The following is a 112,600-nucleotide window of genomic DNA, read 5'->3' as shown; positions in this document are numbered from 1 at the left end:
GGTGCAGGCCGACCGCCGTCTTGCCGGTGCCCGGGCCGCCCTGCACGCAGACCGAGCCGGTCAGGCCGGAGCGGACGATCTCGTCCTGCTCGGCCTGGATCGTCGCGACGATGTCCCGCATCGGGCCCACGCGCGGACGCTCGATCTCCTGCTGGAGCAGCTTGCTGACGGCCGACCCCCGCGGGGCCTCGGCGGGGTCGCACAGGTGCTCGTCCTCGTACGCCGTCAGCTCGCCGCCGGTGTAGCCGAAGCGGCGGCGCAGCGCGATGTCCTGGGGATCGGTCCTGGAGGCGCGGTAGAAGGGCTGGGAGACGGGGGCTCGCCAGTCGATGACCATCGGGTCGCCGTCGGCGTCGTGGACGTGGCGGCGGCCGATGTAGAACTGCTCGCCGTCGGCGCCCTCGGCCAGGTCCGCGCCCGGGGCGTGCAGGTAGGTGAGGCGGCCGAAGAAGAGGGGCGTGTGGGTGAGGTCGGCGAGGGCCTTGATGCGGTCGTCGATCTGGGCCCGGAGGACGACCGCGTTGACCCAGTTGGCGGTGACGTCCCGGATGTCGAGGCCTTCCACGTCCTCGCGCATGGCGCGGAGGGCGGCGCGGGAGGCGGTGAGGTGGGCGCGTTCGCGGGCGAGGGGTTGGTCGGGGGCGTGCACGGGCACGGGACTGCCTCCAGCGGCTGGTGCGGAACGGGAGCCCGCCGGCTTCCGCCCCCGGCTACCGCTGGGAGGTGCCCCCGGCCGGGCGGCTCTCCCCGACGGGGCGGCGGGAGGCGGCAAGAGCGGAGATTCTAGCCACCGCCCGGGAGCGCCGCGACCGGATATGCGCGAGCCGGGACAGACCCACTAGGGGGTGGTGTGAGACGTGAGGAGGAGACGGAGGGCCCGGGGATTACCACCGGGGGCCGATGTGCGGGCCGGGCCGCGAACGCACCATGGCTGCATGAGCACCGCAACCTTCACCTCGATCCAGGGCGGCCGCCCGAGCGGCGCCACCACCCTCTCCGACCTCCACCCCCGCCCGGGCCTCGGCGGCATGCTGCGGGCGGCCAGGGTCTTCGCGGCGGCTGCCGTGAGCGTGATCGTGCTGGGCGACTACGCCGAGGAGGCGGGCGTCGTCCGCCGCTGACCCGCCGTCCGGCCACCCCGTCCCCCGCCCCACCGGCCGCGCGGACGGGGCGGGGCGCGGGGGTCAGTCGCTGGTCAGGAGGTCGTCCGCGTCCATGATGCGGTAGGCGTAGCCCTGTTCGGCCAGGAAGCGCTGGCGGTGGGCCGCGAAGTCCTGGTCGATCGTGTCGCGCGCCACGACCGAGTAGAACCGCGCCTCGTGGCCGTCCGCCTTCGGGCGCAGGACGCGGCCCAGGCGCTGCGCCTCCTCCTGGCGGGAGCCGAAGGTGCCCGACACCTGGATGGCGACCGTCGCCTCCGGCAGGTCGATCGAGAAGTTCGCGACCTTCGACACGACCAGCACGCTGATCTCGCCCTCGCGGAAGGCGTTGAAGAGCTTCTCCCGCTGGGCGTTGGAGGTCTCGCCCTTGATGACCGGCGCGTCCAGGTGCTCGCCCAGCTCGTCGAGCTGGTCGATGTACTGGCCGATGACCAGGGTCTGCTCCCCCTTGTGCTTGGCGACGAGGGCCTCGGTGACCTTCCGCTTCGTCGCCGTCGTCGCGCAGAAGCGGTACTTCTCCTCCGTCTCGGCGGTCGCGTACGCCAGCCGCTCCGACTCGGTGAGATTGACGCGGACCTCGACGCAGTCGGCGGGCGCGATGTAGCCCTGCGCCTCGATCTCCTTCCACGGGGCGTCGAACCGCTTCGGCCCGATGAGGGAGAAGACGTCCGACTCGCGCCCGTCCTCGCGCACGAGCGTCGCGGTCAGGCCGAGCCGGCGCCGCGCCTGGAGGTCGGCGGTGAACTTGAACACCGGCGCGGGCAGCAGGTGCACCTCGTCGTAGACGATCAGGCCCCAGTCCCGGGAGTCGAAGAGCTCCAGGTGGGGGTAGACGCCCTTCCGCTTCGTCGTGAGGACCTGGTACGTGGCGATCGTGACCGGTCGGATCTCCTTGCGGGTGCCGGAGTACTCGCCGATCTCCTCCTCCGTAAGCGAGGTCCGCTTGACCAGCTCGTGCTTCCACTGGCGGGCCGAGACGGTGTTGGTGACCAGGATCAGCGTGGTCGCCTTGGCCATCGCCATGGCGCCGGCGCCGACCAGCGTCTTGCCGGCGCCGCAGGGCAGTACGACGACACCGGAGCCGCCGTGCCAGAAGCCCTCGACGGCCTGCTGCTGGTACGGGCGCAGCGCCCAGCCGTCCTCCGCGAGGTCGATCTGGTGGGCCTCGCCGTCGACGTACCCCGCGAGGTCCTCGGCCGGCCAGCCCAGCTTGAGCAGCGTCTGCTTGATCTGCCCGCGCTCCGAGGGGTGCACGGCCACGGTGTCGGGGTCCAGCCGGGCCCCGACGAGGGGGATGATCCGCTTGGAGCGCAGGATCTCCTCCAGCACGGGCCGGTCGGTGCTGGTCAGGACCAGGCCGTGCACGGGGTGCTTGGAGAGGGTGAGGCGGCCGTAGCGCGCCATGGTCTCGGCGACGTCGACGAGCAGCGCGTGCGGGACGGGGTAGCGGGAGTACTCGACGAGGGCGTCGACGACCTGCTCGGCGTCGTGCCCGGCGGCCCGGGCGTTCCACAGGCCGAGGGGGGTGATCCGGTAGGTGTGGATGTGCTCGGGAGCCCGCTCCAGCTCGGCGAAGGGAGCGATGGCACGCCGCGCGGCTCCGGCGAGCTCGTGGTCGACCTCCAGGAGGAGGGTTTTGTCGCTCTGGACGATGAGGGGCCCGTTCACACACGTCCCTTTCCTGCGTGGGGTGGCCGCCCGGGCGCGGACGGCCAAACCTCCAGTCTGCCGCATCCGGCCGGTGGCGGGGTGGTGTGCGCCCGGAGTCGGGCCTCGGGACAGGCGGGCGGCGGTGCCGGCTCGCGCTCTGCCCGGTCGCCGCGGCTACGCCCCCAGGTGGGGCAGCGGCCCGCAGGGGTACGGGGTCTCGGCCGGGAGCAGGGCGCGCGCCGCGTCCCGCTCACCGGCCCGGAGCAAGCCGTGGATCTCCCGCGCCAGCGGGGTCACGTCGCGGATGGAGACCGTCCACGCGTCGGCGTACGCGCGCGAGGCCCGGCCGGACAGGCCCAGCTGGAGCGAGCGGTACGCCAGCGGGTTCAGGTTCAGGTCGCGCTCCGGGTCCCACTGGACGCGTGCCGGCGCCTCGCGCAGCTGCCGCTGCCAGGCCGCCCGATCGGGGTGCGTACCGGCCTCGAAGTGCGACAGGCAGGCGTGGCGCAGGGCGTCCTCGAAGCCCTCGCGGGTGATCTCGACCGCCAGCACCGTCTCCTGGTCCGCCTTGGTCGCCCAGCCGCAGCGGTACATCATCCACAGGAACGACGGCTTGACCCACGTCATCCGCTCCCGCTTCCAGGCGGGCGGGAAGCGGCCGTCGCGGGCGGCCGGCAGGCCGAGCCGGGGAGCGTACGCCTGGTAGACGGTGACCGTGGTGTCGGTGTGCACGGCGCGGACCGCGCGCTGCGACGGCTGGCTGTCGGACATGCCCTCAGGGTGCGGGGCGCTTCCCGCAGCGGCCACTCATTTTCGTCAGACCTGGTCCTCCGCCAGTTCCGCGACGCCCGTGATGCGGTGCAGCGCGTACGTCCGTACCTCGTCCGCCGTGTGGTCGTACCCGGTGACGAAGCCGCCCTCCACCCGCACCGGCGCGATGACCCGCTGGCTCGCCGCGCCCTCGGCGTTCACGTAGCCGATCCACACCGCCGACCCGGTCAGAGCGGCGGCCTGCACCGTCGCCAGGGTCTCCGCCGCGCTCGTGCGCGGCAGTTCGCCCGGAGCCTGGGCGGCGTCCCCCGAGCCGGGTGCGGAGGGTTCCTTGCGGACCGCCGTCGCGGCCAGGTCGCCCGCGCGGATCGCCCGTACGGCCGCCCCCAGCAGCGTCGCGTCCGGCACCGGCGGGCCGTCCGGAACCGGTACGGGCGCCGAGCGCGCCGGGGCGCGGTGCGCGTCGGCCCGCGACACCAGGACGTCGCCGGTACGGGACTCCGCGGCCGGCGCGTACCCCATCGCCCGCAACCCGTCGAGCAGGGCGCCCGGTTCGGCCTGCGCGGCGAGCACCGTGGGCGCGAGGCGGCGCAGCGCCAGCCCGGCCGAGCGCTTGTCGGCCAGGATCTCGCCCAGCACGGAGTCGTCGTCGCAGCGCACGTACGAGGAGGCCGCCCCGACCCGCAGGTGCCCGTGCCGCCGGGCCACGTCGTCGATCAGGTACGACAGAGGCTGCGGGACCGGCGTGATGCTGTGCTCAGCGAGGAAGGCGTGCAGGTCGACGGCGGTGTGCCCGGCGTCCAGGGCGCGCCGCACCGATCCGGGCGTGAAGCGGTACACCGTCGCGCCGCCCTTGGACTCCACGTCCGCGAGGACCGCCAGGACGTCGCCGAGCGGGCGGCGCAGCGGCCCCGGCGCCACGGCCGTCAGGTCGGCCTGGAGCAGGACGTGGTCCACCGGCTCCGGGAGCAGCGGCGCGAGGAGCGGCGCCGGGTCGCGGTGTGCCAGCAGGGCCCGGCCCGGACCGGACACGGCGCCCCGGCCGGTCACGCCGAGGACCTCCGCCTCGGTCAGCGTCCACTGCGCGAGGCGGGCGCGCAGATCGCTCGTACCGCGTACCGGCCGCTCCCACGCGAGCCGGGCCAGCAGGGCCTCCGGGTCGGCGGAGCCGCCCTCGGGCAGCGCCGCGAGGAGGTCCAGGACCCGCCGGCGCACCTCGGGGGCGGCGGAGCGGTCGAGTTCGGGGCCGAGCACCGACAGGGTGCGGCCCTTGGAGTCCTGCTCGCCGACCAGGCCGGCGGTCCGGGTCGCCGGCAGCCAGGCCCGCGCGAGGACCGCCCATCGCTGGGCGGGCGGCAGTTCGCACCAGCCGTCGAAGGCGGGCGTGGGCGCGTACCGCTCGTCCGCCTCCCCGTCGCCGGCCAGCAGCCCGGCGGCGTAGGCGAGTTCGATCCAGAACGCGGCCGATGCCTCGGTGGTGTCCAAGGTGGCCGCGGCCCGCTTGAGGTCCCGTACGGAGAGCCCGCCCGCCCGCAGCACCGCCGGACCGGTGTGCTCCCAGGACTTCACCAGCTCCTCGACGGTGGACAGCGCGGCCAGCGCCTGCCCGGCGGCGTTCGCGTCCACAAGCTGTGGACGGTGCTCGCGGTGCGCCGGCACCGCCGGAGCCACCGGCGCGGTGTCCCGGTGCGCCAGACCCCCGCGCAGGTGGAGCGCCACCTCGCGGGGCAGTACGACGGTCCGCGCCGACGCCGGCAGCAGCAGCCCCCGGTCGCGCAGCCAGCGCACCGGCGCCGCCGGATTCGGCGTCACCTCCCCGTACGGCGGCCCCCACACCAGCCGCCCCAGCACCTGGTGCGCTTCCGCCGGGGCCTGGTCCAGCAGGGCGGACATCCGCTCCGGGTCGGTGAACAGCCCGGTGAGCGCGGTCACCGCGGACACCGGGTCGTGGGTGGCGGGCAGCCCCGCGGCCGCCACGATCTCCTGGATCCGGGTCGGCGACATCCCGGCGGTGGCCTCGGCGACGGTCGGCCCGAGGCCGGTCGGCGAGGGCCGCCGGGCGGACGGAGCGAGCAGCTCCCGGGCGGTGCGGACCAGCCGCAGCCGGTCGTCGCCGCCCCACACCAGGGCCTGGTCGCGCAGGGTGCCCAGGGCCCGGGGCAGGGCGGCGCGCGCGGCGTCGCCCTGGGTGCCCGCGCCGTGGTGGCCGGTCAGCAGCGACTGGAGCACCGCGTACGGGCACGGGTCGGGGGACACCGCCAGCGCCTCGGCGGTCTGCAGCGCGAACCGGTCCAGGCGTTCCAGCGCGCGTACCACCGAGGCCCGGGTCCCGGCGCGGGTGGCCAGCTGGGTCACGTCCCCCGGCACCGGGCTCAGCAGGTCGGGGCGGGCCCGGAGCAGGCCGGCGAGCGCCTCGTCGTCACGGGCGCGCAGCGCCTCGGCGAGGGAGCGCGGGGCGCTTCCCGCGGAGCCGCGCGCGGTACCGCCCGCGGTGTCTGCCGCGGTGCCTTGCGCGGTGCCTCCCGCAGCGGTGCTTGCCTCGGGCACAGTTGCCTCCTGGTCGCGTCGGCCGGTCAGTCGGCCGGTCCCCATCCGGTCAACGGTATCCGCTGCGCCCCCGGCCGCTCCACGGGCGCACGCGCTACCTTTCCGGCAGGCGGTACGGGAGGAGCCGGGGCATGGGGATCGAGAGCGACCAGCTGGTCTACGAATATCTGAGCCGGGTCGGGGACTTGGCGCAGCGGCGGGCGTTGTCCTCGGGCGACCGGATGCGGCTGGTGTCGGGGCTGCGGGACGAGATCGACCGTCGGCGCGCCAAGTACGAACCGGAGACGCCGGCCGCCGTACGCCGCATCCTGGAGCGCATCGGCACGCCCGAGGAGGTCCTGGACACCCTGGGCACCCTCCCGGGGCGGACGCCCGGGGCGGGCGCGGGGTCCGTCGCGGCCGCCGAGGACCCCGTACGGCCCGGCCCGGCGGTGCCCGCGCAGCGCGGCCCGGGGCGCTTGCTGCGCAAGAGCGCGCCCGCGCCGCGCCCGGCGGCGGAGCCCGAGAACGTGCCGCCGCACCTGGCGGGGCTCGACGAACTCGGGCCGTCCGGCGGGGAAGAGCCCGACTGGTGGCGGGTCGCCCCCGGCGCGTACGGCGCGGGCCCGCAGGTGGAGGGCTTCGCGGGCGGCATCGAGATCCCGGACCTGTTCGAGGCGGATCCGGAGGAGGACCCGGAACCGGGTGAGCCTCCCGCCGGGACCGCCGGGACCGCCGGGACCGCCGGGTCGGCCGGGTCGGCCGGGGGACGGGCGGGGAACGCCGTACGGTTCCTGCGGGAGCGGCGGCGCGCCGCCAAGGCGGCGGGGGCGGCGGCCCCCGAGGCGGCGGCGGGCGCGGCCGTCGCGGCGGGCCGGGCCAGGCCGAACGTGCTGCTGCTGCTGGCCGCCGCCCTCCTCGTCGCCGGCGCGGCCGGCGGCTACTGGCTGCTGCTCGCGGTCGGCGGGCTCCTTCCCTTCGCGTCCCGGGTGCTCGGGCCCGCCGAGCGCAAGTGGGCGCTGTTCGGCCCGATCGGGGCGGCGCTGGTGGGAGCGGCGGTGTGGCTGTGGGGACGGATGGACGGGCGGTGGGGTGCGGCGCTGGCCGACGACCAGCTGAGCGGGGCGATGGAGGGGATGTGGCCGTGGCTGGTGCGGGGGGCTGCGCTGGCTTCGGCGGGGTATCTGGTGTGGCGTGCCCGCCGGTGACCACGCGGGGCGGCGGTCTCTGCCCCTGCGGGCCGGCTTCCCGGGGCTCCGCCCCGGACCCCGCGCCTCAAACGCCGGCGGGGCTGATGATCGGGGCTCCGCCCCGGGCCCCGTGCCTCGAACGCCGGCGGGGCTGGGTGGGCCTGGCGGGCTGGGTGATCGGGGCTCCGCCCCGGGCCCCGTGCCTCGAAGGCCGGCGGGGCTGGGTGGGTCGGTGGGGCTCGGCACAATGGGCGTATGAACCTCACCGTCGGCTTCGACCTCGACATGACCCTCATCGACTCGCGCCCCGGGATCAAGGCCGCCTACCAGGCCCTGTCCGCCGAGACGGGGACGTACATCGACGCCGACGCGGCCGTCACGCGGCTCGGTCCGCCGCTGGAGGAGGAGCTCGCGCACTGGTTCCCGGAGGCCGAGATCCCGGCCGTCGCGGACCGTTACCGGGAGATCTACCCGACCCACGCCATCGCGACGACCCCGGCGATGCCCGGCGCCCGCGAGGCGATCGACGCCGTGCGGGCGCTCGGCGGGCGGGCGATCGTGGTCACGGCCAAGCACGAGCCGAACGCCCGCCTGCACCTGGCGCACCTGGGCATCGAGCCGGACGCGGTGATCGGCTGGCTGTGGGCGGAGGCCAAGGCGGGCGCGCTGCGCGAGTACGGGGCGCAGGTCTACGTCGGCGACCACGTGGGCGACGTACGCGGCGCCCGCACGGCGGGGGCGCTGTCGGTGGTCGTGCCGACGGGCCCGTGCCCGGAGCCGGAACTGCGGGCGGCGGGCGCGGACGTGGTGCTGCCCGACCTCACCGCGCTGCCGCAATGGCTCGCGCAGTACGTGGCGGCCCGTACGGTCTGACCCGTGCCGGCCCGGCCCGGCACTCGGGACGGGACCCGGCCCGGGCTGCGGGCGGCTAGGCCCGCGGCGCCTGTGAGGCGCGGGCCTGGCGGCGCTGCGCCGCGGCGGAGCGGAGCACGCCCGCCGCGGAGATGGCGAAGCCGACGCCCATCAGCATGCACACGGCCCACGCGTACGAGGGGAACGGGTCGACGTCGAGGAACAGCGGGGCCATCGTCGCGAGCGTGGCCACGGCGCCGGCGATGAACACGATGCCGCCGGTCTTCACGAGGGCGTCGCCGGGCCGCGCTTCGTCGGAATGAGGAGTAACAGTCACCCCACCAGGGTAGTTCCTTGGCCGAAGCAGCCGACGGCGAAGGACCGGGTAACGACTTGTCTCCCGGCCCCCGGCCATTAGCCTTGAGGCGGCGGGTCACACATGGCCCGCTGCGCTGTTGTCCGGACCCTTTCACGGAGTTCCGGACCCCCGACGAGCACAAGGACAGAGGACGGACGTGCCTACCGGCAAGGTCAAGTGGTTCAACAGTGAGAAGGGCTTCGGCTTTCTCTCCCGCGACGACGGCGGCGACGTCTTCGTCCACTCGTCGGTGCTCCCTGCCGGGGTCGACTCCCTCAAGCCCGGCCAGCGCGTCGAGTTCGGGGTCGTCGCCGGCCAGCGCGGTGACCAGGCGCTTTCGGTGACGGTGCTGGACCCGGCGCCGTCCGTCGCGGCGGCGCAGCGGCGCAAGCCCGACGAGCTCGCCTCGATCGTGCAGGACCTCACGACCCTGTTGGAGAACATCACCCCGATGCTGGAGCGGGGCCGCTACCCCGACAAGGTGCACGGCACGAAGATCGCCGGCCTGCTGCGCGCGGTGGCCGACCAGCTCGACGTCTGACGCCCCGGGCAGACCCGCACGGACCTGCGCCCCGCCGCCCGCAGGAGCGGTGGGGCGCGGCCGTTCGCGCCCCGCGAGGCGCTACGGGAAGTCGAGGGCGCCGGGCGCGATGGCCGGTACCAGCCCCTCGGCGGCCGCCCGCGTGAGCAGTCCGCGCACCGCCGCGTAGCCCGCCTCGCCGAGGTCGGCGGTGAACTCGTTGACGTAGAGCCCGATGTGCTGGTCGGCGACCGCCGGGTCCAGCTCCTGGGCGTGGGCGCGTACGTACGGACGGGACGCCTCGGGGTCGTCCCAGGCCATCCGGACCGACGTACGGGCCGATGCGGCGAGCGCGCGCAGCCGCTCCGGGCCCAGCGAGCGCCTGGCGATGATCGCGCCGAGCGGGATCGGCAGGCCCGTGGTGGACTCCCAGTGCTCGCCCATGTCGGCGAGGCGGTGCAGCCCGTAGTCCTGATAGGTGAAACGGGCCTCGTGGATGACCAGTCCGGCGTCCACGCGTCCGTCGCGCACGGCCGGCATGATCTCGTGGAACGGCATCACGACCACCTTGCCGACGCCGTCGGGCAGCACGTCCGCCGCCCACAGCCGGAACAGCAGGTAGGCGGTGGAGCGTTCGCTCGGCACGGCGACCGTCCGGCCCGCCAGGTCCAGGCCGGGCTCCCGCGACAGCACGAGCGGCCCGCAGCCGCGTCCCAGCGCGCCGCCGCAGGGGAGGAGGGCGTACTCCTCCAGCACCCACGGCAGGACGGCGTAGGACACCTTGAGCACGTCGAGCTCGCCGCGCTCCGCCATGCCGTTGGTGAGGTCGATGTCGGCGAAGGTGACGTCGAGCGCGGGTGCGTCCGGGACGCGGCCGTGCGCCCACGCGTCGAAGACGAAGGTGTCGTTCGGGCAGGGCGAGTAGGCGATCCTCAGTGGTCCCCGCGGGTCGCGGTCGGCGGTGTCACCGGTGCTCATGGCGTTCTCCCCAGTTCGCGAGTACGGGCCCCAGCGCGCGGAAGCCGCCGGCGAGGGCCGCGAGCGCGTCCCCGATCCGCCAGGCGGCACGGTCGCGCGGGCCCACGGCGTTGGACACGGCGCGGATCTCCAGTACGGGCAGCCCGTGCGCGGCGGCCGCCTCCGCGACGCCGAAGCCCTCCATGGCCTCGGCCCCGGCCAGCGGGTGCCGGGCGGCGAGCGCGGCGGCCCGGTCGGCGGTCCCGGTGACGGTGGAGACGGTCAGCACGGGGGCGAGCAGGGCCCCGGTGGCCTCGGCGGCACGTGCGGCGAGCTCGGCGGGCGGCAGGTGCACGGTGCGGCCGAAGCCGAGTTCGCTCACGCCGACGAAGCCGTCGGGGGTCTCGGCGCCCAGGTCGGCGGCGACGATCGCGTCGGCGACCACCAGGGAGCCGAGGGGGGCGGCGGGCCGGAACCCGCCGCCGATTCCGGCGGACACGACGAGCGAGTAGGGGGCGAGGGCGAGGGCGGTGGCGGTGCCGGCGGCGGCCGCCGCCGGCCCGACGCCCGCGACGAGCACGTCGAAGGCGATGCCGGGAAGGTCCCGGCGGGTGACGGGGTACCCCTCCCCGGACTGCGTGCGGGGATGCCCCGGGGGGAGGGTGCGCGGCTCAGGACCGGGAGCGTCCGGATGAGGGGTCAGACCGGTCGCGACGGAGTCTGCCTCCGCCGCCACCGCGGTCACGACGAGCACGCGCACCGGGGCCGCCGGCTACTTGAGCTTGAGGTTGAAGCTCCAGACGGCGAGGGGCTTGCCGTCCTCGCCGACCTGGACGAAGGCCAGCTTCTTGGCGGCCGGGGCCTCGCCCTGGCCGCCGGTCGCGAAGACGTCGGCGCCGGGGAAGCTGCGGTAGGTGTTGGAGGACGGCTCGGTGATGGGCTGCCCGTCCAGGATCGCCTGCCACTTCTTGCCGTCCTCGACGACTTCGGGCTCGACACCGAGGCGGAGGGTGTCACCGCGGGTGTAGTCGACGGTCTTGGCGGCCTTCAGTTCGGTGAGGCACTCCTGGACCTTTTCCATGGAGAGCTCCTTGCCGTCGTGGCAGGCGGCCTCGGCGGACACCGACTCGGTGCCGACCGTCACGGTCGCCAGCGGTGTCGGCTTGTCGCAGGCGGAGAGGAGGAGGAGGCCGGCGGACACGGCTCCGAGGGCCGCGACGCTGCGGCGGGCCCTACCCGAGAAAAGCGGTGCGGTCATGAGCCGAAGGCTATCGGGCCGGTGGGCTGCGCCGCCGCACGGGGTCCTCGTGCCGCGTCGGCTGCGCCGGGCTCGGGGGTGCGGCGGCCGTTCGGCTGCGCCGGGGCCGGGCTTTCGGGTGCGGCGCCGCTGCCGGGGCGCTGCCCCGGACCCCGCGCCTCAAACGCCGGCGGGGCTGGAAGTGTCGGGACGCTGTCCCGGACCCAGCGCCTCAAGCGCCGGCGGGGCTGGAAGTGTCGGGACGCTGTCCCGGACCCAGCGCCTCAAACGCCGGCGGGGCTGGAAGTGCCGGGGCGCTGGCCCGGACCCAGCGCCTCAAGCGCCGGCGGGGCTGGAAGTGTCGGGGCGCTGGCCCGGACCCCGCGTCTCTAACGCCGGCGGGGCTGGGTTGCGGACCCCGGTCAGGCCACGCGGGGGCGGGAGGGGCCGGGGTGGTGGGGGTGGGGGGAGGAGAGGAGGCCGCGGAGGGCCATCGTCGTGCCGAGGGCGACCAGGGCGGCCGCGACGGCCATGCCCAGTACGCCGTTCAGCGGCAGGGCGATGCCGATCGCGCCGCCCAGGACCCATGCCACCTGCAGCAGGGTCTCCGAGCGGGCGAAGGCCGAGGTGCGGACGGACTCCGGGACGTCCCGCTGGATCATCGCGTCCAGGGAGAGCTTCGCCAGCGCCTGGCAGAAGCCGGCCGTCGCCCCCAGCACCGCCATGAACAGCCCGCTGAAGAACACCGCCGCGAGCACCGCGACCACCAGCGTCAGGCTCAGTACGGCGGCGATGATGGCCTCCGGGGCCCGCGCCCGCAGCCACGCCCCCACCGCCGTGCCGCACGCGTTGCCCACGCCCGCCGAGACGCCCACGATGCCCAACGACACCGCCGCGCTCTGCCCGGCCATCGGGTGGTCCCGCAGCAGGAAGGCCAGGAAGAAGATCAGGAACCCGGACAGGGCGCGCATCGAGGCGTTGGCGAGCAGCCCGCACAGCACGGAGGGACCGACCGTCCGCAGCCCCGGCTTCGGTGAGCGCGCCTCGTGCGTGGAAAGCCGGGCCCGGCGCTCGCCCTTCGCCTCGTCCACCTTGTGCGGCAGCGTGAACGCCGCGAAGGTGCCGCACACGAAGATCGCGCAGGCCCCGTACAGCGGCCACGGCGGGCCGATCGAGTGCAGTCCGGCGGCCACCGGCGCCGCCGCGCCCGTGGCCAGCAGACCGGCCAGCGTGACCCGTGAGTTCGCCTTGACGAGTGAGAACTTCGGGGGCAGCAGTCGGGGCACCACCGCGCTGCGGACCACCCCGTACGCCTTGGACGCGACCAGGACGCCCAGGGCCGCCGGATACAGCTCCAGCCCGCCCGTGGCCACCGCGCCGGACATCATCACCGCCAGCAGCGCCCGGGCGAGCATCGCGGCCGCCATCGCGGCGCGCCGTCCGTGCGGCAGCCGGTCCAGGAGCGGGCCGATCACCGGGGCCAGCAGGGTGAAGGGCGCCATCGTGATCGCCAGGTACAGGGCCACCCGGCCGCGGGCCTCGTCGGTGGGGACGGAGAAGAACACCGTCGAGGCCAGAGCGACCGTGATCATCACATCGCCGGCGCCGTTGATCGCGTGCAGCTCGATCAGTTTCCCGAGGCCCGACTCGCCGGCACCGTGCGCGTGCGTGGCCCGCCGGATCCCGCGCGCCGTACCCGTGATGGGCAGGTGCAGGGCACGCCCGACGGCCCGGCCGGCCCGCCTGGCCGGTCCCGAGCCGTCGGCGGACGACCGTACGGGTGCCACCTCGCCATAGTGCCCCACAGGGCCGTCGCGGACCCCTCCCGGCGCGTCGCGGGCCCTGGGAGGGCCCGCCTCCGGTCGCAGGCTTGTCCGCGAATCGGACCTTGCATGTGGGCCGGAGGCTTCGGAGGAGGTAGCGTGCGTAGCGCGCCACCGGCGGTTGCTCTTGGCCGCGCGCCTCTTCGCGATCCCGCAGAATGGAATCGCAGGAAGGTGCGCCCGAGGCCGATCGGGTGCGGACGTCGACGCGGCCCTCTGGTCCGCTCCGCCCGCGCCACGTACGGACAGCACCGACGGGTCGTTGTGGACGACAGTACGGACGGCGCACACGTGAGACGGCGTAGGAGAGAACGAGACCAGTGAGTGCTGCGACGACGCGAAGCCGTACCCCGCGTACCCCCGACCGCCTGTGCGTGGAGGCGGTAGAACTCGCCCGCGCGGCGGCCGAGGAGGCCGCGTTCCCCGGAGTGGTGGGCGAGCACGTCTCCGCCGTGGCGGAGGGCGACCGGGTCGTCACCCACTTCTTCGAGTGCAAGGAACCGGGCTACCGGGGCTGGCGCTGGGCCGTCACCGTGACCCGCGCCTCCCGCGCGAAGAACATCACGCTCGACGAAACGGTGCTGCTGCCGGGCGACGACGCGCTCCTCGCCCCCGAGTGGGTGCCGTGGAGCGAGCGGCTGCGCCCCGGCGACATGGGGCCGGGCGACCTGCTGCCCACCGACGCCGAGGACCTGCGGCTGGAGCCGGGCTGGTCGGGCGAGGACGCCCCGCCGCCGAACTCGGTGGTCTCCCCCGAGATGGCCGAACTGGTCGAGGCGGAGGACGCCGACGTCACCGACCGCGCGGTGGTTCCGGTGCGGGGGTCCATCACCTCCGTGGCGGAGGAGCTCGGCATGCGGCGCGCGCGGGTGCTGTCGCGGTACGGGCTGCACAGTGCGGCCGACCGGTGGGACGAGTCGTTCGGCGCGAAGACGCCGATGGCGCAGGCCGCGCCGGCGTCGTGCGTGTCGTGCGGCTTCCTGGTCGCGATCGGAGGGTCGCTCGGACAGGCGTTCGGTGTCTGTGCGAACGAGTTCGGGCCGGCGGACGGGCGCCTCGTCTCCCTCTCCTACGGGTGCGGTGGGCATTCGGAGGCCGCGGTGATGCCGAAGCCGCCGAGGCCGGCGCCGCCGGTGCTCGACTCGATGGCGTCGGACGAGTTCCTCCTGCGCCCCTCCCCCCACACGGGCTCGGTCCCCGTGACGGACGTGCAGTCCGCCGACCTGGGCCACTCCTGACCCCTGGGGCCGCTCGGAACCCTCGGGGTCACGCGGGCTACTCGGCGGTGCGGCGGCGGAAGAGGTGCCTGGCGGCGAAGACGGCCGCCAGGGCGCCGGCCAGGACCAGCGCGCCCTTGCCGAAGGAACCCGGCTCCGCCGCCGGCTCCGCGCCCGGCGGGGGCCCCGGCCGCGGTGAGGTGGAGGACGCGGCCGGCGCGGACGGCGCGGCGGTGGGGGGGGCCCGCCCGGGCCCCCCCCCCCCCGGGGGCGCCCCCCGCCGGGCCGGCCGCAACGGGAGCGCGGGGCGGCGGGGGGGGCGCCCCCCACGCGGGCCCCGCCCCCGCGGGGGCCCCCGGCGGGGGTGTGGTGGCGGCCGCGGCGGGCGCGGCGGGGGGGGGGGTCGCGGTCCCGGCCGGGACCGCGACGACCCGGCTGCCCTCGCCCTCCGCGCCGAACATCAACGTCGAGCCGTCCGCCGTGTAGGTCACCGACTCCGCCTGCCCCTGCCACGGCGCGTCCACCCGCTCGCCCCCGCCCTGCGGCCGGCCGTCCTGCCACGGGTAGGTGCGGGCCATGAAGTAGCCGCGCAGCGTGAGCCGCCCGCCGTCCGGTGAGAACGCCCCGTCCGTCACCCACGGCACGTCCGCGACCCGCCGGAACACGTTCGGTCCGGCCGTGGACAGCTGCGCCGGGCCCTCGTACAGGCCGCCCCTGCTCTCGTGCTTGCTCGCGATGTACACCCGGCCCGTGACCGGGTGCACCATCAGCGCCTCCGCGTTCCGCGGCCCGTCCTCGTACCGCACCGTGAACTGCGTGCCCTTCACCGTGGCGTCGCCGAGCTCCTTCGGCTCCCGGAACCGGTAGATCCACACGTGGTCCCAGGTGCCGTCCTTGTTGTCGCCGATGTCGCCGACGTACAGCTGCCCGTCCGGACCGAGCGAGATCCCCTCGACGTCGCGCGGCTTCCCGATGCCCGTCAGCGTCACCCGGGCCACGGTCCTGCCGGTCGCCGCGTCCACGGCGTAGACGTACGGGCCGTCGTCGCTGTCGTTGTGCGTCCAGTACACGCCGGGGTGGATCCGGCTGGCCGCCAGCCCGCTCGACTCCTTGATCCGGGGGTCGGCGATCGTGAACGACGAGGCCCCGGGCCCGGTCGCCGCCGCACCGGCCGCAGCGGCCGGACCGACGGACGCGACGGACAGCAGGGCGACGGCGGCCGCGGAGACGGCGGTGGGGCGGGCGGTCCAGGGGGGCATGCGCATTCCCCCAGCCTGCCAGCCCGCACGGAGTGTTCGGCATCACAGGGGTTCCTGTCGCGTGATCCGCGATGATGACCGGATGCGTTTCATGTTCGTCGGCGACTCCATGACCATCGGACGCGCCGGCGACTACACCTGGCGCTACCGGATGTGGCAGCACCTCGGCACCACCAGCGGCGGGCCCCACCGGATCGTCGGCCCGCGCAGCGAGCTGTACGACACGGCGGCCGACGCGCCGACCAGCCACGCGTACGCCGCCCCGGACTTCCCGGCCGATGCCCGCCGCCACCTGGCCGGCTGGGGCGAGGGCTGGCAGCACATGGCCCCGCTCATCGGGCCCGCCGCGCGCGCCGCCCGGCCCGACGTGCTGCTCGTCTCCCTCGGCCTGATCGACCTCGGCTTCTACACGCGCGCCGACGAGACCGCCGCCAACGTCCGCCGTTTCGTCGAGCGGGCCCGCGCCGCCGCCCCCGCCGTGCGGATGGTGCTGCTGCCGGTGATACCGAACGTCCGGGCCGAAGAGGACGCGCCCTTCGCGGCCGAGGTGGCACTGTTCAACGAGCTGCTGGCCAAAGCGGTCGCCGACCTGACGACGGCCGCCTCGCCGCTCCTGCTGGCCGCCCGCCCGGACGGGTACGACATCCACCGCGACACCTACGACGGCACGCACCCGAACGCCTCGGGCGAGCACAAGCTGGCGGGGGAGTTCGCCGCGGTCCTGCACCAGGCCTGGGGGATCGGCGGCCCGTACCGTCCCGGCCCCGCTCTGTAACACACCCTTCACAGGCTGGACTTGCATCGAGTGCACTGCAAGCAGTTGGCTAGTGCCCCATGAAGTACACACAGCTCGGACGTAGCGGCCTCAAGGTCAGCCGACTCGTACTCGGCACCATGAACTTCGGTCCCCAGACGGGGGAGTCGGAGAGCCACTCCCTCATGGACTCCGCCCTCGACTCGGGCATCAACTTCTTCGACACGGCCAACGTCTACGGCTGGGGCGAGAAGAAGGGCCGTACCGAGGAGATCCTCGGCACCTGGTTCAGTCAGGGCGGGGGCCGCCGGGAGAAGACCGTGCTGGCCACCAAGGTCTACGGCAGCATGGCCGCCGAGGGGGCCCCCTGGCCCAACTTCGACCGCCTGTCGGCGCTGAACATCCGGCGGGCCGTCGAGGCCAGCCTCAAGCGGCTGCAGACGGACTACATCGACCTCTACCAGTTCCACCACGTCGACCGGCGCACCCCGGTCGAGGAGATCTGGCAGGCCATCGACGTCCTGATCCAGCAGGGCAAGATCCTCTACGCCGGCTCCTCGAACTTCCCCGGCTGGAAGATCGCGCAGGCCAACGAGGTGGCGGCGCGGACCGGCCGGCTCGGGCTGGTCAGCGAGCAGTGCATCTACAACCTCGCCGAGCGGCGCGCCGAGATGGAGGTCGTCCCGGCTGCCGAGGCCTACGGGCTCGGCGTCATCCCGTGGTCCCCGCTGCACGGGGGCCTGCTGGGCGGCGTCATCCGCAAGTCCGCCGAGTCGGGGCGGCGCGCCTCGGGCCGCTCGGCGGAGGCGCTGGCCAACAGTGCCGTGCGCGCCCAGGTGAAGGCGTACGAGGACCTGCTGCACAAGCACGGGCTGGAGCCGGGCGAGGTCGCGCTGGCCTGGCTGCTGACGCGTCCCGGGATCACCGGGCCGATCGTGGGACCGCGTACGCAGGAGCAGCTCGACTCCGCGCTGCGGGCGGTCGAGCTGGAGCTCTCGGAGGAGGTCCTGGCGGACCTCGACGAGATCTTTCCCGGTCCGGGGCCGTCGCCGGAGGCCTTCGCCTGGTAGCGCGGCGGGCCGCCGGCGGGCCTACTGTCCGACGGCGGCAGCCACGGCCACGACGAGGAACATCAGCACGAGCACACCGGCCATGACACGGTTTCTGGTCTTGGGATCCACCCGTCGAGCGTAACGCGGCAGCCCCCGCGGCCATGACGCAGGGGCTTCGCCGTGCCCGTCGCGCGTGCGGCCCGGCGTCGGCGCGGGGTACGCGCTCAGCCGGCCAGCGGCCAGGCGGCGACGGTCTCGTAGCGGGGCTGCTCGCCGGGCACCCCGTCGACCGGCAGGTGGCTGCGCACCAGGCTCAGCTCGGTGACCCGCCAGGGGGTGCCCTCGAAGGGGGCGAGCCCCGCCAGGTACGGCCCCAGATCGGCGGCTTCGCGGCTGCGGGCCAGGGTCAGGTGCGGGGTGTACCGGCGGTGCTGCTCCATGGGCACTCCGGCCCGGCGGGCGGCGGCGTCGGCCCGTTCGGCCAGCATCCGCATCCCGTCGAGCCCGCCGGCGGCTCCGGCCCACAGGGCGCGGTCGCCGAAGTGGCCCGCGCCGTGCAGGCGCAGGGTGAAGGGGGCCGAGCGGTGGGCGGCCCGCTCCAGCCGGGCGTGCAGGTCCGGGAGCACCTCGTCCCGTACCTCGCCCATGAAGGCGAGGGTGAAGTGCCAGCCCGCCTGCGCGGTCCACCGGAGGTGGTCGTCGCGCAGGCCCTCCACGGCCCGGGCCAGCTCGGTGACGGCCTCGGCGGGCGGGAGGACGGCGGCGAACAGTCTCATGCGGTGAGCCTAGCGGCGGGCGCGGGCGCGGGTGCGGCGCCGCTGCCGGGGCTCGGCCCCGGACCCTGCGGCGCTCCACGCCCGCCCCCCGCAGTGCCGGCCGGGCCGGGAGTGCCTCGGCGGGGCTCGAAGGCCCCGCCGGGGCTCACGCCACCGCCACCAGTTCGCGGCGGGTCGCGGCGGTGGGCGCGGCCGGGACGAAGGAGACGCCGCGGCGGTTCACCCGCAGGCGCAGGTTGCCGATCCGGGCCAGGACCAGGGCGATGGCCACGGAGGCGGCCAGGGAGATCAGCCCGCCCGCGGCCATGCCGACCCGCGCGCCGTAGGCGTCGGTGATCCAGCCCAGCAGCGGAGCGCCCAACGGGGTGCCGCCGGTGAAGACCATCATGAACAGGGCCATGACCCGCCCCCGCATCTCGGGGTCGGTCGCCATCTGCACGCTGGAGTTGGCGGTGACGTTGACCGTCAGTCCGAAGACGCCGATCGGCACGAGCAGCGCGGCGAACAGCCAGAAGCCGGGCGCGAAGGCGGTCACCAGCAGCAGGGCCGAGAACAGTACGGCCGCCGCCACGAGCAGCCGAAGCCTGGAGTGCCCGCGCCGGGCGGCGAGCAGCGCGCCCGCCAGGGAGCCGGCGGCGATCAGGGTGTTGAAGAGCCCGTACGTGCCCGCGTCCCCGTGGAAGACGTCGCTGACGAAGGCCGACAGCCAGATCGGGAAGTTGAACCCGAAGGTGCCGATGAAGCCGACGAGCGCGATGGGCCAGATCAGCTCCGGGCGCCCGGCGACGTACCGCAGACCCTCGCGCAGCTGTCCCTTGGCGCGCGGACGGGGCTCGACGGGGTGCAGTTCGCGGGTGCGCATCAGCAGCAGTCCGATGACGGGCGCGGCGAAGGACAGCCCGTTCAGCAGGAAGGCCCAGCCGGAGCCGACGGCGGTGATCAGCACACCGGCGATCGCCGGGCCGACCAGCCGCGCGGACTGGAAGTTTGCCGAGTTCAGGCTGATCGCGTTGGCCACCTGGTCCTTGCCGACCATCTCGGGGACGAAGGTCTGCCGCGCCGGGTTGTCGACGACGGTGATCAGGCCGAGGAGGAAGGCGGCGAGGTAGACGTGCCAGACCTGGACGTGTCCCGCCAGGGTGAGCACGGCCAGGGCGACGCCGGTCAGGCCCATGGCGCTCTGGGTGACGATCAGCAGGGGCCGCTTCGGCAGCCGGTCGGCGAGTACGCCGCCGTAGAGGCCGAAGGCCAGCATCGGCAGGAACTGCAGGGCGATGGTGATGCCGACGGCGGAGGCGGACCCGGTCAGGGAGAGGACCAGCCAGTCCTGGGCGATGCGCTGCATCCAGGTGCCGGTGTTCGAGACGACCTGACCGGTCGCGAAGAGCCGGTAGTTCCGTATCTTCAGCGAGCTGAACATGGAGTTCTTGCCCGCAGGTGCGGGTGCGGCGGTGGTAGGGGTGGATATGTGGCCGGGTGCGGAGTCTGCTCCGGTTCCCGTACTCAAAAGCGTTCGCCTCCTGGCGTCGTTCCTACAGGTGGGCGAGCTTCTCCAGGACGGGCGCGGCCTCGCGCAGCTTGGCCCACTCGTCCTCGGTCAGCTCGGCCGCGAGCCCGGCCAGGAAGGCGTTGCGCTTGCGACGGCTCTCTTCGAGCATCGCTTCGGCTTCTTCCGTCTGGCGGACCACCTTCTGGCGGCGGTCGTCCGGGTGCGGCTCCAGCGTGACCAGTCCCTTGGCCTCCAGCAGCGCGACGATGCGTGTCATCGACGGCGGCTGGACGTGCTCCCGCCTGGCCAGCTCACCGGGGGTGGCCTGGCCGCACCGGGCAAGGGTGCCGAGCACCGACATCTCGGTCGGGCTCAGCGACTCGTCCACGCGCTGGTGCTTCAGGCGCCGGCCCAGTCGCATGACGGCGGAGCGGAGATCGTTCACGGCGGCAGCGTCGTCGCCATGGGAAAGGTCATGCATGTCCTTAGAGTAACTCATTACCCTCCCTAAGGAAAACCGGTTATTTCTCGTCACTCGTACGGGTGAGCCGGCGGCGAAAAGCCACCCGCGCGCGCCCCCTCTGCCCCGAGTCTTTCGGCATGGGGACACATGTGCTCAGCATGCGCATAGACGGGGAGCTCCTCGACAGGCTCCGTACACACGCCGCCAAACGCGGAATGAGCGTCCAGGACTATGTGGTCCGGACGCTCATTCGCGATGACTTCGACGAGCGCTTCAAGGCGGCCGTCGACGAGACGGAGAAGTTCTACGGCCTCACGTGAGGCCGGCGTGATGGTGACGCGGGGGACCTACGTGAGGCCGAGGGCCGGCATCGCGTAGTAGAAGACGAACACCGCCGACACCACGTACATGGCCACCGGGACCTCCCGGCCCCGGCCGGTCGCCAGGCGCAGGGCGCAGAAGCTCACGAAGCCGATGCCGATGCCGTTGGTGATCGAGTAGGTGAAGGGCATCATCACCATGGCCAGGAAGGCCGGGACGGCGATGGTGAAGTCGCTCCAGTCGATGTCCTTGACCGAGCCCGCCAGGATCAGGAAGCCGACCGCCACCAGGGCGGGGGTCGCCGCCTGGGACGGGACCATGGTGGCGAGCGGGGTGAAGAACAGCGCCACGGCGAAAAGGCACCCGGTCACGACGTTCGCCAGGCCCGTGCGGGCGCCTTCGCCGACTCCGGCCGTGGACTCCACGAAGCAGGTGGTGGCCGAGGACGAGGTCGCGCCGCCCGAGGCGACGGCCAGGCCGTCGACGAACAGCACCTTGTTGATGCCGGGGAAGTCGCCCTTCTCGTCGATCAGCTTCGCCTCGTCGCCGACACCGAGGATGGTGCCCATCGCGTCGAAGAAGCAGGACAGCAGCACGGTGAAGACGAACAGGATGCCGGTCAGCATCCCGACCTTCCCGAAGCCGCCGAACAGGCTGACCTGGCCCACGAGGCCGAAGTCGGGTGCGGCCACCGGATTGCCCGGCCACTCGGGGACGGTCAGGCCCCAGGCCGTGGCCGGCAGCGAGGCGATCAGCTGGACGGCGACCGCGATCACGGTCATGACGACGATGGAGATCAGGATCGCGCCCGGCGTCCTGCGGATCAGCAGGGCGAGGGTCAGCAGCACGCCGACGACGAAGATCAGCACCGGCCAGCCGTGCAGATGACCGTCGCTGCCGAGCTGGAGCGGGACCGTGGTGTGCGCGGCGTCCGGGATGCGGGAGACGAAGCCCGCGTCGACCAGGCCGATCAGCATGATGAACAGGCCGATACCGATGGCGATGCCCTTGCGCAGGCCCATCGGGACGGCGTTCATGACCCGCTCGCGCAGGCCGGTCGCGACCAGCAGCATCACCACGAAGCCGGCCAGCACCACCATGCCCATGGCGTCGGGCCAGCTCATGCGCGGGGCGAGCTGGAGGGCGACGACGGTGTTGACGCCCAGGCCGGCGGCGAGGGCGATCGGGACGTTGCCGATGACGCCCATGAGGAGGGTGGTGAAGGCGGCCGTCAGGACGGTGGCCGTCACCAGCTGGCCGGCGTCGAGCTGGTGGCCGTACATGTCCTTCGCGCTGCCCAGGATGATCGGGTTCAGCACGATGATGTAGGCCATCGCGAAGAAGGTCGCGAAGCCGCCGCGGACCTCGCGGGCGACGGTCGAGCCGCGCTCGGAGATCTTGAAGTAGCGGTCCACTCCGGAGGTCGGCCGGGAGGGTTCCGGGGTGGTGGGCGCGGGGGCGGGGGCCGGGGTGCTCATACGGTCCTCAATGGGTGTTCCTACGAAGAAAATGGGCCACGCCCAAACCGTTTCAGTATGAACACATGAAGGAAAGGGCGTCCATCTCCGCGCGTAGACCCCGCGGCGAGCCGCGCCGGGGCCCTTGGGAAAGGCCGCGGGCGTCCGGAGGGGCGGGCGGCGAAGGGGCCCGGACCGGCCCGCCTAGACTTGCCGCATGGCGAAATGGACTGCGAAGCACGAGGCGCCCGAACCCCTGGAGGGCCCGGTCGTCGCGACCGTCACCGGCGGCACGATCCTCTGGTTCGCCCTGTTCGTCGTCCAGCTCCCCTTCTACGGGTGGTTCGCCGACCGGGGGCAGCTGTGGTGGGTGTGGACCTGCGCGGCCGGCGGCCTCCTCGGCCTGATCGGCATCTGGTACGTCCGCGGCCGCGACGCCGCCCTCAAGCGGCACGCGGCCGAGCGGGCGGCCGAGCACGCGGCGCCGCCGGGGGACGGACCGACGGCGCGGGACGGGCGGACCGGGTCCACCGGACCGACGGCGCCGGACGGGAGGACCGGGTCCACCGGACCGACGGCGCCCGAGGACACGCTCTAGCCGCCGCGCGCCGTGCCGGCCGCCGCGCCGAGGGGCTACCGGCGGAGGATTCGGGTCATCCCGAAGTCGGATCTTATGACCACTCGGCGGGTGAAGCCTTCCCGGGCCCTCTACCGTCGGAAGCATGACGCAGCGGGCGAAGATCGAATCCGACGGACCGGAGCCGGGCGGCCGCGGCAGCGCCGGCACGGCCATCGACGCGGGGGCCGAGCTGGACCCGGTACACCCGGTCAAGCCGCCCGCCCCCCGTTTCAAGCCGGGCGGCCTCACCACGGCCGAGGTCGCCGAGCGCGTCGCGCGCGGCGACGTCAACGACGTCCCCGTCCGCTCTTCGCGCTCCACCGCCGACATCGTCCGCGGCAACGTCTGCACCCGGTTCAACGCGATCATCGGCGTGCTCTGGGTGATCATGCTCTTCGTCGCGCCGATCCAGGACAGCCTCTTCGGCTTCGTGATCGTCGCGAACACCGGCATCGGCATCATCCAGGAACTGCGCGCCAAGAAGACCCTCGACGGCCTCGCCGTCATCGGCGAGGCCAAACCCGCTGTCCGCCGCGACGGCCGGACCGCCGAGATCTCCACCTCCGAGATCGTCCTCGGCGACGTCATCGAACTCGGCCCCGGCGACAAGGTCGTCGTCGACGGCTCCGTGGGCGAGGCGGACGGCTTGGAGATCGACGAGTCCCTGCTCACCGGCGAGGCCGACCCCGTCCTCAAGAAGCCCGGCGACCCGGTCATGTCCGGCTCCTTCGTGGTCGCCGGCGGTGGCGCCTTCACCGCCACCAAGGTCGGCCGCGAGGCCTACGCCGCCCAGCTCGCCGAAGAGGCCTCCCGGTTCACGCTCGTCCACTCCGAACTGCGCTCCGGCATCTCCACCATCCTCAAGTACGTCACGTGGATGATGATCCCGACCTCGATCGGCCTCATCATCAGCCAGCTGATCGTCAAGGACACCGACCTCAAGGACTCCATCGCCCGGACCGTGGGCGGCATCGTCCCGATGATCCCCGAGGGCCTCGTGCTCCTCACCTCCGTCGCCTTCGCGATCGGTGTCGTCCGGCTCGGCCGCAAGCAGTGCCTGGTCCAGGAACTCCCCGCCATCGAGGGCCTCGCCCGCGTCGACGTCGTATGCCTCGACAAGACCGGCACCCTCACCGAGGGCGGCATGGACGTCACCGAGCTCCGTACCCTCGGCGGCGCGGAAGCCGGCTACGTCACGAAGGTGCTCGGCGCGCTCGGCGAGTCCGACCCGAGGCCCAACGCCAGCCTCCAGGCCATCATCGACGCCTACCCCGACAGCGCGGAGTGGCGCTGCACCGAATCCCTGCCGTTCTCCTCCGCCCGCAAGTACAGCGGCGCCAGCTTCAGCGAGGGCGACGGCGAGAACAACACCTGGCTGCTCGGCGCCCCCGACGTGCTGCTGCCGGCGGACGACCCGGCCCTGGAGGAGATCGACGACCTCAACGCACAGGGCCTACGGGTCCTGCTGCTCGCCCGCTCCGCCCGCGAGCTCGACGACCCGGCCGTCGCCGCCGACGTCAGGCCGACCGCCCTGGTCGTCCTGGAGCAGCGGCTGCGCCCCGACGCCGCCGACACCCTGCGCTACTTCGCGGACCAGAACGTCAGGGCGAAGGTCATCTCGGGTGACAACGCCGTCTCCGTCGGCGCGGTCGCCGGCAAGCTCGGGCTGCCCGGCGCGGAGAACACCGTCGATGCCCGGCGGCTGCCCACCGACCGGGAGCAGATGGCGAAGGTCCTCGACGAGAACTCCGTCTTCGGCCGCGTCACCCCGCAGCAGAAGCGCGACATGGTCGCGGCCCTCCAGTCCAGGGGCCACACCGTCGCGATGACCGGCGACGGCGTCAACGACGTGCTCGCGCTCAAGGACGCGGACATCGGCGTCAGCATGGGCTGCGGCTCGGAGGCGACGCGCGCCGTCGCCCAGATCGTGCTGCTGAACAACAGCTTCTCGACGCTGCCCTCCGTGGTCGCCGAGGGACGCCGGGTCATCGGCAACATCACCCGCGTGGCCACGCTCTTCCTCACGAAGACGGTCTACTCGGTACTGCTGGCGGTCCTGGTGGTCTGCTCGCAGGTCGAGTACCCCTTCCTGCCCCGCCACCTGACCCTGCTGTCCACCCTGACCATCGGCATCCCCGCTTTCTTCCTGGCCCTGGCCCCGAACAAGGAGCGCGCCAAGCCGCACTTCGTGAAGCGCGTGATGCGGTACGCGATCCCGGGCGGTGTGGTCGCGGCGACGGCCACCTTCGTGACGTACGTGGTCGCCCGCGCCCACTACTCCGGCGCGGACGCCCTGAAGTCGGAGACCAGCGCGGCGACGCTCACGCTGTTCCTGACCTCGATGTGGGTCCTTGCGATCATCGCCCGCCCGTACACGTGGTGGCGGGTGGGCCTGGTCGGCGCGATGGGCGGGGCGTTCCTGATCGTCCTCGCCGTGCCGTGGCTGCAGGAGTTCTTCCAGCTGGAACTGGAGGGCACCACCATGCCGTGGATCGCGGTGGGCGTCGCGGCCGGTGCGGCGGCGCTGATCGAGTTCCTCTTCCGCTGGGTCGACCGGAAGTTCCCCGCCTGATCTGGCCGGCGGCCGGAATTCGCCTTGTGACCCGAGCGCACCGGGTGGTTAATGAGGCTCCGCTCCGTCGCGGGTCCATCTCAGGGGGAAGCATGGAGACGACCGGGTCGCCCCAGGCGCCGGAACCGGCCAGGCCGCCGGAGTCACCGGCCGCGCCACCGCCGGCGCCGCCCACCGCGCCTTCGACACCGCCACCCACCGCGCCACCCACCGCGCCGCCGCCCGCGCCGCCCGTGCCGCCGCGCCGGCCCTGGGAGAGACCGCCGGCCGACCCCGCCGCGCAGTCGCCCGCCGCCGCGGCGGGGCTGCCGTTCGCGACTTCGGCGACCTCGGCCGCCAGGGCGGCCCCCGTCCCTCGGCACTCGCTGGAACTGGCCGTCACCAAAAGACTCCTGTGGGTCGGCGGCGCGGCCTACCCGCTGCGGAACATCGCCCGCGTCTACACCTTCGTCCTCCACCCGCGACGCGGGGAGGCCGTGGCCCGCTTCCTGCGCCGGTCGGGTATCACCCTCCTGGTGGCCCTGGGCTTCTCCGTCCTGGGTGACATGGGCGGTTTCCTCCAAGAGGAGGAGAACAAGGGCCCCGTCCGGTTCGCCTGGACGGTCGCCGTGGTCGCCCTGATCTACTTCTTCACGGAGATGCTCACCGTCGTGACCGCGCGGCCGCACCACGTCATGGCCGTGGAGACGAACGGCGTGTCCACGGCCCTCGTGACGGGCCGCCCCGAGGAGCTCGACCGACTCGTCCACCAGATCGCGCACGCCATCGAGAACCCGGACACCGAACTCCGCGTCAAGGTCGAGGCGCTGACGATCAGCAACCCGAGCAACTACTACTTCGGCGATACCGTGAACATGTACGGAGGCAGCGGCAACACGGGGGTGGCGAACGGATGAGCGGCGACAGCTACAACTTCGGCAACGTCGTCAACATGCACGGCGGCCAGGGCAACACCGGGATGGTGAACCACCACGCGGCGCCCGCCGCCCCGGCCGCCGATCCCGGGCTGGAGCGGGCGATCGGCGAGCTGGTCGTGCTGATCAGGGACTTGCACGCCCAGCTGCCGCCGCAGTCCGCGCAGTACCTGGACGAGTCCCTCCCGGCGATCACCGCCGACCCGGACGTGGCCCCCGAGGCGCGGCGCCGCGCGCTGGTGGCCGTCGCCGGGATCGCCGCCACCGTGGGCGCGATCGGCCAACCCGTCCTCGACTCCGTCCGCGCCCTGCTGGAACTCCTCGGGACCTGACGGCGGCCGCGCCGCTCTCGTCCGCGCCCGCGCACGGTGCTCCCGCCGCGCGGGCGCGGCCGCACGTCAGTCGAACCAGCGGTCGCGGGCCAGCTCCGCCGTCCGCGACGGGTCCTCCAGCAGGGCCGCCACCTCGAACCGGCGGGGCCACTGCCCCGCCGCCCAGGCCAGCCCCGCGGCCACGCCCTCCAGGGTGGAAGCGTGCAGGGTGCCGTCCGGAGTGCGGCGCCAGTCCAGTTCCACGCCCCCGGCGATCAGCTCCTCGTGCTCCACGTACGTGCGCGGCGCGGCCGGACCGAGCAGCATCAGTACCGACTCCGGGACCTCGTGCTCCGTACCGGGCGTGCTGACCTCCGCCGGAACCGTCTCCGAGAGGCGGCGGACCTGGAGCAGCTCCGCGAGCTCCGCCGCCCGGGACGGCGGAACGGGCAGCAGCGGCAGGCCGGCCGTCAGCGGCAGCAGGTCCGGGGCGTCCACGACGACCGCGTCCGCCGCGTCCACCACCAGCACCTCGCCGTCCACCACCGCCCGCAGCTCGTCCGGCAGGGTGACCTGTTCGGGATCGAGGTCGGCCAGCGCCCCGTAGAGCCCGTGCAGCTGGCCGCCCGTCACCTCGCGGTCCGGGTCGGCGAGCCGGCCCAGCAGCTCGGCCGCCCCGCCGGGCTCGTCCAGCAGGGCGGACACGCTGGTCCGTACGCCGAGCGCCCGCAGCACCTGCTCGTCCTCGAAACCGGTGGCGTCGGCCGAGGTGTAGAGGCCGTCCAGCAGCGGATCGCCGCCCGCCGCGCGCAGACCCGCCGGGCGGCGCCCGTCGAGCACCGGGTGGTCGCGCAGCCACCACGCGGTGTACGGGCGCACGGACGTGGTGGTGCCGTCCGGCAGCAGGATCCGTACCGGCTGGGTCAGCGCGTCCCGCAGCGGCGGCCGCGCGAGCATCGCCAGGGCCTGCGGCCAGCAGTCGTCGTCGACCAGATCGAGGTCGCGGACGGCGACGAGCTCGGTCGCCACCGGCGGTACGGGCAGCTCCGGCAGCTGGTCCAGTACGTCCTCGCACCACACGTCCACCGCGTCCAGCAGGCCCGCGTCGTCCGGCTCGGCGAAGTCCCCCTCGCGGGGCTCCATCTCGTCCGGGTCGAGCACCACGTCCGTGGCACGCACCAGTTGGAAGTCGGCCAGTACACCGCAGGCGGTGAGCGGGCCGGCGCCCCAGCGCTCGGCCAGCTCGGGGTCCACGTACGGGATCTCGTCCTCCCGGACCACCGAGGCCAGCGGCGACCCGGGCAGCAGCAGCTCGCCGGCCGGGGTCGGCTCCCCGTCCTCGTCCGGCAGCGCCAGCGCGCCCAGCCACGGCTCGTCGCCCGGGGACAGGTCGGCGTCGCGGACCAGGCCCAGGACCACGTCGGCCAGCTCCTCCGGGTCGAGTGCGTCCTCGTCCCAGATCTCGCCGGCCTCCAGGGAGGCCGCGACGGCCGCCCGTACCTGCGGGGTCCTCAGGACCGCGCGCGGGGTCGCCGGGAGCGCACCGAGCTTCTCCAGCAGGGGGTGCGCGGCGTCCGGGTGGGCCACCTTCAACCCCAGCCGGGCCAGGTTCGCCGGAGTGTCCACGCCCGGCAGCAGCAGGTGCCGGGGGCCGATCGCGGTACGGCCGTCGGCGAGCGGTACGGGCAGCCCGGACAGCCGGTCGGGGTCCACCCCGGCCAGGCTGTCGTAGAGCCGGTGCCACCAGTCGGGGGTCCGCTCGATGCCCGCGATCCGCTCGATGGCGTCACCGAGCGGGAGCCGGCCCACGCCCAGGATGCGCAGTTCGGCGCGGCGCTCCAGGCCGGCCGGGAGCAGCGTCGGCAGCACCTCGGCCAGGACCCGTACGGTGTCGGCGCCCGCGCCCTCCACGACCTCCGCCTCGAACGGGCGCAGCGCGGCGCGTTCCCCCGCGTGCTCGGGCGGCGCGGCGGGCGCCAGGAACGCCGTACGGGGGAGCCGCCGCAGGACGGCCGCGCGCAGGGCGCCGTCCAGCTCGCCCTTGCCGAGCGGCCCGGGGACCAGGTCCACGAGGGCGGTGGTCACCGGGTCCCAGGCGCCGAGGAGTTCGGCGTACGCGTCGGCGGCGCGCTCCACGAGGAAGTCGGTCAGCGGTCCGGGCGCGGGGTGGCGGCGGGTGGTGTCCAGGGGCAGGGTCGCGATGAGCAGCGCGGGGATGCCCAGCGGCTCGTCGGTGGGGGTCGGGGCGTGCACCACGGGCGCGGTGGCGGGGCGGACCGGGGCGCCGTCGGCGTCGACGGGGACGGCCCAGGACACCGCCCAGGCGGGCCGCAGCCGCTCCTCCACGGGCCGGTCGGCGAGCAGCGCCCGCTCGATGGGGCCGCCGTGGCGGACGGTGCGCCAGCGGTTCGTGCCCGTCAGGGAGTCCTCGATGACGGTGTACGCGCCCTCGTCGCGGCGCAGCAGCGTACGGGTGCCCGCGGTCGGGGTCTCCACGACGATCTCGCGCAGCCCGGGCAGGGTCAGCAGCAGCGCGTCGTCGATGCCGGCCAGCAGCCGCTCGGCGAGGTCTTCGGCGGCGGCGTCGCGCAGCGGGAGGACCACGACGGTGTCGTAGCCCTCGGGGGCGGTGCCCTCGGCGGGCAGCGGGAGGCGGAGCAGCGGCACGTGGCCGTCGCGGCGACGCAGTTCGTCGCCGAGGCCGGGGCTGCCGACGGCGGCGCCCCGGGCCAGCTCGCGGGCCTCGGCCATGGACCAGCGGACTCCGCCGTGCCGGCCCAGTACGGCGGGTTCGTCGGACACCGCGAGGACGGCCGCGAAGCCGACGCCGAAGCGGCCGACGCTCGTGGCGGGGCCGGCGCCGGCGTCGGTCCCGGTGCCGGCCGCGGGGGCGGCCGCGGCGGGCTCCCGCTTGGCGGAGGCGCGCAGGGTGCTCAGCGACTCCACGCCCGTCGCGTCGAGCGGGGCCCCGGTGTTGGCGACGGCGAGCACGGCGTGGCCGCCGACGCCCGCGTGCAGGGTGAGGCGAAGTCGGCCGGGCACCTGGGCCCGGGCGGCGGCGTCGGCCGCGTTCTGCGCCAGCTCGACGACGAGCCGGTCGCGGTAGCCGCCGAGCGCGAGGTCCTCCTCGGCGTTGGCGTCCTCGCGGAAGCGGGCCGGGCCCGCGCCCCATGCGTCGAGCACCCCGCGCCGCAGCCGGGCCGTGCCGAAGGGGTCCACGCCGTTCTGTGCCGCCGTCACTCGCACGTTCACGCCGCTGCCTCCATGCTGTGCTGCCTACAAGACCGCCGGGACCTCACCTGCCCCGAACCTGCTGACGGTACCGCGTACGGAGCTGCCGCCGGCCCGTGAGGTGGGCGAACACCACGACGTCGGCACCCCTGGGTCCCCGGGGGCGGCGGCGGAGAACGGCGGAGCCCCCGGTGACGGAAGGTCACCGGGGGCTCGGCGCGCGGGAGCCGGGGCCGGCGCGGGGCCGGAGCCGGGGCTAGAGCTTCTCGATCACGTAGTCGATGCAGGCGGTCAGGGCCTGCACGTCCGCCGGGTCGATCGCCGGGAACATCGCGACGCGCAGCTGGTTGCGGCCGAGCTTGCGGTACGGCTCGGTGTCCACGATGCCGTTGGCGCGCAGCACCTTGGCGACGGCCGCCGCGTCGATCTCGTCGGAGAAGTCGATCGTGCCGATGACGGCCGAGCGCTTGTCGGCGTCCACGACGAACGGGGTCGCGTACTTCGACGCCTCCGCCCAGCCGTACAGGTTGCGCGCGCTGGCCGACGTACGGCCGGTCGCGAACTCCAGTCCGCCCTGGCCGTTGAGCCACTCCAGCTGCTCGTTCAGCAGGAAGAGGGTCGACAGCGCGGGGGTGTTGTACGTCTGGTTCTTGAGCGAGTTGTCGATCGCCGTCGGCAGGGAGAAGAACTCCGGGATGTGGCGGCCCGAGTCGTGCACGCGCTGCGCGCGCTCCAGGGCGGCCGGGGAGAACGCGGCCAGCCACAGGCCGCCGTCCGAGGCGAAGGACTTCTGCGGGGCGAAGTAGTAGACGTCGGTCTCGGTGATGTCCACCGGCAGGCCGCCGGCGCCCGAGGTCGCGTCCACCAGAACGAGGGACCCGGCGTCGGCGCCCGTGACGCGCTTGAGCGGCGCGGCGACACCCGTCGAGGTCTCGTTGTGGGTGTACGCGTACACGTCCACGCCCGCCTCGGCCTGCGGCTCGGGGTGCGTGCCCGGCGCCGAGGAGATCACCGAGGGCGCGTCCAGCCACGGCGCGAGTTCGGCGGCCTTGGCGAACTTGGAGGAGAACTCGCCGAAGGTGAGGTGCTGGGACTTCTGCTCGATCAGTCCGTGGGTCGCGATGTCCCAGAAGGCGGTGGAGCCGCCGTTGCCCAGGATCACCTCGTAGCCCTCGGGAAGGGAGAAGAGGTCCCGGACACCCTGGCGCACCGAGCCCACCAGGTTCTTGACCGGGGCCTGGCGGTGCGAGGTTCCGAGCAGGGAGGTACCGGTGGCGGCGAGGGCGTCCAGCGCCTCGGTCCGCACCTTGGAGGGGCCCGCGCCGAAGCGTCCGTCGGCGGGCTTGATGTCAGCGGGAATCTGGATCTCAGCCACGAGCGGAGCGTATCCGGTCCAGGTCCGCGAGTCGGAGCCGAGTCCACCGGGTGAGACGCGGTGGACTCGGCCGCCGGGGTGGCAGGGTGGGTGTGTGACGTCTCCAGGGGAACGTGAGGGCGCGGACGGCAGCGGAGCCGGGCGCGGTACGGGACGGGGCCGTGCGGGAGGTGGGACCGGGCGCGGTACGGGGCCGGGAGCCGGGCGCGGGCCGGGCCCGGAACTGGAGCGGGCCCTGCGGGCGGACCTGCGCGGGGAGGTCGACTTCGGCGTCGCCGCCCGGGCCCTGGCCACCATGGACGCCTCCAACTACCGGCGTGTCCCGCTGGGCGTGATCACCCCGCGCGACGCCGACGACGTGGCCGCGGCGCTGCGGCTGTGCGCCGATGCCGGGGTCCCCGTCGTCCCGCGCGGCGGCGGAACCTCCGTCGCCGGCCAGGCGACGGGGGTGGGCGTGGTGCTCGACCTCACCCGGCACATGAACGCCCTCGTGGCGGTGGACCCGGCCGCGCGAACCGCCGTCGTCCAGCCCGGGCTGGTCCTCGACCGGCTCCGCGACGCCGTCCGCCCGTACGGGCTCACCTTCGGGCCCGACCCCTCCACGCACTCCCGCTGCACCCTCGGCGGGATGATCGGCAACAACGCGTGCGGCGCCCACTCGGTGGCCTGGGGGACCACCGCGGACAACGTGGCGGAGCTGGCGGTGACCGCCTACGGGGGCACCCCGTACCGCCTGTCCACCGGCTGGGCGGGCGCTCCGGAGGGCCTGCGCGAACTCGTCGCCGGGAACCTCGCCGCGCTGCGCACCGCGATGCCGGCGCCGCCCTCGGCCGCGGGTTTCTCCCGGCGGATCTCCGGCTACGCCCTGGACGCCCTGCTCCCCGAGCGGGGCGTCTCGCTCACGCGGGCCTTCTGCGGGAGCGAGGGCACGCTCGGGGTGGTGACCGAGGCCGTGGTGCGCCTGGTGGAAGCGCCGCGCGCGCCGGTGCTCGCGGTGCTCGGGTACGGGGACGAGAGCGGGGCGGCGGACGCGGCCGCCGGGCTGCTGCCGTACGGGCCGCTGACGGTCGAGGGGATGGCGCGGGACCTGGTCGCCGGTGCGACGGGGCTGCCGCGGGGCGGGGCCTGGCTGTTCGTGGAGATGCGGGACGAGGGCGGGGCGCGCGCGCTCGTCCGGGGCGCCGACGCGCTCGACGCGCTGGTGGTCACGGACCCGGCGGGGCAGCGGGCCCTGTGGCGCATGCGCGAGGACGCGGCGGGGACGGCCACGCGGATGCCGGACGGCTCGACGGCCTGGCCCGGGTGGGAGGACTGCGCGGTGCCGCCGGCCCGGCTGGGGGCGTACCTGAGGGAGTTCCGGGCGCTGCTGGCGGCGCACGGGCTGCGCGGATCGCCGTACGGGCACTTCGGCGAGGGCTGCGTCCACGTACGGATCGACTTCGACCTGGTGACACCGTCCGGGGTGGCCCGCTTCCGTACCTTCTCGGAGGAGCTGGCCGACCTGGTGGTCTCCCACGGCGGATCGCTGTCGGGGGAGCACGGCGACGGGCAGGCGCGGGCGGAGCTGCTGCCGCGGATGTACGGGGCGGAGGCGGTCCGGCTCTTCGGCGCGTACAAGGACGTGTGGGACCCGGCGGGCGGGATGAACCCGGGCATGCTGGTTCGGCCGGCGCGGCTGGACGAGAACCTCCGCTTCGCCGTGCTGCCGGCCACCGGGTTCGCGGGGGAGGTCGCGAAGTGCGTCGGGGTCGCCAAGTGCCGCACCACGGAGACGGGCGGGCCGGAGGTGATGTGCCCGTCGTACCGGGCCACGGGGCAGGAACGGCACTCCACGCGCGGCCGGGCGCGGCTGCTGCACGAGATGCTGGCGGGGGAGATCGTCACCGACGGCTGGCGCTCGGCGGAGGTCGCCGAGGCGCTTGACCTGTGTCTGGGCTGCAAGGGGTGCCGCAGCGACTGCCCGGTGGGCGTGGACATGGCCGCGTACAAGGCGGAGTTCCTGCACCGCCACTGGGCGGGCCGGCTGCGCCCGCTCGCCCACTACGTCCTGGGCGGCCTCCCGACCTGGCTCCGCCTGATCGCCGCCCTCCGAGCCACCCGCCCGGCCAACGCCCTGACCCGCGCCCTCGCCGTCCCGGGCCTCACCGCCGCCCGCCCCCTGCCCCGCCTGGCCCCGGAACCCTTCCACCGCTGGTGGCACCACCGCCCGGCTGCCCCGCCCCCGCCGGCGGACAAGGCCCCGGCCGATCCGTCCCGTCTGCCCGTCGGGGCTCCGGGCGATCCGTCCCGCCCGCGCTCCGGGACCCAGGCTGCCCCGTCCCGCCCGGCCGCCCGGACCCCGGGCGATCCGTCCCACCCGCCCGTCGGGGCTCCGGGCGATCCGTCCCGCCCGCGCGCCGGAGCTCCGGGCGATCCGGCCTCGCCGGCGTTCGGGGCGCGGGTCCGGGCGGAGCCCGCGGCGGGCCGGCAGGGGTCGGGTCCCGGTTCCTCCCGGTCCCCGGCGGGCCCTGGCTCGGCGCCGCCGCCCACCGTCACGTTGTGGCCCGACACCTTCACCGAGTACCTGAGCCCCGAGACCGGCCGGGCAGCGGTCCGGGTGCTGGAGGCGGCCGGCCTGACCGTCACCCTCCCCGCCGGCCGGGTCTGCTGCGGGCTGACCTACGTCTCCACCGGCCGCCTCGACCGCGCCCGCGCGGTACTGCGGCGCACGCTGGCAACCCTCGCCACCCGGGACGCCGACGCCGACGCCGACGCCCCCGTCCTGGTCCTGGAGCCGAGCTGCGCCGCAGCCCTCCGTACCGACCTCCCCGCCCTGCTCCCCGACGACCCCCGCGCCCACCGCCTCGCGGCCGCCGTCAGGACCTTCGCGGAGACCCTGGAGGAGTACGCCCCCGCCTGGCGCCCGCCCCGCCTCGACCGGGCCGTCGTCGGCCAGACCCACTGCCACCAGCACGCGGTACTCGGCGACGCCGCCGACCGGCGGCTGCGCGAACGCGCCGGTCTCGTCGGCGAGCTCAGCGGTGGCTGCTGCGGCCTGGCCGGGAACTTCGGCTTCGAGCCCGGCCACCACGAGGTGTCGCTGGCGTGCGCGGAGGAGCAGTTGCTGCCGTCCCTGCGCGCGGCACCGGCCGACGCCCTGGTCCAGGCGGACGGCTTCTCGTGCCGGACGCAGATCGCCCAGCTGGGCCCGCCCCGGTCCCGCCGGGCCCGCCACCTGGCGGAACTCCTGGCGGACGGCTTGGCGGACGGCCTCGGGGACGGCCTCGCGGAGCAGCCGTCACAGCCCCCGACCGAGCGGCCGTAGCCGCCCCGCGGGATCCGCTGCCCCGACACCCGCCGGTAGCAAACATGTAAGGCAAAACACGCGGGCACGGCCCTTACCAACCCCGTAATCTGGAGAGATGCCCGCACTTCCCTCGTCCTCGACGACCATCGCCGCCCCTGCTCCGGAAGCAGTTGTTCCGCTCCCCGCCACGGGGAACGGCCTCGGCCCGGTCGCGCTGGTGATCTCGGCGGGGATCTCGGTGCAGTTCGGCGCCGCCCTCGCGGTCATGATCATGCCCAGGGCCGGCGCCGCGGGCGTCGTCACGCTGCGCCTCGCGGCCGCCGCGCTCGTGCTGCTGCTCCTGTGCCGCCCCAAGGTGCGCGGGTACTCCCGCGCCGACTGGGGCACGGTGCTCGCCTTCGGCATCACCCTGGCCGGCATGAACGGCCTCTTCTACCAGGCCGTGGACCGCATCCCGCTCGGCCCGGCCGTCACCCTGGAGGTCCTCGGCCCGCTGGCCCTCTCCGTCATCGCGTCCCGGCGCCTGGTGAACCTGCTGTGGGCCGCGCTCGCTCTCGGCGGAGTGGTCCTCCTCTCCGGCCACGGCGGCGGCGGACTCGGCTTCGGCTCCCTCGACCCGCTGGGTGCGGCCTTCGCGCTCGGTGCGGGCGTGATGTGGGCGGCGTACATCGTGTTCAGCGCGCGTACGGGCCGCCGCTTCCCGCAGGCGGACGGCCTGGCGCTGGCGATGGCCGTGGCCGCCGTACTGTCCCTGCCGCTGGGCGTGTTCGAAGCCGGCTCCGACCTACTGGTCCCGAGCACGCTCGCGCTGGGCCTCGGCGTGGCCGTACTGTCCTCCGTGCTGCCGTACACCCTGGAGATGCTCGCCCTGCGACGGCTGCCGGCCCCCACCTTCGCGATCCTCATGAGCCTGGAGCCGGCCATCGCCGCGACGGCGGGCTTCCTCGTCCTCAGCCAGGCCCTGTCCGCGCTGGACGCCCTGGCCATCGCCCTGGTGATCGCGGCGAGCATGGGTGCGGTCCGGTCCCAGATCCGCAAGCGGGAGACAGCCTGATGGACGTCGAGACCTACCTGGCCGAAGCGCCGGACGCCCGCCGGCCCGCGCTGACGCGGCTGCGGGAGCTGTGCGTGGAGGAGCTGACGGGCTTCGAGGAGATCGTCGCCCACGGCATGCCGGCGTACGTCAGGGCCGGCGAGACGGTGGGGGAGATCGCCTGGGCGAACCAGAAGCAGTACCTCTCCTTCTACCTGCTGCGTACGGACATCCGCGACACCTTCGCGGACCGCCTGGCCGGCCACGACATGGGCAAGGCCTGCCTCCGTTTCCGCAACCCCGCCAAGGTCGACTGGGAGCTCCTGCGCGATCTCCTCCGCGCGACGGCCCGCGCCGAAGCCGCCCCGGACAAGACCTGCTGAACGGCGCTACGAAATCCGCGCGGGCGTGCCTGCCGCGGCGGTGTCGTCCGAGCGGGTGGCCGGGCACCTTCGCGAGTTCTACGAGCAGCTTGCGCCCTATCGCGAGGTGCCGGCCGCGGTTGCCTTCGAGGCGCGGCTACGAGCGGCGGCCCTGAGGTCGGCATGCCCGGCCGGCCGGCACGGGGGACCGGCCGGGCGGGCGTAGCCGAGGGGCAGGTCGAGGTAGGAGGGCGTCGTGTCCGGGGAGGTGAACGCCAGCGTCGCGCGTGGCAGGTTGGCGTCCCCGTAGAAGGGGTCGCGGGCGTCGATGACCAGCATCACGCGGTGGCCGCGCGGGACGTCGTACGCCGTGGCCTGGAGGTCGATGTCCGCGCTGACCAGGCTGTCGGGCGGCGAGCCGAGGTCGGTGTACGGGGCGTGCGTGACGATGTGGGCCGTGCCGTCCGGGGCCATGTCGAAGAGGTACGCGACGAAGGTGGACCCGGGGTTCGCCGCGCGGTAGGTGACGCGCAGCCTCGGTGTGCCGCGCAGCCGGGTGGTCTCGCTGACGGGCGCGGAGGCCCAGACGGCGGCGACGGTGCGGTCGATGTCGCCCGTCGGGTAGGACTTGGGGCGGCCGGCGGTCTCGGCGTAGCCGGAGGTGACGACCTGGTCGGCGACGGTCGCCGGGGTGTCCACCCCGCACAGCACGCCCGCCGACCAGCCGGCCTCGGGCTCCTCGGACAGTTCCCCGGCGTCGGCCAGGTGCAGCCGGTGCACGTGTTCGGTGAGGGAGGACCAGGTGGGGCGGGATTCCAGCGTCTTGCTCCACATGACCTCGCTGAGCACCTCGCCCTCGGCGCCGATGCCGTTGTCGATGCCCTTGAGGTGGTGGTCGAACCAGCGGTGGGCGTCGGTCCAGATCCGGTTCGGCAGGCCGAGCATGCCCGTCATCTCGGGGCCGGAGTGGTCGCCTATGGAGACGGCGAGCCGCTTGGGCCCGGTGAGTTCGTTGAACATCTTCAGGGTCTGGTTGGGCGGGAAGAGCGTCTCGTGCCAGGCGTGCGAGAAGAACACCGGCACCTGGCGGCGGTTGAGTTCCTTGACGTGCCCGAAGGGCGAGCGGAGCTCCGCCCAGCGCAGGGTGGTGGCGACGTCGCGGTCGGCGAGGACGTTGTCGAAGACGCTCTGCGTCTGCGGGCTCAGCCGGGCCTTCGAGGCGGCGGCGAGCAGCGCCCGTACGGCGGCGACGTGGCGGGTGGAGTTCTCGTAGAAGGCCTCTCCGAGGTCGCCCCAGGTGCTGAGCGCCACCACCGCGTCGACCCGGGTGTCGCGCGCGGCGACCAGTTGGCTGATGCCGGAGCCGTACGAGTCGCCGAGGAAGCCGATCTTCGTCACCGGGCCGGTGCTGCGTTCGATCAGGTGGTCCAGGGCGTGGCTGCCGTCGGTGATGTCGAGCGGGCCCGCCACCTCGACCTGGCCCTCGGAGCCGGCGAAGCCGCGGGTGGTGTAGGCGAGGACGTTGTAGCCGCGCGTGGCGAAGAGGGTGGCCTGGACGGCGTACGGAAGCCAGCCGAGGTTCGTCCAGGGCGAGGGCATCACGATCAGCGGCCGGGGTTGGACGCCGGTGTGACGCCAGATCCCGGCGTCGAGCAGGTCCCCGCCGGCGCCCGTCACCTTGCCGCGGGTGAAGACGGCGACGGAGCGGGCTTCGGCGACCTCGGCGGCGCGGGCGGGGGCGAGGTCGGTGACGTCGCCGCTCTCCAGGGCGGAGACGAAGGCCCCGAGGGCGGTCGCGTCGAGTTCGGGGTAGAGGGAGGCGAGGGGTGCGGGCGCGGCTGAGGTCACGTCGGTACATCCTCTTCGTCGGTGTCTTCGAGTGTTCTTCGAGTCTTCGTCGAGTGGCATGGACGTGGTGCGCCCGCCCGGGCCCGGAGCGGGAACGTCCAGTATCGGCGTGACATCCCGTGACGTATCGCGAGTTTCCCGCTTACGGCCTGAATCGCCCCCCGGGGGCCGGGGTGGGGCGGATGTTCCGTGGAGCGGCCCGACCTGCGGGTGCCGGACGGCCTGCCAGGGGGGCGCGCATGAGGGGGAGTTGGCGCGGCTGGCGGGAAGGCGTCGCCCGGCAAACTAATCATGCAAGCATGCTTGATTGTTTTCTCAGGTGGTGCCAGTCTTCCCCTCACGCCGAGAGGGGAGCCCGCCGTGCTCGATCCGTCCGCTGTCGCCGTCTTCGCCGACCTGCGCGAGGAGGGTCGTGAACTCGACGCTCTGGTAGCGGAGTTGAGTGGGTCCGACTGGGCCCGCCCGACGCCCGCACCGGGCTGGGACGTCGCCCACCAGATCGCCCACCTGCACTGGACCGACCGGGCCACCCTGCTGTCGCTCACCGACGCCGCCGGCTTCGGCCGCATGGTCGAGGAGGCCCTGGAGGCTCCCGACTCCTTCGTCGACGACGGGGCGCGGGAGGGCGCCGCGCTGGCGCCGGCCGAGCTGCTGGCCCGCTGGCGGGCGGGGCGTACGGCTCTGGACGAGGCGTTCGCCGCGGCCTCGCGCGACACCCGCTTCCCCTGGTACGGGCCGCCCATGAAGGCCGCCTCGATGGCGAGCGCGCGGTTGATGGAGACCTGGGCGCACGGCCAGGACGTCGCCGACGCCCTCGGGGTGCGGCGGACCCCGACGGCGCGGCTGCGGCACGTGGCGCGGATCGGCGTACGGACCCGCGACTACGCGTACGCGGTACGGGGGCTGGCCGCGCCCGGGGCGGAGTTCCGCGTGGAACTGACCGCTCCGCAGGCCGCTTCCGGTCCTGCGGGCGCTTGCGGTGCTCCTGCCCCGGCGGACGTGTGGGCGTACGGCCCCGAGGACGCCGTGCAGCGGATCACGGGCCCGGCGCTCGACTTCTGCCTGCTCGTGACCCAGCGGGCCCACCGCTTCGACCTGGCCCTGACGGCGACCGGTCCGGACGCCGACCGCTGGCTGGACATCGCGCAGGCCTTCGCCGGTCCGGCCGGCGCCGGCCGGGCGCCGGGGGGTTCCCGATGACCCGCCGGCCCCTGCGCATCGGCAACGCCTCGGGCTTCTACGGGGACCGGTTCAGCGCGTTCGCCGAGATGCTGACCGGCGGCCCGCTGGACGTGCTCACCGGCGACTACCTGGCCGAACTGACCATGCTGATCCTCGGCCGCGACCGGTTGAAGAACCCGGACCTCGGCTACGCCAAGACCTTCCTGCGCCAGCTGGAGGAGGGCCTCGGACTCGCGCACGACCGGGGCGTACGGATCGTCGCGAACGCCGGCGGCCTGAATCCGGCGGGCCTCGCCGACGCCGTACGGGCCCTCGCGGGCAAGGTGGGCGTCCCGGTGTCCGTCGCGCACGTCGAGGGCGACGACCTGATGCCCCACGGAACCGGCGGGGAGGGCGCCCTCACGGCCAACGCCTACCTCGGCGGGGCCGGGATCACGGCCTGCCTGCGGGCCGGCGCGGACGTGGTCGTCACCGGCCGGGTCACGGACGCGGCGCTGGTCAGCGGCTCGGCCGCGTGGTGGTTCGACTGGGCCCCCGACGCCTACGACCGGCTGGCCGGAGCCGTGGTCGCCGGCCACGTCCTGGAGTGCGGAACACAGGCGACCGGCGGCAACTACGCCTTCTTCACCGCCCATGACGTCCGCCGGCCGGGCTTCCCCCTCGCGGAGATCTCCGAGGACGGCACGTCGGTGATCACCAAGCACCCCGGTACGGGAGGCGCCGTCACCACCGGCACGGTCACCGCCCAACTCCTCTACGAGACCCAGGGCGTGCGCTATCTCGGCCCGGACGTGACGGCCCGCCTGGACACGGTCCGGCTGAGCGACGCGGGTCCCGACCGGGTGCGCGTGACGGGTGTGGAGGGGGAACCGCCGCCACAGACCCTGAAGGTGGGCGTCACCCGGATCGGGGGCTGGCGCAACGAGGTGGTCTTCGTCCTGACCGGCCTGGACATCGAGGAGAAGGCGGCCCTGGTCCGGTCCCAGCTGTCCGAGGTGCTCGCGGACGTGGCCACGACCACCTGGACGCTGGCCCGCACGGACCACGAGGACGCCCCGACGCAGGAGACGGCGAGCGCCCTGCTCCGCCTGGTCGTCCGCGACCCCTCCCCGGACCGGGTGGGCCGCGCCCTGACCTCGGCGGCGATCGAACTGGCCCTCGGCAGCTACCCCGGCTTCCACGTCACCTCCCCACCGGGCCCGGCCCAGCCGTACGGCGTCTTCACCTCCACCCTGGTCCCGGCCCCCTCGGTGCCCCACACGGCCGCCCTCCCGGACGGCACCCGCGTCCCGATGGCAAGGCCGGCCTCCGGCGCCCGTCCGGCGCCCGTCGCGGGGCCGGCCCCCGTCGCACGTCCGGCGCCGGGCGCCCCGCCGCCCCTGTCCCCGCCGGAGGAGGCCCCGGCCCTCCCGGCCCCGCCGGCCTACCAGGCGCGGGGGGACGGGGCCGGCGCCCCCGCCGGGTCCGGGGGTCCGGGGGCGCTGCCCGCGGTTCCGGGAAGGGGCGGGGCGGGCCGGGGCCCCGCCGGGCCCACCGTCCGCGCCCCCCTGGGCGCCCTGGTCGGGGCCCGCAGCGGCGACAAGGGCGGCGACGCGAACATCGGCGTCTGGGCCGAGTCGGACCCCGTCTGGCACTGGCTGCGCGACACCCTCACGGTGGACGCCCTCCGGTCCCTGCTCCCCGAGACGGCCCCCCACGCGGTGGACCGGCACGTCCTGCCCCACCTGCGCGCGCTGAACTTCACCGTCACCGGCATCCTCGGCGACGGCGTGGCCTCGGGCCACCGTTTCGACCCGCAGGCCAAGGCCCTCGGCGAATGGCTGCGGGCCCGGCACCTGGACGTCCCGACCCACCTCCTCCCACCCGCCCACCCCCCGAACCGGCCCTCGGACCTCGCGCGGCCGTCGGACCCGGTCCGGACCTCGGACCCCGAGCGGCCGTCGGCCGACACCTTCCCCCGGGCCGGCGCCCAGCCGTCGGCCGACACCTTCCCCCGGGCCGGCGCCCAGCCGTCGGCCGACACCTTCCCCCGGGCCGGCGCCCAGCCGTCGGCCCCCGACCCGGAGGTCGGCCCGTGACCCGCCTCGCCACCACCGTCGACCCGCTCGCCCCCGACCACGTCGCCGCCCGTACCGCCGCGCTGGAGCGCCTCGGCGCCCTCGACGACGAGCACGCGAAGGCCCTGGCGGGCGGCGGCGAGAAGTACACGGCCCGCCACCGGACCCGCGGCAAGCTCCTGGCCCGCGAGCGCATCGAGCTGCTCCTCGACCCGGACACCCCGTTCCTGGAACTGTCCCCGCTCGCCGCCTGGGGCAGCGACTACCCCGTCGGCGCCTCCATGGTCACCGGCATCGGCACGGTCGAGGGCGTCGAGTGCCTGGTCACGGCCAACGACCCGACCGTCCGCGGCGGGGCCAGCAACCCCTGGACGCTCAAGAAGGCGCTGCGGGCCAACGAGATCGCCCGGCAGAACCGGCTGCCCTGCATCAGCCTCGTCGAGTCCGGCGGAGCCGACCTGCCCTCCCAGAAGGAGATCTTCATCCCGGGCGGCGCGATCTTCCGCGACCTCACCCGGCTCTCGGCCGACGGCATCCCGACCGTGGCCGTCGTCTTCGGCAACTCCACCGCCGGGGGCGCGTACATCCCCGGCATGTCCGACCACACCGTGATGATCAAGGACCGTTCCAAGGTGTTCCTCGGCGGTCCGCCCCTGGTCAAGATGGCCACCGGCGAGGAGAGCGACGACGAGTCCCTCGGCGGCGCCGACATGCATGCCCGTACCTCCGGGCTCGCCGACTACTACGCCCTGGACGAGCACGACGCGATCCGCCGGGCCCGCCGGATCGTGGCCCGCCTCAACCACCGCAAGCCCCGCACGGACCCCCCGCCGGCCGAGGAGCCCGCGTACGACCCCGAGGAGCTCCTCGGTATCGTCCCGGCCGACCTCAAGACGCCCTTCGACCCCCGGGAGGTCATCGCCCGGATCGTCGACGCCTCCGACTTCGACGAGTTCAAACCCCTCTACGGGACCAGCCTGGTCACCGGCTGGGCCACCCTCCACGGCTATCCCGTCGGCATCCTCGCCAACGCTCAGGGCGTGCTGTTCAGCGCCGAGTCGCAGAAGGCCGCCCAGTTCATCCAGCTCGCCAACCAGCGCGACATCCCGCTCCTCTTCCTCCACAACACCACCGGCTACATGGTCGGCAAGGAGTACGAGCAGGGCGGCATCATCAAGCACGGCTCGATGATGATCAACGCGGTGTCCAATTCGAAGGTCCCGCACCTGTCGGTGCTCATCGGCGCGAGCTACGGAGCCGGCCACTACGGCATGTGCGGCCGCGCCTACGAGCCCCGGTTCCTCTTCGCCTGGCCCAGCGCCAAGTCCGCCGTCATGGGCCCCCAGCAGCTGGCCGGCGTGCTCTCCATCGTGTCCCGGCAGTCGGCCGCCGCCAAGGGGCTTCCGTACGACGAGGAGCAGGACGCCGGGATGCGCGCCTTCGTGGAGGCCCAGATCGAGTCCGAGTCCCTGCCGATGTTCCTGTCCGGGCGGCTGTACGACGACGGGGTCATCGACCCGCGCGACACCCGTACCGTCCTCGGCCTGTGCCTGTCGGCCGTCCACAACGCCCCCGTCGAGGGCGCCCGCGGCGGCTTCGGCGTCTTCCGGATGTGAGCCCGCAGATGACCCACACACCCCTGAACTCCGTACTGGTGGCCAACCGGGGCGAGATCGCCGTCCGGGTCTTCCGTACCGCCCGCGCCCTGGGCCTGGCCACCGTCGCCGTCCATTCCGACCCCGACGCCGAGGCCCTGCACGTCCGCTCGGCCGACGCGGCCGTACGCCTGCCCGGCGCGTCCCCGGCCGACACCTACCTGCGCGGCGACCTGATCATCAAGGCCGCCCTCGCCGCCGGCGCCGACGCCGTCCACCCGGGCTACGGCTTCCTCTCCGAGAACGCCGCCTTCGCCCGCGAGGTGTCGGCCGCCGGCCTCACCTGGATCGGGCCCCCGCCCGAGGCCATCGAGGCCATGGCCTCCAAGACCCGCGCCAAGGAGCTGATGCGCGCCGCCGGGGTCCCGCTCCTCGACCCCGTCGACCCGGCCGCCGCAACCGCCGCCGACCTGCCCCTCCTCCTCAAGGCCGCGGCCGGCGGAGGCGGCCGGGGGATGCGGGTGGTGCGCGCGCTCGACGGCCTCGGGGAGGCCCTCGACGCCGCCCGTGCCGAAGCCCGCTCCGCCTTCGGCGACGGCGAGGTCTTCGCCGAGCCCTACGTCGAACGCGGCCGCCACGTCGAGGTGCAGATCCTGGCCGACGCCCACGGCACGGTCTGGGCCCTCGGCACTCGCGACTGCTCCCTCCAGCGACGCCACCAGAAGGTCGTCGAGGAGGCTCCCGCACCCGGCCTGCCCGCGTCCCTGCGCGCCACCCTGCACGAGGCGGCCGTCGCCGCCGCCCGCGCCGTCGACTACCGGGGGGCAGGTACCGTCGAATTCCTGATCACCGCCGACGGGCGCCCCTACTTCCTGGAGATGAACACCCGCCTCCAGGTCGAACACCCCGTCACCGAAGCGGTCTTCGGCCTCGATCTCGTCGCCCTCCAACTGCGCGTGGCCGAGGGTTCGGCCCTGCCGCCCGCACCTCCGGAGCCCACCGGCCACGCCGTCGAGGCCCGCCTCTACGCCGAGGACCCCGCCCAGGACTGGCGCCCGCAGACCGGAGTCCTGCACACCCTCGCGGTCCCCGGCGAGGTCCGGGTGGACACCGGCTTCACCGACGGGGACACGGTCGGCATCCACTACGACCCGATGCTCGCCAAGGTCATCGCCCACGCCCCCACCCGCGCCGAGGCCGTCCGCGCCCTCGCCCATGCCCTGGCCGGAGCCCGGATCCACGGTCTCACCACCAACCGCGAGCTGCTCGTACGCTCCCTGCGCCACCCGGAGTTCGCGGCCGGGCGGCTCGACACCGGCTTCTACGACCGCCACCTCACCGCGCTCACCACCCCCGCCGAAGACGCCCCCGACGCCACCCTCGCCGCCGTGGCCGCCACCCTCACCGAGCTGGTCCCGGCCCCCGGCGCCGCCCTCGGCACCCGGATCGGCGGCTGGCGCAACGTCCGCTCCCAGCCCCGGACCCGCCGCTACACCGCCGCCGGCGCCGAGTACGAGATCCGCTACCTGCCGGCCCGCAGCGGGCCCCCGACCCTCGTGGACCTGCCGAACGTCCGCGTCCTGGGCGTCGAAGCCACCCGGGTGACCCTCGAAGTCGAGGGAATCCGGCGCCTGTTCCACGTGAAACAAAATTCGAACACGGCAGGCGTCCGCGCGATCTACGTCGACTCCGCACTCGGCGCCCACACCCTCACCCCCGTCCCCCGGTTCGCCGATCCCCAGGACCGCACCGAACCGGGCTCCCTGCTCGCCCCCATGCCCGGCACCGTCGTCCGCGTCGCCGAGGGCCTCGCCCCCGGCAGCCCGGTCACCGCCGGGCAGCCCCTGCTCTGGCTGGAGGCGATGAAGATGGAGCACCGCATCCTCGCGCCCGCCTCCGGCACGCTCACCGCGCTCCACGCCGCCACCGGCCAACAGGTCGAATTCGGCGCCCTGCTCGCCGTAGTCCAGGAGGAACCGCAGTCATGAGCTCCGCCATCGAAACCGAAGAGCACCAGGCACTGCGCGCCGCGGTCGCCGCCCTCGGGCAGCGCTACGGCCACGCGTACCTCGCCCGCGTCGCCCGGGAGGGGGGTCACCCCGACGCCCTCTGGGCGGACGCCGCCAAGCTCGGCTACCTGGGGGTCAACCTCCCCGAGGAGTACGGCGGCGGAGGCGGCGGCATCGCCGAGCTGTCCATCGTCCTCGAAGAACTCGGCGCGGCCGGCTGCCCGCTCCTGATGATGGTCGTCTCACCGGCCATCTGCGGCACGGTCATATCCCGGTTCGGCACCGAGGCCCAGAAGCAGGCCTGGCTGCCCGGCCTCGCCGACGGCGCCCGCACCATGGCCTTCGGCATCACCGAACCGGACGCAGGCTCCAATTCCCACCGGATCACCACCACCGCCCGCCGGGACGGCGACGACTGGGTCCTCACCGGCCGCAAGGTCTTCATCTCCGGCGTCGACATCGCCGACGCGACCCTCATCGTGGGCCGCACCGAGGACGCACGCAGCGGCCGCCTCAAGCCCTGCCTGTTCATCGTCCCCCGGGACACCCCCGGTTTCTCCCGCTCACTGATCGACATGGAGCTCCAGGCGGCGGAGAAGCAGTGGGAACTCACCCTGGACGACGTACGCCTGCCCGCGGACGCGCTGGTCGGCGACGAGGACGCGGGGCTGCTCCAGCTGTTCGCCGGGCTCAACCCGGAGCGCATCATGACGGCCGCCTTCGCCATCGGGATGGGCCGCTACGCCCTCGCCAAGGCGGTGGACTACGCGAAGACCCGCCAGGTGTGGAAGGACCCCATCGGCGCGCACCAGGCGGTGGCGCATCCGCTGGCACAGGCGCACATCGAGTTGGAACTGGCCCGCCTGATGATGCAGAAGGCCGCGCGGCTGTACGACGCGGGGGACGACATGGGGGCGGGGGAGGCCGCGAACATGGCGAAGTACGCGGCGGGGGAGGCGTGCGTGCGGGCGGTGGACCAGTCGGTCCACACCCTCGGCGGCAACGGGCTCACCCGTGAGTACGGGCTGGCGTCGCTGATCACGGCGTCGCGGGTGGCGCGGATCGCGCCGGTGAGCCGCGAGATGATCCTGAACTTCGTCTCCCACCAAACCCTCGGCCTGCCCAAGTCCTACTGACCGCCCCGCCGAACCGGCTGCCCGGACCGTGCCGCCAGGCGGGTCGGGGCCCCCGGGGCTCCGCCCCGGACCCCGCGCCTCAAACGCCGGCGAGGCTGGAATGGCCGCCCCGAGCCGGTCAGCGGGCCGGGTCCCCGCGCCTCAATCGCCGGCGAGGCTGGAATCGCGGCCCCGAGCCGGTCAGCGGGCCGGGTCCCCGCGCCTCAATCGCCGGCGAGGCTGGAATGGCCGCCCCGAGTCGCCCAGCGGGTCGGGGCCCCGCGCCGCAAACGTCGGCGAGGCCGGATGTGCCGGGGCCCCCGCTCGGGCCACCCCGTCGGCCGCCCCGTCGGGCGGCCGCATAACCTCCTTCGGGAGGAACCCACCCGCCCCGTACCCCTCCGGAGGAGCCATGCGCGTCGAAACGACCGCCGGCGTCACCACCCTCACCCTCGACTCCCCGGCCAACCGCAACGCCCTGTCCGCCCCCCTCGTCGAAGACCTCCGCACCGCACTCGCCGCCGCCGCGGGCGACCCCGCGGCACGGGCCGTCGTCCTCACCCACACCGGCACCACCTTCTGCGCCGGCGCAGACCTCAAGGCCCCGTGCGACCCGGGGGACTTCCTCGCCCTGCTCCGCGAGATCGCCGAGCTCCCCAAGCCGGTCGTGGCCCGCGTCACCGGTCACGTCCGCGCCGGCGGCCTCGGGCTGCTCGGCGTGTGCGACATCGCCGCCGCCGGGCCGCGGTCCACGTACGCCTTCACCGAGACCCACCTCGGCCTGGCGCCCGCCGTGATCTCCATGCCCCTGCTGCCGCGCCTCGACCCCCGCGCCGCCGCCCGCTACTTCCTGACCGCCGAGCACTTCGACGCCGCCGAGGCCGCCCGGATCGGCCTGCTCACCCTGCACGCCGACGACGTCGACCAGGCCCTCGCCCCCGTCCTCGACGGCCTGCGCAAGGCCTCCCCGCAGGGCCTCGCCGCCACCAAGGCACTCACCTCCGCGGCCGTGCGCGAGCACCTCGGTCGGGACGGGGCCCGCCTCACGGACCTGTCCGCAGCCCTCTTCGCGTCCGACGAGGCCCGCGAGGGCATCACCGCCCGCTTCGAACGCCGGGAGCCGTCATGGTCGCTGTGACCGGCCCCAAGCAGGCGCGCAGCCGCGTCACCCGCCGCCACCTCCTGGAGGCGGCCGTCTCCTGCCTGGCCGAACACGGCTGGGCGGGCTCCACGGTCTCCGTCGTCGCCGAACGCGCCGGCGTCTCCCGGGGCGCGGCCCAGCACCACTTCCCCACCCGTGAGGACCTGTTCACGGCCGCCGTCGAGTACGTCGCCGAGGAACGCTCCACGGCCCTGCGCGAGCTCTTCCACGCGGGCCCGGCCGACCGCCCGACCGTCGTCGGTGCCCTGGTGGACATGTACACGGGCACGCTGTTCCGCGCCGCGCTCCAGCTGTGGGTGGCCGCCTCCAACGAGGAACCGCTGCGCCCCCGCGTCACCGAGCTCGAAACCCGGGTCGGCCGCGAGACCCACCGCATCGCGGTCGAGTTGCTGGGCGCCGACGAGTCCGTGCCCGGCGTACGGGAGACCGTGCAGGGCCTCCTCGACATGGCCCGGGGCCTCGGCCTGGCGAACGTACTGACCGACGACACCGCCCGCCGCGCCCGCGTGGTCGCCCAGTGGTCCCGCATCATCGAGACCGCGCTGCCCTGAGGGACGGCCCGCACGCGCGAGGGCGCCGCACCCCGTCCGGGATGCGGCGCCCCGAGCGAATTCGACCGGGCCGTCTCGGTCAGGCGGTGCCCGAGATGCCCTCGTAGCCCTCGATCTCGCGGGGGTCGCGCCGGCTCGGGCCGGTGTAGCGCGCGGAGGGGCGGACCAGTCGGCCCGTGCGCTTCTGCTCCAGGATGTGCGCCGACCAGCCGGCGGTACGGGCGCAGGTGAACATCGAGGTGAACATGTGCGCCGGGACCTCCGCGAAGTCGAGCACGATCGCGGCCCAGAACTCCACGTTGGTGGCCAGCACCCGGTCGGGACGGCGCGCGTGCAGCTCCTCCAGCGCGGCCTTCTCCAGCGCGGCGGCCACCTCGTAGCGCGGGGCGTCGAGCTCCTTGGCGGTGCGCCGCAGCACCCGCGCGCGCGGGTCCTCGGCGCGGTACACGCGGTGCCCGAAGCCCATCAGCCGCTCGCCCTTGTCCAGGGCCTGCTTCACGTACGCGACGGCGTCGCCGGTGCGCTCGATCTCCTCGATCATGCCGAGGACGCGCGAGGGCGCCCCGCCGTGCAGCGGACCCGACATGGCGCCGACGGCGCCGGACAGCGCCGCGGCGACGTCCGCGCCGGTCGACGCGATCACCCGGGCCGTGAAGGTGGAGGCGTTCATCCCGTGCTCGGCGGCCGAGGTCCAGTACGCGTCCACGGCCTTGACGTGGCGCGGATCGGGCTCGCCCCGCCAGCGGATCATGAACCGCTCTACGACGGATTCCGCCTTGTCGATCTCGCTCTGGGGCACCATCGGCAGACCCTGGCCACGGGCGGACTGGGCGACGTACGACAGGGCCATGACCGCCGCCCGGGCCAGGTCGTCGCGGGCGGTCCGCTCGTCGATGTCCAGCAGGGGTTTCAGTCCCCACACGGGGGCGAGCATGGCGAGCGCGGACTGCACGTCGACGCGGATGTCCCCGGAGTGGACCGGGATCGGGAAGGGCTCGGCGGCGGGCAGGCCGGGGTTGAACGCTCCGTCGACCAGCAGACCCCAGACGTTCCCGAAGGAGACGTGACCCACGAGGTCTTCGATGTCGACGCCCCGGTAGCGCAGGGCGCCACCTTCCTTGTCGGGCTCGGCGATCTCCGTCTCGAACGCGACGACCCCTTCGAGCCCGGGTACGAACTCGGACATCAGGCGGCTCCCTCAAATAGTGCGAACACGCGCGGCTCCCGGCGTGATTCGCGGTCCGGCGCGGTCATCCCCGTTGATGCCCGGCACGGCCGATGGTCACCCGCGCGGGGGCCGTCGGACCGGCCCCAAGATTTTGTCCGTTCCGGATGGACTGCGGAAGCGTGACATACGGCACACCCCTCGTCGTCCTCCTGGGGCAGGATGGCCCGCGTGACCGATCAGGACCTTGACCCCGCCACCATGCGCAAGCAGTACCGCTCGGAGATCGTCGGGGAGGAATCCCTCGCGGAGGACCCCATGCGGCAGTTCGCCCGATGGTTCCAGCAGGCCGCGGACGCGCACGTCTTCGAACCGAACGCCATGATCGTCTCGACGGCCACCGCCGACGGGCGCCCCAGCTCGCGGACGGTGCTGCTGAAGCAGTTCGACGAGCGGGGCTTCGTCTTCTTCACCAACTACGGCTCCCGCAAGGGCCGCGAGCTCGCGGAGAACCCGCACGTCGCGCTGCTCTTCCCGTGGCACCCCATCGCCCGCCAGGTCGCCGTCACCGGCACCGCCGCCCGGATCGGCCGCGACGAGACGGCGGCGTACTTCCGCTCCCGTCCGCACGGCTCCCAGCTGGGCGCGTGGGCGAGCGAGCAGTCCGCCGTGATCGGCTCCCGCGCGGAACTGGACCGCCGCTACGCGGAGCTCGCGGCCCGCTACCCGGAGGGCGAGCAGGTGCCGGTCCCCACCGAGTGGGGCGGCTACCGGGTGACCCCGCGGGAGGTGGAGTTCTGGCAGGGGCACGAGAACCGGCTCCACGACCGGCTGCGGTACGCCCGCGAGAGCGAGCTCTCCGAGAAGTGGCGCCTGGAGCGCCTCTGCCCCTAGGCCCGGCGCGCCGCCCTCGGCGAGGCCCCGGCTGCGGGGCCCGGAGCGGTGCCCGCGCGGGGGCGCAGACGCAGACGACCCGCGGGCTCGGGTTCCTCTCCTGCAGTGAGAGGAGCCGGCCGGACGTACCGGCGAGCCCGCGGGTCGGGTGACTGCTTGGGATTGGCGCCTGGCGATCCCGCCGGGCACCGCACAGGTGCGTGCGACGACGGGCGCTAGCCCGCAGCCACCTCACGCGTCCGGTTTCCGTACATTTCGGGAACCACCTCCCTTCTCGTGTACGACAGAGCCTAGGAGCCCTCCGCGCGGGACACAACCATTTTTTCCCGGCCGGGACCGGGGCGGACCCATGTCGAACCGGATCATTCCGGGGCATTCGGAGGAACGGGGTGTGGGGTGCGTCACGTTCCAGTTCAATGATCTGACGTGCCGCACACGCGAACACCTGCGGGGGGTGCCAGGTGAGTGCTTCCGGACGTCATGAGACCGCCGCCGACGATCTGCTCGCAGCGCTGTTGGACGGGATGGACGCCGCCCTGTGCGCGTTCGACTCGGACGGCGTGATCACCCACTGGAACCGGGAGGCCGAGCGGATCCTGGGCTGGCCCGCCGCCGAGGCCGTGGGTCGCAAGGGGTTCGCGGGGTGGGCGGTTCGGGCCGCCGACGCCCAGGACGTCGAGGACCGGCTCATGGCGGCCCAGGACGCGCCCGGCCGGCAGGTCCACGAGTTCCCCCTGCTGACCAAGGACGGCGGGCGGGTCCTCGTACGGACGCAGTCGGCCGCGGTGCCGGGCGCCGACGGGAAACCCGCCGGGGTCTACTGCGCGTTCAGCGAGGTGCACGCCCAGATCGACCTGGAGCGGTCCATCGCCCTGAGCGAGGCGCTGATGGAGGACGCCTCGTGGGGCGTCGTCCTGGTCGACGTCGACCTGCGGCCCGCCGTGGTGAACGCCCACGCCGCCCGCGCCCTCGGGGCCGGGCGCACCGCGCTGCTCGGGCGCCCGCTCGGCGAACTCCTCGGCCAGGGCGTGGAGGACCTGGAGGGAGCCCTCCAGCACGTACTAGCCGAGGGGGCGCCGCCCGCGCCGGTGGAGCTGTGGGTGTCGATCCGCACCTCCGAGGGGGTGCGGCGGCGGTGCCTGCGGTGCGGGTTCCTGCGGTTGGCCTCGCCGCTGGCGGAGGAGCCCGTACCGCTCGGGGTCGGCTGGTTGTTCCAGGACGTCACCGAGTCCCGGCAGGCGCAGTCGGACACGGCGCAGCTGCGGTTCCGGGCCCACCAGCTGCACCGCGCGGGGCGGGCCGCCGCCGAGTGCGAGGATCCGGGCGAGGCGGCGGCGGTACGGCTGGACTTCGCGCTGGCGGGCTTCGCCGAGCACGCGCTGCTGGACGTACTGGACGCACGGGACCCCGCGGCCGAGCCCGGACGGCGCAGGCTCGTGCGGTCCCTGGCGTCCCCGCCGGCCCTGTCGGGGCCGGGGCCGCTCCCGGTGCGCTACGAAGCCGGCCACCCGGCGTTGCAGGCGCTGGACCGGATCGGCTCGGTGCGGAGCAGCGCTCCGCGCGGGGAGGCGGACCCGGAGTGGGCACGGGCCCGCCAGTGGCCCGGGGGCGCGGCGCACGCGCTGTGCACGGTCCTGCGGAGCCGCGGGCGGACCCTGGGGGCCCTGACCTTCCTGCGCGGGCCCTCGCGGCCCGCCTTCGAGCGCGCGGACGCGGCGTACGCGGAGGAAGTGGCGGCCCGCGTGGCGGCCGACCTGGACCTGGCCGCCCGCGGCTAGTGCTGCGGCCGGAAAGGTCCGCCGGGCTTCGCAAACCCGGTGGACCCTGCCGTCACAGCACTTAGTGGCGGAAGAAGATGCGGTCGCCGTACTCCTGCATCACGCGGCCGTTCCACTCGTGGCCGCCGTCGACGTTGCCCGAGCGCAGCAGCGGCGGCTCCACGCCGCGGGCCAGGAGTTCGCCGGCCGCCGCCGCCATGACCGCCTGCATGATCGCGCTGGTCACCACGGTGGAGGCGGGCGCGAAGGGGGCGTCGATGCCGTCGACGCTCAGCTCGGCGTCGCCGACGGAGATCTTGCTGTCGAGGACGACGTCGCAGTGGTCCTTGAGGAAGGTGCCGGAGACGTGTCGGGACTTGGTGTCCGTCGCGTACGCCACCGAGGTCACGCCGATGACCTTGAGGCCGATCGCGCGGGCGTTCATGGCCATTTCGACCGGCAGGGCGTTGCGCCCGGAGAGCGAGATGATCACGAGGACGTCGCCGTCCGAGGCCGGGCTGCTGTCCAGCACGGCGCCGGCGAGGCCGTCGACCCGCTCCAGGGCGCTGCCGAGCGTCGCGGGCATGACGTCGATGCCGACGGTGCCCGGAACGGCGAGGAAGTTCATCAGGGCCAGTCCGCCGGCCCGGTAGACCACGTCCTGGGCGGGCAGCGAGGAGTGCCCGGCGCCGAAGGCGAAGAGCCGGTTCCCGGAGGCGACGGCGTCGGCGACGAGGGACCCGGCCTCCGCGATGCGCGAGGACTCCTCGTCCCGCACCCGCTCCAGCAGGCCGATGGCGGCGTCGAAGAACTGACCGGCCAGCTTGCTCTCGCTCATACGCCGATGGCCTTCCGGGGGTGGGATGGGGTCCGTGTCCGCCGCTCACCGTGCGGTCTGGACCAAGCGCGTGTCAATACGGACGTCAATCCCGGGCCGGGCCCTGCGCGGTGGACCGCCGGGGGCCCGGTGGAGCGGTCCGGCGATCGTGCGGGCGATCTTCCCGTCGTTTCCCGTGATCTCCAGGACATCTTCCGGGCGATCACCCGGAAGTTCCGCCGGAGATGTCCAGGACGGCCCTTGACGCCCGCCACGGGACGGTTGTCGGCCCAATGCGTCAGAATTGGGGGCAGGGCCAGCGCACGCAATCCGAGGGGCACGAATGTCCGGACTGATCGACACCACGGAGATGTATCTCCGCACCATCCTTGAGCTGGAAGAGGAAGGTGTGGTCCCCATGCGCGCCCGTATCGCCGAGCGGCTCGATCAGAGCGGCCCTACGGTGAGCCAGACGGTGGCGCGGATGGAGCGCGACGGCTTGGTGGCCGTCGCGAGCGACCGGCACCTGGAGCTGACGGAGGAAGGGCGCCGGCTGGCGACGCGGGTGATGCGCAAGCACCGTCTCGCGGAGTGCCTGCTCGTCGATGTCATCGGCCTGGAGTGGGAGCAGGTGCACGCCGAGGCCTGCCGTTGGGAGCATGTGATGAGCGAGGCGGTGGAGCGGCGGGTGCTGGAGCTGCTGCGCCACCCGACCGAGTCGCCGTACGGGAATCCGATCCCCGGGCTGGAGGAGCTGGGTGAGAAGGCCGAGGCCGACCCGTTCATCGAGGACGGGATGGTCAGCCTGGCCGAGCTCGACCCGGGCACCGAGGGCAAGACGGTGGTCGTCCGCCGGATCGGTGAGCCCATCCAGACGGACGCCCAGTTGATGTACACGCTGCGGCGGGCGGGCGTGCAGCCCGGCTCGGTGGTGAGCGTGACCGAGTCGCCGGGCGGGGTGCTGGTCGGCAGCGGCGGCGAGGCCGCCGAGCTGGAGGTGGAGATCGCTTCCCACGTCTTCGTGGCGAAGCGCTGATCCTGAGCCCGTCCCTGGTGGTGGGTGGTCCCGGCGCCTCGCGGCGCCGGGACCGGTCCTCCCCTGTCGACCTGGAGCCCCGAGCTCTCAAGGTCATCCCCGGCGGACCGTCTTCCCCGATCGGCCCGCCTCCCTGTTGAAAGGATCTCCATCGGCAGCGGCGGTCAATCCTTGAGCAAGGTCACTCGAAAGAGCGGTGTTGGCGGAGAGAACCGTGTTTTCGAATGCAGGTTCGATACTCTGGCCGGGAGCGAAGGGGGTGCATCTGCGGTGATACAGCGCATCGATGTGACGGGAGCCGACGGCGTGCGGTTGGCCGCCTGGGAATTCCGCGAAGCCCGCGCCGAGCCCCGGCCCGGGCTCCCGCCCCAGGCCGGGCCGCAGCCCCGGACGACGGGCACGGAGCTGCCCGGCGTGCTGTTACTCCACGGCCTGATGGGCCGCGCCCTGCACTGGGCCGGCACCGCCCGCTGGCTCTCCGAGCGCCGCCGCGTCGTGGCCCTGGACCAGCGCGGTCACGGCCACAGCGACCGCCCGCCCGCCGGCCCGTACACGCGGGAGGCCTTCGTGGCCGACGCCGAGGCGGTCGTGGAGCAGCTCGGCCTCGCCCCCGTGACCCTCATCGGCCACTCCATGGGAGCCCTCACCGCCTGGCAGTTGGCCGCCCGCCGCCCGGACCTGGTCGAGGCCCTGGTGATCTGCGACATGCGCGCCTCGGCCCTCGGCGAGGCCTCCCAGCAGGAGTGGGCGGACTGGTTCCACCGCTGGCCGCTGCCCTTCCCCACCCAGGACGCGGCCCGCCGGTGGTTCGGCGAGGACGACCCCCGGGTGGAACGCCCCGACCCCGGACGGGGCGCCTTCTTCGCCGAGGTCATGCACGAGGCCCCGGACGGCTGGCGTCCGCTCTTCTCCCGGCAGCAGATGCTGACGGCCCGTGAGACCTGGGTGCACGACGCCCATTGGGAGGAGCTGGCCCAGGTCCGCTGCCCCGCGCTGGTCGTCCGCGGCCTGGACGGCGAGCTGGGCCGGGCGGAGGCCCAGGAGATGGTCCGCGTCCTGCCGGGCGGCCAGTACGCGGAGATCCCCGACGCCGGGCACTACCTCCACTACGACCAGCCGCAGGCCTGGCGGGCTGCCCTGGAGCCCTTCCTCGACAGCATCGGCGCCCGCGCCCCCCGGGCCTGACCGGCCCTCACCCCGCCCCTCCGAGCCCCTCGACACCGTCCGGCGACCTGGAACCGACCGGCCCGGACCGGACGCCCTCCGCGCCGGGCCGGGCCGGGCTGGGCTGTCCGGTCCGATCCGCGCCGGTCCGGGCCGGCCGCGGGCCTCAGCCCTTGCTCACCGCCAGCAGGATCTCCGGGAGCTTGCGCACCACCACCGGCGCCGCCAGCCGCAGGCCCGCCCAGGTGGCCAGCACGCCCCAGGCGACGCCCAGCGGCAGTACGAGCCAGCCGATGTCCTGCCGGTCCGTCACCGCCGTCCAGATCGCCAGCGCGATCACGGGTGCGCAGATCACCGCCGCCACCAGCATGCCGCCGAAGATGCCCATCCAGGCGAGCCCGCCCTGGCCCGGGGCGACGTTCTTGAAGGCTCCGTCCGACGGGATGGAGTAGGCGAAGCGCGCCGAGGCCACGGCCCCGGTGCCGAGCATCGCCCCCACCAGGGCCAGCGACAGACCCAGTGCGGCCGGGAAACCGGACCAGTCGCCGATCAGGGCGGCCGTCACCGCCGCCACGAAGACCGTGTACGGGACCGTGACGAGGGACAGCGCGGCGGCCCGGGCGCGCAGTTCGACGTACGCGTCACGCGTGGTCGAGATGGTCTGCGCGACCATCCAGAACGCCGAGGTGTCCTGTCCGAACTGGTTGTACATCTGGACACCGAGCATGCCCGCGCCGAAGCAGGCGAGGTAGACGGAGCCCGTGCCCTGGAGGGCGTTGAAGACCGGGATGATCAGACCGAGCGCCAGCGCGGTCACGAACGCGGACTTGGTCTTCGGGTCGCGGACGGCGTAGCGCAGCGTGCGCTGCACGGCCGCGCCGGTGCGTCCGCCGGGCAGCAGGGACCAGACGCCCGTGCCCCGGTCCCCGCGCGGCTCGGCCGCCGCGATCGTCGAGCCGTCCGGGGCGACCATGAGCTTGGTCAGGCCGCGCTCCCAGAACCACAGCAGCAGGGCCAGGGCGCCGAGCGTCAGCAGCAGTTGACCGGCCGCCCGCGCGTACGCGCCCTCGCTCGCCGAGTCCACCATGCCGACGGCGGTCGCCGGAGGCAGCCACCGCACCACCGCCTCGACGGGCTCCAGTCGGGCCAGGCCGCCCGTCTGGAACAGGCGCTGGCTCGCGAAGTTGGCGAGCTGCGCGCCGACCGCGATCAGCAGACCGCTGAGCAGCGCCAGGTCGCGCCCCTTGCGGCTGGTCAGCAGCCGCACGTTGGCCGTGGCCACCGTGCGGGCCAGGGCCACGCAACCCAGGAGCAGCAGCGGTACGGCCACCACCGCGGCCACCACCCCCGCCGCGCCCCGCGCGACCGCCGCGACCGAGCCGACGGCCAGGCACAGGGTGAACAGCGGCCCGATGCCGACCAGCGAGGAGACGAGCAGGGCCCGTACGAGGGGACGGGGCCGCAGCGGCAGCATCACCAGCCGGCTCGGGTCGAGCGTCTCGTCCCCGGCGGCGAAGAACAGCGGCATGAAGGTCCAGCCGAGCGCCAGGATCGCGGCCAGCAGGACGACGACGGTGCCCGCGTGCGCGTTCCCGCGCAGCAGGGCCAGCCCCAGGGTGACGAAGAACCCGACGACCAGCGCGAAGGCCAGCGTGGTGAACCAGACGGCCTTGCGCTTCGAGGAGCCCTTGAGGCCGTTGCGCAGCAGCGACAGCTTGAGGCGGACGAAGAGCGGGGTCAGGGGTACGGGAAGAGTGGCGGTGGCCGGCGTGGCCGGTGTGGTCGCCGTGGTCATCGTCCCGCCGCCCCGCCGAGCCAGTCCAGGGAGTCCCCGGCCGCGTCCCGCCCGTGCGCGCCGACCAGTTCGAGGAAGGCGGCCTGGAGGGAGGGTGCGGAGCCGCGTACGTCGGCCAGCGGGCCCGCGGCGCGGATCCGGCCGGCGGCCATGACGGCCACCCAGTCGCACAGCGACTCGACGAGCTCCATCACGTGGGAGGAGAACACGACCGTGGCGCCGGACGAGGTGTATCGTTCCAGCACTTTTCGGATGGTCTGTGCCGATACCGGGTCGACGCCTTCGAACGGCTCGTCCAGGAAGAGCACTTCGGGGTTGTGCAGCAGGGCGGCGGCCAGGCCGATCTTCTTCCGCATGCCCGTCGAGTAGTCGACGACCAGCTTGTGCTGCGAGCCCGCGAGGTCGAGGACCTCCAGCAGCTGCGTCGCCCGCTTGTCGGTCTCCTCGCCCGGCAGTCCGCGCATCCGGCCCATGTAGCCGAGCAGTTCGCGTCCCGACAGCCGCTCGAAGAGCCGCAGGCCCTCCGGCAGCACGCCGATCCGCGACTTCACCCCGACCGGGTCCGCCCACACGTCGTGGCCGGCCACCAGGACCCGCCCCATGTCCGGGCGCAGCAGCCCGGTCACCATCGACAGCGTCGTGGTCTTGCCCGCGCCGTTCGGGCCCACCAGGCCGATGAACCGGCCCGCGGGCAGCTCCAAGTCGATCCCCCCGACGGCCACCTGGTCGCCGAAGCGCTTCCAGAGACCCTCCACCCGCACGGCGGGCGGCGCGGTGTCCGCGCCCCCCGCCACGTACGTCCCGCCCGTCGCCTCACCCTGGTCCGGCACGCGCCCGCCTCCCGTTCTGTCCCCGTGGTCGTTCGTTCCTCACCATAGGAGGAGGGGGAGAGGGTCGGACCATTACTTATGTCATGAGTTCCGGGAGGTCAGGCCTGACGCCGCTTGCGTTCCGCCGCCGCCTCGCTGCCGCACGCGTAGGCCAGCGCGTCGATCAGCTCCTCGGTGTCCGGCAGCCACCGGTTCGCCGGCGTGGGCCGCCGCGCCCACTGGACCGAGCCCCGGCCCCCGAACCGGGTGGGCGGGGCCGGCACGTACTCGCCCTCGCCGCGCGTCACCAGGTCGATCGCGCTCGGCGACCAGCCCAGCGTGCGCACGAGGTCCGGCACCTTCGCCCCGGCGCCCGGCAGCACGAAGAACAGCATCCGGTGGCCGGGGGTGAGGGCCACGGGGCCGAGCGTGCGCTGCATCCGCTCCAGCCGCGCCAGGGCCAGGAACCCGGCGCCGTCCGGGATGTCCAGCACGTCGAACGTACGGCCCGTCGGCATCAGGATCGAGGCCGCGGGGTTCTTGCCCCAGACCCGCCGGACCTGTACCGCGCTGCCGGTGACCTGGGCCGCCCAGTCCTTCACCGCCGGGTGCGCGCCGGGCGCCCCGCAGTCCGCCTCTCCGCAGGAGCACAGCTCGCAGCCGTCGCCGGCCTCCAGCCAGGTGCCCGCGAAGACGTCCCAGTGCCGTTCCTCCGCGTACCGCACGGCATGGTCGAGCAGCTGTTCGCCGCGCTGCTTGGGGATGGGTGCGGTCTCCGTGACAACGATGGTCTCTTCCACGCCCATCACAACTCCACGGGTCACCTCGGGTTACGGGCGTAAACCGGCCGGTGGGCGGAGCATCGATCCTGCACACGGGGCGCACCGATGCACGAGTGGGGGCGCGTAGGAGGCCGGGGCGCGGTCGCTGGGTAACGACAAGACGCAGAGCGGAAGATTCTCCGCACATCAGGCGGGAAGTGATCATTACCACTGATCACCCGCGGCCCCAGGGGGTTTTCATGGCAGCCAGGCCTCTCGTCGCCCGCCAGCCGAACGAACGGCTGCAGGCGCTCATCCAGGAAGCCGGGTGCTCCAATGCCGGGCTCGCCCGGCGGGTCAACATGTGCGGGGCCGAACACGGCCTCGATCTCCGCTACGACAAGACCTCGGTGGCCCGCTGGCTGCGCGGCCAGCAGCCGCGCGGCCGGGCGCCCGGCATCATCGCCGAGGCGATCGGCCGCAAACTCGGCCGGGCCGTCACCATCGACGAGATCGGCATGGCCAACGGCAAGAACCTCGCCTCCGGGGTCGGCCTGCAGTTCTCCCCGACCGTCGTCGGAGCCATCGAGCAGGTCAGCGAGCTGTGGCGGAGCGACGTCGGTCGCCGCGACTTCCTGGCGGGTTCAAGCGTGGCCGCGTCCGCCCTGGTCGAGCCGAGCCGGGACTGGCTGATCACGGGCGCCGACAGCCAGGTGGCCCGTACCGGCGGCGCGCGCGTGGGCATGTCCGACGTCGAGGCGGTGCGGGCCACCACCGAGGCCCTCACCGAACTCGACCACCGCTTCGGCAGCGGGCACGTGCGGCCCGTGGTCGTCCACTACCTCAACTCCGTGGTGTCCGGGCTGATCGGCGGCTCGTACCGGGAGCCGGTGGGGCGGGCGCTGTTCGCGGCCGTCGCCCGGCTGACGGAGCTCGCCGGCTACATGGCGGTGGACACCGGCCAGCCCGGTCTGGCGCAGCGCTACTACATCCAGGCCCTGCGGCTGGCCCAGGCCGCCGGGGACCGCGCGTACGGGGGCTACGTCCTCGCCGCGTCCATGAGCCACCTCGCCGCCGAGCTGGGCAACCCGCGCGAGATCGCCCAACTCGCCCGCGCCGCCCAGGAGGGCACCCGGGGGCAGGTCACCCCGAGGGTGGAGGCGATGTTCTACGCGGCCGAGGCGCGCGGGCACGCGCTGCTGGGGGACGCCCGGGCCACGGCGGTGCTGTCCTCGCGGGCGGTGACCGCGTTGGAGCGGGCGGAGCCGGAGGCGGGCGACGACCCGGTGTGGATCCGCCACTTCGACCAGGCGTACCTCGCGGACGAACTCGCGCACTGCCACCGGGATCTGGGCCAGGCCGAGGCGGCGGGCAAACGGGCGGAGGAGGCCCTGCGCGGCCTCCCGGAGACGAAGGCGCGCCGCCGGGCGATCGGGCTGCTGCTGCTGGCGACCGCGCAGGTGCAGCAGCGGGAGGTGGAGCAGGCCTGCCAGACGGCGGCGAGGGCGGCGGACCTGCTGTCCGAACTGCGCTCGAACCGGGGCGCGGAGTACCTGGACGACTTCCGGGCACGACTGGAGCCGTACCGGGAGGAAGCGGCGGTCCGGGAGTTCGGCGCGAGGCTGGAGGCACGGGTGGCCTGACGGTCGCGCCGGGTGACGGGGTAGCGTGATCCGACGGTTCCGTAGGTTCGGACAGGTCGGAGAAGGAGTCCCGGTGACGGAGAGCGGACAAGGGGGCGCCCCCCAGCAGGGTGCCCCGTGGGGTCCGGACCCGGCCCGCCCGGCGCCCGGACATCCGGAGCAGCCCGGCGAGCCGGACCGGCCGTGGTACGAGCAGGCCGCGCGGCCGCAGGACGCGGTCCCGCCCGGGCCGTCGCAGCCGCAGTCGCCCCCGCCGCCGGGCGGGGCCGCGTACGGGTACCCGCACGCGGCTCCCGGGTACGGCTACCCGCCGCAGCCCTACCCGGAGCAGCCCCACCCGGAGCAGCAGCCGCCGCAGGCCGCGCCCGCGTACGGGCACGTGGTGGGCCCGGGATACGAGGGGCCGGGCGACCCGCACGGCCAGGGCTACCCGCCACTGCCCGAGGCGGCGACGCAGTACATTCCGCCGGTGCCGGCCGCTCCGGCTCACGGCGAGGCGGCGACCCAGTTCATTCCGCCGGTGCCGGCCGCTCCGGCGCACGACGAGGCGGCCACCCAGTTCATTCCGCCCGTCCCGGCCGCTCCGACGCACGGCGAGGCGGCCACCCAGTACATCCCGCCCGTCCCGGCCGCTCCGGCGCACGACGAGGCGGCCACCCAGTTCATTCCGCCGGTGCCGGCCGCTCCGGCGCACGACGAGGCGGCGACCCAGTACATTCCGCCCGTCCCGGCCGCCGAGTTCGACGGGTTGTTCCGGGACGACGCCGACACCGCGGGCCACACCCAGCACCTGCCGCCGATCCAGGAGCCGGTGCTGCGGCAGCAGCCCCCCGGGCGGCCCTACCCGCCGCGCCGGCAGGGGCCCGTACCGCCCCGCCAGCAGCAGTACCCGCAGCACCAGCCCCATCCGCAGCAGCAGTTCGCGCCGCAGCCGCCCCCGCCCCCGCATCCGGAGGGCCCGCGCAGGATCTCGCCCGGGATCATCGCGGCGGTGGTCATCGGACTGGCCGTCGTCGGCCTCGGCGTCGGTTCTCTGCTCGGCGACGGCAAGGCGCAGAACAACGATCCCGGCGCGGTGGCCTCCGCACCGGCAACCGGCACAGCCGGCGCGGCGCCCGCCGGAGAGGCGCCCGTCGATCCGGGCCGCCCGCAGGCCGTCCAGCTCGACAAGCTCCTCGCCGACAGCAACGACAGCCGGGACGCGGTGATCAAGGCCGTCGAGGACATCAAGAGCTGCAAGAACCTCGGCCAGGCGGCCGGTGACCTGCGTGACGCGGCGCGCCAGCGGGAGGAGCTCGTCACCCGCCTCCAGGAGCTGAAGCTGGACAAGCTCCCGGACCACGTGAAACTGTCCGCCGCGCTGACCCGGGCCTGGGAGTCCTCCGCGGACGCCGACAACAGCTACGCGGCCTGGGCGGACGACGTGGAAGAGGACAAGTGCAAGGACGGCAGGGCCAAGTCCACCAAGAACGCCGCCGAGGGCAACAAGGCGAGCGGGGAGGCGACCAAGGCCAAGGAGTCGGCCGCGACGATGTGGAACACCATCGCGGCCAAGTACTCCCTCACCAAGCGGGACAAGTCCCAGCTGTGAGCCGTACGGGGGCGGCCCGCGCGGCGGTCAGGCCGCGCGGGGGCCCTGTTCGAGCGTGCGGGTCATGTCCATGGTCTGCTCGCCCTGCTGGGCGACCAGCCGGCCGGCCTGCACGACCTGGAAGGTCACCCGGCCGTTGACGATGCGGGGGAAGCCGGCCACCGCGCGCATGTCCTGGTAGCGCCAGCTCAGGTCCGGGGTCAGACCGCCGGTCGGTACGGCCTCCGACTGGTTCAGCCGGCGCGAGATCTTGCGCGCGGTCACCTCCTCGCCCTCCTCGAAGCGGCTCACGATCTGGTTCAGCACCGTGTACGCGATCCAGGTGGTCTGCGCCCCGCTGTCGTCCGGGTCCACGGTGTCGTCACCGAAGGCGTGGTCGGCGATCACCTTGCGCATCGGCTCCCAGAGGGGATCGGAGGAGACCGGGTACCAACTGGTGAGGTAGGCGCCCTCGAAGGGGCTCTCCTTGCCGCCGGTGCGGTCCACCAGGGACTGACTGACGCTCCCCAGCACCGAGGAGATCTGCGGCTTCCTGCGCTGCGCGTCGGCCCGCCGGAAGGCGTCGAAGAAGGTTTCGGTGCGCTCGCCCAGCACCGCCGCCACGCAGCCCTTCTCCTTGCCCGCGGTGGCCGTGGTCAGGGCCTCGCGGGCCTGGGGCGCGAAGTCGGCCGAGTCCTCCGCGGCCCGGATGTCGGAGGCGTCGGGCATCTGGTTGGCCCGCAGGCCGGAGTTGAGCAGCACCGGCAGCGAGTCGCCCGCCAGGGTGTCCGGCCGCACCAGGGCGACCTGGCCGCAGGCGCGGCCCAGCTGGTGCCCGGCGCCGGCGAGGAGCACGGGCTGGCCGCCGTTGACGGGGTAGGAGAGGGTGGACTGGAATTCCTCGGAGGAGACCCCGTATCCGCCGATGAAGGGGATGCCCTCGGCTTCCAGCGGGGCCATGAAGGCGCGTCCGTGCTGGCTGTAGGAGCCGACGACGGCGACGGCCTTCTCGGCGACAGCCTTGCGGGAGCAGTCGGCTGCGCCGGTGGGCGTGTTCTTCTCGTTGCAGGTCAGCACGCGCAGCTTGCGGCCGCCCAGGCCGCCCTTGGAGTTGATCCAGCGCTCGTAGGCCTTGGCCATGCCGGGCATTCCGGGCATGTTGGTCGCCTGGGTGTCCTCGGGCGCGAAGGTCATGACGGTGAGGGTGCCGCCGGGCCCCCCGGAGCCCCCCGAGCCCCCGGGGAGTGCCCCGCACCCGACGAGCAGACACGCGCCCGTCGCCGTGGCCAGGAAGGTGCGGGAGAGGGCTGCTGCGCGTCGCCATTCGGTCATGTCCACGCACCATTCCGCTCCGGAGGTAACTCAAGAGTGAGGGGTGCACAACATTCGGTGACGTCCAGGTGAATTGCCGGTGCCGAACGCGCGCGCATCCGCCTGAAGATCGCGGGGAACGGGAACGTACGATCGAAAGCGTGACATTCGCCCAAGGTTCGAAGAACTCTTCCCGCCGCGGCGGCCGCTCCTCCACCATGGGCGGCATGCCCCTCAACGACATGCCGTGGTGGCGCTGGCGCAGCAACGTGCGCTCGGCGCTGCACATGCTCTCCGATCCGGCCTTCCACGAGGACACGTGGCTGGCCGGCGCCGAAGGCTACGGGGACGTCACCGACGCCGTGTACCGGCTCGTCGAGGACACCTGGCTCGACAGCTGGTCGGCGGAGAAGTACGTCGGCACCATCTTCCGCGACTCGCAGGAGGCGGCCCTGGTCGACCTGGCCGTCCTGCGCGTCCTGCGGATCCTGCACCAGGTCGGCCCGGACGCGCCCGTCTCCGCCTACCTGGAGCACCACGCGTGGCCCGAGGCGGTGCGCGCCGCCCGCGAGGCGCACGTACGGCTGGCCGAGGCGGACGGGGACGACCCCGACGTCCGGCCGCGCTCGCTGGAGGTCTTGAGCATCCTCACGCGCGCGGTGTGAAAGGCTGTGCGGTCATGAGCGACCCGCAGCCCCAGTCCCAGTACGTCCTGACCATGTCCTGCCCCGACAAGCAGGGCATCGTGCACGCCGTGTCGAGCTACCTCTTCATGACCGGCTGCAACATCGAGGACAGCCAGCAGTTCGGAGACCGGGAGACCGGCCTCTTCTTCATGCGGGTGCACTTCGAGGCCGAACCGGCCGTCACCCTGGAGAAGCTCCGTGCCAGCTTCGCCGCGATCGGCGAATCGTTCAAGATGGACTGGCAGATCCACCGCTCCGAAGACCGGATGCGGATCGTGCTGATGGTGTCGAAGTTCGGCCACTGCCTCAACGACCTGCTGTTCCGCACGAGCATCGGCGCGCTGCCGGTGGAGATCGCGGCCGTCGTCTCCAACCACACGGACTTCGCGGAGCTCGTCGGCTCGTACGACATCCCCTTCGTGCACATTCCGGTGACCAAGGAGACGAAGGCGGCGGCGGAGGCCGAGCTCCTGGAACTCGTGCGCGCCGAGAACGTCGAGCTGGTGGTCCTGGCGCGGTACATGCAGGTGCTGTCCGACGACCTGTGCCAGGCGCTGAGCGGGCGGATCATCAACATCCACCACTCCTTCCTGCCCAGCTTCAAGGGCGCGAAGCCGTACCACCAGGCGCACGCGCGGGGCGTGAAGCTGATCGGCGCGACCGCGCACTACGTGACGGCCGACCTGGACGAGGGGCCGATCATCGAGCAGGAGGTCGAGCGGGTGGGGCACGAGGTGACCCCGGACCAGCTGGTGGCGATCGGTCGGGACGTGGAGTGCCAGGCGCTGGCGCGGGCCGTGAAGTGGCACAGCGAGCACCGCGTGCTGCTGAACGGGCGCCGCACGGTCGTCTTCGCGTAGCCCGCGACCCCGCGAGCCGTCCGGGGCCGGTGGCCCCCGGACCCCCGTGCCGGGGCACCGCCGCGGACCCCGCGCCGCAAGCGCCGGCGGGGCTGGATCTTGCTGCCGGAGCCGGTGCGCGGGGGTCTTCGAGCGCGCCGCAGGCGTTACGCGTCGGGGGCTTCCACGCCGCAGTAGGCCGCGAAGGCCGCCAGGATCTCGTCCTCCGAGATACGGCCGTCGCCGTCGGTGTCCAGGGCCGCCGCGACCCGCGTGGCCAGGTCCGGGGCGGTGCCCAGGACGCGCAGGACCCGTGCCGTCGCCGGTGGCGTCGCGCCGGCGCCGTCCTCGTCCGCCACGGCGATCACAGCCCGCAGGAACGGCCGGGCGATCTCCGCGAACCGCTGCGGGCTGTCCCGCAGCCGCTTCGCCGCGCCCGTGATGAACTCCTCGCGGGACACCCGCTGGTCCCCGTCGACGTCCGCGATCCCGGCCATCCCCTGCCAGAACGCCTCGGCGCCCGCGAAGACGGCCTGGCCCCTGGCCGACCGGGCCGTCGTACCGAATTCGGCCAGGACGGCCTTCGCGGCCGCGCTGAAGTCCTCCCGGTCGATATAACCGGACCCGTCCTGGTCGAAGGTGGCGAATCGGGCGGCGATCTTGCGCTCGTATTCTGAGCTGTCCATGTTCGGCGTTCCGCCTTCACGTGTGCGGTGGGTACAGATTCCAGACAAGGCAGGAGCGTAAGGCCTACGTGGCCTGCGCGTTAAGCGAAGTGGTCAAGGAGGCGGCCGCATCGAACCCGCGCACGGGGAGCGCGGTGGGGCGCGTACACCTGTGCCATGTGCCGCCCCCCGCCCCGGGTTGACGCACCGCCACCTCCGTATCACGCAGGGTCCGCCTCCGGTGCCCGCTTCCCCCAAAACGGGCGCGCGGGGCCGAGTGCCGACTACATTCGATGCGTCGACACACGGCTGGGGGCAGATATGCCGAAGGACGTACCACCGCGCTGGGACCGCCGCATGCAGCAGCGCCTCGCCCGCGGCGAGGCCGCCGCGCTCGGAGAGCTGTACGACCGCTTCGCCTCGCTCGTGCACAGCCTGGCGCACCGGGTGCTGGGCGACGAGAAGGCCGCGGACCGGATCACGCGCGAGGTGTTCGGGTACATCTGGGAGAACCCGGACGCCTACGACCCCAAGCAGGGCTCCATGCGCTCCTGGGTCGCCCGCATCACCCAGGGCCAGGCGGTGGCCCGGCTGCGCCAGGCCGAACTGGGCCGCGGCTCGCGCGAGGAGCTGGAGCAGAAGGTGCGCAGCGCCAACGCGGCCGCCCGCGCGGACTACATCGTCACGTCCATGCCCGCCCCGCTGCGCGCCGCGCTCGAACTGGCCTACTTCAAGCGGCGCGACTACCGGCAGGCCGCCGCCGACCTCCGGATCAGCGAGGACGAGGCGCGCCGCCGGCTGCGGCTCGGGCTCCAGCTGCTGTCGACCGCCAACGCCCTCCCGCAGGAGGACGCCGCCCAGCCCGGATACGGAAGTCCGCGATGAACGGCCCCGCCGAGTCACCCGACGACGGATACGAAGAGAACGACGCGAGCGAGGAGTACGGCGCGTACCGGGGACCCGTCGGCCGGGCGCGGATACCGGGTCCGCGCGGGGCCGCCGACGACCTCGACCCGCGCCGCGCACCGGTGCCGCTGCCGGAGCCGCCGCCCTCGCACGCCGTCCTGAAGTCGCTTCTCGGCGCGTGGGCGCTGGCCGCGTGCTCCCCGCAGGAGACGCAGGCGGTGGAGGACCACCTCACCGAGTGCGCGCCCTGCGCGGAGGAGGCGCTGCGGCTGCGCGACGCGGTGGGGCTGCTGCATCCCGAGGAGACCCTCGACCTCAAGCCGCTGCTGCGCTCGCGCGTGCTGGAGGACTGCCTGGGCAAGCGCCCGGCCCGGATCCCGGTGCCGGTGTGGGCGAACCCGTACGACACCGAGACGGCCCGGCTCGACGCGCTGCTCCAGGACTTCGGGGACTCGGAGTGGCACACCTCGGTACGGCTCAAGTGGTTCGAGGAGGAGCGTCCCGCCTCCCGGCGGACCACGGTCGCGGGCGTGATCGGCCATCTGATGACGGTGGACGGGCTGGTGGCCACCGCGCTCGGACTCGACGACCCGCTGGGGCCGGGTGCGCCGCCGGGCGGTCCCGCCGCGCGGACGGAGCACTTCTGGAACGCGTCGGCGTACCCGACCACCCGGCAGGTTCGCGAGCCGTGGCGGGAGCAGAGCCACACGCTGGTGCGCACGGTGTCCTTCGCCGGCCGGGGCGTGGCGGAACTGGCCGTCGACTACAGCGGCTTCTCGCTGCCGCTCGGGGACGCCTTCCTGGAGCGGGCCTTCGAGTGCTGGGTGCACGCCTGGGACATCGCGGAGGCGGTGGACTATCCCTACGAGCCGCCGTCCGCACCCCACCTGCACCGGATGATCGACCTGGCCGCGCGGCTGCTCCCGGGCGCGCTGGCCGAACGCAGGCGGGCCGGGCTGGCGGCCCCGGCACGCGGACTGGTCGCGGCGGGCGCGCCCGGACGGACCCTGCACCTGGAGATCGAGGGCGCGGGCGGCGGCGGCTGGGACATCGCACTGGACTCGCCGGGAGCGAAGCCCTCGCCGGACCGGACGGTCGCCGAGATCGCGCTGGACGGCCTGGAGTTCTGCCAGTTGGCCGCCGGGCACATCTCCCCGGAGGAGGCGGCCGCGGGCCAGCACGGCGACCGGGAGGCGATCCGCGACGTGCTCTTCGCGGCGGCCTCGCTGAGCCGCCTCTGACGCCCGGGCCGACGGCCCCGCCGCGGGGGCCATCGGGCCGGGCCGGCGCCGTTGCGGCTGGTGCGGCCCGGGCGTCGGTTCTCGTGCGCGGTCCTGCTCATGCCGTGCCCCCGTGTGCTGATGCGTGGTGTCGTCCCGGTGCCGGACCATGACCGCGGACCGGGTGCGCCGGGGTGGGGCGAGCGGCTGAACGGGCCCGCTCACGCGTAGCGTTCGCGGAGTTTGTACTTCAGCACCTTGCGCAGGGCCTCGCTGCGGGGGAGGGACTCCAGCACCTCCAGCCGCTCGGGGAGCTTGTGCGGGGCGAGGCCCTCGGCGCGGAGGTACGAGGTCAGCCCGTGCAGGGTCAGCGGGGCTGCGCCGGGGGGCTGTTCGACAACCGCGCAGACGCGTTCGCCGCGCTCGGGGTCGGGGAGGCCGATGACCGCGACGTCGGCGACGCCGGGCAGCTGGTGCAGGAGGTCCTCGATCTCCTTCGCGGAGATGTTCTCGCCCTTGCGGATGATGACGTCCTTGCTGCGGCCGGTGAGGACCAGGTAGCCGTCCTCGGTGAGGTGGCCGAGGTCGCCGGTGATCAGGTAGCCGTCGGCGTCGAAGACCTCGGCGGTCCGCTCCTGGTTCAGGTATCCCTGGCAGACGGCCTCGCCGAGGAGCCGGACCTCGCCGTCGGTGCGGGCGGGGAGCGGGGTGCCGTCGGGAGCCGTGATGCGGATGGACATGCCGGCCGGGGGGCGGCCCTCGGTGGTCGCGAGCTTCTCGTCGGTGTCGTCGGGGGCGCCCATCGTGATCATCGGGACCTCGGTCATGCCGTAGCCGTGGGTCAGCCGGCAGCCCAGCTCGCGGACGACCGCGTGGTAGATCTCGGGCGGCTTCGGGGCGCCGCCGCCCGCCAGCAGCCGCAGGGTGGGGATGATCTTCGTACCGGGGTCCTTGCGCTGCTCGGCCAGGAACATGGAGTAGAAGGCCGTCGAGCCGCCGGCCACGGTGACCCCGTGGCGGCGGTAGCCGGCCAGGGCGTCGGGCATCGCGAACTTCTCGAAGAGGACCGCGGGGAAGCCGTACAGCAGCAGCATCACGGTGTAGTCGGGCCCGGCGATGTGCGCGAAGGGGAAGGCCATCGAGCCGACGTCGGCCGGGGTCAGGCGCAGGGCGTGCGCGAGGCAGGAGCCGCCCGCGATCAGGGAGCGGTCGGTGTGCAGCACGCCCTTGGGGTCGGAGGTGGTGCCGGAGGTCCAGTAGATCCACCGCACGTCGGTCCCGGAGGCGGGCGGCGGGGGCAGGACGGCCGGGTCGCCGTCGGGGAGGTCGGCGTAGGCCTCGAATACGCCGCGCGCGCCGAGCCGGCGGGCCATCGCCGGGTAGTCGAAGCCCCGCCAGACGCCGGGGACGGCGAAGAACTCGGCCTTCGCCTCCCGGAGGGCGAAGCCGACCTCGCGGTCCCGGTAGAAGGGGATGACGGGGGACTGGACGGCGCCGATGCGGGCGAGGGCGACCGAGAGCAGTACGGTCTCGATGCGGGTGGGGAGCTGCCAGGCGACGACGGTGCCGGGGCGTACGCCCCTGGCGTACAGGCCGGCGGCGACGCGTGCGGAGCGGTCGCGGAGCTCGCCGAAGGTCAGCCGGCGGTCGGCGGCCGGGTCGCCGTCCGCGGGAGCGTCCGCGAGGTCGTCCGCCGGGGCGTCGGCGGCCTCGATCAGGACGGTGGCGTGCGGGGTCAGCGCCGCCCGGCGGGAGATCAGTTCCCACAGGGTCGCGGACCGGCTCAGTTCTGTCGCGGTGTCCGTCATGTCCCGGACCTCCCCTTCCCCGCTGTAGCTGACGGATAGTCAGATCAAGCGCAGAGCGTAGGGCTCCGGCGCTTGTCGGTCCAGGGGTGGCGGGTCTAGCTTGTTTCTGACGATCCATCAGATTGGGGAGACGGTCATGGAACAGGAACTGCCTCGGATCATCAGCGTCGACGACCACGTGATCGAACCCGCGCACCTCTTCGACGTCTGGCTCCCCGCCAAGTACCGCGACCGGGGCCCCAGGGCACTCACCGCGGGCATCGGGGATCTGGAGTACACGGGCGGCAGGTACGTGATCTCCATGGACCCCGACGGCCCCCCGACCGACTGGTGGATCTACGAGGACCTGCAGTTCCCGTACAAGCGCAACATCGCCGCCGTCGGCTTCGACCGCGACGACATGACCCTGGAGGGCATCACGCGCGAGGAGATGCGCCGGGGGTGCTGGGACCCCAAGGCGCGACTGCTCGACATGGACCTCAACCACGTCGAGGCCTCCCTGTGCTTCCCCACCTTCCCGCGCTTCTGCGGGCAGACCTTCGCGGAGGCCCACGACAAGGAGGTGGCGCTCGCCTGCGTCCGCGCCTACAACGACTGGATGGTCGAGGAGTGGTGCGGCGACAGCGGCGGCCGGCTGATCCCGCTGTGCATCATCCCGTTGTGGGACATCGACCTCGCCGTCGTCGAGATCCGGCGCAACGCCGCCCGCGGCGTCCGCGCGGTCACCTTCTCCGAGATCCCGACCCACCTCGGACTCCCCTCGATCCACTCCGGGTACTGGGACCCCTTCTTCGCCGTCTGCGAGGAGACGGGCACGGTGGTCAACATGCACATCGGGTCCAGCTCCCAGATGCCCGCAGCCTCCCCCGACGCCCCGCCCGCCGTGCAGGCCTCGCTCAGCTTCAACAACGCGATGGCCTCGATGATGGACTTCCTGTTCAGCGGGGTCCTGGTGAAGTTCCCGACGCTCAAGCTCGCCTACAGCGAGGGCCAGATGGGCTGGATCCCCTACGCCTTGGAGCGCGCCGACGACGTGTGGCGGGAGCACCGCGCCTGGGGCGGGGTCCGCGGCCTGATCCCCGAGCCGCCGTCCACGTACTACTACCGGCAGATGTTCTGCTGCTTCTTCCGCGACAAGCACGGGATCGCCTCGCTCGACGTCGTCGGCCGCGACAACGCCACCTTCGAGACCGACTACCCGCACGTGGATTCGACCTTCCCGCACACCAAGGAGGTCGCCCTCGACCACGTCGCCGGCCTCGACGACGGGACCGTCTACAAGCTGATGCGCGGCAACGCCATCCGCATGCTCGGCCTCGACCTCGACAAGGACGCCCGCTTCGACGGCGCGGCGGCCCGCCAGTGGACCTGACCTACACGGAGCAGGAGACGGAGTTCCGGGTCCGCCTGCGCGCATGGCTCGCCAAGACGCTGCCCGAGCTGCCCCCCCGGCCGTCCCCCGACGACTGGCCCGGGCGGCGCGCCTACGACCTCGGCTGGCAGCGCAGGCTCTACGACGCCGGGTACGCGGGACTGCACTGGCCGGTGGACGCCGGCGGCCGCGGCGCCACCCCGACCCAGCACCTGATCTTCCTGGAGGAGGCCGAGCGCGCCGGGGCCCCGTACGTCGGCGCGAACTTCGTCGGGCTGCTGCACGCGGGCCCGACCATCGCCGCCGAGGGCACCGCGGAGCAGCGGGCCCGCTGGCTGCCGCCGGTACTGCGCGGCGACGAGGTGTGGTGCCAGGGCTTCAGCGAGCCCGACGCCGGCTCCGACCTGGCCTCGCTGCGCACGCGGGCGGTCCGCGACGGGGACGCGTACGTGATCTCCGGATCGAAGATCTGGACCTCGCACGCCGAGGTCGCCGACTGGTGCGAACTGCTGGTGCGCACGAGTCCCGTCACCGCCGACACCCCCAAGCACCGGGGGATCACCTGGCTCGCCATGCGGATGGACGCCCCCGGGGTCACCGTCCGGCCGCTGCGCACGCTGGCCGGGTCCACCGAGTTCGCGCAGGTGTTCCTGGACGAGGTACGGGTCCCGGTCGCCGACCGGGTCGGCGCCGAGAACGACGGCTGGCGCGTCACCATGGTCACCCTGTCCTTCGAACGGGGCACCGCCTTCGTCGGCGAGGTCGTCGCCTGCCGGCGCACGCTGGGCGAGCTCGCCCGCACGGCCCGGGCGAACGGCCGCTGGGACGACCCGGTGCTGCGGCGCCGGCTGGGGCGGCTGTACGGGGAGTTCGGCGCGCTGTGGCGGCTCACGCAGTGGAACGTCAGCGAGGCGCAGCGCTCCGGCGGGGTCCCCGGCACCGGCGGCTCCGTGTTCAAGCTGGCGTACTCGCACGCGCGCCAGGAGCTGTACGACACGGCCGCCGAGGTGCTGGGGGCGGGTGCGCTCTCGCTGGAGGAGGAATGGGTGCCGGACCGGCTCTCGTCGCTCTCTTACACCATCGCGGCGGGCACCTCGCAGATCCAGCGGAACATCGTCGCCGAGCGCATCCTCGGCCTCCCGAAGGGCCGGTGAGGGCATGGACTTCCAGCTGACCCAGGAGCAGCGCGACCTGCGGGCGGGCGTGCGGGACCTGCTGTCCGGGCGGTACGGGCGCGAGGCGCTGCGCGCGGCGGTGGACGGCGGAGCGGCGGTGGACCGCGGGCTGTGGCGGGAGCTCGGCGGGGCGGGGTTCTTCGCGCTGCGGCTGCCGGAGGCCGAGGGCGGCGCCGGGCTGGGCCTGCCGGAAGCGGCGCTCCTCTTCGAGGAGGCCGGGCGGGCGCTGCTGCCGGGGCCGCTGGTGGCCACGCACCTGGCCGCCGGAGTGGTCCCGGGGGCGGCGCAGGGCACGGCCGTGGTGACGGCCTTCGACCTCGGGGAGCGTCTGGTGGCCCACCTCGGGGAGGCGGACGCGGTACTGGGCGCCCCGGCGCTCCCGGCGGGCGAGCCGGTGCGCTCGGCGGACCCGCTGACACCGCTGCACCGGGTGGCGGCGGCCGGGGACAGCTCCGCGTACCGCGGGGCCGGGGCGCTGCTGACGGCCGCCCTTCAGGTCGGGAGCGCGCTGCGGACGCTGGAGCTGGCGGTGCGGTACGCGGGCGAGCGGGAGCAGTTCGGGCAGCCGATCGGCGCGTTCCAGGCGGTCAAGCACCTGTGCGCGGACATGCTGGTACGCGCGGAGGTGGCCCGTACGGCGGTCTACGCGGCGGCGGTGACGGCGGAGGCCGCGGCCGGTGCGGGAGTCGTCGCGGACGGCGCCGGTGCCGGCGTCGGCGCCGGGGAGGTCGCGGCGGCCAAGCTCCTCGCGGACGAGGCGGCCGTGCGCAACGCGCGGGACTGCCTCCAGGTGCACGGCGGAATGGGTTTCACCTGGGAGGCGGACGTGCACCTGCACCTCAAGCGGGCCTGGGTGCGGGCCGAGCAGTGGTGGACCGCCGCGGACGCGGAGGAGCTGCTCGCGGCCGAGCTGCCGGCCTCGTAGCCGCCGTCGCGGCGAGGGCTCCCGGCCGTAGCTCGGTGTGACATGAGGATGCGGGAGGGACAACGCGGGACGCATGTCCGATTACGGAGAGTTGATATCGGTTTGTGTCCTTCGCCCGCCTCGTTCTGAGCCGGCGGCAGGGGGTCGCTCCGGTACGCTCCCACGAATGCGAGCGGTTGAGCGGCGTGAGCGTCGCACAGTATGCACCACGCCTACGCCTTCGCGCGGGAATATGCCCGAAGCGCTTGTTGTGGTGACTGTACGTCAACCATGCTGCTCGGCAAGGGGATCACGTTGGGTGATCCCACCCTGTCGCGAGGCGAAGTGTCCGCCGGTTCGGATGGTGTGAGCGGTGCAGGTGCTTCAGGTTCAGCTGGAGGTAGGACCGGATCCCGCCGAGGTCGGCCGGGCCCGCCGGTGGGCCCGGTCCCGGCTGGCGGGTTCCGGCATAGGGGACGACGAGCCGCTCGCCGAGACGCTGATCCTGCTGATCTCCGAGCTGGTGACGAACGCGGTCGTGCACACGGGCTGTCCGGCCGTGCTGCGGATGCTGTTCGGGGAGCCGGGCGTGCGGGTCGAGGTGGCCGACGCGAGCGACCGGGCGCCGGCCCGCCGTCAGGCCGCCGGCGACGACACCGGCGGGCGCGGTCTGGAGCTGGTGGACGGCCTGGCGGACCGCTGGGGCTGGCAGCGCGAAGGGGCGGGCAAACGCATCTGGTGCGAGGTCGACCGCGCCGAGAAGGCGGCGGCGGACCATGCTTGCGACAGTCCGCCGGATGTTCGCACTCCGACGCGGGAACCGCGCGTGTACCTCTAACGAGGTGTTGACGGTACGTCACCCATTGATCACCCTGGTGTGGAGCGATTCGACGCGAGGGGACGCCAAGGGCCTGCCTTGACGAGTGCGGGTCGTGGGGTGGCGGCTGCCGTGCCGTGCTCGGGGCGCGCATGCGCGTACGCCGCCACCCGCAGGTCATCGTCCGCCGACCGGGGAACGATCCCGTTCCGTCTCCCGGCCCCAGGCCCGGACCGCGTCCGCGACCAGCGCGCAGCCGTCCACGAAGTCCAGGGCGGCGTCGACCCCCACCACCTCCCGCTCGGTGCCGGTCGCCCACAGGTACAGGGTGTGCAGTCTGCGCTGGGTCCCCGTGATCGTGGCGGGCAGTCCGAGCCGTTCGAGGGCGTCGACGACCTCCATCGGCGCCGGGGCCGGCGGGCGGTTGGCCCCCGTCCGGTCGGCGAGGGTGCGCTCCGACAGTTCGGCCAGCGTGGTCCAGGCCCGCGTCAGGGCGGGCAGCGGGAGGCCGCGGGTGGCGGTGAGGCGGGCCTCGGCGAAGCGCGCCGTCCAGTGGTCGGCCCCGGGCCGGGCGCGCGAGGGGCCGAGCCGCCGCGCGGGCCGGTACGACGCCCGGCGGTCCTGCGTCCCCTCCTCCCCGCCCGGCGGGCGCCCGTACACCCAGCCCGACGGATCGAAGGTGGGGCTGCGCTCGGGTTCGGGGGCGGGACTGGGTTCCGGGCCGCCGCCGGGGTCGGTGCTCCGCTCCGGTTCGGGACCGGTGCTCCGTCCGGGCTCGGGGTCGGTCCGGGGCGGGGTCCACGGGTGGGCGGTGCCGGGGCGCCGCTGCTGCGGGTGCCCGAACGCGGGCAGCGCGGCGCCCGGGTCCCGGGCCGGGTCGGCGGCCCCGTACGGATTCCGGGTCAGGGTGTCGCGTACGGCCGCCGCCTCGGCCTCGAACTCCAGCGAGCCCACGGGCGTCTCCACCCGGGTCATCCGCCCCATGGCCTCCCGGATGTGGGAGCGCAACCCCCAGACGAGCAGCAGCGTGACCGCCGGCCACACCAGGGCCTCCACGTACTTGAGCACCAACTCCGCGATGTCCACGGGGATATGCTCTCCCAGGCGGTCAGAGGACGGCCACCGGGGCCACCGGCGTGCCGACCGCGCCGACGAAGGGTTCCGGCATCGCGGAGAGCAGGAACGCGTACCGGTTCTCTTCTGCACAGGCTGTGGACAACTTTTCGAGATTCCAGTTCTGGCCCTGGTGCATGCCCATCTCGACCAGGTCGAGCGCGTGCACCGGCAGCCACAGGTCCTCGATCTCCGGGGGGAAGATCTCGAAGGTCAGGGTGTCGTTCGCGACCGCCGCCACGTCGCGGGCGCGGAACCACTGCGGGGTGCGGACGGACAGCCCGGGGGAGGGGAAGCCGTAGCCGTGCTTGTCGCCCGCCAGGTAGACCTGGATCTGGCCCGTGCGCACCAGCACGATGTCGCCCGCGCGGACGTTCACCCCGCCGAACTCCTCGGCCTCGGACAGGTCCTCGGGGGTCACCGCGTGTCCGCCCGGCAGCCGGTCCAGGCCCTTGGCGCGCGCCACGTCCAGCAGGACGCCGCGCGAGACGATGTGCCCGGCCTTGTCGATCCCGCTGAACTCGGCGCGGCCGTGCGCCGTGACGGTGGCGGCCGGGCGGCCGTTGTAGATCCGCCCCGAGTGCGAGACGTGCGTGAGCGCGTCCCAGTGGGTGCCCGCCTGCAGGCCCATGGTCACGGCGTCGTCGCTGCAGGCCACCGTGCCCGGACCGAAGATCTCCTGGTTGATCTGCACCATCGTGTGCAGCGGGTTGATCCGGCCGGGGATCATGCCGGCCTGCACGCCGTCCTCCTTGAGGGGGAGCGCGAGCGGGACGCGCCGCCCGGTGCGGATCTCGGCCGCAGCGGCCCGGACCACCTCGTCGGTGACGAGGTTCAGGGTGCCGATCTCGTCGTCGGCGCCCCAGCGGCCCCAGTTGTTGACGCGCTTGGCGATGTCGTGGAACTCGGCGGGCAGGCTCACGGGTCTCATCAGCTCCTTGTGGAGGCGGAGGGCAACGGGGGCTTGTGCTGCGGTATCCGACTGCCCATAGAATCTAACGGTCCGTCAGAAAACGCGGGAAGGGGCCGGGCATGGGGAACTTCTTGGCAGGCAAGGTCGTCGCCGTCACCGGCGCCGGCCGGGGCATCGGGCGGGCCGTGGCACTCGCCGCGGCCGCCGAGGGGGCCCAGGTCGTCGTCAACGACTACGGCGTCGGCATCGAGGGCGGCGAGCCGACCAGCGAGATCGCCGAGACCGTGGTGAAGGAGATCGTGGCGGCGGGCGGCGAGGCCGTCGCCGTAGCGGACGACATCTCCACCATGGCGGGCGGCCGGCGCATCGTCGACACCGCGCTCGCCCGGTACGGGCGCATCGACGGCGTCGTGTGCGTGGCCGGCATCCTGCGCGAGCGGATGCTGTTCAACATGTCCGAGGAGGAGTGGGACCCGGTGGTCGCCACCCACCTCAAGGGCACCTTCACCGTCTTCCGCGCCGCCTCCGCCGTCATGCGCCGGCAGGGCACGGGCACCCTGATCGGCTTCACCAGCGGCAACCACCAGGGCTCGGTGGCCCAGGCCAACTACAGCGCGGCCAAGGGCGGGATCATCTCGCTGGTGCGCTCCGCCGCGCTCGGGCTGGCCAAGTACGGCGTCACGGCCAATGCCGTCGCACCCGTCGCCCGCACCCGCATGTCGGCCAACGTCCCCATGGAGCTCACGGAGATCGGCGAGCCCGAGGACGTCGCGGCGCTGGTCACCTACTTGCTCAGCGACCGGGCCGTGGCCGTCGGCGGCGAGCGGATCACCGGGCAGGTCTACACGATCGCCGGCCCGAAGATCGCCGTCTGGGCCCAGCCGCGCGAGCTGCGCGCCGCGTACGCCGAGGGCTCCTGGACGCCGGAGAGGATCGCCGACTTCCTGCCCGGGACGGTCGGCACCGACCCGATGCCGATGCTGGCGCGGCTGGACGCCATGGCCAGGGCGGCGGCCGCCAAGGACCGCCCCAACGCGTAGGTGGGCACGGGACCCGGAGGGGAGGGCCGCGACCGGATGGACTTCAGCTTCGGGGCCGAGGACGAGGAACTGCGCGGGCGCGCCCGCGCCTGGCTGGCCGGGCACCTGGTGGGCCCGTACGCGAAGGCGCGGGGCCTCGGCGGGCCGGGCAGCGAGCACGAGGGGGTCGGCGCGCGGCGCGCGTGGGAGCGCGAGCTGGGTCGGAGCGGCTGGATCGGGCAGGGCTGGGACGTCCCGGCCGGGGCCTACGGGCAGCAGCGACTCTCCCTCACCGGCCAGGTGGTGTGGGCCGAGGAGTACGCGGCGCTGCGCGCGCCGGCCCGGGTCGGCCACATCGGGGAGAACCTGCTGGCGCCGACCCTGATCGCGTACGGCAGCCAGGAGCAGCGGGACCGCTTCCTGCCCGGCATCGCGCGCGGCGAGGAGCTGTGGTGCCAGGGGTACAGCGAGCCGGGCGCCGGCTCCGACCTGGCGGGGATCCGTACGGCGGCGGTCCGGGACCCGGCCGACGGGCTGTTCCGCGTCACCGGGCAGAAGATCTGGACCTCCCTGGCCCGGGACGCCGACTGGTGCTTCGTACTGGCCCGCACCGAGCCCGGGTCCCGGCGCCACCGGGGGCTGTCGTTCCTGCTCGTACGGATGGACCAGCCGGGCCGCGTCGAGGTGCGGCCGATCCGGCAGATGTCGGGGACCGCGGAGTTCAACGAGGTGTTCCTGGACGGCGCGGTCGCGGCGGAGGTCGTCGGCGGGGAGGGCGACGGCTGGTCCGTGGCCATGGGCCTGCTGGCCCTGGAGCGGGGTGTCTCCACCCTGGTCCAGCAGATCGGCTTCGCCGCGGAACTGGAGCGCGTCCTGGCCGCCCACGCGGCGGCGACCGCCGCGGGCGCCGCCGGCGGGGACCCGGTGCTGCGGGAGCGCCTCGTACGGCAGTGGGCCGAGCTGCGCACGATGCGGTGGAACGCGCTGCGGACCCTGGGGGCCGAGGACGACCCGGGGGCGCCGAGCGTCGCCAAGCTGCTGTGGGGCGGCTGGCACCGGCGGCTGGGAGAACTGGCCGTGGAGGTGCGGGGCGCGGTGGCGGCGGCCGGACCGGCGGACTGGGAGCACGGACTCCCGTACGAACGCGGACTCGACGAGGAGCAGCGGCTGTTCCTGTTCACCCGCGCCGACACGATCTACGGCGGCTCGGACGAGATCCAGCGGAACATCATCGCCGAGCGTGTGCTCGGCCTGCCTAAGGAGCCCAGGTGAGAGGCGTCGTGTTCGACGGCAAGCAGGCTCAGGTGGTCGACGACCTGGAGATCCGCGATCCGGGACCGGGTGAGGTGCTGGTCGCGGTGGCGGCGGCCGGGCTGTGCCACAGCGACCTTTCGGTGATGGACGGGACGATCCCGTTCCCGCCGCCGGTGGTACTGGGGCACGAGGGGGCGGGGGTCGTGGAGGCCGTGGGCGCGGGGGTCACCCATGTGGTGCCGGGGGACCACGTGTCGCTGTCCACCCTCGCCAACTGCGGCGCCTGCGCCGACTGCGACCGGGGGCGGCCGACGATGTGCCGCACGGCCATCGGGATGCCCGGGCAGCCCTTCTCGCGGGGCGGGAAGCCGCTGTTCCAGTTCGCCTCCAACTCCGCGTTCGCGCAGCGCACGATCGTCAAGGCCGTGCAGGCGGTGCGGATCCCGGCCGACATCCCGCTGACCTCGGCGGCGCTGATCGGCTGCGGGGTCCTGACGGGCGTGGGGGCGGTACTGAACCGGGCCCGGGTCGACCGGGGCGAGTCGGTGGTCGTCATCGGCACCGGCGGGATCGGGCTGAACGTGCTCCAGGGGGCCCGGATCGCGGGAGCCACCACGATCGTGGCGGTCGACGCGAACCCGGCGAAGGAGGCGGTGGCCCGCCAGTTCGGCGCCACCCACTTCATCGACGCCTCGGCGGTCGCGGACACGGGCGCGGCGGTGCGGGAGGTCCTGCCGACGGGCGCGGACCACGCCTTCGAGTGCGTGGGCGACGTGAAGCTGATCCGGCAGGCGATCGACCTGCTGGACCGGCACGGGCAGGCCGTCCTGCTGGGGGTGCCCGGCTTCCGGGAGGAGGCGTCGTTCCTCGTCTCGTCGATGTACCTGGACAAGACGATCATGGGGTGCCGGTACGGGTCCTCGCGCCCGCAACGGGACATCGCGCTGTACGCGGAGCTCTACCGGCAGGGGAAGCTCCTGCTGGACGAACTGGTGACGGAGGTCTACCCGGTCGAGGACTTCGCCAAGGCCGTGGACGACGCCCACCACGGCCGGGTGGCGCGGGGCGTCCTCACGTTCTGACGTTCCGCGGCGCCGGGTCGGGGCACGCCCTGCTTGATGGTGACCTTCTGTCAAGGTCAATCCCCGTGTAGCGGAACAATTCCGACGAGGCCGGGGCGCCGAAGTGCCCCGGCCTCGCGGCAGCTTACGCAGAATGGGGTCGGGGGCGGAAAGGCTCAGGGGGTGAAGCGGCCGAACCTGCCCCGGTGGAAGAGGAGCGGGGCGCCCTCGCCGGGCGCGCCCATCGCCTCGACGCGGCCCACGACGATGAGGTGGTCCCCGCCGGTGTGGACGGCGTGGATGCGGCAGTCGATCCAGGCGGGCACGGCGTCGAGGCGCGGGGACCCGGTGACGGGGGCGGGCTCGTGGACCACCCCGGCGAACTTGTCGGCACCGCTGACGGCGAAGGCGCGGCACAGCTCGCCCTGCTCGGCCCCCAGGATGTTGACGCAGAACACCCCGGCGCGCGCGATGCGCGGCCAGGTGGTCGAGGTGCGGGCCACCATGAAGGTCACCAGGGGCGGATCCAGGGACAGCGCCGCGAAGGACTGGCAGGCGAAGCCGGCCGGCCCCTCCTCGCCCTCCCCGGGCGGGGCGGTGACGACGGTGACCCCGCTGGCGAAGTTGCCGAGTACCGAACGGAACTCGGCGGGGCTGACGGGCGCGCGCTCGTCCTCCCCGACGGCCCGCAGGTGAGGGCGCCGGAGCGCGTCCAGGGACTCGGTGCCCGGCTCCGGCGACGCGGAGGTGGGGGAACCGACCGACCTGAGGTATCGGACGACGGTGGCCGCCATCCCTGCATGTCCCATCACACCGTGATTGAAGCTGACGGTACGTCAGATGGGAAGGGCCGTGCGTCACCCGGCGCGGGGCCAGGTCGGAGCCCGCGCGCGAAAACCGCTGGTCGAAGGCGGGCTTGTGAACGCTTCGAGCAGCCCAACTCGCGCCACTGACAAGCGACATGACCTTAAGTCATGCTCCGGCGAAGTCCTGTGTACAGTCGGCTTTCCGGCAACGACGTCGACGGCTGGGGTGCTCATGGGCAACGGTTTTCGCTACCGGGCCGAACGGATCTCGCTGGGCACGATGGCAGCGGCGGGCATCGCGGTCCTGCTCGCCGACCTCTTCGGATGGCTCGACCGCATGGCCCCCGGAGGGACGCTTCCGAAGATCACACTGCTCATCCTGAGCACCGTCAGCCTGTTCCTCCTGATGGAGGTCGACCGCCTCAAGGTGCTCGACAACATCAACACGCAGATCTCCAAACTCGACATCGACGGCCTCGCCGGCGGCCTCCAGCGCGGCCGCTACGGCGGCCTCGTCCAGGTGCACCCGCGCTTCCCCGACGCCACCTTCAAGGAGCTCCTGCGGGGCGCGCGCCACCAGGTCGCCGTCCTGCAGACGTGGATACCCAACCTCGACCGCTTCCAGGACGACCTGAGGGCCGCCCTGACCGAGCGGCACGTGGAGGTGCGCATCCTGCTGCTGCACCCGAAGTCCCCCGTCGCCGGACTCCGCGACGAGGCGCTGCGCACCGGACGGCGCGCCGGGGCGGTGGACGTGGAGGGGAACCTGGAGGCCCTGCGGTCCGTCCACGAACGGCTCGCGCCGGGGGACCGGGCCAGGCTCCAGGTCCGGGTGTACAACTCCCTGCCCTCGACGGCCGTGTACAAGACCGACGAGCGCTACCTGGTCAGCTCGTTCCTCCACGGCCGGCTCGCCATCAACTCGACCCAGACCGAGATCGACGGGTCCGACACGGTCCTGGGCGAAGAGATCCAGCAGGAACTGGACATCCTGTGGGACATCGGGGCCCCCGTGGACCTGAACAACTGGCGGACGTCGATCGACAGAAACCGCGGCCTGTGATCCGGGAGAGAGAGGCAGGGACAGCAGCCATGCAGGAACTGGACACCTTCGAGGACGACCTCATCGAGCGCTACCGGCGCCATCCGGTCCTGGAGGACATCGGACTCCTCCCGGACGAGGACTTCACCGCGATCCTCCTCCAGCGGCGCTTCCTCTCGCTCGCCTTCACCCCCGCCTACGACCTCGCCATCGACCTGCTGCGCGACGAGACGGCCCTGCGCACCGCGAGGCTCATCCTGCGCGAGGAGTACCCCGACACCCACGGCTACACCCCCTCGCACCGCGAGGACATGACGCGGGACATGGAGGCGCTCGGCGTCTCCCGGCAGGCCCTGGTCCGTACGCGGCCGACACCGCGGACGAGACGGATCATCGACGACACCTTCGCCCTGATCACCGACGCGGGCACGCCCGACGCCCCCGCCGACGCGGACCTGCGGCTGCTGACCGTCCTGCGCTTCTGGGGCGAGATCCTGGTCTCCGTCGAGTACGGGCGGCTGTGGGAGCGGATGGAGCCCACGCTCACCCGCGAGGGCGAGGGCCAGTCGCTCTTCTACTACCCGCACCACTGGCACGACGCGAAGGCGCGGCCCCTCGCCACACCGGCCCTGCTCGCCCTCAACCACCCCGACCGCCTCGCCACCCGGCTGCGGGAGCTGCTCGCCGACGCCGGCGAGGACGGCGCCGCGGCCTTCCGGGAGATGGAGGAGCGCTCGCTCGGCCTCAAGACGGGCTTCTACGACCAGTTCCTGCCGGCACTGGACCGCGCCCGCTCCCGCGTCTGACGCGGGCGGGCGCACTGCCGCCCCGGCAGGGGACGCCCGGGGCGGGCAGGGGGCCGTACGGGTGAATCCCGGCCCGCCGGGGGGCCGTACGACCGCCGGCGCGCCGGGGGGCGGCATCGTGGCCGGCGGGCCGTACCGCACGCCCACCGCGACCGCCGCACCCCTTCGGAGGACCCATGCTCGGCACCGACTTCCGTACCGGATCGCCCAACTGGCTCGACCTCGGCAGCCCCGACACCGGCGCCGCCGCGGCCTTCTACGGCGCGGTGTTCGGCTGGCGGTTCGTCTCCGCCGGACCCGAGGCAGGCGGGTACGGCTTCTTCCAGCAGGACGGCAGGACCGTCGCCGCACTCGGGCAGCTCACCGAGGAAGGAGCGAAGTCCGCCTGGATGCCGCACTTCAAGACCCCCGACGTCCAGGCCACCGCCGAAGGCGTGCGGGCGGGCGGCGGAAGCGTCCGGATGGAACCCATGGACGTCATGGGGGAGGGGCGGCTGGCGCAGTTCACCGACCCGCAGGGCGCGGAGTTCGCGTGCTGGGAGTCCGGCAGGACGTCCGGGTTCGAGGTCGCCTCCGCCGACAACACGCTGGTGTGGGTGGAACTGCACGTGCCCGACCCGGCCGCCGACATCGCCTTCTACGCCTCGCTGTTCGGGTGGCGGCAGGCCGAGATGCAGGCGCCCGGGATGACGTACCACGTGCTCAGCATCGCCGACGGCGACCAGGAGGACGGCTCCTTCGGCGGGGTCGCCCCGCTGGGCGAGGGGCAGGCCGAGGAGGCGCGCTGGGTGCCGTACTTCGCCGTGGCGGACGTAGACGCCACCGAGAGGGCGGCCCGGGAGAACGGCGGGACGGTACTGATGCCGGCCGCGGACGTACCCGACGTCGGGAGGATCGCATGGCTGGCGGACCCGGCCGGCGCCGTGTTCGCCCTGCTCAAGCCCAACCCGCGCCAGGGGTGAACCGGATCCGCCGGGGCGGTCGCAGCCGGTCGCCGGGCGCCCGGCGCGGGGTCGGCGGGATCGCCGGGGTCAGCGGGGTCGCAGCCGCGCGCCGGGCGGGCGGGCGCGGGGGTCAGCGGGGTCAGCGGGGTCGCAGCCGCGCGCCGGGCCGACGGGCGCGGGGGTTCAGCCGCGCGCGGGCCGGTCGGCGCCGGGTCAGCCGCCCCGGTACTTGGGCGTGCGGCGCTCCACGAAGCTCGCCACGCCCTCGTTCGCGTCGGCGGTCGTCATGTTGATCTCCTGCGCGGTGGCCTCGGCGGCCAGGGCCGTCGCCCGGTCCACCTCCAACGAGGCGTTGACCAGCTGCTTCGTCATCGCGAGGGCGCGGGTCGGGCCCTGCGCGAGGCGCTCCGCCCACTCCCGGGCCGCCGCCTCCAGGTCCCCGTCCGGGACCACCTTGTTGACCAGCCCGAGCCGCGCGGCCTCGGCCGCCGGGACGGCGTCCCCGAAGAACATCAGCTCCTTCGCCTTCTGCGGGCCGACGAGCCGGGGCAGCAGGTACGCGCCCCCGCCGTCCGGCACCAGGCCGCGCCGCACGAACACCTCGATGAACCGCGCCGTCTCGGCGGCGACGACGAGGTCGCACGCCAGCGCCAGATGGGCACCGATGCCCGCCGCCGTGCCGTTGACGGCCGCGATCACCGGCTTCTCGCAGTCCAGGACGGAGGTGATCAGGCGCTGCGCGCCGAGCCGGATCATGCGCGCCACGTCACCCGCGACCCGCTCGCCGCGCGCCGGCGCGCCGCGCAGGTCGGCGCCCGCGCAGAAGCCCTTGCCGGTGGCGGTGACGACGACGGCGCGGACGGCGGGATCGGCGGAGGCCTCGGCGAGCAGGGCGATGACCCGCTCGCGCTGGTCCCAGGTGACGGCGTTCAGGGCCTCGGGCCGGTTGAGGGTGATCCACGAGACGCCGTTGTCGGTGCGGTGGAGGACCTCGTCCTCGGGTGCTCGGGTCATGGGTGCGCTCCCGTTCGTGAAGGGCCCCGTGATGGGGAGGCCCGGGGGGCCGGTGGCCGGGGGCCGGTGCGGGATTCAGCGACAGACGGCGAGGGCGTCGAGGGCCACCGCGCCCTGCCCCCGGGGCAGGACCATCAGGGGGTTGATGTCGAGCTCGGAGAGCTCGTCGCCGAGCTCCAGCGCCATCCGCTGGATCCGCAGGACGACCTCCACCAGCGCGTCGACGTCCGCCGGCGGCGCCCCCCGCACGCCCTCCAGCAGGGCGCGGCCACGCAGTTCCGTGAGCATCGCGCGGGCCTGGTCCTCGCCGAAGGGCGGCACGCGGACCGCCGCGTCGTTCAGGACCTCCACCAGGACCCCGCCCAGGCCGACCGTCACCGTCGGGCCGAAGAGGTCGTCCTGGGTGACGCCGACGACCATCTCCACCCCGCGCTCGACCATCTGGCAGACCAGGATGCCGTCCAGCGGGACGTTCTCGTAGCGCGCGATGTCGGTCAGCTCGCGGTACGCGTCGCGGATCTGGCTCGCGGAGGTCAGGCCGATCTTCACGAGGCCGAGTTCCGTCTTGTGGCCGAGCTGGGGCCCGGAGGCCTTCATCACCACGGGGTAGCCGACCAGGCCCGCCGCGCGGACCGCCGCGGCCGCGCTGGTCACCAGCTGCTCCCGGGGCACCCGGATCCCGTACGCGCGCAGCAGCTGCTTCGCCGCGTGCTCGCTGAGCTGCTGGCCGGGCCGCATGAGGGCCTGCGCCTTGCGGTACGAGGGCGAGGGCGTGCGGGGCGCGTCCTCGAAGGGGGAGCGGTAGCCGGTGGTGAAGCGGTGGTGGCCGAGGTAGGCGCGGACGGCGGTGATGCAGTTGCCGAAGGTGCGGAAGGTGGCCAGGCGGGAGGAGCCGAGGAGGGTGGTGCGGTAGGCCTCCTCGGTTCCCACGGGGGAGCCCCAGATCACGCAGATCAGCTTGTCGCTCCGCTCGGCCGCGTCGACGAGGTCCTGTGCGAGCCGATCGCTCATCGGGGGGAAGGGCCCGGTGATGGGGCAGATCAGGACCCCGACGGACGGGTCGGCGAGGATGGCGTCGATGATCTTGCGGCCGCGCCAGTCGCCGACGGGATGGCCGCCGTTGTCGACGGGGTTGGCGACGTTCAGGTACTCCGGTATCCACTGGTGGAGCTCGTCCTGCTTGGCCCGGGAGAGCGTGGGCAGGCGGAGGCCGGCTTCGGTCGCGAGGTCGGAGAAGTGGGCGCCGGTGCCGCCGGAGATGGAGTACACGACCACCCCGTCGGCCTGCGGTCTGCGGGCCCGGGCCAGGAGGGCGGCGGTGTCCTGGAGCTCGTCGAGCCCGTCGACGCGGATGACGCCGAACTGGCGCATGGCGGCGTCGACGACGGTGTCCGCGCCGGTCAGCTTCCCGGTGTGGGAGGCGGCCGTCCGGGCGCCGGTCTCGGTCCGGCCGACCTTGACGGCGACGACCGGGACGCCGTTGCGGGCGGCGCGGTCGGCGGCGAGGAGGAAGGACCGGCCGTCCTTGAGGCCTTCGACGTAGCAGGCGATGGCGCCGACCTCGGGCTGCTCGGCGAAGTAGGAGATGAAGTCGGAGGTCTCCAGGTCCGCCTCGTTGCCGGTGGGAGCCCAGTGGGAGAGGCGGATGCCGAGCTCCTGGAGGGTGTAGACGGGGCGGCCCTGGTGGCCGGACTGGGTGATCAGGGCGATGGCCGGGCCGTCGAGGTCGTCGCGGAAGGCCTCGAAGGCGTTGAGGTTCGTGTTGGGGCCGAGCAGGCGCAGCCCGGAGCGGCCGACGGCGGCCGCGAGGCGGGCCTGGGCGGCGGCGCCGGCGGCACCGGTCTCGGCGAAGCCGGATGCGAAGGCGACCGCGAACTTCACCTTGGTCTCGGCGAGTTCCTCGATCACCGGCAGCGGATCCCCGACGAGGAGGACGGCGAGGTCCACGTCCTCGGGCAGGTCGGCCACGGAGGCGTGGCAGGGCAGCCCGAAGACGGTGGGGCGGGTGGGGTGCACGGGGTGGATCCGGGCGCCGACGCGTTCGGCCCAGGCGATGAGCCGGCGGGTGATGCCGGTGTTCGGCCTGCCCTCGGCGTCGGAGGCGCCGACGACGGCCACGGACTCGGGTCGGAAGAACCGGTCGAGGTCGGGCACGTCGGCGTGCAGGGGCCGCCCGCTGACGTCCACCGCGACGGCGTCCTCGGCGGACGGCGGCGCGGAGGAGTGGACGGCGGTTCTGGGGGTCTCCCCGCAGGCCTCGACGCGTGCGCGGAAGTCGGTGGTGAGGGTGCCGTGAGTAGATCCAAGCATCGTTCCGCCCGCTCCTGCTCGATGACATCGAGGGAACCTCGATAACTGACGTGCTGTCAGATTACTGAACTGACGTGCCGTCAGGAATGGGGCTGCGCAGGAAAGGTGGTGGAGGTGATGTGTGGAACGGTGCCAGAACCCCCGCCGCCGGGACCAGCCCCCGTTTCGGCCAGGGTGGGGCGGGTCCCTTGCGGGGGGCCGGGGGCCGGGGGCCGGGGGTCGGCACCGGGTCGCCGCCGCATCCGGCCGTGCGGTGGAACTGTTGCCGCCTGTGCTGGTGCCAGGCCCGCCTCAGCGCGAAGGCTGTCGCCGGCCGGCCGGCGGACGAGACGGCACCGACCCCTCCAAGGCCACGCGCGACATCCGTCAGTTCCGCGAACTCGCGGAGGCGAGGGGTCAGCGGGTGGGCGGGACGAACTCGGGCTGGTCGAGCAGGCGCAGCCAACTTCCATCGGGCTGGCGCCGGACGACCTGCGCCCGGGCGCCGGCCCCGTCCTTCGGAGGAGTCGAGGTGAGGGCGATGTCGCCACTGATCAGCGTCGGCAGCGGTTGTTCCTGCTCGAAACGGGGACGGTTGGCCAGCACCCTCTCCCACAGCGCACCAATCGCCTCCCGGCCCACCGTCCGGTCGCCGGGTGGGTAGGCCATCACCGCACCCTCTTCGTAAAGCGCGGCGACCCCGGCCGCGTCACCGGCGTTGGATCGTTCGACGAACAAGCGGGTGATGTCCTCGGGCCGTATGGCCTTCTCGTACTCCGGCATGAATTCCTCCTGACGTCCGGCTTCGACGCCTCCCAGCGTGGCGGCCGAACGGCCAGAACTCCAACAGATGAATCTTCTGGAAACTAGAATCTGCAGTCATGGAACTGAGGCAGCTGGAGTACTTCATCGCGGTCGCCGAGGAGCAGAACTTCACCCGGGCGGCCGAGCGGGTGCACATCAGCCAGTCCGGCGTCAGCGCCCAGATCCGCCGGCTGGAACGGGAACTCGGAGCCGAGCTGTTCGACCGGTCGGCCCGCACCGTCACCCTCACCGTCGCGGGAAGGGCCGCCCTCGAACACGCCCGCGCCGCACTCGCCGCCGCTGGGGCAGTCGGTCAGGCGGTGGGCGAGGTGACCGACCTGATCCGGGGGCACCTCACCGTCGGGATGGTCATCGGCTGCACCCTCACCCCGCTGTTCGACGCCCTCGCCGCGTTCCACCAGGCACATCCCGGTGTGGAGATCTCGCTGCTGGAGGACAGCTCCGACCGGCTCATCGAGGGGGTGCGCACCGGCACCGTCGACCTGGCACTCATCGGGGCGGCAACCGCCACCCCCGACGGACTGGACTCGCTGACCCTCATCAGCGAGCGGCTCGTCGCGGCAGTCCCGGCCGGGCACCCTCTGGCGAGACAGCGGCGGGTCATCCTGCGCGACCTGATCGCCTACCCGATCGTGTGCATGCCGCCCGGCACCGGCCTGCGCACGGTATTCGACCAGGCCTGCGCCGCACAGAGCCTCCAACCCACGATCACTCTGCAGGCCAGCGCAGCGGACGCCATTGCCGACCTCGCCGCCCGCGGGCTCGCCGTCGCCGTCCTGAGCGACTCCATGGCCGCAAGCTACCGCGACCGGCTCACCGCCCGCACCATCGATGATGTCGATACACCCGCATTGCTCGCCCTGATCTGGAAGAACACGTACAGCCCGGGGATGCGGCAACTGCTCGTGCACAGCCGGCAGGCATTCACCCGGCCCGACCCCGCGACTTCACCGCGAGCCCACGGGCCTACCCCTGACATCGGGGCGACAGACGCTTGAGCAGGTCGAGAAGATTCTGGGCGGTCCGCAGGGCAACCTGCTGGTCTCGGGCGCATCCACGTCCTGATCAACAACGCCGGGAACTTCGTCGCCGGCTACTTCGAGGAGATCACCCCCGACCAGATGCGCGGGCAGATCGAGACGAACCTCTCCGGCCCGATGAACGTCACCCGCGCCGGCCTGCCGATCCTGCGCATGCAGCGCGACGGCCACATCATCACCCTGTCCTCCTCGGCCGGGCTGATCGGCCAGGACTTCTGCGTCGCCTACGCGCCTCCAAGTTCGGCGTCGAGGGCTGGATGGAGTCCCTGCGCTACGACGCCGAGCCCTGCAACATCCGCACCACCGTCGTGGAGCCCGGCTTCTTCCGCACCGAACTCCTCGTGGACGGCTCCACCATCTGGCCCGCGCCGACCATCGACGACTACGCCCAGCGCACCACCGCCACCATCGAGGCCTGGAAGAGCATGAACGGCCAGCAGGGCCCCGCCAAGCTCGCCCGCGCTCTGCTGACCATCGCAGACCAGGAGCAGCCGCCCCGGCGCTTCGTCGCCGGCGCCGACGCCATCGAAGGCGTCAAGGCCAAGGCCCAGGAACTGCTGGCCCAGGCCGAAGCGTCCCGCACCCTCGGCGGTAGTCTCGCCTGCGACGACACCGACGCCTGAGACCTCCCGCACGCGCAACACGGCCTCGTCGCCGCACCCCGCGGGCCACCCTCCCGACGCGGTGGCGGACGGTTCGAGAAGCCGGTCACGGCCGACGGAAGCCGTCAGCCCTCCGCACCGTCCTCGTCATCGTCAAGCCCGGCGCGTCCGGGTCGCGCAGGGGCCGCAGGGCGCCGGCGGCCGGGACGGAGGCGGCGAAGCCGTAGCGGCCGAGAACGTTCAGGACAGGCCCAGCGCGATGACGCCGGCGCCGGTCCACCTCAAGCCCCTTGTGCTCGCGGATCCCTTGCCAGACCAGCCAGACGCCGCCGATGCCGAAGAGGGCGGCCACGACCAACGGGGCGACGGAGCGAGCGATGGTCATACCGGCTGACCGTACCGGCGGCCCGCGCTCGTGACCTGATTCATGACACTCCCGTGCGAGGCGACGGGTCCCGGCCAAAGCTGCGGCGGGTTGGGTGGGGTGGATGGGGCGGTGGCCATGGATGTGGCCTGTCCTGTGCGGCGGTAGGGACCGGGCGGTAATCGAGCCATATTCGAACACCCGGCGCAGAATGGGGTGTTCCGCGGTTAGCGTTCGATCTGCCTCGGGGGGGAGGCCGCGCACAACGTCTCCTCCCCCCGTCATGCCCTCACGCAGGGCCAGCGAGCAGGGGAAGGGGAAAACGATGAGTACCCGGCATAAGAAAACGGCCGGTCTCATGGCAGGTGTTGCGCTCCTCGGGATCGGCGGCATCACGCCGGCGAACGCGGGCGTCACCGCGGAAGGCCAGTTCGAGTCCCACATCTCGTGGTGGACGGCTCCCACGGAGTCCAGCCGCTGGTGGGACAACAACGACACCTGGGACTACACCGGCATCTATTTCGAGGGATGCCAGTCGGATGACGACTACCGGGGCTACGACTACGCGTCGCTGCGTCTGTGGAAGGACGTCTCCAGTGCCCCAGACCGTAGCAAGGGCACCCGGAACAACCACTGCGGGTGGGTCGACTACGGCGACCCGGACGACCGGGGTAACTACTACTTCGCGCTGACGGACGTCGGTAACGGCGATTACATCAACATCGACTACGTCAAGGTCGCCTGGTAGGCGCAAGCCTGATCAGGGGGCGGGTTTTCGACAGGCGGGTGCCGCCCGGTGGGGGCGGTGCGGATACACGGGAGAGGGAACGAGTGAGGATCGGTTTGAAGTCGTGGGCCGGGGCGACGGCCGGCGCCGCGCTGCTGGGTGCGGTGTCGGTGATTCCCGCGCACGCCGGGGTGACGGCGGAGGGACAGTTCGAGTCGTCCATCAACTCGTGGCGGGCGGGTAACGAGTCGCACCGCTGGTGGGACAACAACAGCACCTGGGACTACACGGGTATCTACTTCGAGGGCTGCCACGCGGACGGCGGCGGTGGGTTCAACTACGCCGGGCTGCGGCTGTGGAAGGACATCTCTTCCGCTCCGGACCGTTCCAAGGGGACCCGGACGAACTACTGCGGGTGGGTGGACTACGGCGACCCGGACGACCGGGGTAACTACTACTTCGCGCTGACGGACGTGTCCAGCGGCACGTACATCTCCGTCGACTACGTCAAGGTCGCCTGGTAGTACGGTCGTTGAACACGTTGTAGGAGGGTCCCGGTGGATTCAGCACCGGGACCCTCTCCTGTCCACTGTCCCACGACCAAAGCCATCCCGCTGGCGGTGGGTTGGCGGATTGTGCGTTTCTCCATGGCCCTGATTTTTGATCATGTTTCGTTCCGGTACGGGCGGAAGACACCCGTTTTCGATGAATTCAGTCTCCGGATTGATGCGCGGGCAACGGTCCTCCTCGGCCCGAACGGTGCCGGCAAGTCCACACTGATGGCCATCGCCGCCTCCCACCTGCCCCCCACCTCCGGGTCGGTCACCTTCGCCGGAGGCACTGCGAAGGGCCGGCATCTGGCCGCCTATCGCGAACGCGTGGCGTGGATCCCCCAACAGGTCACCCCCATGCCCGGGCTGACCGTACGCGAACAGGTCGCCTACGCGGGATGGCTCAAGGGCATGCCGAAGGACTTGGCGTGGAAAGCGTCCGGGGACGCGCTGCGCCGCGTCGACCTCACCCGCCTCGCGGAGCGCAAAAGCCACCAGGTGTCCGGTGGGCAGCTCCGCCGCATGGGAATCGCGGGGGCACTGACCCACCGCAGTGAGCTGATTTTGATGGACGAGCCGACCGCCGGCCTCGACCCCACGCAGCGCTTGGTGTTCCGTGAGCTCGTTGACGACCTCGTCGGCAGCGTGCAGGTGATCGTCTCCACGCACCAGACCGAAGACCTCGCCGACCTGTATACGCACGTGGCCGTCCTCGCCCATGGCAAGATCTGCTTCCAGGGCAGCCCCGGCGACTTCCACGCCCTCGCACCGGCCGCCACAGGCGGACGCGAGCAGGCCGAAGCCGCCTACGTGATGCTCGTCGGACGGGAAATCTGACCGATGCGCATCGCCACTCTCCTGCGATCCTCTTCCGCCGGACTCATGCTCGTCTTCCTCGCCGGCTACGTCTTGCTGCTCCTGTCGGATCCGATCACCACGGGCACGGTCCGCGGCTACGGGCCTTCCGTCCTCGGCAGCGCCTCCTACACGATCCCGTTCGCCGCGGCCGCGTGCGCGGCGAGCGGAGCGTGGGAAAGCGCACGCCTGCGCCGGGGCAACGTCTTCGGGCAGACTCCTTCCCGAAGCCGGCTCGCCATCGCGCTGCCGCTGCTGGTCCCGGTGTGGGCCATGGGTGTTGCCGGGATGCTCATCGCGGTCGGTGTCGCGGTCTCGGCCGCGGGAACGCTTCCGTCTTTCTCCCACCTGGGCATGTTCGTGGTCTACGCGTTGCTTATGGCGGCCGCCACGATGGCCGGATACCTCCTGGGCGGCCGTCTTCCGCACCTTGCGGCCGCATCGTTGGCGATGGTCGCCGGGTTCTGCCTGACCGCGTTCCCCGGATCCTGGGACACCCCCTGGCCCCGCCACCTGGTCGCCGGCGCCTACGACAGCTGCTGCTCCGTCGGATCGGTCATCGACCCTGTGGCCGTGTGGGCGCCGCTGCTGTTCACCGGCGGGATCATCACCGCATGCCTCCTCGCGATCGCCCGGGCCGGCCGCTGGAAGCCTCCGGCCGTCTTTGTAGCCGCGTCCGCGGCCTCGGTGTTCCTGGTCGTGAACATGGACTATGACCCCGTCGCCGACCGGAACCCCGATGCTCTGGTCTGCGACACCGCCGGCGTCCCGGAAGTGTGCTTGTGGCCCGAGACCCCGGGACGCACCCGGATAGCGGCGACCACCCGCACCTACGGCGGGCGCCTGAAAGACGCCGGGCTTCCCGTGCCCTCCTCCCTCACCCAAAACCGTGACCTGAAGCCCGGACAGGCCGGCTTCGGAGGGAAAGGCCAGGTCCGCGAACAGGACATCACCGCCAACCTCACCCACACCCTCCTGCCCCCCATCCCCGACTGCGCCCGAACCAGCCACAATTACCCGGCGTTTCCCGCCCGGGGACCGCTCACCGCATGGCTGACCGCCGTCGCCACCCAAGCCCCCCCGGCGCCGGTCCAGGGCCGCGTCTCCCCCGATGACGCAAAACTCGCCGAGAAGGTCCTCACGCTGCAGTCCGACCGTCAGCACGCCTGGTACGAAAAGAACCGGGCCGCGCTCACCGGCTGCGACCAGAAGCCGACCCTGAACCCTGAAGGAGCAGGCCCGTGAACTGGTGGGCCGCAACCCGTAACGTCCCCACCCTCGCCGCCGTCACCGCTGTGACGGCCGGCGCAGGCCTGGCATTCGGACAGGGCCGCATGCCCGTACCCTCGATGGTCGGCGGGGCCGGACACTTCCTTCTCGCCGCGCTGATCACCGTCATCCCCGCCGTGACATGGCTCGCCTTCACCGGCCGCGCCCGGGACGCCACTGAAACAGTCGCCGTGCGGGCCGTCCACCGCTTCGATACTTCCCTCGCCGCCGCCTGCGCAGCCCTCGCCCTGAACATGGCCGTCCTCGGACACTTCGTGGGCGCCGACCCCGTGGCCCTGGCGATCGGCCGGAATACCGCCTTCTACCTCGGCTTGGCGCTCGTCCTCAACCCCCTCACCGGCGCCCGGATCGCCGCCCCGGCCCTCACCGCTGTCCCCCTGGTCCTCGCCGTCGGAGGATGGAAGAGCGGCGGCCGCGGAGCGCAGCCGTGGGCTGTCGTCCTGTACCCCGCATCCAGCATGCCCGCCCTCCTGGCGGGCGTCGCGGTCCTGGCCGCCGGGGCGACGTTCAGCTGCCTCAAGCCGCCACGCGGCGAAGTGTAAGAGACCGGCCTCGACCGACCACACGACCAACGATCCCCCGAGGGGGCCGGTCTCCGGCCCCCTGCCCGGGACCGCCTCCTGCGGGGCCGGCCCACGGCCCTGCCGTTGGCGCCGGGCTCAGGCCTTGGGGCCGCGCGGGGTCGGGGCGGCGGTCAGGGGTGGGGGTGGCGGGCTATGGCCCTGGCGATCTTTTCGGCGTCGCGGGACAGCTCGCGGAACATGCCGCTGATCGGGTTGCTGAACCCGGTGAAGTACAGACCCGGGGCCTGCTCCGCGGCGCCGGTGCCGGATCCCGCGCCGTGCGTGCGCGGGCGTCCGCGTTCGTCCAGTACGTCGAGGTGCCCCACCAGGCCCTCCAGCGTCCGGCGGTAGCCGGTGGCCGCGACGACCGCGTCCGGAGTGATCCGGCTGCCGTCCGCGAGCAGGACCTGGCCGCCGTCGAACCCCGTCACGGCGGCGACCGGCTCCACCCGGCCACCCCGTACCGCGTCGACCAGGCCGACGTCCTGCACCGGGATGGCCCCCTCCCGGACCCTGCTGTACAGGCCGGTGGTGGGGCGCGGGAGCCCGTACGCGGACAGGTCCGGGACGGAGGCCTTCGCGACGAGCGTCGCGAGCCGGTCCACCAGCCGCACGGGCAGCCGCCGTACGAGGATCCCGGTGCGCTGGGCCGGCCAGCCGGCCGTCGAGCGGCGCAGGATGTGCGGGGCGGTACGCACGGCGAGCCGGACCCGGGAGGCCCCGCCGTCGGCGAGGTCGACGGCTATCTCGGCGCCGGTGTTCCCGACGCCGACGACGAGGACGTCCTGGCCCTCGTACGGGCCGGGCTCCCGGTACTCGGCGGCGTGCAGCAGCCGGCCCGCGTACCCCTCCAGGCCCGGCCACTCGGGCAGCTCGGGCGTGTGGTTGAACCCGGTGGCGACGACGACGGCCCCGGCGTTCAACACCCGCCCGCCGGTGGCGTGCAGGGTCCAGCCGCCCCCGTCAGGTGCGCGCTCGATCCGGGTCACCTCGACGCCGGTGACGATCTCCAGCTCGTGGAACTCGGCGTACTTCTCCAGGTATCGCACGACATCGGCGCGCGCGACCCAGCGTCCGAACCGGCGCGGCATCGCGAGGCCGGGGAGGGCGGAGAGGCGGCGCGTGGTGTGCAGGCGGAGCCGCTCGTAGTGCTGCCGCCAGGAGGCGCCGACCGACTCGGACTTCTCGACCACCACCGCGCGGACCCCGCGGGCCCGCAGGGCGGCCGCCGCGGCGAGCCCGCCCGGGCCGCCGCCGATCACGTACACGGGGCGGGGCTGGGTGGTCAGGTCGGGTGGTGCGGGGACTCCAGGCATGAGGAGTGATCGTATCGACACTCAGTGTTGATGGGTCTCGGACGAGGAGGGAATCGGTTGCGGATCGATCACGGGGGTGGGAAGGGGGGGTGCGCGGGGACGGCCCGAGGGGCGAGGTGCTGGGCTCGGCGGTGCTCTCAGGAGTGGGTCGGACCCGGATGGCGTCCGGTCCGTGAGCAGCCCTTGTCCCTTCCTCCGGCTGAGGTTCCGTTCCCCCGCCCCGCCCCGCCCCGCCCCGCCCCGCCCCGCCCCGCCCCGCCTTCTGGCCCGGCCGGCGAGGTCCGTTCCGGCAAGGTCCGTTCCGGTGTCCCGTCCGACCTTGAGGTCCCGCCCGCCGTCCCCGGGGCCTTGCGGGATCGGCGGCGATCCGGTGAACTGACGTACCGTCAGATCGCGGATGGCGAGCGAGTGGGAGAGGTGGGGGCTGCCGATGCAGACCGTCTGGCTCAGTGGGGCCGAATGGCTCGCCGTGCTCCGGATAGGCCTCGGCCTGTGGTGGTTGGAGAGCTGGCGGCACAAGGACAAGAAGGGCTGGTTCGAACGCGGCACCGGCATCGCGTGGGCCGCCGACGTCGCGGGCAAGCACCGCTGGCCGTTCGTGAAGGGGGGCTTCGAGAAGATCGTGCGGCCGCGCCCGAAGCTGATGGCGTACGTGGTCGTCTACGCGGAGCTCGCCCTCGGGCTCGGCCTGGTGCTTGGCTTCCTGACGCCGATCGCCCTGGTCGGCGGCCTGCTGCTGAACCTGCTCTACCTCGTGCTGATGATCCACGACTGGGCCGAACAGGGACAGAACGCGATGATGGCGCTCATCTCGCTCGTCGCGCTCTTCGCCATGGGTTGGCAGGCCTGGTCCCTCGACGCGGCGATCGGACTCTTCCTGTGAACACGGTGCGGCACGACCTTCCGGAGGTGGACGAGTTCACGCGCCCCTACTGGGACGCGGCGGCCGGGGGCCGCCTCCTGCTGCGCCGCTGCGCCGACTGCGGGAGGGCGCACCACTACCCGAGGGAGTTCTGCCCGTTCTGCTGGGCGGGGGAGGACCGGGTCACGTGGGAGCCCGCGAGCGGCCTCGCCACCCTCTACACCTGGTCGGTGATCCACCGCAACGACCTGCCGCCCTTCGGCGAGCGCGTCCCGTACACGGCGGCCGTGGTCGACCTGGCGGAGGGGCCGCGGATGATGACCGAAGTGGTCGACTGCGAGGCGGCGGACCTACGGATCGGGATGCGGCTGACGGTCACGTTCCGGGAGGCGGCGCAGGGCGTGTCGGTGGCGGTGTTCCGACCGGCGGACTGACGGGCGCCCCCTGCCCCCCCGCCCACCTCCCTCACGGCCAGAGCAGCTCGCGGGTCCAGGTCGAGCCGTCGGCGGCGCGGCGGTAGCGCAGGCGGAGGTGGCGGCGGGCGGCGTCGCCCTGGAAGAACTCGACCTCCCCCGCGTCCAGGACGTACCGGGTCCAGGTCGGGGCCGGGGCGTCCGGTTCCGCCCCCGCCCGGTCCCAGGCGGCGGCCGAGACGCGTTCCAGCTCCGCCACGGAGCCGAGCACCTCGCTCTGCCGTCCCGTGAGCGCGGCGGCCAGGGCGCCCCGCGAGCGGACCGCCAGGTCCGCCCGGCTCTCCTCGGGCCCGCACGCGGTGACCCGGCCCCGTACGCGCACCTGGCGGGCCACGGTGGGCCAGTAGAACCCGAGCGCGGCCTCGGGACGGGCGGCGAGCTGGCGGCCCTTGGCGCTGGTGGAGTGCGAGGCGAAGTGCCAGCCGCGGGCGTCGGCGTCGTGCAGCATCAGGGTGCGGACGTCGGGGTGCCCGTCGCCGTCGACGGTCGCCAGGCTCATGGTGTGCGGCTCCGACTGCCCGGCCCGCGCCGCGTGCGTGAGCCACTCCCGGAACAGCCCGAGCGGCTCGGCCGGGGCCGCTCCGGGGTCGAAGGCGGGCAGGTCCGTGTCCCAGACGCGCAGGGAGCGCAGGGTGGCGTGGAACTCGTCGTCTTCACGTGCGGCCTCGCTGGTCATGGCGCGAGCCTAGCGCCGGGCGGCGGGGCGGGTTCGGGGGGTGGGCACGCGCTGCCGTCGGACTGGTCGGACAGGTATGCGGTCCGTTCCTCCGCGCTGAGGTCCCGGTTGAGGGTCCGGCAGATCTCGTCGATCGCCGCCTCGGGATCTTCGTGCAGGTCGAGACGAGGCAGTTGCACGGTTCCGTCGTTGCTACCGATGGCGAGGGTGGATCCGTCCGGACTGAACGCCACTGACCACGGTATGTCGGTGATAAGCAGGGTGGTGACGGTTTTCGCCTCGTCCACGTCCCAGAGTCGAACGGTCAGGTCGGCACTGCTCGTGGCCAGAGTCCCCTCGGATCTGAACGCCACCGCGTTCACCCAACCGACATGGCCGGGGAGGGTGCGACTTGCGCCGGATTCCACGTCCCACAGATACGCCGTGTCGGTGCCGCCGGTGGCCAGCACCTTGCCGTTCGGACTGAACGTCACCGACAGGACCGGACCGGTGTGGCTCGACAACGTGTCGACGAGCGCGCCGGTCTGCACATCCCACAACCGTACGGTGTTGTCGGTGCTGCCGGTGGCGAGGGTGGAGCCATCGGGGCTGAACGCCACCGCGCTCACCGCGTCGCTGTGCTTCAGCGGGCCAATGAGTTTGGTGCCGGTCTTCGCGTCCCACAGTTGCGCAGTGGAGTCGCGGCTTGCGGTGGCGAGCATCGTGCCGTCGCGGCTGAACGTCACCGCGTTCACCCAGCCGTCGTGCTCCAACGGATTGCCGCGAACCTCACCGGTCCGCACGTCCCACAGTCGTGCCGTGCCATCGGTGCTGGCGGTCGCGAGAGTGGACCCGTCGGGGCTGAACGCCACTGAGCCCACACTGGCGGTGTGGTCGGTGAGAGTTTCGCGGGTCTTGCCGGTCTCCACGTCCCACAGCCGCGTCGTGCCGTCGTGGCTGCCGGTGGCGAGAGTGGACCCGTCGGGGCTGAACGCCACGGTGTACACGGGTTCGCTATCGCCGGCCAGGGCGCTGCCGGGGTCTACGTCCCACAGGCGCACGGTGTCGTCGTGGCTGCCGGTGGCAAGCATCTCCCCATCGGAGCTGAACGCTATGGCACGTACCGTGTCGGTGTGTCCGCTGAGGACGGTGAGGATCGCGCCGCTCTTCGCATCCCAGAGAATCGCCGTGTTGTCGGCACTGCCGGTGGCGAGGACCCGCCCGTCAGGACTGAAAGCCACTGAATGCACTGCGTCGTCATGACCGACGAAGACGCGTTTCGTGCCGGTGTTCGTGTCCCACAGCACCACGTTGGTGTCTTCGCCGCCGGTTGCCAAGGTGCGTCCGTCTGGACCATACGCCACAGAGCGCACCGGTCCGGCGTGTTCCATCGGTTCGCCGGTCCTCGTGCGGGAAGCCACGTCCCACACCGAAACGAAGCCGTCATAACTTCCGGTGGCGAGGGTAAGTCCGTTGGGGCTGAAGGCGAGGGAGTCCAGTGCATCTGTGCCCCGCATCGGTTCACCCCGCCGCGTGCCCGTGACGCCCCACAACTGCGTGGTCCCGTCGCCGGCAGCGGTGGCGAGCGACTTTCGGTCGGGGCTGAAGGCCACCTGGTTGACCCAGTCGGCATGGCCCATCGGAATGCCGCGTTCTTCACCGCTCTCCACGTCCCACAGTCGCGCCTTGTTGTCCTCGCTACCGGTGGCGAGGGTGGTCCCGTCAGGGCTGAACGCCACAGTTCCCACATTGCTGTTGTGGTCCATGGACGGGACCACGGTCTTGCCGGTCTTCACGTCCCAGAGCAGTGCGCTGCCATCGTCGCTGCTGGTGGCAAGGGTGCTGCCGTCGGGACTGAATGCCACCGAGCGTACGTTTGCGGTATGGCCGTCCAAGCGACGCTCCAGTGGGAGGGCTGCCGCGTTCCGCAGGCTTTCCTCGGCCTCCGACGTGTCCTCGGTGCGGAAGGCCCGGATGGCCAGGAGCGCAGCGAGGTCGGGGCTGGCGCCGATGAGCGTGCTGGACTGGCCGGCGAGCTCGCGCGAGCGGGCTTCCTGCTGCTCGGTTTCCACTTTCCGCCACTGCCAGAGGGCCAGTCCCCCGACGACGAGCGCGAGGGCCAGCAAGGACGCCAGGATCCGGTTCAGGCGTCTGCTGCGGCGGATGCCGGTCTGCTGGTGCTCCTTGCTGGCGCCGAGGAAGGTGGCGATGTCGCTCGGGAGGCGGCGCTGTTCGGACCAGTCCAGGCCTTCCGCGAGGGACGTGCCCGCGAGCAGGTCGCCCGGGTTCTCCTTTTCGGCGTAGCGGGCGTGCTGGGCGCGGGTGTGCTCCAGCCAGTCCTGGAAGCGGTGGTCCTGGCTGACCCATTCGCGCAGGGGCGGCCAGTCGCGGATCAGGGCGTCGTGGATCAGTTCGGCCACCGGCAGCCCGGGAGGGACGTCGTGGTAGAGGGAGATGCGGGGGGTGTGCGTGGTGATGATCCGCTGGCGGGTGAGGACCGCCAGGACGTCGTCGATGTCCTTGAGCGTCGCCCCGTCGGGCTCGCCGTAGGACCCCTTCTCCGGCTCCCCGTCGGACCCCTTCCCCGGCTCCCCGGTGGTCGTCCACCCCGGCTTCCCGCCCGGCTTCCCGCCCGGCTTCCCGCCGGTCGCTCCGCCGGTCGCTCCCTCCGGCCCACCGCCCACCGCCGCGGCCACGTCGCGCAGTTCCTGCAAGGTGACCTGTCTGCGGACGGCCGGGATGTTGCGTTCGAGGTCCGCCGGCCGCACCAGGGAGGTCAGGATGCGCTGCGCGATCGGGCGGTGGTCGGCGGGCAGCTCCTCCAGGGCGGTGTCGCACCATGTGGTCAGGCTGCCGGTGACGCCGCCGATGCGGCGGTAGGCGTCGTGGGTGAGGTAGCCGTCGTGGCGGCGCTCCCAGAGCTGGCTGAGGGTCAGTTCCAGCAGCGGCAGCACGGTGACCGGCGCGCGGCGGGTGGTGATCCCCTCGGGGGTGGTGGCCAGGACGTCGTTGATGATCTGCTCGGGCAGCCCGCGTTCGAAGCGGGCGCCCGCGTTCCGGGCGGGCTCGGTGATGATGTCGAGGAGGTCCTCCTCGCTCAGGGTGCCCGGGATGTTGAGGAGCCCCGGCATGGCGGCTTCCAGCAGCTTGGGGGCCAGCGCCGCCTGCTGCGGGTAGAAGTCGTCGCGCATGACCAGCAGGACGCTGAGCCGGGCGTGCGATCTCACCGCGGTGGTGATCTGCTCGGTCGCGGCCAGCCGGCGGCGCAGGTCCTGCCCGGTGGAGGGCTGGGTCAGCAGTTCCTCGAACTGGTCGACGATCAGTACGAGGCGCTGGCGACCCGGTTCGACGGCCAGCCGGTGGCTGACGGCCGCGACGATGCCTTCGCTCCGCACTCCGGGAAGTCCGCCGCGTTCGAGCTCGTCCAGCAGGTCCTGCCGCGGCCGGACGGTCACGGGCAGCCACATGTCGCTGCCCGGCAGCGCCCCCGCCGCCAGCGCGGGCAGTACGCCCGCCTGCACCAGCGAGGACTTGCCCGAGCCGGAGGGCCCCAGGAGCAGGGTGACGCGCTGGTCGGCCAGGTTCGCCACGACCTGCCGTACGGCCTCCTTGCGGCCTTCGAACCAGCGGGCGTCCTCCGGGGTGAACGACTCCAGGCCCCGGTACGGGCACACGTCCTGCGCGGTCAGCGCGGGCCAGGCGTCCCGGAGCACCTCCGTGGGCGTGACGTACGCGATGTTCTGGCCGCGCTCGTGGTCGTCCGGGGCGGTGATCTCGCTGAGCATGCCGATGACGAGGCCGGTCTTCTGGTCCACGACCGGCCCGCCGCTGAATCCGGTGGTCAGGTCATTGGCGGCGGTCAGCTGGAGGTGCGGGCCCCTGTTCTCGGAGGCCGGGATCAGGGCGCCGACCACGCCGAAGCCGTAGTGGCCGCCGACCGGGGCCTGCGCGGGGAAGCCGAAGGAGCGCACCGGGTGACCCACGGAGCCCGACGCCGAGCCCAGGGGCAGCCCGCCCACACCCGTCGGCGCCCCGTGCAGGCGCACGACGGCCACGTCGTCGTCCCCGGGGTCGCGCCACGGTTCGGTCAGGACCGAGCCCTCGACGCGGGGGGCGCCCTCGATGTGCGGGAAGTCCACGAGCAGGCTCTCGCCGGGACCGGTCCCGGCGGCGCGCACGACGTGCGCACAGGTGACCAGGATGTTCTCGGCGACGAGGAAACCCGCTCCGGTCACCTGTTCGTCCGGTCCTACGATCTGGCCCACGGCAGGAGGGAGTTCCGAGGCTCCCTCGCCGGCCGGGCCGGTGACGGTGGCGTCCATGGGATCAGTCCTCAGTCCACCCCTCGGCCGTGCTCGGACCGTCGGCGCCCGGACCCGCCGGCTCGTCCTGCTTCCAGGTCATGGTGATCCGTAGATGGCAGTTGGCGGTGCTCTTGGTGATCACGACCCCGGCCTGGACGGCCAGGTTGACCCCGAACTCGACCGAGATCGCGTCGGGACCCGCCTGGCGCAGCTGGTCGAGTACGGCGCGGGACGCGTCGGCGACGGACCCCATCGCCTCCTGCAGATTGCCCGGCAGCTGTTGGATGGCGTCGCCGACGCGACCTGCCTTCACCGGGCCGTCCGCCGTCGCCGGAGCCTCGACCAGGACGGAGCCGCCGCCTTCCAGGGAAATCCGGGCGAGATGCGTCATGGCTCCTCCTTCGCCCGCCGTACCGCCGGTGCCGACGTCGGGACGCGCCCCCCGGCGAGGGGTCGGGCGCGGACGTCGTGAAGGGCGGCATGGGGCAAGCGGTACGGGACGGGCTCGCGCAGGGGAACCACGCCGGACGGGAGCCCTTCATCGGCCGGGCACCGTGGACGCGGACGCGGACACGGACACCGGGGCCGTACATATCGATCGTCGTCCCGTTCGGGGCACTTCGCATCCGGGGGACCGGCGCCCGCCGCCGACGGCCGTACGGCCCCGGGCGGCCCGGGGTGGGGCCCCGTCAGTTCCTGCCCAGGATCACCGTCCCCGAGGAGCAGAACCAGCCGCCGGTTCCCGAGGCCAGTGCCACCTCGGGGAGGCGTCCGTCCCTCTTCGTGACCTGGCCGGCGCCCGCCTCGCCGCGGAGCTGACGCACCGCCTCGACCAGCAGGAACAGGCCGCGCATGCCCGGGTGGCAGGCCGACAGGCCACCGCCGTCGGTGTTGACGGGGAGTTCTCCGTCGCGCAGCAGGCGACCCTTCTCCACGAAGGCCCCGCCCTCCCCCTTCGCGCAGAAGCCCAGGTCCTCCAGCGTCACCAGGGTCATGTACGTGAAGGCGTCGTAGATCTCCGCGAGGTCCACGTCCGCCGGGGTCAGGTCGGCCCGCTCGAACGCCAGCCGCCCCGAGACCGCCGCCGGGGACACCGTGAAGTCCTCCCACTCCGACATCGTGGTGTGCGAGACCGAGGTGCCCGACCCCAGGATCCAGACGGGGGCTTTGGCGGTGTCCGGTACGTGGTCCTCCGCCGCCAGGAGCACCGCGCAGCCGCCGTCCGAGCGGATGCAGCAGTGCAGCTTGGTGAAGGGGTCCGCGATCATGTCGCCGGCGAGGACCTCGTCCACCGTGACGGGCGTGCGGAACATCGCGTCCGGGTTCGTGGCCGCGTTCGCCCGGGCCTGGACGGCGACCGAGGCGAGCTGTTCCAGGGTCGTCCCGTACTCGTGCATGTGCCGGCGGGCGGCCATGGCGTACTTGGAGATCAGGGTGTGGCCGTACGGGGCCTCGAACTGCAGCGGGCCCCGCGCCCCGAAGGAGAGGTTCGAGGTGCGCCGGCGGGCCTTGATGTCCGCGCGGGCGGTGGACCCGTAGACCAGCAGGACGGCGTTGGCGCGGCCCGCGGCGATGGCGTCCGCCGCGTGGGCCGCCATGACCTCCCAGGTCGAGCCGCCGACCGAGGTGGAGTCGACCCAGGTGGGGCGCAGCCCCAGGTACTCGGCGACCTCGACCGGGGCGAGCGTGCCGAGCCCGGCCGAGGCGAAGCCGTCGATGACGCAGCGGTCCAGGCCGGAGTCGGCGAGGGCGCGCCGGGCGGCCTGCGCGTGCAGGGCGTAGGGGGTGGGGCCGTCCACGCGGCCGCAGTCGGAGAGGGCGACCCCGACGACGGCGACCCGGCGGCGGCGCCCTGCGGGTCCGGATACGGGTCCGGATACGGGTCCGGAGTTGAGTCCAGGCATGGGGTCGACGGTACATCTGACGTAGCGTCAGATGCCAGTGCCAGTGCCAGTGCCAGTGCCAGTGCCAGTGCCCAGGGTCGGGGCCGGGGTCGGGGCCGGGTGGCCGGATTCCGTCGGGGCCCGGTCCGCCGCCGTCGCCCTCTGGGCATCTGGCGCCCTCCGGCCTAACATGACGGCCCGTCAGATACGGGGAGGAGCCCGACGATGGATGCCGCCTTCACCGCGGAGCAGGACGAGATGCGCCGCACCCTGCGCGAGATCCTGGGCAAACGCTGCGGCCCGGACGAGGTCAAGGCCGCCGTTCGCACCGCCGCGGGTCACGACCGGCAGTTGTGGCAGCAGCTGGCCCAGCAGTTGGGTTTGGCGGGCATCGCCGTCGCCGAGGAGTACGGCGGAGTCGGCTGCACCCCCGCCGACCTGGCCCTGGCCTGCGAGGAGACCGGGCGGGCGCTGCTGCCCTCGCCGCTGCTGGCCACCGCCGCCCTCTGTGTCCCGCTGGTCACCGCCCTCGGCACCGACACCCAGCGCTCCGCACTGCTCCCGCCGCTCGCCGCCGGCGGGCTGACGGCCGCCCTCGCCGTCCCCGGACCCGCGCTCACCACCGCCCTCGCGCTGACCGCCGAGAACACCGGCGGCGACTGGGCCGGCGGCGGTCGCGCGGGCGGGATCCAGGCGCGGGGCGACGGCTCGGGCGGCTGGCGGCTGTACGGGGAGGCGGCGCAGGTGCTGGACGGGCACAGTGCCTCCCTGCTGCTGGTCGCCGCGCACGCCGGCGGCTTCGCGCGCAGCCGTACCCTGCTGTTCCTCGTACGGGAGGACGCGCCCGGCCTCGTACGTACGCGCCAGACCGTGCTCGACGAGACCCGGCCGCAGGCCCGGATACAACTGCGCGACGTGCCGGCCGAGATGCTCGGCGGCGAGGAGTCGGACGTACCGGGCGCCCTCGCCGCCACCGGGCGCACCGCCTGCACGGTGCTCGCCGCCGAGGCGGTCGGGGCGGCCGACCGGGCGCTGGAGCGCACCGTGGAGTACGTACGCCGGCGGGAGCAGTTCGGCCGCGCGATCGGCTCGTTCCAGGCCGTCAAGCACCGGCTCGCCGACCTGTTCGTACGGGTGCGGGCGGCCCGTTCGGCGGCCTACTACGCCGCATGGGACCCGGCGCAGGGCGGACTCGCCCTCGCCCAGGCGCTGGAGGCCCTGCGGGTGACCTCCGGCGAGGCGATCCAGTTGCACGGGGGCATCGGCTTCACCTGGGAGCACGACGCGCACCTCTACTTCAAGCGGGCGGCATCCGACGAGCTGCTGTTCGGCCCGGTCCACCGGCTGCGGGCGCACGCCGCCGACCTGGCCGGCCTGTTCGACCCGGCGCCCACCGCACGCACCGCGCCCACCGCGCCCACCGCACCCGACACCGCGCCCACCGCACCCGACCCCGCACCCCTGACCGAGAAGGTGACCGTCTGATGGCTCCGGGCGTCAAACTGATGCAGCAGGTCTCCTCGACCCTGCTGTTCGCCAAGATCGCACCGCATGTCATCCCGGCTATGGACAAGGCGGTGCACAGACTGACCCGGGGCAAGGTGATGCTCAGCGCCCGGATGCTGCCGGGCGTGATCCTCACCGCCACGGGCGCCAAGAGCGGCGAGCCTCGCACCACCCCGCTCGCCTGCATGCCGGAGGACGGCGGGACGAGCTGGCTGCTGATCGGCTCCAACTTCGGCCGGCCCGGGCACCCGGCATGGACCGGGAACCTGCTCAAGCACCCGGACGCGGACGTGAGTTGGAAGGGTGCGGACATCGCCGTACGCGCCCGGCTGCTGGAGGGCGAGGAGCGCGCCGAGGCATGGCGGGCGGTGCTCGGGTTCTGGCCGCCGTACGCGACGTACCAGGCGCGCATCGAGCGCGAGATCAGGCTGTTCCGCCTGGAGCGCCGCTGATCGCGGGCCCGCCCGGGGTGGGGCGCGGACGGCGGGCCCCCGGAGGGGGTCCGCCGCTACTTCGTCGGCTTCTTGCCCGTGATGCCGAGGTGGACGAGCAGGGCCAGGTTCGGCTTGAGCTCGGCCTGCTTGACGCCCCAGGTCTGGAAGCCCTTCTGGTGCGAGGCGACCGCGGCCAGCATCGCGACCAGCGAACCGGCCATGGCGGCAGGGCTGACCTCCTTGTCGACCTTGCCCTTCGCCTGGAGCTCCTTCATCGACTCCGTGAGGGAGTTGGTGACGGAGTTGAGGATCTTCATGCGGATCTTGTAGAACCGCTTGTCGCCCTCGGCCGCGCCGAGGTCGACGACCCTGAGGATCGCGTCGTTGCGCCGCCAGAAGTCCAGGAAGCCTTCGACGAGTTCCTCGGCCGCCGCCCAACCGGACTTGCCCACCCAGGTGCGGCCCTCGACGAGCGCGGTCAACTGCGCGCCCTCGGCGGCCATGTGCTCGGCGATCTCCAGGACGGCGCCCTCGACGTCCGGGAAGTACTGGTAGAAGGTCGCGGGGGAGGTGCCGGCCTTGCGCGCGACGTCGATCACCTTGACGTCGCGGTACGGCGAGGAGCTGAGCATCTCGCTGAGGCAGTCGAGCAGCTTCTGCCGCGTCGCCTGGCCGCGCCGGCCGGCGACACGCCCGTCGACGGTGCGTACTTGTCCTGTCATGCCGTCAGCTTACCGACGCGTGATCGGCGCGCTATTCGGCCGCCCGCAAATGGGGTTACTGGGCCGCCGGCCTGGGCGGGAGCCGGTCCTGCGAGGCTGCGGGGGAGGTTTTCGGCCGGGCCCGCGGCCCCCGCCCGGCCCCCGCACCGCCCGCGCCCGCCCCCCTGCTCGGCCCGCACCGCCCTCCGGCCCCCGCCCCGGGCGTGGCGCCCGGTTGCCCTGCGTTTCCCCCGATTAGTCTTATCAACAGGCTGTGGACAAGTTTTCGGGCAGATCATGGCTGGGAGAGGTGGGAGGGTACGTACCCCCGCACAACGGAAGGAACCGGGCTCATGGCCGCATTCGCGGAAGGCGCACCCTGCTGGGTGGACGCCTCGCTTCCGGACGTCGAGGCGGGCAAGCGCTTCTACGGTGAGCTCTTCGGGTGGACCTTCGCGGAAGGCGCGGGCGCCGCGTACGGCCACTACACGCAGGCCTACAGCCGCGGCCGCAACGTCGCCGCCCTCGCCCCCAAGCCCGACGGCCGGATGCCCACCGTCTGGGGCGTCTACCTCTACACCTCCGACGCCTACGCCTGCGCCTCCCGGATCCGCGCGGCCGGCGGCCAGATGGTCATGGATCCGCAGCCCGTCGGCCCGTACGGGACCGCCGCGATGGCCGCCGACCCCGGCGGGGCCGTGTTCGGCCTCTGGCAGCCCGGCACCCACCACGGCTTCGACGCCCAGCAGGAGCCGTACACGTACTGCTGGAGCGAGGTCTACACCCGGGCCCGCGACGCCGTCGACGTCTTCTACGCCAAGGTGTTCGGGTACGTCCCGCAGGACCAGGACGACGCCGGCATCGAGTACCGCGTCTGGTCCCCGCCCGGCAGCGCGCCCGGCTCCCACACCGCCGTCATGGGCCGCAGCCTGATCACCGACGCCTTCCCGGAGATCATGCCGGCGCACTTCCTCGTCTACTTCGCCGTCCCGGACTGCGACCAGTCCGTCGCGATGGTCCAGCGCCTCGGCGGCCGGGTCACCGCCGACCCCTTCGACACGCCGTACGGGCGGATCGCCGTCGTGGCCGACAATCAGGGAGCGGTCTTCGGACTGCTCGCGGAACCCCGCACGAAGACCGAGGCGTGACGGCCGGCACCGCCGTGCCGGGGCCGGACCGGGCGCGGGCCTGACAGAATCGGGTGTGCGCGACCGGGCGGCGCCCGGGAGTGGGACGCTGCACGGGGCATCGCCCCGTGCCGGTGGAAGCGGGCTTCGGTGAGGGGCTCGTACGGGGAGGTGTGGAGGCGAGTGGTGGAGCAGCTGACGCAGCACGACCCGAGACGGATCGGCCCCTTCGAGGTGCTGGGACGGCTCGGCGCCGGCGGCATGGGGCTGGTCTATCTCGCGCGGTCGGCGTCCGGACGACGGGTCGCGATCAAGACGGTGCGCACCGAGCTCGCCGAGGACCAGCTGTTCCGGGTGCGGTTCACCCGTGAGGTGGAGGCGGCCCGCGCCGTGTCCGGCTTCTACACCGCGGCCGTGGTCGACGCCGACCCGCGCGCCGCCGTGCCGTGGCTGGCGACCGCCTACGTCCCGGCGCCCTCCCTGGAGGAGATCGTCAACGAGTGCGGGCCGATGCCCGCCCAGGCCGTACGGTGGCTCGCGGCCGGCATCGCCGAGGCGCTGCAGTCCATCCACGGCGCCGGCCTCGTCCACCGCGACCTGAAGCCGTCCAACGTGCTCGTCGTCGAGGACGGGCCGCGCGTGATCGACTTCGGTATCGCGAGCGGGGTCTCCAACACCCGCCTGACCATGACGAACGTCGCCGTGGGCACCCCCGCCTACATGTCTCCCGAGCAGGCCAAGGACTCCCGCAGCGTCAAGGGCGCCAGCGACGTCTTCTCGCTCGGCTCGACGCTGGTATTCGCCGCCACCGGGCACCCGCCGTACCACGGGGCGAACCCGGTGGAGACGGTCTTCATGCTGCTGCGCGAAGGGCCCAACCTGGAGGGGCTGCCCGAGGAGCTGCGGCCGCTCATCGACTCCTGCATGCAGATGGACGCCACGCTGCGGCCCACCCCGGCCGACCTCCAGGCGCAGCTCGCCCCGCACCTGTTCGACGGCGGCGACGACAGCGGCACCGCCTCCGCGTGGCTGCCCGCGCGGGCCGTCGCGATGATCGAGGCCCGGCGTGCGGGGCACCGTACGCCGCCGGCCCCCGTGGTGCCCGCCCCCGCCCCCGGCGGCGGCGCCGGCCCGCACGGTCCGGCCTCCGGGCCCGCCACGCACCGGCGCCAGCGCGGCGTCGACCCCTGGGCGGACCCGCGCACCGGCCACGCCGTGCCGCAGCGCCCGCACCACCCGCCGATGGCCCCGGCGCGCTCCGGTGAGCCCGTACGCCTGGGCGGCTCCCCGGTGCCGATCGGGCCCGGCCCCCGCGCGAGCGCCTCGGCGCCGGCCGCGCACGCCGCCGCGGACTCGGCGACCGGCTGGATCCGGCCGCCCGGCGGCGCGGCGTCCGCAGGTGCGGCGGGCGCGTCCGGCCCGGCCTCCTCGGTGGCGCCGTCCGTACCCGCCCCCGGCCCGGCCCCCGACAGCGGTCGCTGGCGTCCGTGGCGCTTCCGGATGTCGAACGAGGTCTGGGGCACTCCCACCGTCGCCGGCGACCTGCTCTACGTCAGCTCCTTCGAGGTGCACGCCCTGGACGTGGGCAGCGGCCGCCGCCAGTTCAAGACCCGCGACGTCGCCTGGTCCATGGCCGTCTCCGGCGGCCGGATCCACGCCTCCGACGGCCCCTCCCTCTACGCCCTCGACGCGACCGACGGCTCCGAGCGGTGGCGGCTGTCCACCGAGGCGTGGGTCTACGGCCTGCGCGCCGACCGGGGCACCGTGGTCACCGCCACGCGCGGTGGCGGCGTACAGGGCTGGGAGGCCTCCACCGGGCAGAAGCTGTGGGAGCTGACCGGCGCGCAGAGCGACTTCGAGACGCCGGAGGCGACCCCGGTCCTGCAGGACGGCACCGTCTACGTCTGGCAGGACGCCCGGCTGCGCGCGCTCGACGCCCGCACCGGCCGCGAGTCCTGGTCCTACCCGGTCGGCGACGCGGCCTCCTGCGGGAACGTCCCGGTCCGGGTCACCCCCGCCCCCGACGGCAACGTGTACGTGTCGGCCGGCACCCGGGTGCTGTCCGTCGACCGGGCCTCGGGCCGGGTGCGCTGGCACTTCGAGGCCCCGGCGGTGTTCCTGGCGCCCCCGGCCTTCGCGCCCGGCGCCGCGGTGACCGGCGGCGGGGTCTACCTCGTCGACCACCTGGGCACCGTCTACGCCCTCGACGCCGTCACCGGCAAGGACCGCTGGCGGATCGCTACGGAGTCCCGGCAGTCCGCGGACCCGGTGCTGGTGGCCAACGGCAACGTCCACCTGGGCGCGGGCAGTGCCCTGTACACGCTCGACGCCGTCACCGGCACGCCGAAGTGGCGCTTCGCGGCGGGCGGCGAGATCACCGGCCTGCCGGCGGTCGCGGACGGCCGGGTGCACTTCGGTTCGGCCGACCACTGCCTGTACACGCTGGACGCGGCGGGCGGGCAGCTCCGCTGGAAGCTGGCCACGGGCGGCGAGATCACCGGCGCCCCGGTCGCCGAGGCCGGGGTGGTCTATGCCTGCAGCAAGGACCGGTGCGTGTACGCGCTGGACGCGGCCAAGGGGACGGGCACCCGAACGGGCGGCTGACCAGCCCGGCGGCGGCGCTCCGGCCCCGCCGGACAGCGCACGGCACCGGGAGTGACAGGATGGACCCCATGAGCAACGTCTACTTCGACATCACCATCAACGGCGAGGCCGCGGGCCGCATCGAGTTCAAGCTCTTCGACGACGTCGTCCCGAAGACCGCGCAGAACTTCCGCGAGCTCGCGACCGGCGTCCACGGCTTCGGCTACGCCGGCTCGCCCTTCCACCGCGTCATCCCGCAGTTCATGCTGCAGGGCGGCGACTTCACCAACCAGAACGGCACCGGCGGCAAGAGCATCTACGGCGAGAAGTTCGCCGACGAGAACTTCCAGCTGAAGCACGACCGCCCGTTCCTGCTGTCGATGGCGAACGCCGGCCGCAACACCAACGGCTCGCAGTTCTTCATCACCACCGTCGCGACCCCGTGGCTCGACGGCAAGCACGTCGTCTTCGGCGAGGTCGTCTCGGGCTCGGAGCTCGTCACCAAGATCGAGGGCCTCGGCTCCCAGTCCGGTACCACCCGCGCCAAGATCGAGATCGCGGGTTCGGGCGTCGTCGACGCCGCCTGATCCCTTGATCCGCTGATCCACCCCGGCACCGTCCGGCCGGTCGGCCCCGTCCCCGTATCCGGGGCCGGGGCCGCCGCCATGTCCGGCCGGCCCCCGCGAACCGTCCGCGGGACCGCACGTGGTCTCGGACCCGCGATCACCGCACGCGCGGCCGGGGCGCCTCCCGGCGGCCCGTGAACAGCTCCGTCTGCCGTTCCGGCGGCAGGTTCCCCAGGGTGATCAGCGCCGGAGCCTGGGCCAGGGCCTGCTGGAGCGCGGCCTGCTTCGCCGACCACAGGGCCCGTACGGTGCCCTGCACGGCTCCCGTCGGGAAGCCGGCCAGCGTCCGCGCCGCCCGCAGGGCCGCCGGCAGCAGGTCCCCGGGCGCGGTCAGCTCCGAGACGAGCCCGATCTCGTACGCCCGCCGCGCGGAGAGCCGCTCGGCCGTCCCCATCAGGGACATCCGCGCGACCTCGCCGAAGGGCATGCGCTGCGCCATGTAGACGGCCTCGTAGGCGCTCACCATCCCGTAGGTCGTGTGCGGATCGAAGAACGTCGCCGTGTCGGCGGCGATCAGGAAGTCCGCCTCGCCCAGCAGGTAGAACGCGCCGCCGCAGGCCATGCCGTTGACGGCGGCGACGACCGGCTTCCACAGATCCGAGGCCTTGGGGCCGATGGCCACCAGCGGGTCGTCGACCGAGTACGGGGAGCCGGGCTGCGGCACCTGCACGTCCCGGTCGATCCCGGTGCAGAAGGCGGCCGTGCCGGCTCCCGTCAGCACCACCGCCCGCACCTCCGGAGCGAAGCGGAACTCCCGCCACACCTCGCCCAGTTCGGCCGCGGTCGCCAGGTCGACGGCGTTGTGCCGGCGCTCCCGGTCCAGGGTGACGACCGCGACGCCGCTCGCCTCGTCCCGCTCCACCCGCAAGGTCACGGCTTCTCCAGCACCCAGCGCGGCACCGTCACTCCGGCGGTCTCGGTGAAGACCACCTGCACGCGCGCACCGATGCGCAGCCGGGCCGGGTCCATCGAGTCGAGCGGGGCGTCGGCGGAGGTCACCAGGTTCCCGGCGAGCCGGATCCGCGGGGCGTCGGCCAGCTCCACGAGGATCACGTTGTACGGGGCCTGCGCGGCGTACGCGGGCAGCAGGGGCGGATACGGCCGGACGTAGGACCAGATGCGGCCCCGGCCGCTCATCGGGCGCCACGCGCTGTCGAAGGACCGGCAGTGCGGGCAGCAGGGGCGGGGCGGGAAGCGCAGCCTGCCGCAGGCGGCGCAGGCCTGGACGCGGAGCTCGCCCCGGGCGGCGTACTCCCAGAAGGGGGCGCCGTCATCGTCGGGGACGGGCAGCAGCAGGCCGTCCCCGACGCCGCCCCCGCTCCCGGCAACGGATGCGGGTACGGGCGCCGGGGCGGATGCGGGTACGGGCGCGGGGGCGGATGCGGGTACGGGCGCGGATGCGGCGGCGGTCATCGGTCAGCTCCTCAGCAGGATCGCGGACGTCGGGACACCCTCGCCCGCCGTCACCAGGCAGGTCGCGGCGTCCGACACCTGGGCGGTGGAGATGCCCCGCAGCTGTTTGACGCCCTCGTTGATCAGGTTGAAGCCGTGCACGTACGCCTCGCTCAGCCCGCCGCCGCCGGTGTTGATCGGCAGCCGGCCGCCCCGCTCCAGCGCGCCGCCCTCGGTGAAGGCGGCGCCCTCGCCGCGCCCGCAGAAGCCGTAGCCCTCCAGGGAGAGCGGGATCAGCGGGGTGAAGGCGTCGTAGATCTGGGCGACGTCCACGTCCTCGGGCCCGAAGTCGGCCTGCTTCCACAGATGGCGCGCGGCCGTCCACGCGGGCCCCGACAGCGGGTCGTCGTTCCAGTAGTTGACCATCCCGTGGTGCTGGGACGGCAGGCCCTGGGCGACGGAGTGCACGTAGACCGGCTTCTGGCGGCAGTCCCGGGCGCGTTCGGCGGAGACGATCACGCAGGCCAGCGCGCCATCGGTCTCCAGGCAGTTGTCGAAGAGGCAGAGCGGGTCGCTGATCATCCGGGAGGTCATGTACATCTCGCGGGTGAGCGGGCGTTCGTACATCATCGCGGCCGGGTTCTCGTTGGCCCGGTTGCGGCAGGCCATCGCCACGTTGAAGAGGTGGTCGCGGGTGGCCCCGTACTCGTGCATGTAGCGGCGGGCCAGCATGCCGATCTCGTCGGCCGGCCGCAGCAGGCCGAAGGGGCGGGTCCACTGCCCGGGCGTGGGCAGTTGGACGGCGGTGTTCTTCCAGGGGCGGGGGCCGGAGCCGCGCTTGCGGGAGCGCCAGGCGACGCCGACGGTGGCCTGGCCGGTGGCGACGGCGGACGCGAGGTGGCCGACGGTGGCGCAGGAACCGCCGCCGCCGTAGCCGATCTTGGAGAAGAAGGTGACGTCGCCCGCGCCGATGGCCTTGGCGACCTCGACCTCGTCGGTCTCCTCCATCGTGTACGAGGAGAAGGCGTCGACCTCGGAGGGGTCTATGCCCGCGTCGTCGAGGGCCGCCAGTACGGCCCGGCAGGCCAGTTCCTTCTCGGACTGCGGCAGTTGCCTGGCAAAGGCGCTCTGGCCGATGCCGACTATCGCCGTAGCGTCCTTGAGCGTTGCCGCCATCGCCACCTCCGGGCCGTACGCCAGTACTGACAGCCGCGAAGGCTACAGCTAATCTGACGGATAGTCAGCTACTGGGTACCGGGGAGGGCGGACGATGGGCGAGGACGCGGTCGGGCACGGGCACGGTCCGTGGCCCGCGGGCACGGACGGAGCCGGGGGCGGCGGCCCGGCCCGGAGACGGGGCGCCGGCCACGAGGGCGAGCCGGGGCCGGGGCCGGGGCCCGCGCCCGGGTCCTGGGTCGGGCCGGGGCCGGGGCCCGCGCCGGGGGCCGAGGATCCGCGCGGGGACCTGCGGTGGGGAAGCATCGCGGGCCTGGTCCGGGACGCCGCCGAACGGTACGGCGACCGCGAGGCCGTCGTCGACGGCCGCGTCCGGGTCAGCTACGCGCAGCTCGGCGAGCGCGTCGAGCGCGCCGCGGCCGCCTGCGTCGCGGCGGGCGTCGAGCCCGGCGACCGGGTCGCCGTCTGGGCCCCCAACACCCTGGAGTGGATCGTCTCCGCCCTCGGCGCCGTCTCGGCGGGCGCGGTGCTCGTGCCCCTGAACACCCGCTTCAAGGGCTCGGAGGCGGCCTACGTCCTCGGGCGCAGCCGCGCCCGGCTGCTCTTCGTCACGGGCACCTTCCTCGGTACCTCCTACGTCGCCTCCCTGCGCCGCGCCGCCGCCGAGGGGCACGGCCGCGGGCCGCTGCCCGGACTGCCGCACCTGGAACAGGTCGTGGTGCTCGCCGACGACGCCCCCGAGTCCTTCCGCACCTGGAAGGACTTCCTGGCCGACGGGGATGCCGTACCGGCGCGGGACGTCCGCGCCCGCGCCGACGCCATCGCCTCCGACGCCCCCTCGGACATCATCTTCACCTCCGGCACCACCGGCAGCCCCAAGGGCGCCGTCATCACCCACGCCCAGTCCCTGCGCTGCTACGCGGTCTGGAGCGAGCTCGCCGGACTGCGCGAGGACGACCGCTACCTGATCGTGAACCCCTTCTTCCACACCTTCGGATACAAGGCGGGCGTCATCGCCTGCCTCATGCGCGGCGCCACGATGGTCCCGCAGCCCGTCTTCGACGTGGACACCGTCCTCGCCAACGTCGCCGCCGAACGGATCTCCGTACTGCCCGGGCCGCCCACCCTCCACCAGTCCCTCCTGGACCACCCCCAGCGCGCCCACCACGACCTCTCCGCCCTGCGCCTGGTCGTCACCGGCGCGGCCGTGGTCCCGCTCCGGCTCGTCGAACGGCTGCGCTCCGACCTGCGCGTCGGCGTCGTACTCACCGCGTACGGGCTCTCGGAAGCCAGCGGCATCGTCACCATGTGCCGCCGGGAGGACCCGCCGGAGACCGTCGCCGCGACCTCGGGGCGGCCCGTCCCGGACACGGAACTGCGCATCGCCGGCCCCGGGGGCGAGCCCCGGCCCGCCGGCACACCGGGCGAGGTGTGGGTGCGCGGCCACCACGTCATGCGGGGCTACTTCGAGGACGAGGCCGCGACCGCCGAGGCCGTCACCCCCGACGGCTGGCTGCGCACGGGCGACGTCGGGGTCCTGGACGCGGCCGGCAACCTGAGCATCACCGACCGGATCAAGGACATGTTCATCGTCGGCGGCTTCAACGCCTACCCGGCGGAGATCGAGCAGCTCCTCGGCCTGCACCCGGACATCGCGGACGTCGCCGTGGTCGGCGTCCCCGACCCCCGCCTGGGGGAGGTCGGCAAGGCGTACGCCGTCCGGCGCCCCGGATCCGCCCTCACGGCCGACGACCTGATCGCCTGGTCCCGGCGGGAGATGGCCAACTACAAGGTCCCGCGCGCGGTCGAGTTCGTCCCCGAACTGCCGCGCAACGCGAGCGGAAAGGTCCTCAAACGGGAACTGCGCGGGCCTTAGACCGTGTCCTACATGGTCAGCTTGAGGAGCCGTTTGTAGCAGCAGAGAGCGGCTGCCAGTCCGAGAAAGGCCAGGTAGTTGCCTGGTTTCCGCTCGTAGCGGTGGTTGAGCCGGCGGTAACCGGTCAGCCAGGACATGGTGCGTTCGATCACCCACCTGCGGCGGCCGAGCCGCTCGCTGGAGTCGATGCCCTTGCGTGCGATACGGACCCCGATGTGCTTGCCCCAGAGCCATCGCCGCAGGTGAGGGATGTCGTACGCCTTGTCGGCGTGAAGGCGGCGAGGCTTCGATTCCGTCGCGTGGGATTCGTGTCCCATGTGGAAATGGGACAGCATCGGCTTCAGGGCCTGGCTGTCGTGGGTGTTGGCCGCGGAGAGCCCGACGCGTAGGGGCAGTCCGTCCGCGTCGGACAGGACGTGCATCTTGGAACCGGCCTTACC

At 73.5% G+C, this 112,600-nt stretch carries 97 protein-coding genes and 3 pseudogenes (1 of these 100 cut by a window edge); 58 read left to right on the top strand and 42 right to left on the bottom strand.

What is annotated here, in order from left to right:
• Positions 1-577: the start of a HelD family protein gene (locus ACWFQ8_RS15190; protein ID WP_453786729.1), read on the bottom strand. The gene continues 1,406 nt to the left of window position 1, outside the view; 577 of the gene's 1,983 nt are visible here — the first part of the coding sequence; its start codon is at positions 575-577; its stop codon lies off the left edge, out of view.
• A 358-nt stretch (positions 578-935) separates the two neighbouring features.
• On the opposite strand from ACWFQ8_RS15190, the gene ACWFQ8_RS15185 reads away from it, so the two are divergent.
• Entirely contained in the window at positions 936-1,121 is a 186-nt protein-coding gene (locus tag ACWFQ8_RS15185; protein ID WP_453786674.1) for a hypothetical protein, read from the top strand.
• A gap of 63 nt (positions 1,122-1,184) precedes the next feature.
• On the opposite strand, the gene ACWFQ8_RS15180 is transcribed toward ACWFQ8_RS15185, so the two are convergent.
• From ACWFQ8_RS15180 to ACWFQ8_RS15170, 3 genes are all read right to left on the bottom strand, one after another.
• The gene (locus ACWFQ8_RS15180; protein WP_453786673.1) at positions 1,185-2,828 is read right to left on the bottom strand and encodes a DNA repair helicase XPB; all 1,644 of its coding nucleotides are present in this window, start codon (positions 2,826-2,828) and stop codon (positions 1,185-1,187) included.
• Positions 2,829-2,984: 156 nt separating this feature from the next.
• Positions 2,985-3,581: a DUF4291 domain-containing protein gene (locus ACWFQ8_RS15175; RefSeq protein ID WP_453786672.1), complete on the bottom strand. Its 597-nt coding sequence runs from the start codon at positions 3,579-3,581 to the stop codon at positions 2,985-2,987.
• A gap of 45 nt (positions 3,582-3,626) precedes the next feature.
• Positions 3,627-6,173 carry a helicase C-terminal domain-containing protein gene (locus ACWFQ8_RS15170; protein WP_453786671.1) on the bottom strand — a complete coding sequence of 849 codons (2,547 nt, stop codon included), beginning with the start codon at positions 6,171-6,173 and terminating at the stop codon, positions 3,627-3,629.
• Between the two features lie 86 nt (positions 6,174-6,259).
• Between ACWFQ8_RS15170 and ACWFQ8_RS15165 the strand changes: the two genes are divergently transcribed.
• Together ACWFQ8_RS15165 and ACWFQ8_RS15160 are read left to right on the top strand one after the other, a co-directional pair.
• The gene (locus ACWFQ8_RS15165) at positions 6,260-7,315 is read left to right on the top strand and encodes a hypothetical protein (RefSeq protein WP_453786670.1); all 1,056 of its coding nucleotides are present in this window, start codon (positions 6,260-6,262) and stop codon (positions 7,313-7,315) included.
• A 237-nt stretch (positions 7,316-7,552) separates the two neighbouring features.
• Positions 7,553-8,170 (top strand): HAD family hydrolase, encoded by a 618-nt coding sequence (locus ACWFQ8_RS15160; RefSeq protein ID WP_453786669.1) that lies wholly within the window; start codon positions 7,553-7,555, stop codon positions 8,168-8,170.
• A 55-nt stretch (positions 8,171-8,225) separates the two neighbouring features.
• Here ACWFQ8_RS15160 and ACWFQ8_RS15155 read toward each other — a convergent pair whose 3' ends face one another.
• Positions 8,226-8,486 carry a hypothetical protein gene (locus ACWFQ8_RS15155; protein ID WP_453786668.1) on the bottom strand — a complete coding sequence of 87 codons (261 nt, stop codon included), beginning with the start codon at positions 8,484-8,486 and terminating at the stop codon, positions 8,226-8,228.
• A gap of 178 nt (positions 8,487-8,664) precedes the next feature.
• Between ACWFQ8_RS15155 and ACWFQ8_RS15150 the strand changes: the two genes are divergently transcribed.
• Positions 8,665-9,048, top strand: coding sequence for a cold-shock protein (locus ACWFQ8_RS15150; RefSeq protein ID WP_322975534.1), 384 nt, complete (start codon positions 8,665-8,667; stop codon positions 9,046-9,048).
• 81 nt (positions 9,049-9,129) lie between these two features.
• On the opposite strand, the gene ACWFQ8_RS15145 is transcribed toward ACWFQ8_RS15150, so the two are convergent.
• From ACWFQ8_RS15145 to ACWFQ8_RS15130, 4 genes are all read right to left on the bottom strand, one after another.
• The gene (locus ACWFQ8_RS15145) at positions 9,130-10,005 is read right to left on the bottom strand and encodes a 1,4-dihydroxy-6-naphthoate synthase (protein ID WP_453786667.1); all 876 of its coding nucleotides are present in this window, start codon (positions 10,003-10,005) and stop codon (positions 9,130-9,132) included.
• Entirely contained in the window at positions 9,992-10,744 is a 753-nt protein-coding gene (locus ACWFQ8_RS15140) for a futalosine hydrolase (protein ID WP_453786666.1), read from the bottom strand. The genes ACWFQ8_RS15145 and ACWFQ8_RS15140 overlap by 14 nt, the downstream gene beginning before the upstream one ends.
• A 12-nt stretch (positions 10,745-10,756) precedes the next feature.
• Positions 10,757-11,242: a DUF2771 domain-containing protein gene (locus ACWFQ8_RS15135; RefSeq protein WP_453786665.1), complete on the bottom strand. Its 486-nt coding sequence runs from the start codon at positions 11,240-11,242 to the stop codon at positions 10,757-10,759.
• A gap of 401 nt (positions 11,243-11,643) precedes the next feature.
• Positions 11,644-13,026: an MFS transporter gene (locus ACWFQ8_RS15130; protein WP_453786664.1), complete on the bottom strand. Its 1,383-nt coding sequence runs from the start codon at positions 13,024-13,026 to the stop codon at positions 11,644-11,646.
• 338 nt (positions 13,027-13,364) lie between these two features.
• On the opposite strand from ACWFQ8_RS15130, the gene ACWFQ8_RS15125 reads away from it, so the two are divergent.
• Positions 13,365-14,282, top strand: a complete 918-nt coding sequence (locus tag ACWFQ8_RS15125; protein ID WP_453786663.1) for a DUF3027 domain-containing protein — start codon at positions 13,365-13,367, stop codon at positions 14,280-14,282.
• 221 nt (positions 14,283-14,503) lie between these two features.
• On the opposite strand, the pseudogene ACWFQ8_RS15120 reads toward ACWFQ8_RS15125, so the two are convergent.
• Positions 14,504-15,520 (bottom strand): annotated as a pseudogene (locus tag ACWFQ8_RS15120) (WD40 repeat domain-containing protein); the annotation flags it as partial.
• Between the two features lie 82 nt (positions 15,521-15,602).
• On the opposite strand from ACWFQ8_RS15120, the gene ACWFQ8_RS15115 reads away from it, so the two are divergent.
• Both ACWFQ8_RS15115 and ACWFQ8_RS15110 read left to right on the top strand, forming a co-directional pair.
• Positions 15,603-16,295, top strand: a complete 693-nt coding sequence (locus ACWFQ8_RS15115) for a GDSL-type esterase/lipase family protein (protein ID WP_453786662.1) — start codon at positions 15,603-15,605, stop codon at positions 16,293-16,295.
• A 59-nt stretch (positions 16,296-16,354) separates the two neighbouring features.
• Positions 16,355-17,344, top strand: coding sequence for an aldo/keto reductase (locus tag ACWFQ8_RS15110; protein ID WP_453786661.1), 990 nt, complete (start codon positions 16,355-16,357; stop codon positions 17,342-17,344).
• 206 nt (positions 17,345-17,550) lie between these two features.
• On the opposite strand, the gene thpR is transcribed toward ACWFQ8_RS15110, so the two are convergent.
• From thpR to ACWFQ8_RS15095, 3 genes are all read right to left on the bottom strand, one after another.
• Positions 17,551-18,102, bottom strand: coding sequence for an RNA 2',3'-cyclic phosphodiesterase (thpR, locus tag ACWFQ8_RS15105; protein ID WP_453786660.1), 552 nt, complete (start codon positions 18,100-18,102; stop codon positions 17,551-17,553).
• 145 nt (positions 18,103-18,247) lie between these two features.
• On the bottom strand, positions 18,248-19,609 hold the full coding sequence (locus ACWFQ8_RS15100) for an MFS transporter (RefSeq protein ID WP_453786659.1): 1,362 nt from the start codon (positions 19,607-19,609) through the stop codon (positions 18,248-18,250).
• A 25-nt stretch (positions 19,610-19,634) separates the two neighbouring features.
• The gene (locus ACWFQ8_RS15095) at positions 19,635-20,072 is read right to left on the bottom strand and encodes a MarR family winged helix-turn-helix transcriptional regulator (RefSeq protein ID WP_267726860.1); all 438 of its coding nucleotides are present in this window, start codon (positions 20,070-20,072) and stop codon (positions 19,635-19,637) included.
• Positions 20,073-20,191: 119 nt separating this feature from the next.
• Here ACWFQ8_RS15095 and ACWFQ8_RS15090 point away from each other — a divergent pair, with 119 nt between their 5' ends.
• Positions 20,192-20,374, top strand: coding sequence for a hypothetical protein (locus ACWFQ8_RS15090; protein ID WP_030156886.1), 183 nt, complete (start codon positions 20,192-20,194; stop codon positions 20,372-20,374).
• A 27-nt stretch (positions 20,375-20,401) separates the two neighbouring features.
• Here the strand turns inward: ACWFQ8_RS15090 and ACWFQ8_RS15085 are convergent, their stop codons facing one another.
• Positions 20,402-21,853, bottom strand: a complete 1,452-nt coding sequence (locus ACWFQ8_RS15085) for an NCS2 family permease (RefSeq protein ID WP_453786658.1) — start codon at positions 21,851-21,853, stop codon at positions 20,402-20,404.
• Between the two features lie 196 nt (positions 21,854-22,049).
• On the opposite strand from ACWFQ8_RS15085, the gene ACWFQ8_RS15080 reads away from it, so the two are divergent.
• From ACWFQ8_RS15080 to ACWFQ8_RS15065, 4 genes are all read left to right on the top strand, one after another.
• Positions 22,050-22,430, top strand: a complete 381-nt coding sequence (locus tag ACWFQ8_RS15080) for a DUF2530 domain-containing protein (RefSeq protein WP_453786657.1) — start codon at positions 22,050-22,052, stop codon at positions 22,428-22,430.
• A gap of 124 nt (positions 22,431-22,554) precedes the next feature.
• Positions 22,555-25,023: an HAD-IC family P-type ATPase gene (locus ACWFQ8_RS15075; RefSeq protein ID WP_453786656.1), complete on the top strand. Its 2,469-nt coding sequence runs from the start codon at positions 22,555-22,557 to the stop codon at positions 25,021-25,023.
• A gap of 92 nt (positions 25,024-25,115) precedes the next feature.
• On the top strand, positions 25,116-25,919 hold the full coding sequence (locus ACWFQ8_RS15070; RefSeq protein WP_453786655.1) for a DUF6232 family protein: 804 nt from the start codon (positions 25,116-25,118) through the stop codon (positions 25,917-25,919).
• Positions 25,916-26,269 carry a hypothetical protein gene (locus ACWFQ8_RS15065; protein ID WP_453786654.1) on the top strand — a complete coding sequence of 118 codons (354 nt, stop codon included), beginning with the start codon at positions 25,916-25,918 and terminating at the stop codon, positions 26,267-26,269. The genes ACWFQ8_RS15070 and ACWFQ8_RS15065 overlap by 4 nt, the downstream gene beginning before the upstream one ends.
• Positions 26,270-26,335: 66 nt before the next feature.
• On the opposite strand, the gene ACWFQ8_RS15060 is transcribed toward ACWFQ8_RS15065, so the two are convergent.
• Positions 26,336-29,494 (bottom strand): sacsin N-terminal ATP-binding-like domain-containing protein, encoded by a 3,159-nt coding sequence (locus tag ACWFQ8_RS15060; protein WP_453786728.1) that lies wholly within the window; start codon positions 29,492-29,494, stop codon positions 26,336-26,338.
• A 241-nt stretch (positions 29,495-29,735) separates the two neighbouring features.
• Positions 29,736-30,854, bottom strand: coding sequence for a phosphoserine transaminase (serC, locus tag ACWFQ8_RS15055; RefSeq protein WP_453786653.1), 1,119 nt, complete (start codon positions 30,852-30,854; stop codon positions 29,736-29,738).
• A gap of 295 nt (positions 30,855-31,149) precedes the next feature.
• Here serC and ACWFQ8_RS15050 point away from each other — a divergent pair, with 295 nt between their 5' ends.
• The 3 genes from ACWFQ8_RS15050 (at position 31,150) to ACWFQ8_RS15040 (ending at position 35,556) form a co-directional block, all read left to right on the top strand.
• Complete coding sequence (locus ACWFQ8_RS15050; RefSeq protein WP_453786727.1) at positions 31,150-34,158, top strand: FAD-linked oxidase C-terminal domain-containing protein; 3,009 nt, start codon at positions 31,150-31,152, stop codon at positions 34,156-34,158.
• Positions 34,159-34,255: 97 nt separating this feature from the next.
• On the top strand, positions 34,256-35,194 hold the full coding sequence (locus ACWFQ8_RS15045; protein ID WP_453786652.1) for an EamA family transporter: 939 nt from the start codon (positions 34,256-34,258) through the stop codon (positions 35,192-35,194).
• Positions 35,194-35,556, top strand: coding sequence for an iron chaperone (locus ACWFQ8_RS15040; protein ID WP_453786651.1), 363 nt, complete (start codon positions 35,194-35,196; stop codon positions 35,554-35,556). The genes ACWFQ8_RS15045 and ACWFQ8_RS15040 overlap by 1 nt, the downstream gene beginning before the upstream one ends.
• 96 nt (positions 35,557-35,652) lie before the next feature.
• Here the strand turns inward: ACWFQ8_RS15040 and ACWFQ8_RS15035 are convergent, their stop codons facing one another.
• On the bottom strand, positions 35,653-37,383 hold the full coding sequence (locus ACWFQ8_RS15035; protein ID WP_453786650.1) for a CocE/NonD family hydrolase: 1,731 nt from the start codon (positions 37,381-37,383) through the stop codon (positions 35,653-35,655).
• A 360-nt stretch (positions 37,384-37,743) separates the two neighbouring features.
• On the opposite strand from ACWFQ8_RS15035, the gene ACWFQ8_RS15030 reads away from it, so the two are divergent.
• From ACWFQ8_RS15030 to ACWFQ8_RS15000, 7 genes are all read left to right on the top strand, one after another.
• A complete protein-coding gene (locus ACWFQ8_RS15030; protein WP_453786649.1) occupies positions 37,744-38,583 on the top strand; it encodes a TIGR03084 family metal-binding protein in 840 nt (279 codons plus the stop codon).
• Positions 38,580-40,643 (top strand): acyclic terpene utilization AtuA family protein, encoded by a 2,064-nt coding sequence (locus ACWFQ8_RS15025; protein ID WP_453786648.1) that lies wholly within the window; start codon positions 38,580-38,582, stop codon positions 40,641-40,643. The genes ACWFQ8_RS15030 and ACWFQ8_RS15025 overlap by 4 nt, the downstream gene beginning before the upstream one ends.
• Positions 40,640-42,238, top strand: coding sequence for an acyl-CoA carboxylase subunit beta (locus tag ACWFQ8_RS15020; RefSeq protein ID WP_453786647.1), 1,599 nt, complete (start codon positions 40,640-40,642; stop codon positions 42,236-42,238). The genes ACWFQ8_RS15025 and ACWFQ8_RS15020 overlap by 4 nt, the downstream gene beginning before the upstream one ends.
• 8 nt (positions 42,239-42,246) lie before the next feature.
• Positions 42,247-44,205 (top strand): ATP-binding protein, encoded by a 1,959-nt coding sequence (locus ACWFQ8_RS15015; RefSeq protein WP_453786646.1) that lies wholly within the window; start codon positions 42,247-42,249, stop codon positions 44,203-44,205.
• Positions 44,202-45,362, top strand: a complete 1,161-nt coding sequence (locus ACWFQ8_RS15010; protein ID WP_453786645.1) for an acyl-CoA dehydrogenase family protein — start codon at positions 44,202-44,204, stop codon at positions 45,360-45,362. The genes ACWFQ8_RS15015 and ACWFQ8_RS15010 overlap by 4 nt, the downstream gene beginning before the upstream one ends.
• A 391-nt stretch (positions 45,363-45,753) precedes the next feature.
• Entirely contained in the window at positions 45,754-46,479 is a 726-nt protein-coding gene (locus ACWFQ8_RS15005) for an enoyl-CoA hydratase family protein (RefSeq protein ID WP_453786644.1), read from the top strand.
• Entirely contained in the window at positions 46,467-47,054 is a 588-nt protein-coding gene (locus ACWFQ8_RS15000) for a TetR/AcrR family transcriptional regulator (protein WP_453786643.1), read from the top strand. The genes ACWFQ8_RS15005 and ACWFQ8_RS15000 overlap by 13 nt, the downstream gene beginning before the upstream one ends.
• A 79-nt stretch (positions 47,055-47,133) precedes the next feature.
• Here ACWFQ8_RS15000 and ACWFQ8_RS14995 read toward each other — a convergent pair whose 3' ends face one another.
• Positions 47,134-48,240: a citrate synthase 2 gene (locus ACWFQ8_RS14995; RefSeq protein WP_453786642.1), complete on the bottom strand. Its 1,107-nt coding sequence runs from the start codon at positions 48,238-48,240 to the stop codon at positions 47,134-47,136.
• 201 nt (positions 48,241-48,441) lie between these two features.
• Between ACWFQ8_RS14995 and pdxH the strand changes: the two genes are divergently transcribed.
• Together pdxH and ACWFQ8_RS14985 are read left to right on the top strand one after the other, a co-directional pair.
• On the top strand, positions 48,442-49,113 hold the full coding sequence (gene pdxH, locus ACWFQ8_RS14990) for a pyridoxamine 5'-phosphate oxidase (RefSeq protein WP_453786641.1): 672 nt from the start codon (positions 48,442-48,444) through the stop codon (positions 49,111-49,113).
• Positions 49,114-49,574: 461 nt separating this feature from the next.
• A complete protein-coding gene (locus ACWFQ8_RS14985; RefSeq protein WP_453786640.1) occupies positions 49,575-50,891 on the top strand; it encodes a PAS domain-containing protein in 1,317 nt (438 codons plus the stop codon).
• Positions 50,892-50,952: 61 nt separating this feature from the next.
• Here ACWFQ8_RS14985 and ACWFQ8_RS14980 read toward each other — a convergent pair whose 3' ends face one another.
• Positions 50,953-51,708, bottom strand: a complete 756-nt coding sequence (locus ACWFQ8_RS14980; RefSeq protein WP_453786639.1) for an SIS domain-containing protein — start codon at positions 51,706-51,708, stop codon at positions 50,953-50,955.
• A gap of 322 nt (positions 51,709-52,030) precedes the next feature.
• Here ACWFQ8_RS14980 and ACWFQ8_RS14975 point away from each other — a divergent pair, with 322 nt between their 5' ends.
• Positions 52,031-52,723: a metal-dependent transcriptional regulator gene (locus ACWFQ8_RS14975; protein WP_453786638.1), complete on the top strand. Its 693-nt coding sequence runs from the start codon at positions 52,031-52,033 to the stop codon at positions 52,721-52,723.
• Between the two features lie 270 nt (positions 52,724-52,993).
• Positions 52,994-53,908 carry an alpha/beta fold hydrolase gene (locus ACWFQ8_RS14970; RefSeq protein ID WP_453786637.1) on the top strand — a complete coding sequence of 305 codons (915 nt, stop codon included), beginning with the start codon at positions 52,994-52,996 and terminating at the stop codon, positions 53,906-53,908.
• A gap of 145 nt (positions 53,909-54,053) precedes the next feature.
• On the opposite strand, the gene ACWFQ8_RS14965 is transcribed toward ACWFQ8_RS14970, so the two are convergent.
• From ACWFQ8_RS14965 to ACWFQ8_RS14955, 3 genes are all read right to left on the bottom strand, one after another.
• Positions 54,054-55,682, bottom strand: a complete 1,629-nt coding sequence (locus tag ACWFQ8_RS14965; RefSeq protein ID WP_453786636.1) for a transporter — start codon at positions 55,680-55,682, stop codon at positions 54,054-54,056.
• The gene (locus ACWFQ8_RS14960; protein WP_453786635.1) at positions 55,679-56,512 is read right to left on the bottom strand and encodes an ABC transporter ATP-binding protein; all 834 of its coding nucleotides are present in this window, start codon (positions 56,510-56,512) and stop codon (positions 55,679-55,681) included. The genes ACWFQ8_RS14965 and ACWFQ8_RS14960 overlap by 4 nt, the downstream gene beginning before the upstream one ends.
• A 98-nt stretch (positions 56,513-56,610) precedes the next feature.
• Positions 56,611-57,297, bottom strand: a complete 687-nt coding sequence (locus ACWFQ8_RS14955) for a bifunctional DNA primase/polymerase (protein ID WP_453786634.1) — start codon at positions 57,295-57,297, stop codon at positions 56,611-56,613.
• 215 nt (positions 57,298-57,512) lie between these two features.
• On the opposite strand from ACWFQ8_RS14955, the gene ACWFQ8_RS14950 reads away from it, so the two are divergent.
• Positions 57,513-58,895: a transcriptional regulator gene (locus ACWFQ8_RS14950; RefSeq protein ID WP_453786633.1), complete on the top strand. Its 1,383-nt coding sequence runs from the start codon at positions 57,513-57,515 to the stop codon at positions 58,893-58,895.
• Positions 58,896-58,968: 73 nt separating this feature from the next.
• Positions 58,969-60,486: a hypothetical protein gene (locus ACWFQ8_RS14945; RefSeq protein ID WP_453786632.1), complete on the top strand. Its 1,518-nt coding sequence runs from the start codon at positions 58,969-58,971 to the stop codon at positions 60,484-60,486.
• Between the two features lie 27 nt (positions 60,487-60,513).
• Here ACWFQ8_RS14945 and ACWFQ8_RS14940 read toward each other — a convergent pair whose 3' ends face one another.
• A complete protein-coding gene (locus ACWFQ8_RS14940; RefSeq protein WP_453786631.1) occupies positions 60,514-61,797 on the bottom strand; it encodes an ABC transporter substrate-binding protein in 1,284 nt (427 codons plus the stop codon).
• 197 nt (positions 61,798-61,994) lie between these two features.
• Between ACWFQ8_RS14940 and ACWFQ8_RS14935 the strand changes: the two genes are divergently transcribed.
• Positions 61,995-62,441: an SCO4402 family protein gene (locus tag ACWFQ8_RS14935; RefSeq protein WP_453786726.1), complete on the top strand. Its 447-nt coding sequence runs from the start codon at positions 61,995-61,997 to the stop codon at positions 62,439-62,441.
• A 14-nt stretch (positions 62,442-62,455) separates the two neighbouring features.
• Positions 62,456-63,322, top strand: coding sequence for a formyltetrahydrofolate deformylase (gene purU, locus ACWFQ8_RS14930; RefSeq protein WP_453786630.1), 867 nt, complete (start codon positions 62,456-62,458; stop codon positions 63,320-63,322).
• A 146-nt stretch (positions 63,323-63,468) separates the two neighbouring features.
• Here purU and ACWFQ8_RS14925 read toward each other — a convergent pair whose 3' ends face one another.
• Positions 63,469-63,987, bottom strand: coding sequence for an EF-hand domain-containing protein (locus ACWFQ8_RS14925; protein WP_453786629.1), 519 nt, complete (start codon positions 63,985-63,987; stop codon positions 63,469-63,471).
• A 300-nt stretch (positions 63,988-64,287) separates the two neighbouring features.
• On the opposite strand from ACWFQ8_RS14925, the gene ACWFQ8_RS14920 reads away from it, so the two are divergent.
• Entirely contained in the window at positions 64,288-64,851 is a 564-nt protein-coding gene (locus ACWFQ8_RS14920) for a sigma-70 family RNA polymerase sigma factor (RefSeq protein WP_453786628.1), read from the top strand.
• Positions 64,848-66,113: a zf-HC2 domain-containing protein gene (locus ACWFQ8_RS14915; protein ID WP_453786627.1), complete on the top strand. Its 1,266-nt coding sequence runs from the start codon at positions 64,848-64,850 to the stop codon at positions 66,111-66,113. Before ACWFQ8_RS14920 ends, ACWFQ8_RS14915 begins: the two co-directional genes overlap by 4 nt.
• 200 nt (positions 66,114-66,313) lie before the next feature.
• On the opposite strand, the gene ACWFQ8_RS14910 is transcribed toward ACWFQ8_RS14915, so the two are convergent.
• Positions 66,314-67,900 carry a class I adenylate-forming enzyme family protein gene (locus ACWFQ8_RS14910; protein WP_453786626.1) on the bottom strand — a complete coding sequence of 529 codons (1,587 nt, stop codon included), beginning with the start codon at positions 67,898-67,900 and terminating at the stop codon, positions 66,314-66,316.
• Positions 67,901-68,036: 136 nt separating this feature from the next.
• Here ACWFQ8_RS14910 and ACWFQ8_RS14905 point away from each other — a divergent pair, with 136 nt between their 5' ends.
• The 4 genes from ACWFQ8_RS14905 (at position 68,037) to ACWFQ8_RS14890 (ending at position 72,189) form a co-directional block, all read left to right on the top strand.
• Positions 68,037-69,272, top strand: coding sequence for an amidohydrolase family protein (locus tag ACWFQ8_RS14905; RefSeq protein ID WP_453786625.1), 1,236 nt, complete (start codon positions 68,037-68,039; stop codon positions 69,270-69,272).
• Complete coding sequence (locus ACWFQ8_RS14900; RefSeq protein WP_453786624.1) at positions 69,263-70,426, top strand: acyl-CoA dehydrogenase family protein; 1,164 nt, start codon at positions 69,263-69,265, stop codon at positions 70,424-70,426. The genes ACWFQ8_RS14905 and ACWFQ8_RS14900 overlap by 10 nt, the downstream gene beginning before the upstream one ends.
• 4 nt (positions 70,427-70,430) lie before the next feature.
• Positions 70,431-71,372 (top strand): acyl-CoA dehydrogenase family protein, encoded by a 942-nt coding sequence (locus ACWFQ8_RS14895; protein ID WP_453786623.1) that lies wholly within the window; start codon positions 70,431-70,433, stop codon positions 71,370-71,372.
• Between the two features lie 352 nt (positions 71,373-71,724).
• Entirely contained in the window at positions 71,725-72,189 is a 465-nt protein-coding gene (locus ACWFQ8_RS14890) for an ATP-binding protein (protein ID WP_453786622.1), read from the top strand.
• A gap of 156 nt (positions 72,190-72,345) precedes the next feature.
• Here ACWFQ8_RS14890 and ACWFQ8_RS14885 read toward each other — a convergent pair whose 3' ends face one another.
• A complete protein-coding gene (locus ACWFQ8_RS14885; protein WP_453786621.1) occupies positions 72,346-73,254 on the bottom strand; it encodes a hypothetical protein in 909 nt (302 codons plus the stop codon).
• Between the two features lie 22 nt (positions 73,255-73,276).
• Entirely contained in the window at positions 73,277-74,203 is a 927-nt protein-coding gene (locus ACWFQ8_RS14880; protein WP_453786725.1) for a cyclase family protein, read from the bottom strand.
• A 110-nt stretch (positions 74,204-74,313) separates the two neighbouring features.
• On the opposite strand from ACWFQ8_RS14880, the gene ACWFQ8_RS14875 reads away from it, so the two are divergent.
• Genes ACWFQ8_RS14875 through ACWFQ8_RS14865 form a run of 3 tightly spaced genes read left to right on the top strand, consistent with a single transcriptional unit; the run spans position 74,314 to position 77,549 of the window.
• The gene (locus ACWFQ8_RS14875; RefSeq protein WP_453786620.1) at positions 74,314-75,234 is read left to right on the top strand and encodes an SDR family NAD(P)-dependent oxidoreductase; all 921 of its coding nucleotides are present in this window, start codon (positions 74,314-74,316) and stop codon (positions 75,232-75,234) included.
• A gap of 36 nt (positions 75,235-75,270) precedes the next feature.
• Positions 75,271-76,485 carry an acyl-CoA dehydrogenase family protein gene (locus ACWFQ8_RS14870; RefSeq protein ID WP_453786619.1) on the top strand — a complete coding sequence of 405 codons (1,215 nt, stop codon included), beginning with the start codon at positions 75,271-75,273 and terminating at the stop codon, positions 76,483-76,485.
• The gene (locus tag ACWFQ8_RS14865; RefSeq protein ID WP_453786618.1) at positions 76,482-77,549 is read left to right on the top strand and encodes a Zn-dependent alcohol dehydrogenase; all 1,068 of its coding nucleotides are present in this window, start codon (positions 76,482-76,484) and stop codon (positions 77,547-77,549) included. Before ACWFQ8_RS14870 ends, ACWFQ8_RS14865 begins: the two co-directional genes overlap by 4 nt.
• Positions 77,550-77,704: 155 nt before the next feature.
• Here ACWFQ8_RS14865 and ACWFQ8_RS14860 read toward each other — a convergent pair whose 3' ends face one another.
• Positions 77,705-78,322, bottom strand: a complete 618-nt coding sequence (locus tag ACWFQ8_RS14860) for a flavin reductase family protein (protein ID WP_453786724.1) — start codon at positions 78,320-78,322, stop codon at positions 77,705-77,707.
• 244 nt (positions 78,323-78,566) lie between these two features.
• On the opposite strand from ACWFQ8_RS14860, the gene ACWFQ8_RS14855 reads away from it, so the two are divergent.
• The 3 genes from ACWFQ8_RS14855 to ACWFQ8_RS14845 all read left to right on the top strand — a co-directional run bounded on the left by ACWFQ8_RS14855 (position 78,567) and on the right by ACWFQ8_RS14845 (position 81,144).
• The gene (locus ACWFQ8_RS14855; protein ID WP_453786617.1) at positions 78,567-79,397 is read left to right on the top strand and encodes a hypothetical protein; all 831 of its coding nucleotides are present in this window, start codon (positions 78,567-78,569) and stop codon (positions 79,395-79,397) included.
• 29 nt (positions 79,398-79,426) lie between these two features.
• A complete protein-coding gene (locus ACWFQ8_RS14850; RefSeq protein ID WP_453786616.1) occupies positions 79,427-80,182 on the top strand; it encodes a hypothetical protein in 756 nt (251 codons plus the stop codon).
• Between the two features lie 176 nt (positions 80,183-80,358).
• Positions 80,359-81,144 carry a VOC family protein gene (locus ACWFQ8_RS14845; RefSeq protein ID WP_453786615.1) on the top strand — a complete coding sequence of 262 codons (786 nt, stop codon included), beginning with the start codon at positions 80,359-80,361 and terminating at the stop codon, positions 81,142-81,144.
• A 195-nt stretch (positions 81,145-81,339) separates the two neighbouring features.
• Here ACWFQ8_RS14845 and ACWFQ8_RS14840 read toward each other — a convergent pair whose 3' ends face one another.
• The 3 genes from ACWFQ8_RS14840 to ACWFQ8_RS14830 all read right to left on the bottom strand — a co-directional run bounded on the left by ACWFQ8_RS14840 (position 81,340) and on the right by ACWFQ8_RS14830 (position 85,212).
• Complete coding sequence (locus ACWFQ8_RS14840) at positions 81,340-82,140, bottom strand: enoyl-CoA hydratase/isomerase family protein (RefSeq protein WP_453786614.1); 801 nt, start codon at positions 82,138-82,140, stop codon at positions 81,340-81,342.
• A 75-nt stretch (positions 82,141-82,215) separates the two neighbouring features.
• Complete coding sequence (locus tag ACWFQ8_RS14835) at positions 82,216-84,450, bottom strand: acetate--CoA ligase family protein (protein WP_453786613.1); 2,235 nt, start codon at positions 84,448-84,450, stop codon at positions 82,216-82,218.
• Positions 84,451-84,846: 396 nt separating this feature from the next.
• Positions 84,847-85,212, bottom strand: a complete 366-nt coding sequence (locus tag ACWFQ8_RS14830; protein WP_453786612.1) for a YybH family protein — start codon at positions 85,210-85,212, stop codon at positions 84,847-84,849.
• Positions 85,213-85,310: 98 nt separating this feature from the next.
• On the opposite strand from ACWFQ8_RS14830, the gene ACWFQ8_RS14825 reads away from it, so the two are divergent.
• From ACWFQ8_RS14825 to ACWFQ8_RS14815, 3 genes and pseudogenes are all read left to right on the top strand, one after another.
• A complete protein-coding gene (locus tag ACWFQ8_RS14825; protein WP_453786611.1) occupies positions 85,311-86,252 on the top strand; it encodes a LysR family transcriptional regulator in 942 nt (313 codons plus the stop codon).
• 54 nt (positions 86,253-86,306) lie between these two features.
• A pseudogene (locus tag ACWFQ8_RS14820) lies at positions 86,307-86,465 on the top strand (SDR family NAD(P)-dependent oxidoreductase); the annotation flags it as partial.
• Positions 86,466-86,551: 86 nt separating this feature from the next.
• A complete protein-coding gene (locus ACWFQ8_RS14815; protein ID WP_453786610.1) occupies positions 86,552-86,917 on the top strand; it encodes a short-chain dehydrogenase/reductase SDR in 366 nt (121 codons plus the stop codon).
• 225 nt (positions 86,918-87,142) lie between these two features.
• Here the strand turns inward: ACWFQ8_RS14815 and ACWFQ8_RS14810 are convergent.
• Positions 87,143-87,281, bottom strand: a pseudogene (locus tag ACWFQ8_RS14810) (YnfA family protein); the annotation flags it as partial.
• 337 nt (positions 87,282-87,618) lie between these two features.
• On the opposite strand from ACWFQ8_RS14810, the gene ACWFQ8_RS14805 reads away from it, so the two are divergent.
• From ACWFQ8_RS14805 to ACWFQ8_RS14785, 5 genes are all read left to right on the top strand, one after another.
• Positions 87,619-88,008, top strand: a complete 390-nt coding sequence (locus tag ACWFQ8_RS14805) for a hypothetical protein (RefSeq protein WP_453786609.1) — start codon at positions 87,619-87,621, stop codon at positions 88,006-88,008.
• A gap of 83 nt (positions 88,009-88,091) precedes the next feature.
• Positions 88,092-88,511 (top strand): hypothetical protein, encoded by a 420-nt coding sequence (locus ACWFQ8_RS14800; RefSeq protein ID WP_453786608.1) that lies wholly within the window; start codon positions 88,092-88,094, stop codon positions 88,509-88,511.
• Positions 88,512-88,622: 111 nt separating this feature from the next.
• The gene (locus ACWFQ8_RS14795) at positions 88,623-89,375 is read left to right on the top strand and encodes an ATP-binding cassette domain-containing protein (protein WP_453786607.1); all 753 of its coding nucleotides are present in this window, start codon (positions 88,623-88,625) and stop codon (positions 89,373-89,375) included.
• 3 nt (positions 89,376-89,378) lie between these two features.
• Positions 89,379-90,638, top strand: coding sequence for a DUF7224 domain-containing protein (locus tag ACWFQ8_RS14790; protein ID WP_453786606.1), 1,260 nt, complete (start codon positions 89,379-89,381; stop codon positions 90,636-90,638).
• Complete coding sequence (locus ACWFQ8_RS14785) at positions 90,635-91,225, top strand: hypothetical protein (protein ID WP_453786605.1); 591 nt, start codon at positions 90,635-90,637, stop codon at positions 91,223-91,225. Before ACWFQ8_RS14790 ends, ACWFQ8_RS14785 begins: the two co-directional genes overlap by 4 nt.
• Positions 91,226-91,377: 152 nt before the next feature.
• Here the strand turns inward: ACWFQ8_RS14785 and ACWFQ8_RS14780 are convergent, their stop codons facing one another.
• Positions 91,378-92,562: a flavin-containing monooxygenase gene (locus ACWFQ8_RS14780; RefSeq protein WP_453786604.1), complete on the bottom strand. Its 1,185-nt coding sequence runs from the start codon at positions 92,560-92,562 to the stop codon at positions 91,378-91,380.
• Positions 92,563-92,992: 430 nt separating this feature from the next.
• Between ACWFQ8_RS14780 and ACWFQ8_RS14775 the strand changes: the two genes are divergently transcribed.
• Complete coding sequence (locus tag ACWFQ8_RS14775) at positions 92,993-93,445, top strand: DoxX family membrane protein (protein ID WP_453786723.1); 453 nt, start codon at positions 92,993-92,995, stop codon at positions 93,443-93,445.
• Positions 93,442-93,858, top strand: a complete 417-nt coding sequence (locus ACWFQ8_RS14770) for a Zn-ribbon domain-containing OB-fold protein (protein WP_453786603.1) — start codon at positions 93,442-93,444, stop codon at positions 93,856-93,858. The genes ACWFQ8_RS14775 and ACWFQ8_RS14770 overlap by 4 nt, the downstream gene beginning before the upstream one ends.
• Positions 93,859-93,889: 31 nt before the next feature.
• Here the strand turns inward: ACWFQ8_RS14770 and ACWFQ8_RS14765 are convergent, their stop codons facing one another.
• The 4 genes from ACWFQ8_RS14765 to ACWFQ8_RS14750 form a co-directional block, all read right to left on the bottom strand.
• Entirely contained in the window at positions 93,890-94,573 is a 684-nt protein-coding gene (locus ACWFQ8_RS14765) for a pyridoxine/pyridoxamine 5'-phosphate oxidase (protein WP_453786602.1), read from the bottom strand.
• On the bottom strand, positions 94,570-98,874 hold the full coding sequence (locus ACWFQ8_RS14760) for an nSTAND1 domain-containing NTPase (RefSeq protein WP_453786601.1): 4,305 nt from the start codon (positions 98,872-98,874) through the stop codon (positions 94,570-94,572). The genes ACWFQ8_RS14765 and ACWFQ8_RS14760 overlap by 4 nt, the downstream gene beginning before the upstream one ends.
• A gap of 4 nt (positions 98,875-98,878) precedes the next feature.
• Positions 98,879-99,247: a CU044_2847 family protein gene (locus tag ACWFQ8_RS14755; RefSeq protein ID WP_453786600.1), complete on the bottom strand. Its 369-nt coding sequence runs from the start codon at positions 99,245-99,247 to the stop codon at positions 98,879-98,881.
• A gap of 298 nt (positions 99,248-99,545) precedes the next feature.
• Positions 99,546-100,760: a thiolase C-terminal domain-containing protein gene (locus tag ACWFQ8_RS14750; RefSeq protein ID WP_453786599.1), complete on the bottom strand. Its 1,215-nt coding sequence runs from the start codon at positions 100,758-100,760 to the stop codon at positions 99,546-99,548.
• A 204-nt stretch (positions 100,761-100,964) separates the two neighbouring features.
• On the opposite strand from ACWFQ8_RS14750, the gene ACWFQ8_RS14745 reads away from it, so the two are divergent.
• Complete coding sequence (locus tag ACWFQ8_RS14745) at positions 100,965-102,224, top strand: acyl-CoA dehydrogenase family protein (protein WP_453786598.1); 1,260 nt, start codon at positions 100,965-100,967, stop codon at positions 102,222-102,224.
• A complete protein-coding gene (locus tag ACWFQ8_RS14740) occupies positions 102,224-102,697 on the top strand; it encodes a nitroreductase family deazaflavin-dependent oxidoreductase (RefSeq protein ID WP_453786597.1) in 474 nt (157 codons plus the stop codon). Before ACWFQ8_RS14745 ends, ACWFQ8_RS14740 begins: the two co-directional genes overlap by 1 nt.
• Positions 102,698-102,753: 56 nt before the next feature.
• On the opposite strand, the gene ACWFQ8_RS14735 is transcribed toward ACWFQ8_RS14740, so the two are convergent.
• Complete coding sequence (locus ACWFQ8_RS14735) at positions 102,754-103,401, bottom strand: TetR family transcriptional regulator (RefSeq protein ID WP_453786596.1); 648 nt, start codon at positions 103,399-103,401, stop codon at positions 102,754-102,756.
• Between the two features lie 332 nt (positions 103,402-103,733).
• Here ACWFQ8_RS14735 and ACWFQ8_RS14730 point away from each other — a divergent pair, with 332 nt between their 5' ends.
• The 3 genes from ACWFQ8_RS14730 to ACWFQ8_RS14720 all read left to right on the top strand — a co-directional run bounded on the left by ACWFQ8_RS14730 (position 103,734) and on the right by ACWFQ8_RS14720 (position 107,677).
• The gene (locus tag ACWFQ8_RS14730) at positions 103,734-104,528 is read left to right on the top strand and encodes a VOC family protein (RefSeq protein ID WP_453786595.1); all 795 of its coding nucleotides are present in this window, start codon (positions 103,734-103,736) and stop codon (positions 104,526-104,528) included.
• Positions 104,529-104,690: 162 nt separating this feature from the next.
• On the top strand, positions 104,691-107,111 hold the full coding sequence (locus tag ACWFQ8_RS14725) for a serine/threonine-protein kinase (protein WP_453786594.1): 2,421 nt from the start codon (positions 104,691-104,693) through the stop codon (positions 107,109-107,111).
• Positions 107,112-107,179: 68 nt separating this feature from the next.
• Complete coding sequence (locus tag ACWFQ8_RS14720; protein WP_453786593.1) at positions 107,180-107,677, top strand: peptidylprolyl isomerase; 498 nt, start codon at positions 107,180-107,182, stop codon at positions 107,675-107,677.
• A gap of 136 nt (positions 107,678-107,813) precedes the next feature.
• On the opposite strand, the gene ACWFQ8_RS14715 is transcribed toward ACWFQ8_RS14720, so the two are convergent.
• Genes ACWFQ8_RS14715 through ACWFQ8_RS14705 form a run of 3 tightly spaced genes read right to left on the bottom strand, consistent with a single transcriptional unit; the run spans position 107,814 to position 110,284 of the window.
• Positions 107,814-108,590 carry an enoyl-CoA hydratase/isomerase family protein gene (locus ACWFQ8_RS14715; protein ID WP_453786592.1) on the bottom strand — a complete coding sequence of 259 codons (777 nt, stop codon included), beginning with the start codon at positions 108,588-108,590 and terminating at the stop codon, positions 107,814-107,816.
• Positions 108,587-109,129: a Zn-ribbon domain-containing OB-fold protein gene (locus ACWFQ8_RS14710; protein ID WP_453786591.1), complete on the bottom strand. Its 543-nt coding sequence runs from the start codon at positions 109,127-109,129 to the stop codon at positions 108,587-108,589. The genes ACWFQ8_RS14715 and ACWFQ8_RS14710 overlap by 4 nt, the downstream gene beginning before the upstream one ends.
• Before the next feature lie 3 nt (positions 109,130-109,132).
• Positions 109,133-110,284: a lipid-transfer protein gene (locus tag ACWFQ8_RS14705; RefSeq protein ID WP_453786590.1), complete on the bottom strand. Its 1,152-nt coding sequence runs from the start codon at positions 110,282-110,284 to the stop codon at positions 109,133-109,135.
• A gap of 94 nt (positions 110,285-110,378) precedes the next feature.
• Between ACWFQ8_RS14705 and ACWFQ8_RS14700 the strand changes: the two genes are divergently transcribed.
• On the top strand, positions 110,379-112,160 hold the full coding sequence (locus ACWFQ8_RS14700) for a FadD3 family acyl-CoA ligase (RefSeq protein ID WP_453786589.1): 1,782 nt from the start codon (positions 110,379-110,381) through the stop codon (positions 112,158-112,160).
• A gap of 8 nt (positions 112,161-112,168) precedes the next feature.
• On the opposite strand, the gene ACWFQ8_RS14695 is transcribed toward ACWFQ8_RS14700, so the two are convergent.
• Positions 112,169-112,600, bottom strand: a 432-nt coding sequence (locus ACWFQ8_RS14695) for an IS5 family transposase (RefSeq protein WP_453786588.1), incomplete at its 5' end; no start/stop codon positions are given.

The sequence above is a fragment of the Streptomyces sp. NPDC055254 genome (assembly GCF_053606025.1).
This window is presented reverse-complemented; position numbering and strand designations above follow the sequence as displayed.

Bases quoted from the DNA above. Each gene is read 5' to 3' on its own strand.
- ACWFQ8_RS15175 (WP_453786672.1), bottom strand. From the start codon at position 3,581: ATGTCCGACAGCCAGCCGTCGCAGCGCGCGGTCCGCGCCGTGCACACC.
- ACWFQ8_RS15165 (WP_453786670.1), top strand. From the start codon at position 6,260: ATGGGGATCGAGAGCGACCAGCTGGTCTACGAATATCTGAGCCGGGTC.
- ACWFQ8_RS14875 (WP_453786620.1), top strand. From the start codon at position 74,314: ATGGGGAACTTCTTGGCAGGCAAGGTCGTCGCCGTCACCGGCGCCGGC.
- ACWFQ8_RS15085 (WP_453786658.1), bottom strand. From the start codon at position 21,853: ATGAGCACCCCGGCCCCCGCCCCCGCGCCCACCACCCCGGAACCCTCC.
- ACWFQ8_RS14950 (WP_453786633.1), top strand. From the start codon at position 57,513: ATGGCAGCCAGGCCTCTCGTCGCCCGCCAGCCGAACGAACGGCTGCAG.
- ACWFQ8_RS14700 (WP_453786589.1), top strand. From the start codon at position 110,379: ATGGGCGAGGACGCGGTCGGGCACGGGCACGGTCCGTGGCCCGCGGGC.
- ACWFQ8_RS14825 (WP_453786611.1), top strand. From the start codon at position 85,311: ATGGAACTGAGGCAGCTGGAGTACTTCATCGCGGTCGCCGAGGAGCAG.
- purU (WP_453786630.1), top strand. From the start codon at position 62,456: ATGAGCGACCCGCAGCCCCAGTCCCAGTACGTCCTGACCATGTCCTGC.
- ACWFQ8_RS15090 (WP_030156886.1), top strand. From the start codon at position 20,192: ATGGGGACACATGTGCTCAGCATGCGCATAGACGGGGAGCTCCTCGAC.
- ACWFQ8_RS15075 (WP_453786656.1), top strand. From the start codon at position 22,555: ATGACGCAGCGGGCGAAGATCGAATCCGACGGACCGGAGCCGGGCGGC.
- ACWFQ8_RS15170 (WP_453786671.1), bottom strand. From the start codon at position 6,173: ATGGGGACCGGCCGACTGACCGGCCGACGCGACCAGGAGGCAACTGTG.
- ACWFQ8_RS14830 (WP_453786612.1), bottom strand. From the start codon at position 85,212: ATGCCGGAGTACGAGAAGGCCATACGGCCCGAGGACATCACCCGCTTG.
- ACWFQ8_RS14940 (WP_453786631.1), bottom strand. From the start codon at position 61,797: ATGACCGAATGGCGACGCGCAGCAGCCCTCTCCCGCACCTTCCTGGCC.
- ACWFQ8_RS15110 (WP_453786661.1), top strand. From the start codon at position 16,355: ATGAAGTACACACAGCTCGGACGTAGCGGCCTCAAGGTCAGCCGACTC.
- ACWFQ8_RS14925 (WP_453786629.1), bottom strand. From the start codon at position 63,987: ATGGACAGCTCAGAATACGAGCGCAAGATCGCCGCCCGATTCGCCACC.
- ACWFQ8_RS15045 (WP_453786652.1), top strand. From the start codon at position 34,256: ATGCCCGCACTTCCCTCGTCCTCGACGACCATCGCCGCCCCTGCTCCG.
- ACWFQ8_RS15185 (WP_453786674.1), top strand. From the start codon at position 936: ATGAGCACCGCAACCTTCACCTCGATCCAGGGCGGCCGCCCGAGCGGC.
- ACWFQ8_RS15070 (WP_453786655.1), top strand. From the start codon at position 25,116: ATGGAGACGACCGGGTCGCCCCAGGCGCCGGAACCGGCCAGGCCGCCG.
- ACWFQ8_RS14895 (WP_453786623.1), top strand. From the start codon at position 70,431: ATGGACTTCCAGCTGACCCAGGAGCAGCGCGACCTGCGGGCGGGCGTG.
- ACWFQ8_RS15115 (WP_453786662.1), top strand. From the start codon at position 15,603: ATGCGTTTCATGTTCGTCGGCGACTCCATGACCATCGGACGCGCCGGC.
- ACWFQ8_RS15160 (WP_453786669.1), top strand. From the start codon at position 7,553: ATGAACCTCACCGTCGGCTTCGACCTCGACATGACCCTCATCGACTCG.
- ACWFQ8_RS15000 (WP_453786643.1), top strand. From the start codon at position 46,467: ATGGTCGCTGTGACCGGCCCCAAGCAGGCGCGCAGCCGCGTCACCCGC.
- ACWFQ8_RS14920 (WP_453786628.1), top strand. From the start codon at position 64,288: ATGCCGAAGGACGTACCACCGCGCTGGGACCGCCGCATGCAGCAGCGC.
- ACWFQ8_RS14850 (WP_453786616.1), top strand. From the start codon at position 79,427: ATGCAGGAACTGGACACCTTCGAGGACGACCTCATCGAGCGCTACCGG.
- ACWFQ8_RS14915 (WP_453786627.1), top strand. From the start codon at position 64,848: ATGAACGGCCCCGCCGAGTCACCCGACGACGGATACGAAGAGAACGAC.
- ACWFQ8_RS14735 (WP_453786596.1), bottom strand. From the start codon at position 103,401: ATGACAGGACAAGTACGCACCGTCGACGGGCGTGTCGCCGGCCGGCGC.
- ACWFQ8_RS14815 (WP_453786610.1), top strand. From the start codon at position 86,552: ATGGAGTCCCTGCGCTACGACGCCGAGCCCTGCAACATCCGCACCACC.
- ACWFQ8_RS14755 (WP_453786600.1), bottom strand. From the start codon at position 99,247: ATGACGCATCTCGCCCGGATTTCCCTGGAAGGCGGCGGCTCCGTCCTG.
- ACWFQ8_RS14710 (WP_453786591.1), bottom strand. From the start codon at position 109,129: ATGACCGCCGCCGCATCCGCGCCCGTACCCGCATCCGCCCCCGCGCCC.
- ACWFQ8_RS14870 (WP_453786619.1), top strand. From the start codon at position 75,271: ATGGACTTCAGCTTCGGGGCCGAGGACGAGGAACTGCGCGGGCGCGCC.
- ACWFQ8_RS14955 (WP_453786634.1), bottom strand. From the start codon at position 57,297: ATGGGCGTGGAAGAGACCATCGTTGTCACGGAGACCGCACCCATCCCC.
- ACWFQ8_RS14980 (WP_453786639.1), bottom strand. From the start codon at position 51,708: ATGAGCGAGAGCAAGCTGGCCGGTCAGTTCTTCGACGCCGCCATCGGC.
- ACWFQ8_RS14855 (WP_453786617.1), top strand. From the start codon at position 78,567: ATGGGCAACGGTTTTCGCTACCGGGCCGAACGGATCTCGCTGGGCACG.
- ACWFQ8_RS14750 (WP_453786599.1), bottom strand. From the start codon at position 100,760: ATGCCTGGACTCAACTCCGGACCCGTATCCGGACCCGTATCCGGACCC.
- ACWFQ8_RS15040 (WP_453786651.1), top strand. From the start codon at position 35,194: ATGGACGTCGAGACCTACCTGGCCGAAGCGCCGGACGCCCGCCGGCCC.
- ACWFQ8_RS14975 (WP_453786638.1), top strand. From the start codon at position 52,031: ATGTCCGGACTGATCGACACCACGGAGATGTATCTCCGCACCATCCTT.
- ACWFQ8_RS14790 (WP_453786606.1), top strand. From the start codon at position 89,379: ATGCGCATCGCCACTCTCCTGCGATCCTCTTCCGCCGGACTCATGCTC.
- ACWFQ8_RS14780 (WP_453786604.1), bottom strand. From the start codon at position 92,562: ATGCCTGGAGTCCCCGCACCACCCGACCTGACCACCCAGCCCCGCCCC.
- ACWFQ8_RS15135 (WP_453786665.1), bottom strand. From the start codon at position 11,242: ATGACCGCACCGCTTTTCTCGGGTAGGGCCCGCCGCAGCGTCGCGGCC.
- ACWFQ8_RS14835 (WP_453786613.1), bottom strand. From the start codon at position 84,450: ATGCTTGGATCTACTCACGGCACCCTCACCACCGACTTCCGCGCACGC.
- ACWFQ8_RS14765 (WP_453786602.1), bottom strand. From the start codon at position 94,573: ATGACCAGCGAGGCCGCACGTGAAGACGACGAGTTCCACGCCACCCTG.
- ACWFQ8_RS14705 (WP_453786590.1), bottom strand. From the start codon at position 110,284: ATGGCGGCAACGCTCAAGGACGCTACGGCGATAGTCGGCATCGGCCAG.
- ACWFQ8_RS15005 (WP_453786644.1), top strand. From the start codon at position 45,754: ATGCGCGTCGAAACGACCGCCGGCGTCACCACCCTCACCCTCGACTCC.
- ACWFQ8_RS14860 (WP_453786724.1), bottom strand. From the start codon at position 78,322: ATGGCGGCCACCGTCGTCCGATACCTCAGGTCGGTCGGTTCCCCCACC.
- ACWFQ8_RS14995 (WP_453786642.1), bottom strand. From the start codon at position 48,240: ATGTCCGAGTTCGTACCCGGGCTCGAAGGGGTCGTCGCGTTCGAGACG.
- ACWFQ8_RS14745 (WP_453786598.1), top strand. From the start codon at position 100,965: ATGGATGCCGCCTTCACCGCGGAGCAGGACGAGATGCGCCGCACCCTG.
- ACWFQ8_RS14720 (WP_453786593.1), top strand. From the start codon at position 107,180: ATGAGCAACGTCTACTTCGACATCACCATCAACGGCGAGGCCGCGGGC.
- ACWFQ8_RS14910 (WP_453786626.1), bottom strand. From the start codon at position 67,900: ATGACGGACACCGCGACAGAACTGAGCCGGTCCGCGACCCTGTGGGAA.
- ACWFQ8_RS15025 (WP_453786648.1), top strand. From the start codon at position 38,580: ATGACCCGCCGGCCCCTGCGCATCGGCAACGCCTCGGGCTTCTACGGG.
- ACWFQ8_RS14805 (WP_453786609.1), top strand. From the start codon at position 87,619: ATGGCAGGTGTTGCGCTCCTCGGGATCGGCGGCATCACGCCGGCGAAC.
- ACWFQ8_RS15015 (WP_453786646.1), top strand. From the start codon at position 42,247: ATGACCCACACACCCCTGAACTCCGTACTGGTGGCCAACCGGGGCGAG.
- ACWFQ8_RS14905 (WP_453786625.1), top strand. From the start codon at position 68,037: ATGGAACAGGAACTGCCTCGGATCATCAGCGTCGACGACCACGTGATC.
- ACWFQ8_RS15050 (WP_453786727.1), top strand. From the start codon at position 31,150: ATGGACGCCTCCAACTACCGGCGTGTCCCGCTGGGCGTGATCACCCCG.
- ACWFQ8_RS14935 (WP_453786726.1), top strand. From the start codon at position 61,995: ATGGGCGGCATGCCCCTCAACGACATGCCGTGGTGGCGCTGGCGCAGC.
- ACWFQ8_RS15080 (WP_453786657.1), top strand. From the start codon at position 22,050: ATGGCGAAATGGACTGCGAAGCACGAGGCGCCCGAACCCCTGGAGGGC.
- ACWFQ8_RS15010 (WP_453786645.1), top strand. From the start codon at position 44,202: ATGAGCTCCGCCATCGAAACCGAAGAGCACCAGGCACTGCGCGCCGCG.
- ACWFQ8_RS14760 (WP_453786601.1), bottom strand. From the start codon at position 98,874: ATGGACGCCACCGTCACCGGCCCGGCCGGCGAGGGAGCCTCGGAACTC.
- thpR (WP_453786660.1), bottom strand. From the start codon at position 18,102: ATGAGACTGTTCGCCGCCGTCCTCCCGCCCGCCGAGGCCGTCACCGAG.
- pdxH (WP_453786641.1), top strand. From the start codon at position 48,442: ATGGCCCGCGTGACCGATCAGGACCTTGACCCCGCCACCATGCGCAAG.
- ACWFQ8_RS15095 (WP_267726860.1), bottom strand. From the start codon at position 20,072: ATGCATGACCTTTCCCATGGCGACGACGCTGCCGCCGTGAACGATCTC.
- ACWFQ8_RS14740 (WP_453786597.1), top strand. From the start codon at position 102,224: ATGGCTCCGGGCGTCAAACTGATGCAGCAGGTCTCCTCGACCCTGCTG.
- ACWFQ8_RS14845 (WP_453786615.1), top strand. From the start codon at position 80,359: ATGCTCGGCACCGACTTCCGTACCGGATCGCCCAACTGGCTCGACCTC.
- ACWFQ8_RS15065 (WP_453786654.1), top strand. From the start codon at position 25,916: ATGAGCGGCGACAGCTACAACTTCGGCAACGTCGTCAACATGCACGGC.
- ACWFQ8_RS14775 (WP_453786723.1), top strand. From the start codon at position 92,993: ATGCAGACCGTCTGGCTCAGTGGGGCCGAATGGCTCGCCGTGCTCCGG.
- ACWFQ8_RS15145 (WP_453786667.1), bottom strand. From the start codon at position 10,005: ATGAGCACCGGTGACACCGCCGACCGCGACCCGCGGGGACCACTGAGG.
- ACWFQ8_RS14965 (WP_453786636.1), bottom strand. From the start codon at position 55,682: ATGACCACGGCGACCACACCGGCCACGCCGGCCACCGCCACTCTTCCC.
- ACWFQ8_RS14730 (WP_453786595.1), top strand. From the start codon at position 103,734: ATGGCCGCATTCGCGGAAGGCGCACCCTGCTGGGTGGACGCCTCGCTT.
- ACWFQ8_RS14840 (WP_453786614.1), bottom strand. From the start codon at position 82,140: ATGACCCGAGCACCCGAGGACGAGGTCCTCCACCGCACCGACAACGGC.